This window comes from Brevibacillus sp. BD137 (genome assembly GCF_041644655.1).
Classification (GTDB): Bacteria; Bacillota; Bacilli; order Brevibacillales; family Brevibacillaceae; genus Brevibacillus; species Brevibacillus brevis_D.
The window spans coordinates 1-81,299 of sequence record NZ_JAOTNO010000018.1; the positions used below are offsets into that span (position 1 = coordinate 1).

At 46.8% G+C, this 81,299-nt stretch carries 101 protein-coding genes, 1 pseudogene and 2 other annotated features; of the genes and pseudogenes, 7 read left to right on the forward strand and 95 right to left on the reverse strand.

Annotated elements, in window-relative coordinates; all coding sequences use genetic code 11:
• The 19 genes and pseudogenes from ODZ53_RS26345 to ODZ53_RS26435 form a co-directional block, all read right to left on the reverse strand.
• A partial coding sequence (locus tag ODZ53_RS26345) for an XkdQ/YqbQ family protein (RefSeq protein ID WP_372681180.1) occupies positions 1-831 on the reverse strand: 831 nt, incomplete at its 3' end.
• 4 nt (positions 832-835) lie between these two features.
• Entirely contained in the window at positions 836-1,249 is a 414-nt protein-coding gene (locus ODZ53_RS26350; protein WP_372681264.1) for a hypothetical protein, read from the reverse strand.
• Between the two features lie 20 nt (positions 1,250-1,269).
• Positions 1,270-3,087, reverse strand: a complete 1,818-nt coding sequence (locus ODZ53_RS26355; protein WP_372681182.1) for a tape measure protein — start codon at positions 3,085-3,087, stop codon at positions 1,270-1,272.
• Between the two features lie 193 nt (positions 3,088-3,280).
• The gene (locus tag ODZ53_RS26360; RefSeq protein ID WP_372681184.1) at positions 3,281-3,664 is read right to left on the reverse strand and encodes a phage tail assembly chaperone; all 384 of its coding nucleotides are present in this window, start codon (positions 3,662-3,664) and stop codon (positions 3,281-3,283) included.
• Positions 3,665-3,688: 24 nt separating this feature from the next.
• Complete coding sequence (locus ODZ53_RS26365; RefSeq protein WP_372681186.1) at positions 3,689-4,123, reverse strand: phage tail tube protein; 435 nt, start codon at positions 4,121-4,123, stop codon at positions 3,689-3,691.
• A 19-nt stretch (positions 4,124-4,142) separates the two neighbouring features.
• Positions 4,143-5,201, reverse strand: coding sequence for a phage tail sheath subtilisin-like domain-containing protein (locus ODZ53_RS26370; protein WP_372681188.1), 1,059 nt, complete (start codon positions 5,199-5,201; stop codon positions 4,143-4,145).
• Positions 5,202-5,213: 12 nt separating this feature from the next.
• Complete coding sequence (locus ODZ53_RS26375; protein ID WP_372681190.1) at positions 5,214-5,642, reverse strand: HK97 gp10 family phage protein; 429 nt, start codon at positions 5,640-5,642, stop codon at positions 5,214-5,216.
• Positions 5,635-6,078 carry a phage tail terminator family protein gene (locus ODZ53_RS26380; RefSeq protein ID WP_372681192.1) on the reverse strand — a complete coding sequence of 148 codons (444 nt, stop codon included), beginning with the start codon at positions 6,076-6,078 and terminating at the stop codon, positions 5,635-5,637. Before ODZ53_RS26380 ends, ODZ53_RS26375 begins: the two co-directional genes overlap by 8 nt.
• Positions 6,075-6,692 carry a phage head closure protein gene (locus tag ODZ53_RS26385; protein ID WP_372681194.1) on the reverse strand — a complete coding sequence of 206 codons (618 nt, stop codon included), beginning with the start codon at positions 6,690-6,692 and terminating at the stop codon, positions 6,075-6,077. The genes ODZ53_RS26380 and ODZ53_RS26385 overlap by 4 nt, the downstream gene beginning before the upstream one ends.
• Complete coding sequence (locus ODZ53_RS26390) at positions 6,689-6,964, reverse strand: hypothetical protein (RefSeq protein WP_372681196.1); 276 nt, start codon at positions 6,962-6,964, stop codon at positions 6,689-6,691. The genes ODZ53_RS26385 and ODZ53_RS26390 overlap by 4 nt, the downstream gene beginning before the upstream one ends.
• A 148-nt stretch (positions 6,965-7,112) precedes the next feature.
• A complete protein-coding gene (locus ODZ53_RS26395; protein WP_372681198.1) occupies positions 7,113-8,393 on the reverse strand; it encodes a phage major capsid protein in 1,281 nt (426 codons plus the stop codon).
• Positions 8,375-8,974, reverse strand: a complete 600-nt coding sequence (locus tag ODZ53_RS26400) for an HK97 family phage prohead protease (RefSeq protein WP_372681200.1) — start codon at positions 8,972-8,974, stop codon at positions 8,375-8,377. The genes ODZ53_RS26395 and ODZ53_RS26400 overlap by 19 nt, the downstream gene beginning before the upstream one ends.
• Positions 8,961-10,181 (reverse strand): phage portal protein, encoded by a 1,221-nt coding sequence (locus ODZ53_RS26405; protein WP_372681202.1) that lies wholly within the window; start codon positions 10,179-10,181, stop codon positions 8,961-8,963. The genes ODZ53_RS26400 and ODZ53_RS26405 overlap by 14 nt, the downstream gene beginning before the upstream one ends.
• Positions 10,182-10,186: 5 nt before the next feature.
• Positions 10,187-11,881 (reverse strand): terminase large subunit, encoded by a 1,695-nt coding sequence (locus ODZ53_RS26410; RefSeq protein ID WP_372681266.1) that lies wholly within the window; start codon positions 11,879-11,881, stop codon positions 10,187-10,189.
• Positions 11,882-11,903: 22 nt separating this feature from the next.
• Positions 11,904-12,257, reverse strand: coding sequence for a P27 family phage terminase small subunit (locus ODZ53_RS26415; protein ID WP_142497615.1), 354 nt, complete (start codon positions 12,255-12,257; stop codon positions 11,904-11,906).
• A gap of 756 nt (positions 12,258-13,013) precedes the next feature.
• A complete protein-coding gene (locus tag ODZ53_RS26420) occupies positions 13,014-13,298 on the reverse strand; it encodes a hypothetical protein (RefSeq protein WP_372681204.1) in 285 nt (94 codons plus the stop codon).
• A gap of 933 nt (positions 13,299-14,231) precedes the next feature.
• A pseudogene (locus ODZ53_RS26425) lies at positions 14,232-14,648 on the reverse strand (DUF4280 domain-containing protein); the annotation flags it as partial.
• A 382-nt stretch (positions 14,649-15,030) separates the two neighbouring features.
• Entirely contained in the window at positions 15,031-16,290 is a 1,260-nt protein-coding gene (locus tag ODZ53_RS26430) for a PIN-like domain-containing protein (RefSeq protein ID WP_372681206.1), read from the reverse strand.
• Positions 16,291-16,436: 146 nt separating this feature from the next.
• Complete coding sequence (locus tag ODZ53_RS26435) at positions 16,437-17,081, reverse strand: hypothetical protein (RefSeq protein ID WP_372681208.1); 645 nt, start codon at positions 17,079-17,081, stop codon at positions 16,437-16,439.
• A gap of 127 nt (positions 17,082-17,208) precedes the next feature.
• Between ODZ53_RS26435 and ODZ53_RS26440 the strand changes: the two genes are divergently transcribed.
• Together ODZ53_RS26440 and ODZ53_RS26445 are read left to right on the forward strand one after the other, a co-directional pair.
• Complete coding sequence (locus ODZ53_RS26440; RefSeq protein ID WP_372681210.1) at positions 17,209-17,721, forward strand: hypothetical protein; 513 nt, start codon at positions 17,209-17,211, stop codon at positions 17,719-17,721.
• Between the two features lie 279 nt (positions 17,722-18,000).
• Positions 18,001-18,234, forward strand: coding sequence for a hypothetical protein (locus ODZ53_RS26445; RefSeq protein ID WP_372681212.1), 234 nt, complete (start codon positions 18,001-18,003; stop codon positions 18,232-18,234).
• A gap of 196 nt (positions 18,235-18,430) precedes the next feature.
• On the opposite strand, the gene ODZ53_RS26450 is transcribed toward ODZ53_RS26445, so the two are convergent.
• From ODZ53_RS26450 to ODZ53_RS26470, 5 genes are all read right to left on the reverse strand, one after another.
• Positions 18,431-19,525 carry a replication protein gene (locus tag ODZ53_RS26450; RefSeq protein ID WP_372681214.1) on the reverse strand — a complete coding sequence of 365 codons (1,095 nt, stop codon included), beginning with the start codon at positions 19,523-19,525 and terminating at the stop codon, positions 18,431-18,433.
• Between the two features lie 17 nt (positions 19,526-19,542).
• Positions 19,543-19,905: an HNH endonuclease gene (locus ODZ53_RS26455; protein WP_372681216.1), complete on the reverse strand. Its 363-nt coding sequence runs from the start codon at positions 19,903-19,905 to the stop codon at positions 19,543-19,545.
• 325 nt (positions 19,906-20,230) lie between these two features.
• Positions 20,231-20,467, reverse strand: a complete 237-nt coding sequence (locus ODZ53_RS26460; RefSeq protein WP_372681218.1) for a hypothetical protein — start codon at positions 20,465-20,467, stop codon at positions 20,231-20,233.
• 44 nt (positions 20,468-20,511) lie between these two features.
• Positions 20,512-20,853 (reverse strand): DUF771 domain-containing protein, encoded by a 342-nt coding sequence (locus ODZ53_RS26465; protein WP_372681220.1) that lies wholly within the window; start codon positions 20,851-20,853, stop codon positions 20,512-20,514.
• A gap of 14 nt (positions 20,854-20,867) precedes the next feature.
• Entirely contained in the window at positions 20,868-21,056 is a 189-nt protein-coding gene (locus ODZ53_RS26470) for an XRE family transcriptional regulator (protein ID WP_260506970.1), read from the reverse strand.
• 231 nt (positions 21,057-21,287) lie between these two features.
• On the opposite strand from ODZ53_RS26470, the gene ODZ53_RS26475 reads away from it, so the two are divergent.
• From ODZ53_RS26475 to ODZ53_RS26485, 3 genes are all read left to right on the forward strand, one after another.
• The gene (locus tag ODZ53_RS26475; protein ID WP_372681222.1) at positions 21,288-21,614 is read left to right on the forward strand and encodes a helix-turn-helix domain-containing protein; all 327 of its coding nucleotides are present in this window, start codon (positions 21,288-21,290) and stop codon (positions 21,612-21,614) included.
• Positions 21,615-21,618: 4 nt separating this feature from the next.
• Entirely contained in the window at positions 21,619-22,077 is a 459-nt protein-coding gene (locus ODZ53_RS26480; protein ID WP_372681224.1) for an ImmA/IrrE family metallo-endopeptidase, read from the forward strand.
• Between the two features lie 90 nt (positions 22,078-22,167).
• Entirely contained in the window at positions 22,168-23,319 is a 1,152-nt protein-coding gene (locus ODZ53_RS26485; RefSeq protein WP_372681226.1) for a site-specific integrase, read from the forward strand.
• A 104-nt stretch (positions 23,320-23,423) separates the two neighbouring features.
• Here ODZ53_RS26485 and rpsI read toward each other — a convergent pair whose 3' ends face one another.
• The 36 genes from rpsI to rpsJ form a co-directional block, all read right to left on the reverse strand.
• Positions 23,424-23,816: a 30S ribosomal protein S9 gene (rpsI, locus tag ODZ53_RS26490; protein WP_005828788.1), complete on the reverse strand. Its 393-nt coding sequence runs from the start codon at positions 23,814-23,816 to the stop codon at positions 23,424-23,426.
• Between the two features lie 20 nt (positions 23,817-23,836).
• Positions 23,837-24,274, reverse strand: a complete 438-nt coding sequence (gene rplM / locus ODZ53_RS26495) for a 50S ribosomal protein L13 (RefSeq protein WP_012684005.1) — start codon at positions 24,272-24,274, stop codon at positions 23,837-23,839.
• A gap of 254 nt (positions 24,275-24,528) precedes the next feature.
• On the reverse strand, positions 24,529-25,263 hold the full coding sequence (gene truA / locus ODZ53_RS26500; protein WP_172143219.1) for a tRNA pseudouridine(38-40) synthase TruA: 735 nt from the start codon (positions 25,261-25,263) through the stop codon (positions 24,529-24,531).
• Positions 25,260-26,057: an energy-coupling factor transporter transmembrane component T family protein gene (locus tag ODZ53_RS26505; RefSeq protein ID WP_012684003.1), complete on the reverse strand. Its 798-nt coding sequence runs from the start codon at positions 26,055-26,057 to the stop codon at positions 25,260-25,262. Before ODZ53_RS26505 ends, truA begins: the two co-directional genes overlap by 4 nt.
• A gap of 2 nt (positions 26,058-26,059) precedes the next feature.
• Positions 26,060-26,932: an energy-coupling factor transporter ATPase gene (locus tag ODZ53_RS26510; protein ID WP_372681230.1), complete on the reverse strand. Its 873-nt coding sequence runs from the start codon at positions 26,930-26,932 to the stop codon at positions 26,060-26,062.
• Positions 26,908-27,759, reverse strand: a complete 852-nt coding sequence (locus ODZ53_RS26515; RefSeq protein ID WP_372681232.1) for an energy-coupling factor transporter ATPase — start codon at positions 27,757-27,759, stop codon at positions 26,908-26,910. The genes ODZ53_RS26510 and ODZ53_RS26515 overlap by 25 nt, the downstream gene beginning before the upstream one ends.
• A gap of 168 nt (positions 27,760-27,927) precedes the next feature.
• The gene (gene rplQ, locus ODZ53_RS26520; RefSeq protein ID WP_012684000.1) at positions 27,928-28,287 is read right to left on the reverse strand and encodes a 50S ribosomal protein L17; all 360 of its coding nucleotides are present in this window, start codon (positions 28,285-28,287) and stop codon (positions 27,928-27,930) included.
• Positions 28,288-28,343: 56 nt separating this feature from the next.
• Positions 28,344-29,288 carry a DNA-directed RNA polymerase subunit alpha gene (locus ODZ53_RS26525; protein ID WP_005828801.1) on the reverse strand — a complete coding sequence of 315 codons (945 nt, stop codon included), beginning with the start codon at positions 29,286-29,288 and terminating at the stop codon, positions 28,344-28,346.
• Positions 29,289-29,444: 156 nt separating this feature from the next.
• Entirely contained in the window at positions 29,445-29,846 is a 402-nt protein-coding gene (gene rpsK, locus ODZ53_RS26530) for a 30S ribosomal protein S11 (protein ID WP_005828803.1), read from the reverse strand.
• A gap of 16 nt (positions 29,847-29,862) precedes the next feature.
• The gene (rpsM, locus tag ODZ53_RS26535; RefSeq protein WP_012683999.1) at positions 29,863-30,231 is read right to left on the reverse strand and encodes a 30S ribosomal protein S13; all 369 of its coding nucleotides are present in this window, start codon (positions 30,229-30,231) and stop codon (positions 29,863-29,865) included.
• 21 nt (positions 30,232-30,252) lie between these two features.
• On the reverse strand, positions 30,253-30,366 hold the full coding sequence (rpmJ, locus tag ODZ53_RS26540) for a 50S ribosomal protein L36 (RefSeq protein ID WP_003333770.1): 114 nt from the start codon (positions 30,364-30,366) through the stop codon (positions 30,253-30,255).
• Positions 30,367-30,400: 34 nt separating this feature from the next.
• On the reverse strand, positions 30,401-30,619 hold the full coding sequence (gene infA, locus ODZ53_RS26545; protein ID WP_003333772.1) for a translation initiation factor IF-1: 219 nt from the start codon (positions 30,617-30,619) through the stop codon (positions 30,401-30,403).
• A gap of 118 nt (positions 30,620-30,737) precedes the next feature.
• Positions 30,738-31,484 carry a type I methionyl aminopeptidase gene (map, locus tag ODZ53_RS26550; RefSeq protein ID WP_012683998.1) on the reverse strand — a complete coding sequence of 249 codons (747 nt, stop codon included), beginning with the start codon at positions 31,482-31,484 and terminating at the stop codon, positions 30,738-30,740.
• Positions 31,485-31,490: 6 nt separating this feature from the next.
• Entirely contained in the window at positions 31,491-32,135 is a 645-nt protein-coding gene (locus ODZ53_RS26555) for an adenylate kinase (protein WP_012683997.1), read from the reverse strand.
• Positions 32,136-32,195: 60 nt separating this feature from the next.
• The gene (gene secY / locus ODZ53_RS26560; protein WP_012683996.1) at positions 32,196-33,491 is read right to left on the reverse strand and encodes a preprotein translocase subunit SecY; all 1,296 of its coding nucleotides are present in this window, start codon (positions 33,489-33,491) and stop codon (positions 32,196-32,198) included.
• The gene (gene rplO / locus ODZ53_RS26565; protein ID WP_007716272.1) at positions 33,491-33,931 is read right to left on the reverse strand and encodes a 50S ribosomal protein L15; all 441 of its coding nucleotides are present in this window, start codon (positions 33,929-33,931) and stop codon (positions 33,491-33,493) included. Before rplO ends, secY begins: the two co-directional genes overlap by 1 nt.
• A 33-nt stretch (positions 33,932-33,964) precedes the next feature.
• Positions 33,965-34,150: a 50S ribosomal protein L30 gene (gene rpmD, locus ODZ53_RS26570; protein ID WP_012683995.1), complete on the reverse strand. Its 186-nt coding sequence runs from the start codon at positions 34,148-34,150 to the stop codon at positions 33,965-33,967.
• Positions 34,151-34,166: 16 nt separating this feature from the next.
• Complete coding sequence (gene rpsE / locus ODZ53_RS26575) at positions 34,167-34,664, reverse strand: 30S ribosomal protein S5 (protein ID WP_007716268.1); 498 nt, start codon at positions 34,662-34,664, stop codon at positions 34,167-34,169.
• 18 nt (positions 34,665-34,682) lie between these two features.
• Complete coding sequence (gene rplR, locus ODZ53_RS26580) at positions 34,683-35,045, reverse strand: 50S ribosomal protein L18 (RefSeq protein WP_012683994.1); 363 nt, start codon at positions 35,043-35,045, stop codon at positions 34,683-34,685.
• 32 nt (positions 35,046-35,077) lie between these two features.
• Complete coding sequence (rplF, locus tag ODZ53_RS26585; RefSeq protein WP_012683993.1) at positions 35,078-35,614, reverse strand: 50S ribosomal protein L6; 537 nt, start codon at positions 35,612-35,614, stop codon at positions 35,078-35,080.
• Positions 35,615-35,649: 35 nt separating this feature from the next.
• Positions 35,650-36,048, reverse strand: a complete 399-nt coding sequence (rpsH, locus tag ODZ53_RS26590) for a 30S ribosomal protein S8 (protein WP_012683992.1) — start codon at positions 36,046-36,048, stop codon at positions 35,650-35,652.
• A 27-nt stretch (positions 36,049-36,075) separates the two neighbouring features.
• The gene (locus tag ODZ53_RS26595) at positions 36,076-36,261 is read right to left on the reverse strand and encodes a type Z 30S ribosomal protein S14 (protein ID WP_007716256.1); all 186 of its coding nucleotides are present in this window, start codon (positions 36,259-36,261) and stop codon (positions 36,076-36,078) included.
• 24 nt (positions 36,262-36,285) lie between these two features.
• Positions 36,286-36,828, reverse strand: a complete 543-nt coding sequence (rplE, locus tag ODZ53_RS26600; protein WP_012683991.1) for a 50S ribosomal protein L5 — start codon at positions 36,826-36,828, stop codon at positions 36,286-36,288.
• Between the two features lie 26 nt (positions 36,829-36,854).
• Positions 36,855-37,169 carry a 50S ribosomal protein L24 gene (gene rplX / locus ODZ53_RS26605; protein ID WP_007716253.1) on the reverse strand — a complete coding sequence of 105 codons (315 nt, stop codon included), beginning with the start codon at positions 37,167-37,169 and terminating at the stop codon, positions 36,855-36,857.
• A gap of 49 nt (positions 37,170-37,218) precedes the next feature.
• Positions 37,219-37,587, reverse strand: a complete 369-nt coding sequence (gene rplN, locus ODZ53_RS26610; protein ID WP_012683990.1) for a 50S ribosomal protein L14 — start codon at positions 37,585-37,587, stop codon at positions 37,219-37,221.
• 41 nt (positions 37,588-37,628) lie between these two features.
• A complete protein-coding gene (gene rpsQ / locus ODZ53_RS26615; protein ID WP_012683989.1) occupies positions 37,629-37,895 on the reverse strand; it encodes a 30S ribosomal protein S17 in 267 nt (88 codons plus the stop codon).
• 22 nt (positions 37,896-37,917) lie between these two features.
• Positions 37,918-38,115, reverse strand: coding sequence for a 50S ribosomal protein L29 (rpmC, locus tag ODZ53_RS26620; RefSeq protein ID WP_012683988.1), 198 nt, complete (start codon positions 38,113-38,115; stop codon positions 37,918-37,920).
• On the reverse strand, positions 38,105-38,539 hold the full coding sequence (gene rplP, locus ODZ53_RS26625) for a 50S ribosomal protein L16 (RefSeq protein ID WP_007716249.1): 435 nt from the start codon (positions 38,537-38,539) through the stop codon (positions 38,105-38,107). Before rplP ends, rpmC begins: the two co-directional genes overlap by 11 nt.
• A 2-nt stretch (positions 38,540-38,541) precedes the next feature.
• A complete protein-coding gene (gene rpsC / locus ODZ53_RS26630; protein WP_012683987.1) occupies positions 38,542-39,204 on the reverse strand; it encodes a 30S ribosomal protein S3 in 663 nt (220 codons plus the stop codon).
• 13 nt (positions 39,205-39,217) lie between these two features.
• Entirely contained in the window at positions 39,218-39,550 is a 333-nt protein-coding gene (gene rplV, locus ODZ53_RS26635; protein ID WP_012683986.1) for a 50S ribosomal protein L22, read from the reverse strand.
• Positions 39,551-39,579: 29 nt separating this feature from the next.
• Complete coding sequence (gene rpsS / locus ODZ53_RS26640) at positions 39,580-39,861, reverse strand: 30S ribosomal protein S19 (protein ID WP_007716246.1); 282 nt, start codon at positions 39,859-39,861, stop codon at positions 39,580-39,582.
• Between the two features lie 49 nt (positions 39,862-39,910).
• Positions 39,911-40,741 carry a 50S ribosomal protein L2 gene (rplB, locus tag ODZ53_RS26645; protein WP_012683985.1) on the reverse strand — a complete coding sequence of 277 codons (831 nt, stop codon included), beginning with the start codon at positions 40,739-40,741 and terminating at the stop codon, positions 39,911-39,913.
• Between the two features lie 32 nt (positions 40,742-40,773).
• Positions 40,774-41,064: a 50S ribosomal protein L23 gene (rplW, locus tag ODZ53_RS26650; protein WP_007716243.1), complete on the reverse strand. Its 291-nt coding sequence runs from the start codon at positions 41,062-41,064 to the stop codon at positions 40,774-40,776.
• Entirely contained in the window at positions 41,064-41,687 is a 624-nt protein-coding gene (gene rplD / locus ODZ53_RS26655) for a 50S ribosomal protein L4 (protein ID WP_173606572.1), read from the reverse strand. The genes rplW and rplD overlap by 1 nt, the downstream gene beginning before the upstream one ends.
• 20 nt (positions 41,688-41,707) lie before the next feature.
• The gene (gene rplC / locus ODZ53_RS26660) at positions 41,708-42,337 is read right to left on the reverse strand and encodes a 50S ribosomal protein L3 (protein ID WP_012683983.1); all 630 of its coding nucleotides are present in this window, start codon (positions 42,335-42,337) and stop codon (positions 41,708-41,710) included.
• A 150-nt stretch (positions 42,338-42,487) separates the two neighbouring features.
• Positions 42,488-42,796, reverse strand: a complete 309-nt coding sequence (rpsJ, locus tag ODZ53_RS26665; RefSeq protein WP_005828858.1) for a 30S ribosomal protein S10 — start codon at positions 42,794-42,796, stop codon at positions 42,488-42,490.
• Positions 42,797-43,152: 356 nt separating this feature from the next.
• On the opposite strand from rpsJ, the gene ODZ53_RS26670 reads away from it, so the two are divergent.
• Positions 43,153-43,539, forward strand: a complete 387-nt coding sequence (locus ODZ53_RS26670) for a globin domain-containing protein (protein WP_372681244.1) — start codon at positions 43,153-43,155, stop codon at positions 43,537-43,539.
• Between the two features lie 26 nt (positions 43,540-43,565).
• Here ODZ53_RS26670 and ODZ53_RS26675 read toward each other — a convergent pair whose 3' ends face one another.
• The 26 genes from ODZ53_RS26675 to ODZ53_RS26800 form a co-directional block, all read right to left on the reverse strand.
• The gene (locus ODZ53_RS26675; RefSeq protein ID WP_372681246.1) at positions 43,566-44,501 is read right to left on the reverse strand and encodes a DMT family transporter; all 936 of its coding nucleotides are present in this window, start codon (positions 44,499-44,501) and stop codon (positions 43,566-43,568) included.
• 153 nt (positions 44,502-44,654) lie between these two features.
• Positions 44,655-45,845, reverse strand: coding sequence for an elongation factor Tu (gene tuf / locus ODZ53_RS26680; protein WP_012683980.1), 1,191 nt, complete (start codon positions 45,843-45,845; stop codon positions 44,655-44,657).
• Between the two features lie 120 nt (positions 45,846-45,965).
• Complete coding sequence (fusA, locus tag ODZ53_RS26685; RefSeq protein ID WP_012683979.1) at positions 45,966-48,044, reverse strand: elongation factor G; 2,079 nt, start codon at positions 48,042-48,044, stop codon at positions 45,966-45,968.
• A 69-nt stretch (positions 48,045-48,113) separates the two neighbouring features.
• A complete protein-coding gene (rpsG, locus tag ODZ53_RS26690; RefSeq protein WP_007716226.1) occupies positions 48,114-48,584 on the reverse strand; it encodes a 30S ribosomal protein S7 in 471 nt (156 codons plus the stop codon).
• Between the two features lie 56 nt (positions 48,585-48,640).
• Positions 48,641-49,075, reverse strand: a complete 435-nt coding sequence (gene rpsL, locus ODZ53_RS26695) for a 30S ribosomal protein S12 (protein ID WP_012683978.1) — start codon at positions 49,073-49,075, stop codon at positions 48,641-48,643.
• Positions 49,076-49,198: 123 nt separating this feature from the next.
• The gene (locus tag ODZ53_RS26700) at positions 49,199-49,453 is read right to left on the reverse strand and encodes a 50S ribosomal protein L7ae-like protein (protein ID WP_012683977.1); all 255 of its coding nucleotides are present in this window, start codon (positions 49,451-49,453) and stop codon (positions 49,199-49,201) included.
• A gap of 138 nt (positions 49,454-49,591) precedes the next feature.
• Positions 49,592-53,218, reverse strand: a complete 3,627-nt coding sequence (rpoC, locus tag ODZ53_RS26705; protein ID WP_173606575.1) for a DNA-directed RNA polymerase subunit beta' — start codon at positions 53,216-53,218, stop codon at positions 49,592-49,594.
• A 29-nt stretch (positions 53,219-53,247) separates the two neighbouring features.
• Entirely contained in the window at positions 53,248-56,787 is a 3,540-nt protein-coding gene (gene rpoB, locus ODZ53_RS26710) for a DNA-directed RNA polymerase subunit beta (protein ID WP_172143225.1), read from the reverse strand.
• A 309-nt stretch (positions 56,788-57,096) separates the two neighbouring features.
• Positions 57,097-57,693, reverse strand: coding sequence for a class I SAM-dependent methyltransferase (locus tag ODZ53_RS26715; protein ID WP_372681250.1), 597 nt, complete (start codon positions 57,691-57,693; stop codon positions 57,097-57,099).
• 102 nt (positions 57,694-57,795) lie between these two features.
• A complete protein-coding gene (rplL, locus tag ODZ53_RS26720) occupies positions 57,796-58,158 on the reverse strand; it encodes a 50S ribosomal protein L7/L12 (RefSeq protein WP_007716218.1) in 363 nt (120 codons plus the stop codon).
• 55 nt (positions 58,159-58,213) lie between these two features.
• Positions 58,214-58,729 (reverse strand): 50S ribosomal protein L10, encoded by a 516-nt coding sequence (gene rplJ / locus ODZ53_RS26725; protein WP_012683973.1) that lies wholly within the window; start codon positions 58,727-58,729, stop codon positions 58,214-58,216.
• Positions 58,730-58,753: 24 nt separating this feature from the next.
• Positions 58,754-58,917, reverse strand: a sequence feature (ribosomal protein L10 leader region).
• Between the two features lie 42 nt (positions 58,918-58,959).
• A complete protein-coding gene (rplA, locus tag ODZ53_RS26730) occupies positions 58,960-59,643 on the reverse strand; it encodes a 50S ribosomal protein L1 (protein ID WP_064202934.1) in 684 nt (227 codons plus the stop codon).
• A gap of 89 nt (positions 59,644-59,732) precedes the next feature.
• Entirely contained in the window at positions 59,733-60,158 is a 426-nt protein-coding gene (rplK, locus tag ODZ53_RS26735; RefSeq protein ID WP_005828886.1) for a 50S ribosomal protein L11, read from the reverse strand.
• A 187-nt stretch (positions 60,159-60,345) separates the two neighbouring features.
• Positions 60,346-60,882: a transcription termination/antitermination protein NusG gene (gene nusG / locus ODZ53_RS26740; RefSeq protein WP_012683971.1), complete on the reverse strand. Its 537-nt coding sequence runs from the start codon at positions 60,880-60,882 to the stop codon at positions 60,346-60,348.
• A gap of 45 nt (positions 60,883-60,927) precedes the next feature.
• A complete protein-coding gene (gene secE, locus ODZ53_RS26745; RefSeq protein ID WP_012683970.1) occupies positions 60,928-61,176 on the reverse strand; it encodes a preprotein translocase subunit SecE in 249 nt (82 codons plus the stop codon).
• Positions 61,176-61,325 (reverse strand): 50S ribosomal protein L33, encoded by a 150-nt coding sequence (gene rpmG, locus ODZ53_RS26750; RefSeq protein WP_003392018.1) that lies wholly within the window; start codon positions 61,323-61,325, stop codon positions 61,176-61,178. The genes secE and rpmG overlap by 1 nt, the downstream gene beginning before the upstream one ends.
• Before the next feature lie 237 nt (positions 61,326-61,562).
• Positions 61,563-62,213, reverse strand: coding sequence for an RNA polymerase sporulation sigma factor SigH (gene sigH, locus ODZ53_RS26755; RefSeq protein ID WP_005828894.1), 651 nt, complete (start codon positions 62,211-62,213; stop codon positions 61,563-61,565).
• An 83-nt stretch (positions 62,214-62,296) separates the two neighbouring features.
• Positions 62,297-62,821, reverse strand: coding sequence for an NYN domain-containing protein (locus tag ODZ53_RS26760; protein WP_012683968.1), 525 nt, complete (start codon positions 62,819-62,821; stop codon positions 62,297-62,299).
• A 1-nt stretch (position 62,822) separates the two neighbouring features.
• Positions 62,823-63,578, reverse strand: coding sequence for a 23S rRNA (guanosine(2251)-2'-O)-methyltransferase RlmB (gene rlmB / locus ODZ53_RS26765; RefSeq protein WP_012683967.1), 756 nt, complete (start codon positions 63,576-63,578; stop codon positions 62,823-62,825).
• A gap of 1 nt (position 63,579) precedes the next feature.
• Positions 63,580-63,984, reverse strand: a complete 405-nt coding sequence (locus tag ODZ53_RS26770) for a Mini-ribonuclease 3 (RefSeq protein WP_007716204.1) — start codon at positions 63,982-63,984, stop codon at positions 63,580-63,582.
• A 17-nt stretch (positions 63,985-64,001) separates the two neighbouring features.
• Complete coding sequence (cysS, locus tag ODZ53_RS26775) at positions 64,002-65,408, reverse strand: cysteine--tRNA ligase (protein WP_372681256.1); 1,407 nt, start codon at positions 65,406-65,408, stop codon at positions 64,002-64,004.
• Positions 65,389-66,054, reverse strand: coding sequence for a serine O-acetyltransferase (gene cysE / locus ODZ53_RS26780; RefSeq protein ID WP_064202937.1), 666 nt, complete (start codon positions 66,052-66,054; stop codon positions 65,389-65,391). Before cysE ends, cysS begins: the two co-directional genes overlap by 20 nt.
• Positions 66,055-66,144: 90 nt before the next feature.
• Positions 66,145-66,405, reverse strand: a binding site (T-box leader).
• 27 nt (positions 66,406-66,432) lie between these two features.
• A complete protein-coding gene (gene gltX, locus ODZ53_RS26785; RefSeq protein ID WP_012683964.1) occupies positions 66,433-67,899 on the reverse strand; it encodes a glutamate--tRNA ligase in 1,467 nt (488 codons plus the stop codon).
• A gap of 87 nt (positions 67,900-67,986) precedes the next feature.
• Positions 67,987-68,460 carry a 2-C-methyl-D-erythritol 2,4-cyclodiphosphate synthase gene (ispF, locus tag ODZ53_RS26790; protein ID WP_048035642.1) on the reverse strand — a complete coding sequence of 158 codons (474 nt, stop codon included), beginning with the start codon at positions 68,458-68,460 and terminating at the stop codon, positions 67,987-67,989.
• A 3-nt stretch (positions 68,461-68,463) separates the two neighbouring features.
• Positions 68,464-69,150 (reverse strand): 2-C-methyl-D-erythritol 4-phosphate cytidylyltransferase, encoded by a 687-nt coding sequence (ispD, locus tag ODZ53_RS26795; RefSeq protein ID WP_199926591.1) that lies wholly within the window; start codon positions 69,148-69,150, stop codon positions 68,464-68,466.
• 27 nt (positions 69,151-69,177) lie between these two features.
• A complete protein-coding gene (locus tag ODZ53_RS26800; RefSeq protein WP_016742860.1) occupies positions 69,178-70,266 on the reverse strand; it encodes a PIN/TRAM domain-containing protein in 1,089 nt (362 codons plus the stop codon).
• 286 nt (positions 70,267-70,552) lie between these two features.
• On the opposite strand from ODZ53_RS26800, the gene ODZ53_RS26805 reads away from it, so the two are divergent.
• The gene (locus ODZ53_RS26805) at positions 70,553-70,948 is read left to right on the forward strand and encodes a nucleoside triphosphate pyrophosphohydrolase family protein (RefSeq protein WP_173627753.1); all 396 of its coding nucleotides are present in this window, start codon (positions 70,553-70,555) and stop codon (positions 70,946-70,948) included.
• 95 nt (positions 70,949-71,043) lie between these two features.
• Here ODZ53_RS26805 and pssA read toward each other — a convergent pair whose 3' ends face one another.
• The 9 genes from pssA to ODZ53_RS26850 all read right to left on the reverse strand — a co-directional run bounded on the left by pssA (position 71,044) and on the right by ODZ53_RS26850 (position 81,081).
• On the reverse strand, positions 71,044-71,772 hold the full coding sequence (gene pssA, locus ODZ53_RS26810; protein ID WP_016742861.1) for a CDP-diacylglycerol--serine O-phosphatidyltransferase: 729 nt from the start codon (positions 71,770-71,772) through the stop codon (positions 71,044-71,046).
• Positions 71,773-71,886: 114 nt separating this feature from the next.
• Positions 71,887-72,963: a DNA integrity scanning diadenylate cyclase DisA gene (disA, locus tag ODZ53_RS26815; RefSeq protein ID WP_012683959.1), complete on the reverse strand. Its 1,077-nt coding sequence runs from the start codon at positions 72,961-72,963 to the stop codon at positions 71,887-71,889.
• A gap of 8 nt (positions 72,964-72,971) precedes the next feature.
• Positions 72,972-74,339 carry a DNA repair protein RadA gene (gene radA, locus ODZ53_RS26820; protein ID WP_016742863.1) on the reverse strand — a complete coding sequence of 456 codons (1,368 nt, stop codon included), beginning with the start codon at positions 74,337-74,339 and terminating at the stop codon, positions 72,972-72,974.
• Positions 74,340-74,445: 106 nt separating this feature from the next.
• A complete protein-coding gene (locus tag ODZ53_RS26825; protein WP_041749199.1) occupies positions 74,446-76,896 on the reverse strand; it encodes an ATP-dependent Clp protease ATP-binding subunit in 2,451 nt (816 codons plus the stop codon).
• A gap of 66 nt (positions 76,897-76,962) precedes the next feature.
• Positions 76,963-78,036 (reverse strand): protein-arginine kinase McsB, encoded by a 1,074-nt coding sequence (gene mcsB, locus ODZ53_RS26830; protein WP_012683956.1) that lies wholly within the window; start codon positions 78,034-78,036, stop codon positions 76,963-76,965.
• A 19-nt stretch (positions 78,037-78,055) separates the two neighbouring features.
• Positions 78,056-78,574 (reverse strand): protein-arginine kinase activator protein McsA, encoded by a 519-nt coding sequence (mcsA, locus tag ODZ53_RS26835; protein ID WP_007716182.1) that lies wholly within the window; start codon positions 78,572-78,574, stop codon positions 78,056-78,058.
• Positions 78,575-78,590: 16 nt separating this feature from the next.
• A complete protein-coding gene (locus tag ODZ53_RS26840) occupies positions 78,591-79,055 on the reverse strand; it encodes a CtsR family transcriptional regulator (RefSeq protein WP_064202944.1) in 465 nt (154 codons plus the stop codon).
• Positions 79,056-79,243: 188 nt separating this feature from the next.
• Positions 79,244-79,930 carry an HAD hydrolase-like protein gene (locus ODZ53_RS26845; RefSeq protein ID WP_372681262.1) on the reverse strand — a complete coding sequence of 229 codons (687 nt, stop codon included), beginning with the start codon at positions 79,928-79,930 and terminating at the stop codon, positions 79,244-79,246.
• 29 nt (positions 79,931-79,959) lie between these two features.
• Positions 79,960-81,081, reverse strand: a complete 1,122-nt coding sequence (locus ODZ53_RS26850) for an MGDG synthase family glycosyltransferase (protein WP_172143234.1) — start codon at positions 81,079-81,081, stop codon at positions 79,960-79,962.
• Positions 81,082-81,299: the final 218 nt, after the last annotated feature.

The window sequence follows — 81,299 nt, forward strand, 5'->3', positions numbered from 1 at the left end:
TCGTGCCAGGCGCTTCAACAGAATTCGTGAGACTTCCCGAGCCTTTGCCGCGTCCTCTGCATCGATCTTATACACATCTTCTAGCAAACCGTATTTTCGTATCAGTTCCTCGTCCTGGGACATCGCCACGATCTCATACTTGGGCTTTGACTTTTCTTTCTCGTTTCGCTCGATAAGGATTTTCACGCGGTTTCGCATTTCCTCAATGGATCTCGTGCGGTCCGCACCTAATGGGTTTGCCATGACGTCCACAGGTGCGATGTTCTCAGCCAGCTTGAAGGTGCCTTTTATGAGCAAATCTTTCATTTCCTCGAAATAGATTTTTCCTTGCCGCATCTCGACATTGTATCGTTTCCCGCTTCGACGCTCATGCAGCTTGTAGATCGTCTCAATAATTTCGGCCGGGCTTTTCTCCAAGAAAATGTCGTCGATTGGAGTGGCCATGTCTGGAACATTGCCGATTAGCATACCGAAATCACTGAGAATCTTCGTAATGGCTTGTGATGCTGGGATTTTGTTAAACTGATACACGCTCTTTGACTTACCAAGATACCAGGCATAATCATATACGGTGTACGTAATCGCGCTACGTCCCTGTTTCCCTTCTTTCACGACCACACCACGGTTTATCTCCTCACCATCTTTGAGCAGCAACACAACGTCTCCAAGATCGCATGGATTGACGGGGAAGTATTTCGCATCCGACCAGTTCACATCAAAACTCATCGCGGACATAAGAGACAGATTCGAGTCCCATGAGATACTGCCCACCAAGGGCGTGAGGTCGTGGCTTTTCTGACCATCGTTTTTGATAAGTAGAACTTGAAACATCGCATCAGCTCCTTGCCGTGCTCACAAATGGGAATTCGATCATCTGCAAGGTATAGTCAATATCGCCGCTACGACCTACACCATGCTCAAAATTCGTAATAGCAACCGCCATGTTCAACGATTGAACCCCCTGCGAATCAACGATGACCAGTCGTATCGGAATCCGCATCTTGCGCCAACGCTTAATTGTATTTACATAAGCCATCCCCCACATGCTGCGGTTTTGCAAGAATGGATAGTCTCGGATCGGGAAAAAGCTTTTGATATCTACGGATTGAAGCCCTTCCAGCCCGATCAATAGTAATGACTGTTGCAGCCCGTCCACCTGCTCCGTACCCCAAGGAGACGGTACGTTGTACTCAGATGGAGGCACGGGCAGTTGTAAGACCTCTGCATTGGTGTTAATCGACAAGAACACATTGATCAAGTCACCACCCCCTATGTGCTCCACATATGACGCTCAATTCGTCCTAGCAAGCTGTCTGCCAAATCTATCGGACTTAAATTATCACGTAACGTCGCCTTTGTATTCTTATCTGTTGCCTTGGTGTTATTAGCAAGCGCATTCGTGTTGGCAATCAATGCGCGTTCCATTTTTTCGCTACTCGCCTTGCGCTTGTCCAGTTGTTCCTTCCGGGCGCTGGCTATGTCGTCTTGCATACCTGTAAAGTTTTTGTCTCGCTTTGTCCTCTCTACTGCGAACTTAACGGGCGAGAAATACTCTGTATCACCCATAGTTGGAGCTACGGCAGATGATTTTACCGCACCGAAGTTGACAGCTATGGCTTCCATGCCTGCCATTTCTCGCATTGCATTCAAGGGGATAAGCATATCTCTTACGCCATTTTCTGTCAGTGTCACTAGACCATTCCACATAACAGCAGCTCCATACTTGATCGCCTCAAACGCGAAGTTAAATCCGTTAATCAAGTAGTTCGCCGTGCGTATCACAACGTTTGTTCCTTCCTCAGTTCTGATCACAATGTGGTCCCAAGTTGATGATACAGTTTCCTTGATAACGTCCCAGTTATTCACTACTTCTTTGGATATGCCTATTAAGACCCCAAAAGGACCGCCAAGTACAGCCGCCAGCCATTTCCCTTTTTCTCCAAGTTCATCCCACTTGTTCCACAGCCAAATGGAATACCCGACCAGTACACCCACACCCAATATGATGAGCCCTATAGGGTTGGCGTACATGGCTGCATTTAAAGCTAGTTGTTTTATGGTCAGGACGCCCATCGCGATATGGAGCGCACCATAGGCGGATGCAACACCGAATACAATTGGTTCGATCTTTGACCAGTTATCAATCACATAAGACGAGAAATCGAACACGTTCTTGGCTATCTTTTTCGTACCCTCGTAGACCTTCAATAACCTTCCAGAGAACTCGTCCGCCCATTTGGCCTCGGTGCCTTTTTCCATGAGTGCTTGGATACCATACAAATCTTCCCTAATTGCAAGGAACAAGGGCTTGGTCAGGTCTGCTAGCATCTGTGTGCCTGTTTCCTTGATGTTCTCCAGTGTATAGGTGAAGGTGCTTGACATTTCCTGCATAGAGCCCTTGAATCGTCCTTGTAAGCCCTTGAACAAGAGGGGAATTGCCTTTTCCGCAAACAATTCTCCATTCTCGCTCATCTTCATAACCTCAGCAGTCGATTTGCCCATCTCTTGTGCTAATATGCGCCAGGCTGGTACACCGCGTTCGGCCAATTGGTTTATCTCTTCCGCACTTACCTTGCCTTTTGATTGAATTTGACCAATAGCTAAGGCGATCCCCTTGAATTCGTCAACCGTACCTCCTGTTGCGGCTACTGCATCACCCAGCGTATACATAATGGGAATTAATCCCTCGCCTGCAAACCCCATGCCTAACATGATTTTGGCGGCGTCCTGGAGCCCGGCAAAGTTAAACGGTGATATTGCTGCGAGCTTCTTCAAATCAAGAACCATATTCTTAGCTGCTGCTGCTGATCCGAGAAGGATATCAAAAGATTTCTCAGCAGTTTCTGCACCTGCATTTGCCTTGAGCCCTAATCCGATAGCCGCTGTACCCATAGCCGCTGTTGCCACTCCAACTACGGTAGCCGCATTTTTTGCGCCTGATTTAATCGAATCCCACGTCTGCTTACCTTGTCGTTCCAAGTCTTGAAGTGTTCGCCTGTATCTGACGGTACCCGATCCAATCCGGTTCAGAATCGATGTTACTCCATCTCTGAGGCGCAAAATTAAGCTAACACTACCTGTTGACACTTCACCACCCGCTTTCAACGCAAAAAGGCGCACAAGCGTGCGCCTATTTACATACTCTGTTCTTTCAGTGCCACGACCATAGACTGTAACATCAACCTTTTGGTTACAAAATCGACGTTAAGCAGATATTCGGCCGTGAATCCTTTTTGCAAGTAGTGGTGGAGAAAATAGAAATCTTCGTCACCACTACTAATTAGTTTTTTATTTCATCGTCCACCATTCGCACGCTTCCTGCGAATCCAGACAGTTTTAGAGCCTGTCCGCTAATGGCTGCAATCTCGCCTGCGCGGAAAAGCATTTCAACAATATCTGTTGGCTCAACACAACCGTACTCCTTCTGTAAAACGGGGTCTTTTAGATCGGGTGTGATAACACAATGGTACACTGCAAACTGATCGGCTTTCATCGTGTCATCTTGAGCCATCGCAAGCGTTTCAACGGCAATCTCTCTAGGTGGTTCTTGAATAATAATTTCCCCATCGAGCGAATCGACATAAAGTTTGAGTGTTTTTAACTGGCGGTTTTTAATCTGGTCTTTGCGCGAAAGTAAGTCTTTTACAGTAAGTGTTTTTCCCATTTTATCCTCCATTTTTATCAGGTATTAACCTGGAATCATATCTAACATTTCATAATCGCTAAATTTAAACGGGATGTCTTCGGAGCCAACTGTTTTTTGTGCAAATTTCAGCAGCATGAACTCTGAAAAGGTTGTGTCATATAGCGCAACACGTTCAGCCCCGAGTGCTTCTGGATCAGCGACTTTACCTACTATGTTAGACCTCGGATAGATGCCTTTTCTCACATTTGCCGCCATTTTCCGTTGTACACGAGAATAGATTTTCTTAATCTTCATAGTGCCTTCCCCTGACCAGCCAAGACCTTTCTGAAAGGTGCCCGACTCATTCGCAAAATTGAGGTCTTCGTATGCGATGTTTATTTTTGCCTCAAACTCGTCTACTTCCATCCACAATTCGCCGTCCACCCATATACGTCCATATGTTCCGTTAATGACACGACTTGCATCTGGCCTCTTCATATGCTGTCACCCTCCTTCCTTAAACAGAGATTTTCATTTTCAGGTCTTCTACAGCATCCACAAATTTCACATTGTCGCCCATCAGAAACACCTTTGACTCAAAGGTTCTCTCCTTGACCTTTTGATCGTCCCAGGTGCTTGTGTCTTTCCCGATGCTTTCCCATGCTTGCCGCTGTGAATCAACATCGACACCAACAGCATTGTCTGCGGCAGGGTCGAGTATAGTCCCTCTCAGCCCGCGAAGATATGAGTTAGTCGCGATGATAAACAGCACTTGGTTATCGTAACTGTTATTGACTTTGCCGACGTATTCATCGTTAAAGGTGCGTGTAATGTCCTCTTTGACCAGATCGTGACCTTCAATGATCTTGATTTTTTTGAAATCCGCTTTTTTATCGGTTGAAAGGGTAGTCAAGGAATTTACTCCACGGGCGATTTTAATTTTGTCGCCATCATTGATCAGAATAAGCTTTCCTTTGTCAATATCATCGTCAGGAGTTTCACTTTCGGTGATTGCCTCGACTTCCGGCAATACGAAAAAGGTAGAACTCCTAGTCAGTGGCAACCCGGCTAAAATCCCAGCGATGCGGGCTGTGTATTGAGAAGCCGTGTAAGTATTTGAACCAACTTTGATACCCTCAGTTGTGAAATTAATGATGCCTTCGTGATCGGCAGCAACGTTTGGCAGCACTGCTTTAAACGTTTTTTTGTTAACGTCGCGCCACGTTTTTATCTGTGTGGCTATGGTTGTTGAATCCGCTGCTGCAATATCAGGAATAGCTAGATAGTTCCACCGTTTGTTTACAAGACGGTTAAGTGCATCGTTGTAGTCGGTCGCGGCAGCAGCAATCCGTTCCACGATTATTTTCGATGGCGCTCCTAAAAAGGCATCCTTGATGTATTGTAAGTTTTTTGCAGTCCAATCACTGGGCTTTACATCGGAAATATTCTTGTACTCTATCGTATCAAACGACCCTGTCCCATCTTTTAGTATGAGTGACACGATACCGCGCTGGCTTCGCTGAATTGCGGAAACGGCCAGTGACGAAAAAATGATCGATATTTCTGGCAACCCCACGGCGTCTACCTCCTATAATCGTTGTAGTATTTTCTGATATTCTTGTTGCAATATAGATGGATAAACTCGATTGATTTCTTGCCTCGCCTTGTCAAAAACATGAAAGCCGAGTACGAAACCAACCTCTTGTTTATTTGGTTCAGGACCTACCATCCTGTGGCCATGCTCGATCAGGTGGGCGTGTCTGCTCTTACTGTACGCTCTGATCTTATACTCGCCTGTAGTCCGGTCCACCCACGCTTTTCCCCGTTTTATGGACGCAAAGTATTCGCCAGTATCTTCAACTACAGATTGTTTGGCCCTTTTGAGCACCATCTTCCGCGCAACCCCACCAGCATTTCGCATCATGCGCTTGGCTTCGTTGGGAAAGTGACGCTCCAGGTCACGTATATTGCTGAGAAAGTCATCCAGTCCTGTCCAATCAACGTCAAAGCTACTCATGACTTATGCTCAACTCCCGCATTTTCACTGTATTATCGTCATCCATTGGATCTTCTGCCGCATCATCGTGAAAAGAGAAATCAAAGTCGAAATGCAATACGCTATCAATGATATTTGACCTTGCATTGCTTATCGTAATCGTCCTATCTTCAACTGCGAAATTGAGCCCAAACAACACATCCAACTTGTCTTGGACGTCATATGCCTCTTCCTTGTAAACGTAACGATCAGATGGGAAAAAGAGAATGCGACATGTCATCTCTCGATAGGTGGAAAACATAGTCGAGTCATTTACCCCTGTTTCCAGCATTGTGAAAAATGACGGTCTGGAAAACCCCTCTTTTACATCAGTGCTGTGGATTTTTACCTTCGGGAATGCGGCCTTGATCTTGTTCGCGATTGCACTGTTTATCTGAGCTCGCGTTAACCTACTCATGGAATCACCCTTTCAAGCTGTAAAACAAGCGTTTCATGTCGGTTGAACGGGTCCTCAATAAAACGGATGTCATATCGTTGTCCCTCGATCTTCACAAACATATCCGCTGTGATACCTGGGCGATATTGAATCGTGACGGTTGCATTGTTCGATGTCTCAATGGTGTTGCTGACATTTCGCTCCGCACCGCCTTTAAATTCGACCTGTGCAGGCAGGGTATATAGAAGCTCTGGCTTTGGAATTAGCTCGTTCATGCTATTCTCAACGAATGTGTTTTTCCAAATTTCAATCGTGTCTCGAAGTCGTGCCAAGTTCGTCTGTACATCGTCATAGGCTTGGCAAACCAATTCGATCAATTCGTCTCCTTTGCTGTATGTCCGCAAGATCAGATAGTCCTTTCCGTTGTGTCTGAGCTTTTGCTCATTTTCGTATTCAAAGGAATGGACTTCAAATACCACTGTTGGCTTGAGGTTATTGGCAATGGCCTGATAGAACTCAGTTCGTGACACAGACTTTTGATTGGCATACACGCTACGGGTTGTTTCGGAAACACTGGCTGTCGCGCCATTCGATTGATAGACGGTAATCAGCTCTACAAGTTCATCCCACGTCATTTGCTCCCTCCAGCATGAATCATCAAGTTGTGGAGCCTGAACTGGAGATGCCTTGGCATGGCCTCTTTGCTATCCCGGCTCTGATATCGCCATGTGGCATAGTCACAAACAAAAAGAAGATGATTGGAGTTGGTGCTGACCAGCACCACTCCTTTTTCATCTTCTAGCTCTGTAATGACACCTTTGACAATCGCTGTGAGGTAAGAATCGCGGACAGCAGTTCGAATGCCTAGACGCTCTTTCACAAGCCCTACGGCTGTTTCTACGTCCATCCCAACGCCCCCTTGATGGCCGTGATTATTTCAGCTTTCAGCATAGTAGACGACACGCCTTCAATGCCATGATCCGAAGCGAACTGTAGCAATTCGCTTTTGGTCATAGCATCTAAGTCAGGCTGCGTCACGGGGCTGCTGAAAGCTGTTACGGGTTTGTTGGTGCGGCAATATCCACAAGGACGAACGATTCCGGTTTAACAGGTTTCCCGTCATATCGACCAACGCCCCGAATCGCCGTTTGGTCCTCGCGGAATTTGTAGTGGGCTGACATATCGACACGTGTACCCTCACGTTCGATAAGGGTGTACTTGTCAAACACACCAAATAGAATTTTATCCTTTGGCAAATAGTTATTAAACACAACTCGCAAACCAAGGAAATTCGGTTGAGACAAGTTAGGCAGCATCACAACGTCTTTCCCTTCTGAATTTACATGCAAGGAGAGGACAGCCAATTTTGCGTAGTATGTTTGGCGATGAACGACTGCAACGATCTCTCCAGATGCATCCTCACCCGTGTCAATTAAACCAAGTAGAGGAACCAGTTCCTGATACTTAGCTGAAGCTGACTTCTTGTTTGCTGCCGGAATTGCTGGCAAAATTCCCTCTGGCTGTTTACCTGCATTACCAGTTCCAGTCAAGATAGCCTTGTCCAAGGCTTTTGCAATCGAACGTGCGATCCGCTTCGTCAAATAATCGTCAAGGTTGATAATGCTGTCTTCCAGCAGTGAATTGTCGATGTAAACAACTCGCCCAACCTTAAAACCATCGAATTGAACGGCAGTCAAAGCTGAATCATCATTTTCTGGCAATGCTCCCCGTTGTTCAAGCCATGTAGCCTCGGCAGTGTCCACATCAAGAATGAGTTTGACGCGTCCACCCGCTGTGATTTTATCCACCAAAGGATAAAGCGTTGTAAAATCACCGATGCGATCGCGAATCCGGTTAACGACAATATCCGGAATAACCAGCTCGGCTCCTGCTTCACCTGGAGGAAGAACGTTGCCGTTAGCTCGGGACTGCAAACGCGAACGGAGCTCACCGTAAAAGTCCTCTACTTCTCGTGTGAAATATTCCTGATTGATTGCTCTTTTGCCCATTTCCTTTCCACCTCTTTCATTGTCATTCTGCTTGCTGCGAGATTCGTTACTCAGTGCCTTGCTGTTCAACTGGTCCAGCTCGCCTTCTAGTTCAGCAATCTCGCCCTCCAGCTTTGATTTCTTTTCAGCTAGGTCTGCCTTCTCGGCATCCAGTTTGCCGACCTCTTCTTCCACTGCTGCGATCTCCTCGTCTGTGTTCGCCTCATCAATTGCAACCTCCATCTCAGCGGACCGCGTATTAAAGGCTTCTTCCTGTGAAAGCAATTCGGCCAGTGCCGCCTTCCGCTGTTCGATCTTTTTACCCAGCATCAGTTGTCTAAGAGCCATGTCCTTTTCAACCTCTCTTTCAATTGGTGTTTGCGCTGCTGCATCTGCCGTTCTCGATGTTGTGTGACCTCTGCCTTTCGTGCCTGCACGCCAGTATCCTCATAGGCCGGAAACGTACAAACGGAAACTTCATGAAGATCGATCTCTTTGATTGTCCACTTCACCGTTCCGTCATCCCGCCAGTCCGCTTCCTCTCGTACAATGTTGAAGCCAAAGCTACACTGGTCCACGTCGCCACGCTTAACCCGCTCGTATAGGTTCACGGCATCGCTGTCGTTCGGGTTGATCTTGACTCGGCCCCATAGACCGTGGCTGTCTACCCTGAGCTCGAGAGTCCCGGGCTTATTCCGACCAAGGACAAACATGGTGTCATGGTTGATCAGCGCCCGAATGTCATTGCCCAGCGTTTTGTCAAAAGCACCAGACTCGATTTCCTCGAAGGCTCCTGGCCACAACTCCGTTTGCCGATTGAACACGGCAAAGTAGCCTTCAACGATCATGTCCTGACCTTCTGACTCTTCTCTCGTTTTTAGCTCAGTCTGCAAGCTGCGTGTTTGCCTTGAATCTCTACTCACTTCCATCACCTCCCCCTTTGTTCAGCTTCTTCTGATCGCCAATCATGCCAGCAGGAATGTAGTTTTCTAGGATGACCCGCTCGTTCAGGCCCTCGAGAGGCGATTGGCCCAACCAATCCCGGACCTCGTTGCCTAACATCAAACCACGGACATAGAGATTGCTGCCCACCTCTGCAAGTTCCTTCGTGTCGTAGGCGTAAAGCGACCTCGGATTAAACTTGAAGTATAAATCTGGAGCGAAAAGCAATTTGCGCGTAAGCTCTTGCTCAATTCCTTTCGCTAATGGCAGGATTCGAGTTTGGATAAAGGCGTTGTATTCATCCTTCTTGAAGTCACCAACACCAACAAAAAAAGGCGGTACGCCCAGCATCGCGGCTACCGTCCTTTTATCGATTTGGACTGTTTCATGAATGGCAATATCTTGCAAGCTGAGTGGTCGGACCTGTTCAATCTTGATGATCGATTCTGGAATGATCCACGGCTTACCACTCTTCCCATCACCGATGTAACGCTCAATAATTTTGTCGCGCTCTTCCTGACTGGTGAACTGCGAAGTATCCGCATCAACACTGACGATGATGGAAGGTCGCCACTTATCCCCCATGAAAGCTTTCTTTGTTGCTGCTGCTTGTTTTAGATTGCCAATAACATCCCGCAAGATTAGACGATAGCCACGGCCAATCCAAGGTCTATCAGGGTCGGGGTTGATCTTGAAGTGCAGGACCTCATCATGTTCGTATATACGCCCCTGAATCGTTACCTGATAGCCCGTCACTAGTCCAAGGCTGTTCTGAGTCGATGACGGGAACCCAACTATACTTGATGGCAACGGAATCAACTCATCAATCAACCCGTCACCCGTTGTTGGGAACACGATACAATTCCCGTCTCCCTCCAGCAGCATCGTATGTACTATGAAATACATCCAATCCTTACGCGTCATGGGGCTGTAAGGGTCGATATCGATTTTACGCGCCAGGGCATTTCGTACACGGATATCCCCATCTTTGACATTCTGCATCAAATGAACAGTCATGCTGCTGATCAGGTCCGCAATGCGACCAATGGCCATTCGTACCTCGGGATTATCTGATAGCCGCACATAGCCGTCTGGTACAAGGATCGATGTATCCCCACCAGCCATGAAAATTCCCACTGGAGACTGAGATTCCGACCTTGATTGTGGACCTGTTCGCTTCCGTTTTTTGCCCATGATACCTACTCACCTCCTTTGAGCCATTCGTTGGTGGACTTGCCTTTGTCCGTATCCTCAATGAACCGCACGCACGCAAAAACAGACGCGTCAAAAAGGTCGATACGCTTCTTCTCATCGACTTTTTCATACTGGATCATGTCGTCTGTCTTCTCTACGCCCCTTACGTTTTGCACACAGTATTCGTACGCTTCACTATGCAGGTAATACAGCTTGCCAGACTTGGCTTTTTGTTCAATTCGGCGGAACCCTTGCGACTTGCGCCAAAAAAACTGCGGTTCATCTATCAGCCTAAAACCTGCATTTTTTGCGTCTCGAAAGAACTCAGCGGAAAACTTTCGGTCAAATCCGATTTGCTTGATTTTGAACCCGCTCCGTCGCATTTCCACGAACCAATTGACCACCTCTGCGTGGTTTGTAACGGGCGTGTTTGTCATCGTCAACCATCCATCATCTTGCCAACCAAACAGAGGGATGCCGTCCTCGTCCGCCTTCGCCGCCGCCGCGACAATAGGGAACCACGCGTGCGTGATGACAATTGCGATATCTTGGTATTCTCCATACAACGCTGCTGCGGTTAGGTCATGCATCTTCGCCATGTCCGCTCCGCCATACCAAATGATCGGCAGACTGGTCAACTCTTTAAGAGTCCACTTGTGTTCGCGGTCACTAGCACGGAACTCGTGGATATCGAAGTAGGCAAGCATCGCGGAAGTGTAAATATTGAGCGATTTCGCCAGAAAATCCTTACGTTGCTGCGGATCGTTCTGTGCTTGCAGGGCATCATTGAGGATATCTTCCGGCCGGATCGTCACACCGTAGTTCGGATTCGCTTTTTCATGCTGTACTGGGTCCGTGTAATCTACATTCCCACGCTCATCCTGGTCAGCTTTGGCGATGAACACAAAATAAGCCTCATCTGGGGCTGTGCCATCAAGGATTTTTTTGCAATACTGGAGCCGCTGGTAACAAAAGCTGCTCATATCATCGCCAGCAGTCGTAATCCCAATCATCAACTTGTTTGTAAATGCCTTCATAGCTTCTTTGATGATGTTGTATTGCTTTGGCTTTGTGTAGGCGTGCAGCTCGTCCGCAATGGCAATGTTACAGTTCAGCGAATCCTGACGATCCGGGTTTGCTGCCAAGGCTTCAATGTAGATTGAGCCGTCTCCCATTTCTCCGGTGATGCTGTGTTCCTGGTTATTGTTCAGGATGCGAAAGCTTTCTTCTTCGCCCATCCTCTTAATGTTGAATAGAATGAACTCGAATGCCTGTTTCGACTGCTTCAAAGCGTGGGCCGTGATGTAGATAGTCGCCCCTGATCGACGACTAAGTAAAGCGAGCGCCCAAGCCAGCGCGGCAACAAGCCGAGTCTTGCCATTTTTGCGAGGAATAAAAATAAACGCCTCTTTATAGCGGCGTTCCTCGGTGCCTGCTTTAAAAAATCCTAGCAGGTTGTATATGATGAACTTTTGCCAAGGTTCAAGAAGGAACGGCTTACCGCGTAACGGCGTCCCGTCTAGTGCCTCTCCCTTATCGTGAACAAAGGTTCGTTCGATGATGCCGATAACAAACTCTGCATCCTTCGTTCGAAAATCATACTCCGGGTTTTCTAAGTCTTTGAGGAATCGTCGGCACGCTTGAACCAACTCTCTGCCAGCGATCTTCCTACCCTCGACAATGCTCTTGGCGTACTCCATCACAACGTCAAGGTTCTTTGCTTCACTCAAGACCACTTAGCGCTGCAGCCAGCGCGGACGTTTTTTTCTTCTCAATCTTGATTCCGTCGATGGTTTTCGGATTCAAGCACAAGCGATCCGTGTACGCCAAGATATCTTTTCGGAGGGATTCGAGTGTAGCGACGATAGGCGCTTTTTTCGTACTGCCATCCGCTGTTGAAACTTCGTATTGGTACCCCTCCGAAGCAAAGCGCTCATTCAAAATAGCGTATTGCTCCACCAGTTCTGCATAGATTTCGATGATCCGATCGTACTCTTTTTTGTACGTTCCCAAGCTTTTCATATCACGAATGGTCGTGCGTTTCACCGCCGCTTTCGTCACTTTAGCCACCGCCATCACCTCCCGAAAAAATTTTTCCCAGAACTCGCGCTATTGGAAACGGCTGGCCGAGTCGGTCCACCGAAAAAAAATTTAAAATTTTAAAAAGTGGGGGGATATTTTTTTTCAAACTTTGAACGAACTCTTTCCTGCCAAGCTAGTCCTAATGCTGTTAGCTCGTGAGTCACCCTGTCATGCATAGCGTTGTGCTGCTTGTCACTAAGAGAAATAAGGTTCCAGTCCACGAACGCTAGTTCAGGGTAAAACTCCAACGGGTAAATATGATGCACAGTAGTAGCTGGTTCAGTCTTACCGTACCGCTTACTCTCCTGACACATGTATTTATCTCTTCGTAAGATAGCTTCCCGCTTCCGCTTCCAACGCCGTGACTTGTACACCGACTGGCTCAATGCTCTTCCCCCTTTCTAATTTGTCAGACCAAAACAAAACCGCCCAGGTATATCCCCCTGAGCGGCTTATTCATCGTGCGTACACTTAGTATAGAGCGATTTTTGATTTACTTGCAAAAAACGTCAAAAGCGTCAGATGTGTCAGAAATGTCAACCCTGCAAGAGCATAGTGAACATGATCTTTTCTATCTGGTATCGTAATCTGACAAAGTTCCTTCTGTGCGTTTCATCTTAATTCGTGAAAATTTCCTACATGTAGAACAATGGTTATATTGGTAATGGCTAGGTAAAGAAGTTTATTGGCACTGGGCAGCCCTCAAACAAATATTGTTCTATAGGATCACATTTTCTCTTTCTGTCCAATTTATCTCGTGTATACCACGGAACTAATTGGTATATCAGAGGGATTAACTGCTTTACCAATACAAATACCAATCGTTTTTTTATCAATGAGTGAATTAGAGATTTGTACTGAAATAACTTTCATTTCTAACTCTTTGTAATCAGGTGTTCGAACTACGATATAGTCACCGATCCTATTTTTAATTTCAGAATGACTTAGAGTATCAAGTTCAGGATTTATTCCAACTATAATAGTTCCATATTCTTTTGATTCAAACACATCTCCTATGTCCAGTAACTTGTGCATTCATAATCTCCCTTTCTATCTATGTTGGATATAGAGTTCGTCCTTAACGTCTCGGACACGGAGTCCACCATTCCTCAATCTTGTAATTGCATCCCTTATTAAGGTCATTCTTTCGGTAGGTGTTAAATCAGGAGCAAATCTAGCTGCTCTGATACTTGCTTGAGCCTCGTCCAATGCAAAGTTTCTGGCGTAAGTTGCAGGATCAACATCATAAAGCTCAAATGCTTTTCCACTCGCATAGGATTCATAGTGTCCAATAATTTCATGAGCTATAGTTGCCTTACCTGAAACGCGACTATTCGCACTTAAAGTTCCAGTTCCAGGAGATTGAGCAGGTAAAACGTCAGTATTAATATATAATCTGTCATACATCATACCAGTATTCCAACCATCCCTAAAAACTATATTTTCTTCAGGGAAACCTATCTTTTTTGCATATTCAATCAAATCGCTTTTTTGAGCATCGGTTAATTCCTGTTCGTTTCTTAACCCTCCAGAAGAAATCTGACGAATATCACTCGTCCCCTTCTTTCCCTTCCTTGCCGCATCCAATAAATTCTTAATTCTTTTACTTCCCCCCAGCGTTAGTACACCCAAGGCAAGCCCACTGATTGCAATTCCATCCGCGAGATCGATTTTATCATCCCGCAATGTATCTATGTCTTCTTGTATTGGCTCGATATAGCCTTCTCTTACAAACACTCCAACACCCTTCGGCAAATCATTTGCTGCTTTCTCCAAAGCGCCTGGCAACTCACTCGCCGCTTTTTTCATCGCAGCAGGAACGTCTCCCAGCATCGAGATTCCTTTGATGAAGTCATCCAACATGCTTGGTTTTTCCTGCGGCTTTTCGCAAGCTGGTCCTTGTCCAAAACCAGCAGCAGACGGCCCGCTATTTGCTGACGACTGATTTCCTATCGTCACACCACCCAAATCCTGCCCGTCATCTTCAATCTTGATCTGCCCACAATAGAAACACATATTTGTTGATTTATTAAGCAATGCCGGATGACCACCGACCATTTTGTCCGCTTTCCCATCTATCCATGGCATTGTTGTTAGAGGTGTGCACGGCATTGGTTTAAGTACACCATTGTTGGCTGCTGTGGCAGAAGCGACTGTGGGATTTTGTAAGCTGCTGCACTTTCCGAATGGCATGATATTTACGTTGGGAACAAAATCCATGATGTTCATTTGCGGCTTTCCTTTTACAAAAACACCATGGCTGAACGGCATTTTCAGCCGACTTTGTTTACTTCCGCTGCTGCATGATAAAATAGCGCCGACAACTACGTAGCTCTTGCGTTCGGCACTTGACTGCTGGATATTGATACCTTCAATATTGGGCAAACAGTCTCCTCCTCTCTGTAAAGGTTTCCATACAGATGGGAGATGCTCATGTTGATCGATATGTTTGATATCCAATCCATATATAAAAAGGAAATAATGCCCACATAATGAAGTATCGGATGTGGAACAGCCATCAAGAATAGATATAAATACACAAATATCTAAATACGTTTATAGGTATTTAGAACTATCAAAAAAAGCCACCCGGTTATTTACCCGAGCGGCTTATTCATCGTGCGCAGCCTTAGTATGGAGCGTTTTTCGATTCTTTTTCAAAATACGTCAGATGTGTCAATCTCCATTCGTTTAACGAATAGATGAATTAAATCTGATTCATATGCTGAATGTATTTTCCCTAGTTTAAAGATTTGATCCATAACATTTATTGGTTTTCATTCATTTTCATTCTGATGTCTGCTAATTCTATTTCAAGATCGAGTATTCTATTCTTTAAAATACGAAGGTCTAATTTACGGTCAGAAATTTGCGATTTAATCTTATCAATAGTATTTAAGTATTCTGAATCACACGCTAAGTTTGAGTCGTTATTCATTGTTTCATTCATATCTTTGAATGTTCGTTCGAAAATGTTTATCTGTTTTTGCATATCGTGCATTGCTTCTAAGAGATGTACTATTTGCATTTCCTTTAAATGCGCTTCTTCCTTCAATGAATTGAAATTGTTGTGTCCTATATTCATCTGATGTTTTGTTTCGAAAACAATTGTATCCAATTCCACTTCATTTGTCTCGTCAAATTCTCGCATTGCTCGAACTTCTTCTATAGCTTGGCTACTTCCCTCATCTAATTGTTTTTCAGCTACCTCAATAAACTTATCCGTCTGATACATGTAAAATTTATTACCAGTGGTAACCATCATTTCATCAACCAACTCTGGTCTAGGGCCAAGAGTTATACCACCTAACCTCTGCCACCAATCCTCTTTTATATCATCTGTTACCAATATTATTGGTTTCTTCACTTCTAGTGCTTTTTGTATTATTTGCTTCCAAACGATCAAATCCCCAAATTTACTTTCAATCACTAAGTCCCTGAAATATTTCACTTCTTGTTTTTTGTTATCCTTGTATCCAGGCGGTATCTCTCTTTCATATCGAAGAGCACCCTCTTTGTATATATCATTCAGTTGTTCTTGATTAAAGGGTTCTCCCACCTTTTCTTGGAGAATATTAGTTAATGCTTCACCTAAAAGATCGTTATTCAATAAATTTGGATGATCTCCTTTTTGGCTGATTACTTGGCCTGAAATTTTTTCAGTAATTTCAGATATACTTGAGATGATTTCCTTGGTATCGATGATTGGATGTTTTGAAAACTTACCTAATTCTCCAGCAATTGAATTTGGTATTGCTGCAACAATTCCCCTTACCTTGTCATATGCTTTAAATTGTTGGTCAATCACAGTAATTCTATTAAAATGAAATTCAAACGCAACTTGATGCGGAATCCAAATTTTATCTGCGTGAAGCTCAATAACTTTTAACAAGGTCTCCCTAGTAGAGTCAGTATATCTGTAGAGATTTAACATAACATTTGCATCTAGAACAATTAGACAGTCCTTCCATGCATCTTGAAGCTCCGCTTCACTTGGTTTGTAATATCCCGGAAAAGATGTCCTCATTTTGCCAACCCCCAAAATTTTCTATTTTGTTCTTTCGACATTAAAGTGTAAAACCCTATGAGCTTTCCTTTTCAAAATAAAATAGCTACCCGGTTCCGACCCGAGTAGCTAAGTGTCCATGATCTCTTCGTATTTGACTAAATCTTTTAAGAACCAAACAATTCCTCACTGTACAGCTCCCTTGCCAATCGATTCACGATGTCCCGCTTGATCTCGTTCAATCGTTGCCGGGAAACTCCTACATGCCTTGCAATGCTATTCATACGCATTCCATCCATCATGCATTCCAAGACCGTCCGATGCTTGCTGTCACCTAACTCGATTGCGAAATCATTAATCTGGCGCACCTTGTTTTCAAGGCTTTTCATTCGCTCGATACGCTTTTCGTACCGCTCTTCCGGAATAGTTAAGGTGGAGAGGCGTAAGCCTTTCCCGCTCGGCATACCTGCTGCATCGCCATAGGTAGCGACCAGTTTTTCTTGTATCAACGGATTCGAAGATATCGCCTTGTCTATTTCCTTCCTAAGACGCTCAACCTCTTTAACCATCCAATGGTAATCCTTGATTTCTTCCTCTACCTTTTGCACGACTTCAAGAGCTGGTTCAAGATTGATATAGGCGAGCTGCCCGCTCCGATCAAGCAACCCTTGATTCTCTATGATGTAATTGTCCCACTCCGGGCAGGTTTCGATCTTACCAACGTGGAGGTTGTGTACACTACAGATCGATTTCTTGCCCCATTGAGTAGCGGGACATTTTTCGCAAACACGTTCGATCAGTTTATCGTTCACCTACACCGCCTACCCTTTTCTTGTGAAGTATTTTGTAAAACTCTTTGACAATACTCCCTCACTCAATATTGATTCTGTTAATTTAAGGCATAATAAGTTGGATCATTTTTAAATGGAGGAGATAAAGATGTTTAAGTGGATTTTCAGCTTAGTATTGGTATTCTGTTTACTGGTAGTACCAACCAATCTATCCGATGCCTTGGAGCCCGAAAGCAAACCTGTTAATCATTTGTTCAAGGTGCCGACTTCAAAAAGTGGAAATCAATGGTCTGTAACAATCGGACAAGCTAATTTGGACGGTCGTGCAATAAAACCTGTTTTACAGAAGTATGATGTGTACAGTTTATCGATTAAAAATATAGGTGAAACAGTATACAACGTAAGAGTAGAGGCATATAAGGCTTTGCCTGATGAACAAACTAAATTACGATTGTTTTCAGTGCCAGTTAAGAGCGAATTCCTCAATGGTGAAGGAATGACTGTACATCAAAACTTCCCTATAGGCTTGGATGCTAAAGAACTCGAAATCAATGTATATTGGGAAATAAAACAGGATTACGGAAGCAAAGTTAATGGCATTAATGTTACACGAACTTGGAAAAATTCGTTTTCTTTTAAACCTGATTCTCAACAGCCCTAGTGGGCTGTTTTTTCTGCAATATTACATTCTGAGCAATTTGCTGTGAAGATGCATTGAAACCAATTTCTGTAACATTCGTATTTAAATACAAGATGAGTAATTGGAGTATGAAGCCAGTGGAACTAATAATCTTTGTGTTCGAATTTATCGGTAATCTCGTAGGATTGATTCTTGGCAAAGAAGATCCGCATTAAGTGACGTTCATAATTGAGCTTGTGTTCCCTACTTTTTTTGTCCTATCCTCCCACGTTACGCTCCTAGAAAAAGGAGTGTTGTCGTGTGGAAAGGTCGTTTTACTATGCCGTTACTTGGTCCGAAGCGAATGCACTTGTTAGGGTCTTATCCGAACGTTTTATTCCGTTCGCGTTGGTGCAGTCGAAGCAATTAAATATTCCCCTGAATCACATTGCTATTGTTTTTCCAGACCTCAACGTTCGCGTTTACGCCGTTGTTCGTGAGCTTTTCGGCAGGGACGGGATACGCTACCCTGATCCTTTTGCATACAAAGATTAGCTCCAATAACCCGCTGCTTTGAGTTGGTTTTCGGAAGCGAGTCCATCCAAGCTCGTTCCTCTGGCCTCATTGGCCTTGTGATGCACTCGCTTACAACAGACTGTGCTGCCTCAGCTCTTTTCCGCGCCCGCATTTCTGTACCGTATCTATTTGGGGTGCGTGCCAATCTATTCATCTTCCAAACTCTCCTTCTCGTTCATGCTCTTGATCTCAATCGCTGGAGTCGTTCAAGCATGTCCGGGTAATCAGTGATGTTTTTAGCTTCCTGAGTTTGTTTGGCCCCTGCTCTCTCTTGCTGCATTTGCCATTGAACACTTTCAGGCAGCTTGTCCACCATGGGAACGACATTATTTCGTCTTTTCCATGACCGAGTCTGATTTCGTTCAGGCATAGGCTGTGCAGCCTTACCGCTCTCGATGGCCCTGTTTCGTTCGAGTTTCTTCCAAGCAAACGTTAAGCAGTAGTTAACCGATGTAATCTTATCCTTTGGATGACGCGGCTGGTACTGCTCGAATGCTTCGTCTATTGCAGCAAGGAGCATGTCCGTTGTTCCTCCACTGACGATAAAGGTCTGAATATTTTTAGGTTCGTCGCCTTTGAGGTAGTACATCTGACCTGTTTTCGTGATCATCTTTTCTTCTACTCTCTGGAAAGCCAGCTCCGTTTCACTTAGGTCTTCTTCCAGAACAGTTTCATTTATGCCGATCCCGGTAGGTATCTCATTCGTAGAAGAAGATATTTTAAAAGATTTATTTAAAAGACTTTCTTTAGACCCCTCTCCATCCTTAGAGCCGCAAGGGATTGGAGAGTTATCCCCATCATATTTTTCATTGTCGTCCGTCATATTTTTTATTGATTCCGACAATGATTCATTGTTTGTCTCAATATTTTGGAGTAGTGTCGACAATAAAACATTGGTTACTTCAATATTTTGTAAGCTGTTGTTTACCAGCTTTTTCAGGTGTTCCGAAGACGCTTTTTTCTTACGAGCGATCATCCATTCTTCAAAGCGCTTATTGAACATAATGATTCGATACTCAGGAAACCACTTGATGATTCCGTTCGCTTCCAAATGCTGTAGCTCTTCGCTTACAACGTTCCGATATACACCCACGGCTTCAAAGTCAGCGTAACTATCATACATCCAAGCCTTTTTACCGCATCCCCAACTCAACCGTAGAACTAAATCAATCATGCTTCTCTGGCGCTTAGAGAAATCCCGCATCGCGATTTCTTCAAAAAGTGTATGGGCTATTCTAAGGTGTGCATCCGTAGGTTGTGGGTTAACCATTAACCGCTACCTCCTTTTTATGAAATGCCTGTGTTGTACAGCGGGAGGAGCACTTTTTGCTGATAAGTCTCAAAAGCTAGACGGCCCTCTCTCGTGTTATGAGCTTTCCAATGGCAGGTTCCCGACTGTGTAACTGGCCCGCACGCCAACGCTACATTCCATGGATCACCAGTTCCACCTTGGCTACGAAAGACGATATGATGGCCCTCCAGCGTCCAAACCTGGAACGAATATTTTCCACACATAACACATTGCCCGTTGTCCCGCTCCCATACTTCCGCTAATACTGCCGGAGTAACCTTTCCACGATCTTTCTGCTTCTTAACCCGTCGCTTGTGTTTTGGCTTTGGCACCTTGCGTACCTCATCAAACATTCCCATCGTTGTCACCCTGCCTTTGCGCTAACACGCGATACTGGCTCAATTTGATGGGCTTCCACTTTGGATATCTAATCCGCATATAGGCAGTAGCATATCGTTTCAATGTCTTCGAATCACCTAGCGTGCGATATAAATCAGGTAGTAGAAACCATTTCTCTTTATGATCTATCGCTCATCCCTCTCCTTTTGCTGGAGGACAGACTTTTATGTATACATTTTTGCAACATTCGCTATAATATTTAGAGCGAGGCTTGTCCTCCGTTGATTCGGCTGTCATTTTCCCTATCCGCCAAGATGAATGGAAATGACTGTATTACCCCATCTGTTAGCAGCAGGTGGGTTTTTCTTTTTTCATAAATCGCCTGAGGATACTTGCTGCTTGTTTGGACTCTCGAGCTTTTTTAATTTCCATAACTTTTTCAGCAGTAATTCGCATTTTGAGTGCTACCATGATCATTCCTTGCTGCTCATAGACTCTAGCTGTTTCCTCGAGAGCAGAAACGATCATCGAAAGCTGCTCCTCATCTACCCCATTCAACGTTTCCTTGACGCCTTCATGCATTATCCTTTATTCACCTCCTCTCGGGCCTGTCAGCCTAAACCACACTAAGCAATAGTTTTTTGAGAGGCACGCCTGTTCAGGTAATGAAAATGTCGATCTAAGAACGCCTGCATTTCTTTTGCCCGAAACATCCACCTGCCGCTTTCACGTCCATTCGATATTTCTGCCATTTCTTCCTTAAACTCTGGATTCAGCAGAATGTTTTCGATAAGCCAGTCACGTTTTCTGCAAGTTTCTGCTTCAAGACGCTTCAAATCCCACCAGCTTCCAGTTCCACTCTCATCTAAAGCACTCTTAACCTTCTCTTCAACAAGTTGACGAATGAATTGATCGTCAATCGATACAGTGATTGCAGAAGGATGACCCAAACTCTCCACTCCTTTCATTCCTCCGTCACCTTTCAGGCGGTGTATTGTTCGTCCTTATCAAACAAATACTCAAATGAGCAATCCGGAAAGAAATTTCGTTTGATGTGAAAAGCCTCATCACAAAAAAAGCGTGATTTTCCATTTAGCTTATCGCTAATAGTTGCAAATCGAACTCCAAGTGATTCAGCTAATTGACGTATTGTGATTCCCCGTCTCGCCATCTCAGCCCGCAGGTTGTTGTATCGCACCTCTGTTCACCCCCTGCCCCTGTACACTGAACGCAATTGCGTTCGTCTTGTTCCAGATAATAAACGTTATTGCGTTCATTGTCAATATTAAACCGCTATTTTTGAACGCAAAAACGTACACACCAACTTTACAATGCGTATTTTTTGTTGTAATATACGGAAAAGCGTTCATCGAATAGACTAATTCTGTGAGGTGTAAGTAAAGTGGATAGAAAGGCTGAAATATTATCGGAATTGATAGATAAGCGTGGAAGCAGGAGAGCTTTTGCTGAGGAGATTGGATTGCCGCCAACAACACTCCAATCAATGTTGAGCCGTGGGGTTGGTCGAGCATCTATTGATAACGTGATAAAGGTATGCCGTGCCTTAGGAATTACAGTCGATGAATTAGATAATATGGCATCAAATAAAGTCGTTGATGTTCATACCATTGCTGCCCACCATGATGGGGAAGATTGGACTGATGAAGAACTTGAAGAAATTGAGCGGTTTAAAGAATTCGTGAAACTAAAGAGAAAGCAACAGGAGTGACAGAATGACCTACGAGGAGCTCTACCAGGAGGCAATCCAACTAGGAATAGACATCTATGAAATGCCTTTAACACCAAGAATTAAAGGATTGTATAGCGACAATATTATTGGCATAAATAAATTTATCCCAACAAGCATTGAAAAGCTTTGTGTACTCGCTGAGGAGTTAGGCCATTACTTTACTTCATCTGGAGATATCTTAGATCAATCAAAAATTGTGAATCGGAAACAAGAGAAAAGAGCAAGAACCTGGGGATATGAAAAACTTATTCCTCTCAGTGCATTTGTCCAAGCCCATAAACATGGAGTTAGAAACCGATACGAACTTGCGGATTATCTTGGAGTAACAGAAGACTTTCTTGAATCCGCTTTAAACAGATACATTGAAAAATACGGAACTCATGTAATAGTCGGTAATTCTATAGTTACTTTTGAGCCATTGGGTGTAGCAGAACTTTTTTAACTTTGCGCTTTCCAGCCGCAAGGCTGTTTATCATACAAACCAAACCGAACTAACGTTCTCATTCTGGATGTATGGAAGGAGTAGCAGGCGATGGCAAGTTTTCAAAAGTACACAACAAAAGATGGCGTTAGATGGATGTACAAGTATTACTCTACAATCGATCCGGAAACAGGTAAGAAGAAGCCGTCTACAAAAAGAGGTTTCAAAACGAAGAAAGAGGCGCAATTAGATGCAGCTCGCACAGAACAGCAGCTCGCAGAAGGAACGTTCATTACAGAGGACAAGAGCAGCGTTACCTTTGAACAAGTCTTTAAACAGTGGTTTGAGACGATTTCAAGCACCTATAAACCCAGCACTAGAAAAGCCGTACTATCCAAATTCAACAAGCGCATTCTCCCCCACTTTAGAAAATTAAAAATGAAGGACATCAGTAGAGCTTATTGCCAAGATGTGATTAATAAGGTTGCTGAAGAAATTAAATCGGTCGACAACATGAAAATGTATGCGAATCAAATATTTGAGTATGCGATCACTAAAGAAATCCTTGTAAACAATCCGTTAAAAGGAGTGATCATTCCGAAGAAAGACGAGGAGTTTATTGTAAACGAAGATGAACCAGAACGTAATTACTGGGAGAAACACGAGATTAAAGAATTTTTAGAGTTTGCTAAGAGAGAGTGTACAATGCGGGATTACTTAATGTTCCATCTCCTAATTTACACTGGCGGACGTAAAGGGGAAGTTCTGGCCTTGCGCTGGAGCGACATCGATTTTAAAGCAAAAACCATTCATTTCAACAAAACTTTGTTCTATGAAAAAGGGAAGTATGTATCTCTGACGTCCAAAACAGCCGCTTCTAGACGTTTTATCAGCATGGATGACACAACGGCAGGGTTACTCAAAAAATACCGTACAGGGCAATCTGGAGCTTCGGTTGTACATCTCCATTCAAAAGATAATGAAATGGTTTTTACTCGTGAAGATGGGTCCCCGCTACGACTCGCATATCCAAATGACAAATTAGATGAGATTACTAAATCAAACAATCTTCATCCAATTACAGTCCACGGCTTACGACACACTCACGCCTCCCTTTTATTTGAAGCTGGTGCCAGCATCAAGGAAGTTCAGGAGCGCCTCGGTCATTCCGATATCAAAATGACTATGAACATCTACACCCACGTTACCCGAACGGTCAAAGAGCAAACTGCATCCCGATTTGAGAAGTTCATGGAGCTATGACCAAACAAATATAGTCAAAATATGGTCACGGCTCATTCGGGGGAAAAATTAAAGCCCCTGACCAATGAAGGCCAAGGGCGATAAACCTTGATATAGCAAGCTTCTTAGCGCTTGGAGAACTGAGGTGCGCGACGAGCTGCTTTCAAGCCGTATTTCTTACGCTCTTTCATACGAGGGTCGCGAGTCAGGAAGCCAGCGCGTTTCAGAGCGCCGCGCAGTTCCGGATCTGCTTTCAGCAGAGCGCGAGCAACGCCGTGACGGATTGCACCAGCTTGACCAGTGGTTCCGCCGCCGTTTACGTTAACCAATACATCGTAACGACCGAGAGTTTCAGTCAGAACGAGTGGTTGTTTTACGATCAATTTCAGTGTTTCCAAACCAAAGTAAGTATCCATTTCACGCTTGTTGATCACGATGCGACCTTCACCTGGAACCAGGCGAACGCGTGCTACGGAGTGCTTACGACGACCTGTACCGTAGTATTGTACTTGTGCCACGTATATTTCCTCCCTTTACCTTAACCGCGAATTTGCCAAACTTCTGGTTTTTGTGCTGCGTGTGGATGCTCAGTTCCAGCGTATACTTTCAGCTTGGTGAACATTTGACGTCCCAGGCTGTTTTTAGGCAGCATGCCTTTTACCGCCAGTTCGAACATACGATCTGGTCGCTTGTTCAGCATTGCGCCAGCAGTGGTTTTTTTCAAACCACCTGGATACAGGGAGTGAGTGTAGTAAATTTTGTCATTCAGTTTGTTACCAGTCAATTTCACTTTGTCAGCGTTGATTACGATTACGAAATCGCCAGCGTCAACGTGAGGAGTGAATTCTGGTTTCAATTTTCCGCGCAGGATAGAAGCTACTTCGCTCGCCAGACGACCCAGCGTTTGGCCTTCAGCGTCAACGATGTACCATTTACGCTCAACTTCGAGCGGTTTCGCCATATATGTGGTACGCATTTTTGTCCCTCCTAAATATCTTACCTAACACATTTCCATCTACTTATAACCAAAACAACCGAAACTTGCAATGGAAGATAATTGCTGTTACGGGTGAGCAACTCTTCCAGGTGTTCCATGTAATCACGATCTTGTCTTTCAATCCCGGGGCTAGAGTGGGGCTAGGCGGGGTTAAAATACCAAGGAATATCGTACTACATAGACGCTCCATAGTCAAGTGCTGCTCGTGCGTCTAATAGTTGGAAATCTGAAAACTAGTAGACAACTTCCCACATGGTCAGACCCTTGGCTGGTGCTGTCTTACCTGCCTTTTCCCGATCACATGCGGCGAGGATTTCCCTCAGTTCAGCAGGGTTTCTTTTTCCTTGCCCTACTTCAACCAAAGTCCCCACAATAATTCGAACCATGTTGTACAAAAAACCGTTGCCTCGGCATGTCACCCATACCTCGTCTCCGATTTTTTCCACGGAGAGCCCGTACACAGTCCGAACCTTGTCCTCGACGTATGTCTTTGCCGAGCAAAAGGAAGTAAAATCATGTTCACCCACCAAATAATGAGCAGCCTGCTGCATTGCGTCTACATCTAACGGAAACCGGACATGGTCAGCGTAACGATGCCGGAATACATCTGCCACTGGATTGTTGTCGATACAATATCGATATTCTTTTACTTGCACATCAAAACGCGCATGAAAAGAGGCATCGACCTCTTCGACTGTCCGAATGACAATAGAATCAGGCAATTGATTGTTCAACACAAACCGCCATTTATCCATCGGAATGTTGCTGGACGTGTCAAAGTGAATCACTTGACCGCGTGCATGAACACCCGCATCTGTCCGGCCTGAACCGAAGACTTGGATATCCTCTCCGGTAACCCGATTCAATGCGGCTTCAATTTCCCCCTGGACCGTTACTTGATCTGGCTGTACCTGAAAACCGCTGAAGTCAGTTCCGTCATATGCCAATACACATCGCAGTCGCTTCATGTACGCCACCATCCAATCACGATTACCAAGATCACACTCACAACAGCTACGATTCCATCACGCCAAGTGAACGTCAGCTTATTCAGCCTCGTTCTCCCCACTCCCCCGCGATAGCCACGCGCTTCCATCGCCAAAGCCAGTTCTTCAGCACGCCGAAACGCACTAACGAACAATGGGATAGCGATCGGAATCAGGTTCTTGGCTCTGCGCACGAGACTTCCACTGGTGAAATTGGCTCCTCTGGCGGTCTGCGCCTTGATGATTTTATCCGTTTCTTCCATCAGGGTCGGAATGAACCGGAGTGCAATAGACATCATCAGGGCTATATCATGAACCGGTATGCCGATCTTCCCTAGTGGTCCTAGTAAACGCTCCAAACCCTCCGTCAAATCGATTGGAGAGGTTGTCAGTGTTAGTAGGGAGCTAATGAGAATCAAAAGTCCCAACCGCAAAGAAATGAAGATCGCCTGGCGAACTCCCTGTTCTTCTACTGTAAACCATCCCCACTGAAAGTAAACCGTTCCGCCTTTTGTGATAAAAATATGCAAGACTACGGTAAACAAAATCAGGATCCAGACAGGTTTTAAGCTTTTTAATATATAGGACAAGGAAAGCCTAGAAAGAAGTGCAGCATACAAGGTAAAACCAATGAGTATGGCGTACGTAACCGTATTGTTAGCCAGAAAAATCAAGGTAGCAAAAAGGATGATGAAGAGAAGCTTGCTTCGCGGATCTGCACGATGTAAAAAAGATTGCCCTGGTACGTATTGACCAATTGCGATATTCTGCAGCATGCCTAGCCCTCCTTTGGTACGGACAGTCGTTCCAGCAGATGGGCAATCAGCTCTTCCTCCCGATAAAGGGAGCTCGGCAGACTAGCCTTGTCCGGCAGCTTTTGATTCATTTGCGATACGAGAGCCACCGTTTCCGGTACATCCAAAGACAGCTCTCGGAGACGATCCACATGCATGAATACTTCCTCCGGCTTCCCCTGCAAAGCTACTTGACCTTGTGCCATCACAAGCAAATAGTCTGCATAGCGGGCTGCCTCTTCCATGCTGTGCGTAACCAATAGTGTCGTGAGGTTTTGTTCCCGATGAATCCGGTAGATCCCTTCAAGAATCGTGACTCGTCCCGCAGGATCAAGACCCGCAGTTGGTTCATCCAATACCAGAACCTTCGGCTGCATGGCAAGAACACCAGCCAAAGCAACACGTCGCATTTGTCCGCCACTCAAATGAAATGGCGAACGATCCTTGATCGTGGCATAATCCAGGCCAACAATTTCAAGGGACTCCTTTACGCGCGCTTCCACCATTTCCGTTGGCAAGTCAAAATTGAGCGGTCCAAAAGCAACATCCTTCGCAACCGTTTCTTCAAACAACTGATGTTCAGGATATTGAAAGACGAGCCCAATATCGCGCCTCTGAGCATGGGGTAATCGCCGCTTTGGAGTAATGACCGCATCACCCAGGGTAATCTGCCCTGAACTAGGCATCAGCAACCCGTTCAAGTGCTGAATCAGCGTTGACTTACCTGAGCCCGTGTGGCCAATAATTCCGACAAACGAACCGGATGGAATCGTCAGCGAAATATTGTGTAAGGCAACTCGCTCGAACGGTGTTCCCTTTGCGTAGATATGGCTTACTTGGTCAAAAGTAATTTGCATACGTGCTCCACCAGCTCCTCTTGATGCAGGACAAACGGTAAATCAATCCCTTTGGACTGAAGTGCATGTCGCAGTCGTACGGCAAATGGCACATCCAGTCCCACCTGTTTCAAACGATCTACCTCATTAAACACTTCACTCGGCTTACCTTCCATCAGGACTTCACCCGCATTCATGACGATGACCTTATCCGAATAGATGGCTTCTTCCGGAAAGTGGGTGATGTTTATGATCGTGAGTCCCTCATCACGGTTCAGTTGACGAGCCAGATTCAGCACTTCCATTCTCCCTTGTGGATCAAGCATCGCTGTCGCTTCATCCAAAATGATGACAGAAGGACGCATTGCCATAATCCCTGCAATCGCCACTCGTTGCTTTTGACCACCAGACAGACGATGTGGTTGTGCTTGTAAATAAGACTCCATCCCTACAGAAACGAGCGCCTCATCGATACGATCTCGCATCTCTTTGGGGTCCACACCCATGTTCTCTAGGCCAAAGGCGACATCATCTTCCACAGTGGCCCCAACAATCTGATTGTCCGGATTCTGAAAGACCATGCCAACATGTCGTCGAATTTCCCAAAGCTGCTCCCCATCTTTCGTATCCATTCCACTGATAAGTACTGTGCCGCCTTCTGGAAGTAACAGAGCATTCATCAGCTTTGCCATCGTTGATTTGCCGGAACCGTTGTGACCCAATACGGATACAAAGGAACCTTTTTGAATGGTAAGGTCAACACCTTGTAATACCAGAACCCGTTGGCCATCCTCACCATCGTAGGTATAAGAAACATCTCGCAATGCCAGCAGGTTATCTTCATTCATGAGGCATTCACAACCTCCCCAGCCTTCACAGGGAACTGACTAGCAGGATTTCGAAGAGAAAGGAAAAAAGGGTTGAATCAGAGTCCAGCCTATGACCAGATCTGCCCCCACCCTTTTCGCGGTAATCTACCAGGCTTACAACCTGAGTAAATGACCAGTTTACATGTATTAAACGAATTCGATGTACGCCATTGGAGCAGCGTCGCCACGGCGAGGGCCGGCTTTCAGGATACGAGTGTATCCACCGTTGCGCTCTTTGAAGCGAGGAGCGATTTCATCGAACAGTTTTTGAACAGCATCGCGGCCTTCAGCATTCGCAACTTCTTTACGAACGAAAGCAGCAACTTGACGGCGAGCATGCAGATCGCCACGTTTCGCGAGCGTGATCATTTTTTCAGCGATTGGGCGCAATTCTTTCGCCTTCATCTCTGTAGTTTCGATGCGCTCGTTGATGATCAGGTCTGTTACCAAGTCGCGGAACAGCGCTTTACGAGCTGAGCTACGACGACCCAATTTACGTTGTGCCATGTGGTTTACCTCCCTCTTAATCGAGAGAACAAAAGTTTGCTTCTTGGTTTGCTACTCTAGTCGTCGCTGCGCAGGGACAGGCCCAGTTCAGCTAACTTTTCTTGAACTTCTTCAAGAGATTTGCGCCCCAGATTGCGTACTTTCATCATGTCCTCTTCGGTCTTCTGCGTCAGCTCTTGCACGGTATTAATACCGGCACGCTTCAAGCAGTTGTAGGAACGAACAGAAAGATCGAGCTCTTCGATAGTCATCTCCAAGACTTTCTCTTTCTTGTCCTCTTCCTTCTCTACCATGATTTCTGCATCCTTCGCCTCGTCAGTCAGACCGACGAACAAGTTCAGGTGCTCCGTCATGATTTTTGCGCCGAGACTCACGGCTTCTTCCGGACTGATGCTACCGTTAGTCCAAACCTCAAGTGTTAACTTGTCATAGTTGGTCATTTGCCCTACACGGGTATTTTCCACTTGATAGTTAACGCGCTTGATCGGCGTGTAGATCGAATCAATCGGAATCACACCAATAGGCAGATCCTCAGATTTGTTTCCATCAGATTGAACATAACCACGACCACGTCCAGCTGTCATGCGGATATGCAGACGACCGCCATTGGCCAACGTTGCAATATGAAGATCAGGGTTTAAGACCTCCACATCACTGTCAGCACGGATATCTCCCGCTTTGACAACGCCTTCGCCTTCTGCATCGATCTCGATTACTTTTTCTTCATCGGAATGGATCTTCAGCGCCAAGCCTTTGATGTTCAGGATGATCTCGGTTACATCTTCAACGACGCCTTCAACCGTAGAGAATTCGTGAAGAACCCCATCGATTTGAACAGTACGAACTGCCGCGCCTGGCAAGGACGAAAGAAGAATTCGTCTCAGCGAGTTGCCAAGGGTAGTTCCGTATCCGCGCTCTAGAGGTTCTACAACAAACTTTCCATACGAGTTGTCGTCGCTAACTTCCACAACCTCGATTTTTGGTTTTTCTATTTCTATCATTAAACAAACCCTCCTTCAAAACGTCGAAATCCTTGGGTGGGCCGCATACGTGCCCACTCAGGAATTTCCCCGGCGGTTTACCGTTTGCGTGCATGACAAGCTATAAATCAGAATTTACCATTCTAGTATGGACATGTTCTGAACGATATAAACCAGTTACACGCGGCGACGTTTTGGTGGACGGCAACCGTTGTGCGGAATTGGCGTCACGTCTTTAATCATGTTCACTTCAAGACCAGTTGCTTGCAGGGAACGGATCGCAGCTTCACGACCTGCACCTGGGCCTTTTACCGATACTTCAAGGGAACGCATGCCGTGTTCCATAGCAACGCGTGCAGCCGCTTCAGCAGCCATTTGCGCAGCAAATGGAGTGCTTTTACGGGAGCCTTTGAAGCCGAGGGAACCAGCACTGGACCAAGAGATCGCGTTACCGTGTGGATCCGTGATTGTGACAATCGTATTGTTGAAAGTAGAACGGATGTGTGCTACGCCGACTTCAACATTCTTACGGTCACGACGACGGGTACGTGTTGCTGTAGCTTGTTTTCTTTTCGCCATGTCAGATTACCCTCCTTTACTTCTTCTTGTTTGCTACTGTACGGCGTGGACCTTTACGCGTACGAGCATTTGTTTTAGAACGTTGACCGCGAACTGGAAGTCCACGACGATGGCGGATGCCACGGAAGCAACCGATTTCCATCAGACGCTTGATGTTGAGGGAGATCTCACGACGGAGGTCACCTTCTACCTTCACAGTTTTGTCGATGTACTCACGAAGTTTGTTCACTTCATCTTCTGTCAGATCGCGAACACGAGTGTTCATATCTACGCCAGTAGCGGACAGAATTTTTTGAGACGTGGGGCGGCCAATACCAAAAATGTAGGTAAGAGCAACTTCAACGCGTTTTTCGCGCGGCAAGTCTACGCCTGCAATACGTGCCATGTGTCAAAAGCACCTCCTTGTTTACCCTTGTTTTTGCTTATGCTTCGGATTTTCACAAATAACCATTACGTTACCTTTGCGACGGATAACCTTGCATTTCTCGCAGATCGGTTTAACCGAAGGTCTCACTTTCATGGTTCTTGCCTCCCTTTTCTAGGGGTTTTGCTTACTATTTATAGCGGTACGTAATACGTCCGCGGGTTAAGTCGTACGGCGACAGTTCAACAGTTACTTTATCCCCCGGCAGGATACGGATAAAGTGCATGCGGATTTTTCCAGAGACGTGAGCAAGGACTTTATGTCCATTCTCTAATTCTACTCGAAACATAGCGTTTGGCAAAGGTTCGATTACCGTACCTTCCACCTCAATTACATCATCTTTTGCCATGGTAAACTCTCCTTTCTTCTGCTCTTCAGTCGGACCATGAGTTTTGCGAAATGATCACACAACGAACTTATCGTCGACACGTTGGACGACAATCCCGAATCGTTCGGAACTACCGTTTTTATGTCCGTGTAAAAATCTCATAGCCATCTTCCGTAATCGCGATGGTGTGTTCAAAATGAGCACAAGTTTTCCGATCCACTGTTACTACCGTCCAATTGTCCTCCAATGTGCGGACATAACGTTCGCCGGCATTTACCATTGGCTCAATTGCCAACACCATGCCTGGTTTTAACCGTGGTCCTCGATCAGGAGGGCCGTAGTTAGGAACCTGCGGATCTTCGTGCAAGTTTTGTCCGATCCCATGCCCCACATACTCGCGAACGAGTGTGAAGTCGGCAGCTTCTGCATGAACCTGAATCGCATGAGAGATATCGGATAAGCGTCCACCTGGAACAGCTTTTTCAAGCCCCTTGTACAACGACTCTTCCGTTACTCTGAGTAGCTTCTGGTTTTCTGTTGAAATCTTACCGACCGGATACGTCCAAGCGGAGTCGCCATGATAACCCTGAAACTGGGCACCAATGTCGATACTGATAATGTCTCCTTCTTGCAACGCCCGTTTACCTGGGATCCCGTGTACGAGTTCTTCATTGACTGAAGCACAGATACTTCCTGGAAAGCCACCATAGCCTTTAAACGATGGAATTGCTCCCATGCTTCGAATAAAGGTCTCGGCAATTTCGTCTAGCTGCTTCGTCGTGACACCAGGCTTGATCGCCTTGGCCAGTTCTTGATGGGTGAGTGCGACGATACGACCAGCTTCGCGCATAACCTCAAGTTCTGCTTTCGACTTTAGGATAATCATTCGCAATTACCCTCGCAACAAAGACTTAATTTCCGCAAACACTACCTGGATATCTTGTTCTCCATCGATATCTCGCAGAAGTTCCTGTGCGGAGTAGTAGTCGATAAGTGGCTGTGTTTGAGCGATATTCACGTCAAGGCGTTGTGTTACCACTTCGATCTTGTCGTCTTCACGCTGATACAGCTTACCACCATCTTTATCACATACGCCAGCCTCTTTTGGAGGATTGAACATCGTGTGATAGCTAGCACCGCAAACAGGGCAGATCCAGCGACCGGTCAGACGTTCAATCAATTGCTCGCGTTGAACGTTGATGTTAATTACATGGTCAATTTCGCGTCCCAGCTCTTTTACTGTAGCTGTCAACGCTTCCGCCTGAGGAACTGTGCGCGGAAAACCATCTAAGAGGAATCCCTTTGCGCAGTCATCCATCGAAAGGCGCTCCCGCACAATACCAATGACAACCTCGTCTGGGACGAGATGACCTTTATCCATGTAGGATTTTGCCTCTAGTCCGAGCGGCGTTTCGTTTTTGACCGCAGCTCGGAACATGTCGCCAGTCGAAATGTGCGGGATGTCAAACTCTTTTACGATACGTTCTGCCTGTGTCCCTTTACCGGCTCCAGGCAGTCCCATCAGAATTATATTCACGTCCATTCCCTCCGTCCCATCAAAAAAGCTACAAAAGCTTTTCTGTAAACATCTAAGTCATTACTTGATAAACCCTTGGTAGTGGCGTTTGATCATTTGACTTTCAATCTGCTTCATTGTATCCAAGCTTACCCCAACCACGATCAACAGCGATGTACCACCGATGTAAATGGATTGTGGCAAGTTTGCAAGACTACCGAAGAAGAATGGCAATATCGCAATAATCATCAAGAACAAAGCGCCCGCCAATGTTAACCGGTTTAATGTACGAGTAATGAATACCTCAGTGTTTTTACCAGGTCGGATACCAGGAATGTAACCGCCATTTTTTCTCATGTTTTCTGCCATTTGTACAGGGTTGATCTGTACGAATGTGTAGAAGTAGGTGAATCCGAGAATCAAGATAGCGTAAAGCGTCATTCCTAATGGTTTGTTGACTTGGAAGTTCTGATAAATCCAGTTAGCAAATCCTTGTCCGGATGCATCCACCCAGAACTGAGCAATCGTTGACGGGAACATTACCAGCGATACCGCAAAGATAACAGGAATAACACCAGCAGAGTTGATTTTCAGCGGAATGTGGGTAGATTGACCACCGTACATTTTTCGTCCAACCACTCGTTTCGCATATTGCACTGGAATCTTACGAAGGCCTTGCTGCATAAAGATAACCCCGACAATGATGGCGAGGATCACCAATAGGATAAGCAGAACTTTGACGACGCTGAAGAATACGTTTTGAGATGGGTCAGCGAACTGTGTTGTGTAAATCGTCGTAATCCCTTGCGGAATGTTAGCGACGATCCCACCAACGATCAGGATCGAAATCCCGTTACCGATACCCTTCTCCGTAATCTGTTCCCCCATCCACATCATGAATGCGGTCCCAGCTGTCAAAGTCAACGCAATGAGTGCATAGCTGCTAACCGACGTGTCGTTTAGCAAACCAGGCGCCATATTGTTGAATCCAATCGTCATCCCTACAGACTGAATCAAACCAAGGATAATTGTAGCGTAACGGGTAACGGTGGCAATCTTGCGACGACCAACTTCCCCTTCACGAGCCCATTGCGTAAGCTTAGGCACAACATCCATGGACATCAGCTGCATGATAATCGATGCCGTAATGTACGGCATGATACCCATGGCAAAAATCGAGAAGTTATGCAGTGCACCACCTGAGAAGGTGTTCAACAAGCCCAGTAACTGGTTTGTATTCTGCTGAAACAACGCGACATTTACGTTAGGAACTGGCACATAGCTTCCGATCCGGAAAACGACCAGCATCATGAGCGTAAAAAGGATTTTGCGACGAAGGTCGCTAATTTTGAAAATGTTAGTTAAGGACGCTAACATTAGATCACCTCGGTTGTTCCACCGACTTGTGCGATCTTCTCAGCAGCAGCTCCGGAGAACTTGTGAGCTTTTACAGTCAGCTTCACAGTCAGTTCACCGTTAGCAAGAACCTTAACACCGTCGCGCAGCGCGCTGATAACACCAGTTTCTTTCAACAGCTCAGGTGTTACTACAGTGCCCTCTTCGAAACGGTTCAGCGCGTCCAAGCTAACAATCGCAAATTCTTTGCGGCTGATGTTAGTGAAACCACGCTTAGGCAGACGACGGTACAATGGGTTTTGACCACCCTCGAAACCAGGGCGTACGCCGCCACCGGAACGAGCGTTTTGACCTTTGTGACCTTTACCAGCAGTTTTGCCAGTACCGCTACCAATACCGCGACCGATGCGCTTACGAGTGTGACGGGATCCTTCTGCAGGTTGCAGTTCATGCAATTTCATACGTTGCACCTCCTAACTAATTGAGATGTTCAATTAAGCTTCTACTTCTTTCACTTCTACCAAGTGCTTCACTTTGAAAACCATTCCACGAATTGCAGGATTATCTTCCTTCACTACAGTGGAGTTGATTTTGCGAAGACCCAGAGCTTTTACAGTGTCTTGCTGATCTACAGTACGACCGATCAGGCTGCGTTTGAGGGTGATTTGCAATTTTGCCATGTTCATTCCCTCCTTATTAACCCAACAACTCGTCAACAGTCTTACCGCGCAATTTCGCGACATCTTCCGCTGTTTTCAGACGACCGAGGCCTTCCAGCGTAGCGTTGACCATGTTGATAGGATTGTTGGAACCAAGAGACTTACTCAAGATATCGCCTACACCAGCCAGTTCGAGTACGGCACGAACAGGTCCACCAGCGATAACACCTGTACCAGGGGCAGCAGGCTTGATGAGAACCTTACCAGCGCCGAATTGGCACAGTACTTGGTGCGGAACAGTTGTTCCTCTCATCGGTACACGGATCAATTTTTTCTTAGCATCGTCAATCGCTTTGCGAATGGCGTCTGGAACTTCTTGAGCTTTACCCATACCAGCACCTACGTGGCCGTTACGGTCTCCCACAACAACCAAGGCGCTGAAGCTCATACGACGTCCACCTTTAACCGTTTTTGCTACACGGTTAACTGCGACTACTTTTTCTTCGAGCTCTAATTTGCTAGGGTCGATACGCATTCCTTACCCTCCTTGTTGTTAGAATTGCAGACCAGCTTCACGAGCTGCTTCTGCCAGTGCTTTAATACGTCCATGATAGATGTAACCACCGCGGTCAAAAATCACTTCAGTCGCACCTTTTTCTTGTGCACGCTTAGCGATCAGTGTGCCAACAGCTGTAGCAGCTTCCACGTTAGCGCCATTATTCAGGCCCAGCTCTTTATCCAAAGAAGATGCAGATACCAGTGTTACTCCAGTTGCATCGTCAATCAATTGAGCGTAGATGTGCTTAGAAGAACGGAATACGTTCAGACGTGGGCGAATGGTAGTACCAATCACACGTTTGCGGATTCGCAGGTGACGTTTTTTCCGAGCTTTGTTTTTATCAGCTTTCGTAAACATTAAGCGGCCTCCTTTCTCATGAAGCTAGAAGCTTATTTACCTTTTTTACCTTCTTTACGACGAACAACTTCATTGCTGTACTTGATACCTTTACCTTTGTATGGCTCAGGTTTACGCAGAGAACGGATTTCAGCAGCAATTTGGCCAACGCGCTCTTTGTTGATACCTTTTACCACCAAAGTGGTTTGGTTTGGTACATCAATTTCGATACCCTCTTCTGGAGTAACTTCCACTGGGTGGGAGAAACCAAGAGAGAGAGTAACACCGTTGCCGGACTTAGCAGCACGGTAACCTACACCGACCAGTTCCAGGGTACGAGTGAAGCCTTCAGATACGCCAGTTACCATGTTGGATACCAGCGCACGAGTCGTACCATGCAGGGAACGGTGAAGTTTGTTATCGCTTGGACGCTCAACGATTACTTCGTTTTCAGCGATGTTGATTTTGATATCTTCATGGAAGCTACGAACGAGTTGACCCTTAGGGCCTTTTACCGTCAGCTCAGTACCGTTCAGAGTGAGGGTAACGCCTGCAGGGACCACGATCGGTTTTCTACCGACACGAGACATGTGGTGCACCTCCTGTGCTATTTACAATCTGTTAATTACCAAATGTATGCGAGAACCTCTCCACCTACGTGAGCTTGACGAGCTTGCTTGTCAGTCATTACACCAGTGGATGTAGAGATGATCGCGCAACCGAGACCACCCAAAACCTTAGGTACTTCATTGTTCTTTGCATAAACACGAAGTCCTGGCTTGGAGATACGTTTCAGACCTGTGATAACACGCTCGTTGCCTGCACCATATTTCAGGAATACGCGGATGATTCCTTGTTTGTTGTCTTCAACAAACTCCGCATCGCGGATGAAGCCTTCTTCTTTAAGAATGCGCGCGATTTCCTTCTTGATGGTGGACGCCGGGATTTCCACTTTCTCGTGGCGAACCATGTTGGCGTTACGAATTCGTGTCAACATATCTGCGATTGGATCAGTCATAACCATGAGAGAAAACCTCCTTCCCGTTTCAAATTACCAGCTTGCTTTTTTCACGCCTGGAATTTGACCTTTATAAGCAAGTTCACGGAAGCAAATACGGCAGAGTTTAAATTTGCGCAATACGGAGTGAGGACGTCCGCAACGCTCGCAACGTGTGTACGCGCGTACTGCAAACTTCGGCTCCCGCTGTTGCTTGATGATCATTGATTTCTTTGCCACATTCTTCCCTCCTTACGAGTGGGTTTATTTACGGAATGGCATACCCATTTGAGTCAGCAACTCACGAGCTTCCTCATCCGTTTTCGCGGAAGTAACAACAACGATGTCCATACCGCGAACTTTATCAATTTTATCGTACTCGATCTCAGGGAAGATCAGTTGTTCCTTCAGACCAAGTGTGTAGTTACCGCGTCCGTCAAAAGCCTTGGAAGAAATTCCACGGAAGTCACGAACACGTGGGAGAGATACGTTCATCAATTTGTCGAGGAAGTGGTACATACGCTCGCCGCGCAGAGTAACCTTCGCACCGATCGGCATACCTTCACGCAATTTGAAACCCGCGATGGATTTCTTAGCCTTTGTTACTACAGGCTTTTGACCAGCGATGATTTGCAGGTCTTCAATTGCAGTATCCAAGGACTTAGCGTTCGCTACCGCTTCGCCAACACCCATATTGATGATGATCTTTTCTACTTTCGGCACTTGCATGATGGAAGTGTAGTTGAACTTGCTCATCAAGCTAGGCACGATTTCGCTCGTATACTTTTCTTTCAATCTTGTTGCCATCTAGGATATCCTCCTTTCCAACCTGACTACTTGTCGAGTACTTCGCCAGACTTTTTCGCGTACCGAACTTTCTTGCCGTTATCCAAAACTTTGTAACCGATGCGAGTAGCTTTTCCGGACTTCGGATCGATCAAAGATACGTTGGATACGTGAATAGCTGCTTCTTGAGTCACAATGCCACCTTGCGGGTTAGCTTGGGACGGACGGCTATGTTTCTTCACGAGGTTGATACCTTCAACCAGAACGCGTTCTTTCTTTGGATAAGCAGCGAGAACGCGACCTTTTTTGCCTTTATCTTTGCCCGCATTTACGATAACAGTGTCGCCTTTTTTAACGTGCATCGCTTGGTGCACCTCCTATCGAACAAACTGCCTGAGTTTTGCCGTTCAATTAGATAACCTCTGGAGCCAGAGAGATGATCTTCATGAAATCCTTATCGCGGAGCTCACGAGCCACAGGTCCAAAGATACGAGTACCACGTGGGGATTGATCGTCTTTGATAACTACAGCTGCATTTTCATCGAAACGGATGTAAGAACCATCGTTACGACGAACGCCACTTACTGTGCGTACTACTACCGCTTTAACTACTTGACCTTTCTTGACAACGCCGCCGGGTGTAGCGGATTTTACGGAGCACACGATAACATCACCGATGTTCGCCGTTTTACGACCGGAACCACCCAGAACCTTGATGCACATGAGTTCCTTTGCACCGGAGTTGTCAGCAACAGCCAATCTCGTCTGAGTTTGGATCATTTACTGTTCCTCCTTTCGGAATTAATATCCGAAAATCTGACTTATACGATTACTGCCTCTTCGACGATACGTACCAAACGGAAACGCTTGTCTTTAGACAATGGACGAGTTTCCATGATTTCTACGATGTCGCCCACTTTTGCCGTGTTGTTCTCGTCGTGAGCCTTGAACTTTTTCGAGAATTTCATGCGTTTGCCGTACAAAGGATGTGTCTTGTAAGTTTCAACAAGAACAACAATGGTTTTATCCATCTTGTCGGAAACAACGCGACCTACAACTGTTCGACGCATATTGCGATCTGCGGTCATCGTTCAAACCTCCTTCCTATAATTAACCGATTCCCAATTCTCTCTGGCGCAGGACGGTTTTCGCACGAGCAATATCCTTACGCACCTGTTTAATACGAGATGTGGTTTCGAGTTGACCCGTAGCCAGCTGGAAACGAAGGTTGAACAACTCTTCTTTCAAAGAAGTAACGTTTTGTTCGATCTCGGCAGTGGTCAAATTACGGTACTCATTAGCCTTCATGTGCGTCACCACCCACTTCTTCACGCTTCACGAACTTGCACTTGATTGGCAGTTTGTGCATAGCCAGACGCATAGCTTCGCGAGCGACTTCTTCAGGAACACCAGCAAGTTCGAACATGATCTTGCCTGGCTTCACTACCGCTACCCATTTCTCAGGAGAACCTTTACCGGAACCCATGCGGACTTCGAGCGGTTTTTGTGTTACTGGTTTATCTGGGAAAATTTTGATCCAAACTTTACCACCACGTTTGATGTAACGAGTCATCGCGATACGAGCTGCCTCGATCTGACGGTTAGTTACCCAAGATGGTTCCATTGCTTGCAATCCGTATTCACCGAACGCAACAGTAGTACCGCCTTTTGCGTTACCAGCCATTTTCCCGCGGTGTTGTTTACGGTGTTTCACGCGTTTTGGCGTCAACATGATTACTTGCCTCCTTCCTCAGTAGCGACGTTCTTTCTCGCTGGAAGGACTTCTCCACGATAGATCCACACTTTAACACCGATGCGACCATAAGTGGTATGTGCTTCAGCAGTACCGTAGTCGATGTCAGCGCGCAATGTGTGAAGTGGAACAGTACCTTCGCTGTAACCTTCAGAACGTGCGATGTCCGCGCCGCCAAGACGACCGCTTACCAAGGTTTTGATACCTTTAGCACCAGAGCGCAGCGTACGAGTGATCGATTGCTTTTGCGCACGGCGGAAAGAAATGCGGTTTTCCAATTGGCGTGCAATATTTTCAGCTACCAGAGTAGCATCCAGATCCGGACGTTTGATTTCGTTGATATTGATATGAACGCGTTTGCCAGTCAGATCAGTCAGGGTTTTGCGCAGAGTTTCAACCTCTGAACCACCTTTACCAATTACCATACCAGGCTTAGCGGTGTGAATCGTAACGTTCACGCGATTAGCTGCGCGCTCGATTTCGATCGTGGATACAGCAGCATCTTTCAGACGCCCTTTTACATACTTGCGGATTTTCAAGTCTTCGTGCAACAGAGTTGCGAAGTCCTTGTCAGCGTACCATTTGGACTCCCAGTCACGAATGACACCGATCCGAAGACCTACCGGGCTTACCTTTTGACCCACACGTAATCCCTCCTTATTTCTCGTTTAGTACCACTGTGATGTGGCTCGTGCGTTTATGGATGCGGCTAGCGCGACCCATAGCGCGCGGACGGAAACGCTTCAACGTAGGACCTTGGTCTACGAAGACTTTACCCACTACGAGGCTGTTTGGATCCATCTCATAGTTGTGCTCAGCGTTTGCAATAGCCGACTTCAGGAGTTTTTCAACAACTGGAGAAGCTGCCTTTGGCGTGTGTTTCAAGATCGCCAAAGCTTCACCTACTTGCTTGCCTCTGATCAAGTCTACCACCAGGCGAACTTTACGAGACGCGATGCGAATGTTGCGTGCAACTGCTTTTGCTTCCATCTTTGTACCTCCTCTCTGTCAAGAGAAAATTAGCGCTTCTTGGACTTCTTGTCGTTGTCGACGTGACCCTTGAAGGTACGAGTTGGTGCGAATTCACCCAATTTATGACCAACCATGTCTTCCGATACGTATACTGGTACATGTTTGCGGCCATCGTAAACTGCAAACGTGTGTCCTACGAAATCAGGGAAGATGGTGGAACGGCGAGACCAAGTTTTGATCACGCGTTTCTCGTTCTTTTCATTTTGCTCGTCAACTTTTTTCATCAAGTGGTCATCCACGAAAGGACCCTTTTTTAAACTACGTCCCATTAGTGAACCTCCCTTCGCCAAAGGCGTTCGGTTATAGTATCAGCCTACCTTACTTCTTGCGGCGGCGGATGATGTATTGGTCGGACTTGTTCTTCTTCTTACGAGTCTTGAGACCCAGGGTTGGTTTACCCCAAGGAGTAACAGGAGCCTTACGACCGATTGGAGCGCGACCTTCACCACCACCGTGTGGGTGATCGTTAGGGTTCATTACGCTACCGCGAACAGTTGGACGGATACCCAACCAGCGGGAACGTCCTGCTTTACCGATGTTCAGCAGTTCGTGATCCAGGTTACCTACTTGACCGATAGTAGCGCGGCATACGTTGTGGATGCGGCGAGTTTCACCGGAAGACAGGCGAACGATTACGAACTCACCATCACGACCAAGCAATTGAGCAGATGTACCAGCAGCGCGCACCAATTGGCCGCCTTTACCAGGTTTCAGCTCGATGTTGTGGATGGTAGTACCTACCGGGATTTTCTCCATTGGCAGTGCGTTACCGATTTTGATGTCGGCATCTGCTCCGGATACGATCTGGTCGCCCACTTTCAGGTTGTGTGGAGCGATAATGTAACGCTTTTCACCGTCTGCATAGTTGATCAGCGCGATGTTAGCGGAACGGTTTGGATCGTATTCAATGGTTGCTACGCGACCAATGATACCATCTTTGTTACGTTTGAAGTCGATAATACGGTATTTACGTTTATGACCGCCACCTTGATGACGAACGGTAATTCTACCTTGGTTGTTGCGACCAGCTTTTTTGCTGAGAGGCGCCAACAAGGATTTTTCGGGAGTCGACGTGGTGATCTCCTCGAAAGTAGAAACCGTCATTTGGCGACGACCAGGAGAAGTCGGTTTAAACTTTTTGATACCCATGTTAATACCCTCCTTTTCGGTAGTCGTCGAGGTTATACTCCCTCGTAGAAGGCCAATTCTTTGCTGTCATCAGTCAGCTTAACGATTGCTTTCTTCCACTCGGACGTGTAACCGGAGTATTTTCCGTAGCGTTTTGGTTTCGCAGGTACACGAACTGTGTTAACTGCTTCTACTTTTACGCCAAATACTTTTTCAACAGCTTGTTTGATTTCTGTTTTGTTAGCTTTGAGAGGTACTTCGAAAACGTACTTCTTCTCAGCCATCATATCAGTGGTGCGCTCGGTAATGACAGGGCGTTTAAGGACATCATGAAGGCTCTTCATTATGCGAGCACCTCCTCTACTTTCGCAACCGCTTCTTTCGTCACGATTACTTTGTCATGCGCTACCAGATCAAGAACGTTAATGCCTGCAGCATCTACGATTTTTGTACCTGGGATATTGCGGGAAGCGAGCGCTACGTTTTGGTCGTACTCGGAAGTAACGATCAGAACTTTGCGATCTACTTTCAAGCTACTCAGAACAGCTGTCATTTCCTTAGTTTTTGGAGCTGCGAAGTTCAAAGCTTCCAATACCAGGAGTTCGTTGTTTTGTACTTTCGTGGAGAGTGCAGATTTCAGAGCCAAACGGCGAACTTTACGGTTCAGTTTGTAACCGTATTTGCGCGGAGTTGGACCGAATACAACACCGCCACCTTTCCATTGCGGAGAGCGAATGGAACCTTGGCGTGCACGACCTGTACCTTTTTGGCGCCATGGCTTGCGGCCACCACCACGTACTTCAGAACGGTTCTTTACATCATGTGTACCTTGGCGTTGGGATGCTTGTTGCATCACGATCGCATCGTACAGAACTGCGCTGTTAGGCTCAATACCAAATACGCTGTCTGCCAGATCGATTTCGCCAACTTGAGAACCGGTTTGGTTATAAAGAGCTACTTTCGGCATGTCAGTTCCTCCTTTCCTTACTAGTTCTTCTTGACTGCCGTGGATACCAGTACGCAGCTGTTTTTCGGACCAGGCACGGAGCCTTTTACGAGAACCAGGTTACGTTCTGTATCTACTTTAATTACTTCCAGGTTTTGAATAGTAACGTTGTCGCCACCCATTTGACCTGGCAGTGTTTGACCTTTAAATACGCGGTTCGGAGCTACAGCACCCATGGAACCTGGACCGCGATGGTAACGCGAACCGTGAGCCATAGGACCGCGGGATTGATTGTGACGTTTGATCGCACCTTGGAAACCTTTACCCTTGGATACGCCAGCTACGTCCACCATTTCTCCCTCGGCAAAAATGTCAGCCTTCAACTCTTGACCAACCTCGTAATCAGCGAGGTTAACTCCGCGAATTTCGCGAATGAAGCGCTTAGGAGCAGTGTTAGCTTTCGCTGCATGTCCTTTTTCCGGCTTGTTAGCGCGCTGTTCTTTTTTGTCTTCGAAGCCGATTTGAATCGCTTCATAACCGTCAGTCTCAACGTCTTTCTTCTGAAGAACTACGTTGGAACCAACCTCGATGACCGTTACAGCAGTCGCTGTTCCGTTTGGACCAAAAACTTGAGTCATACCAAGTTTTTTCCCTAAGATTCCTTTGGTCATTTGTGCCACCTCCTGTGCTTATTTCAGTAAAACGCTTTTTATGTTGTATCAAGTCCCCATCGATGCGCAGGGGTGCCATTTTAAGGGTTTGTTGCTTGGTGTAACACGCTTATCAAGACAACGTCTGCGCGTGTATCGCTTTTTGGGACCTTACAGTTTAATCTCGATATCCACACCAGATGGCAGATCCAGACGCATCAAAGCATCTACTGTTTGTGGTGTTGGGTTCAAGATGTCGATCAAACGTTTGTGTGTACGCATCTCGAATTGCTCGCGAGAATCTTTGTACTTATGAACCGCACGCAGGATCGTGTAAACTGCTTTCTCCGTTGGGAGTGGAATTGGACCGGATACGTTAGCACCGGAACGCTTCGCAGTGTCCACAATTTTTTCTGCGGACTGATCCAGGATTTTGTGATCATAAGCCTTCAAACGAATACGAATCTTTTGCTTTGCCATTGAAGTCCCTCCTTTTTCGCCCATTTTTTAAACAGACATTTCTCCGTGGAAATATCCTGCACCCCGGTCATGGCAAAGGGGCCGGGTGTGTCAGCAACCTCCCACATCATCGCAAGTCCATGACCAACATTCAATATTGTACTAAAAAGATTTGGGCAACGCAAGTTTTTTCTTGGGTTTCCGTATATTTTTTTGTACATGGTGTGCCTACTGAATGGCTCACCTTGATCATCATACAGATTTCAAGGAAGAAAGGCAAGCGGGATTACCTGCCAACCTGCCAAGTCATCTATCTATAATAGAAGGAAGACGTTATACTTAGGATTGTAATCGTTATGAAATGGAGGTTCTCCTCAATGTCTGATGTGAATCAAACCCCTTATGAAATCATTGGCGGTGCAGATACTTTGGCCCGTCTTGTCGATACCTTTTACGATCTGGTAAAACAGCATCCCGATATTAACGACCTCTTCCCTGAAGATTTAACCCACGTGAAGGAGCGTCAATATCAGTTTTTGACGCAGTTTCTCGGTGGTCCAAGCCTTTATTCGGACGCCCATGGTCATCCGATGCTGCGAGCACGACACATGCCTTTCCCCATTGGACCTGTACAGGCAGAGGCTTGGCTATCTTGTATGGATAAAGCCATGAACCTGACTGGACTAGAGGGCGAAATTCGGAAGCAAATCTTTGATCGCTTGCGTTTAACTGCTCACCATATGGTCAATAAGTGGGAACAATAAGAAAAAGCGTAGGACAATTTACTGCCCTACGCTTTTGTTGTTATATCAGAGGGTGCTGCTGCACGTGTAGCTTTCGGTCTCACCAAGCTACGCGATCCCAAGTATACACCGCCTACAATCATGCACAGTGCTAGTAGGTGTACGAGTTGAAGACTTTCTCCCAGGAATATCGCCGCAAATACCAAACTGGCCATTGGCATTCCATTTAGGAATACAGCTGTTCGACTCGCCCCAAGCTGACGTATCCCATAATTCCAGCCGATTGAGCCGAGCGCAGTTGACAGCGCACCTGAAGCAAAAATCACAAGCCACTGGAAGGAGGAAACGTCCAAAGAAAAATAATAGGAAGCTGGTTGAACAGACAATGCGACTCCCCACAAGAAGATGACCCCAAACGTTTGCGATAAAGCCGTAATTAAGAGTACTGGTACACCTCTTACGACCAACTTTCGAATGAGTAAACCACCCGTTACATACATGAGCATGGAGAAAAACATAATGGCATCTCCCCAGCCATTCATATGAAGGCCACCGTGCTGAGAGATGACGACAATCAACACTCCTGCAAAACCCATTCCAATGCCAAGCCCTTTTTTCAAAGACATGCCTTCCCCTAAGAATAGCATCGCCAAGAGAGCAGTTGCCAACGGATTTAATCCAAGAATAAGAGATGCATTTCCTGCCGTCGTGTATTGAACACCTGCTGCAAGCGTTATTTGATGAAGGGCGATAGAACTAGCACCGACTCCAGCTAACAAGAACCAATCCGTTTTGCTAAATCGCAAACTCTTTCTGTATAAGAAGATGAGTGGTGATAAACAGATTCCACCAACAGTCATGCGTATAGCCGCGACATATAATGGAGGAAACGTGGTTAAATACTTGACCATGACGACATTCAAGCCCCACAGTGTGACAACACCCGCAAGCATAAGAAACAATAATCGCTCATTATTTTTCATCTCTACTATCCCCCATCCAATCCTGATGGTATTGTAGCATATTGCTACGAGAGGCAAATTGAATGATTTTGATGGGAGTTATTTAAAAGTTCGATAAATGCACATAAAAAAACCCGACAACCAAAGTTGTCGGGTTTTTTGTATCCGTATATCTTACGCGTCGATAGAAGCTACAACGCCAGCGCCTACTGTACGGCCACCTTCGCGGATCGCGAAGCGAGTACCTTGTTCCATCGCTACTGGAGCGATCAGTTCTACAGTGAACTCAGTGTTGTCGCCAGGCATGATCATTTCAACGCCTTCTGGCAGTTGGATGATACCTGTTACGTCAGTTGTACGGAAGTAGAATTGTGGACGGTAGTTAGCAAAGAAAGGAGTGTGACGTCCGCCTTCTTCTTTGGACAGAACGTAAACTTCTGCTTTGAACTTAGTGTAAGGCTTAACGGAACCTGGTTTCGCCAAGCATTGTCCACGCTCGATGTCGTTACGGTCTACACCGCGCAGCAGAGCACCGATGTTGTCACCAGCTTGAGCTTGATCCAGCAATTTGCGGAACATCTCAACACCAGTTACAGTTGTGTTTTTAGTTTCTTCAGCCAGACCAATGATTTCTACTTGGTCACCAACTTTAACGATACCGCGCTCTACACGACCAGTAGCAACAGTACCACGACCAGTGATCGTGAACACGTCCTCTACAGGCATCAGGAACGGCTTGTCAGTTGCACGCTCAGGAGTTGGGATGTAGCTGTCAACAGCTTCCATCAGTTCGCCAATTTTCTTAGCCCACTCACCAGTTGGGTTATCCAAAGCTTCTTTAGCAGAACCTTTGATTACTGGAGTGTCGTCACCTGGGAACTCATATTGAGACAACAGGTCACGGATTTCCATTTCAACCAGTTCCAACAACTCTTCATCGTCTACCATGTCGCATTTGTTCATGAATACTACGATGTAAGGTACGCCTACTTGTTTGGAGAGCAGGATGTGCTCGCGAGTTTGTGGCATAGGGCCATCAGCTGCGGATACAACCAGGATTGCGCCGTCCATTTGAGCAGCACCAGTAATCATGTTTTTCACATAGTCCGCGTGACCAGGGCAGTCAACGTGAGCATAGTGACGGTTTTCAGTTTCATACTCAACGTGAGCAGTGTTGATAGTGATACCGCGCTCTTTTTCTTCTGGAGCAGCGTCGATAGATGCATAGTTCATTGCTTGTGCTTGACCTGTTTGTGCCAAAACAGTTGTGATAGCAGCAGTCAGGGTAGTTTTACCATGGTCAACGTGACCGATAGTACCAATGTTAACGTGTGGTTTATTACGCTCAAATTTCGCTTTTGCCATGAGAGAAAAGCCTCCTTATAGATAAGGGTTTTATGGTTTGAAGAAAGGTTTACCTTACGAATGGTTGTCCCTTCCATATTGTAAACCTTTCTGATTGCAAGATAAAGCTGTAACCTGTAATTATTCGCCTTTAGATTTCTTGATGATCTCTTCAGCGATAAATTTAGGTACTTCTTCGTAGTGGTCGATCACCATGGAGTAAACGCCACGGCCTTGGGTACGGGAACGAAGAATTGTGGAGTAACCAAACATCTCGGACAGTGGTACCATTGCACGGATTACTTGTGCATTTGCACGAGCTTCCATACCTTCGATACGACCGCGGCGAGAGTTCAGGTCGCCCATAACGTCGCCCATGTACTCTTCTGGCATTGTAACTTCTACTTTCATGATTGGCTCGAGCAGTACAGCGCCACATTTTTTCGCAGCTTCCTTCAATGCGAGGGAACCTGCTACTTTAAATGCCATCTCGTTGGAGTCAACATCATGGTAGCTACCGTCTACGATAGTAGCTTTGATATCAACCAGCGGGAAGCCGGCGATAACACCATTTTTCATGGACTCTTCGATACCCGCTTGAACAGCAGGGATGTATTCGCGTGGTACTACACCACCAACGATTTTGTTTTCGAATTGGAAGCCTTGACCAGCTTCGAGTGGAGCGAATTCCACCCAAACGTGACCGTATTGACCACGACCACCGGACTGACGAACGAATTTACCTTCCACTTTTGCTGCGTTACGGAATGTTTCACGGTAAGCAACCTGTGGAGCACCTACGTTCGACTCGACTTTAAATTCGCGTTTCAGACGGTCTACGATAATCTCCAGGTGAAGCTCACCCATACCGGAGATGATTGTTTGACCAGTCTCTTCATCTGTACGAGTTCTGAACGTTGGATCCTCTTCAGCAAGCTTGGACAGGCCGATACCCATCTTGTCTTGGTCTGCTTTGGATTTTGGTTCGATCGCAACAGAAATAACTGGCTCTGGGAAGTCCATAGACTCAAGGATTACTGGAGCCTTTTCATCACACAGAGTATCACCAGTTGTTGTATCTTTCAAACCTACAGCTGCAGCAATGTCACCGGAGTAAACCGTTGTGATCTCTTCACGGTGGTTTGCGTGCATTTGCAGGATACGGCCTACGCGCTCACGTTTACCCTTGGTAGAGTTGAGAACGTAAGAACCGGAGTTCAGTACACCGGAGTATACGCGGAAGAAAGTCAAACGACCAACATACGGGTCAGTCATGATCTTGAACGCAAGAGCAGAGAACGGACCGTTGTCGTCAGCTGGACGATCAACTTCATCTTCAGTATCTGGCAATGTACCTTTAATTGCAGGGATATCTACTGGAGACGGCAGGTAAGCAACTACGTTGTCCAGCATAGGCTGAACACCTTTGTTCTTATAAGAAGAACCGCACATTACCGGCGTCAGTTTGCAGTCGATAGTACCCTTACGCAGAGCAGCACGGATTTCGTCGTTGGTCAGCTCTTCGCCTTCCAAGTACTTCATCATGAGCTCTTCGTCTTGTTCTGCAGCTGCCTCAACCATCGCCATACGAAGTTCTTCGCAACGAGCCAGCAGGTCAGCAGGGATTTCAGCGGAGTCAGAAGTTTTACCCAAGTCATCAGTATATACGATTGCCTTCATTTCAATCAGGTCAACCATACCTTTGAATTGATCTTCTGCACCGATTGGATATTGGATCGCTACTGGATTTGCACCCAGGCGAGATTTGATCTGACCCAAGCACATATCAAAGTTAGCACCCATGATATCCATTTTGTTGATGTAGCACATGCGTGGTACGCCATAGCGGTCAGCTTGGCGCCATACGGTTTCGGTTTGCGGCTCAACGCCACCTTTTGCGTCAAAAACGGTTACAGCACCGTCAAGAACGCGGAGGGAGCGCTCAACTTCTACAGTGAAGTCTACGTGGCCTGGCGTATCGATAATGTTGATTCGATGGCCATTCCATTGAGCAGTAGTAGCAGCCGAAGTGATCGTGATACCACGCTCTTGCTCTTGTTCCATCCAGTCCATGGTTGCTGCACCTTCGTGCACCTCACCAATTTTATGAACGCGACCAGTGTAGAACAGAATACGCTCAGTAGTCGTCGTCTTACCAGCATCGATGTGAGCCATGATACCGATATTACGCGTATTCGGCAAAGAGAACTCGCGAGCCATTAGGTATGCTCCTTCCATACTCGAGTTTGAGAATAAACGGGTATCCAATACGGACACCCGATTCAATTCCTACCAGCGATAGTGAGCAAACGCTTTGTTCGCTTCAGCCATCTTGTGCGTGTCTTCACGCTTTTTAACTGCTGCACCGGTGTTGTTAGCAGCGTCCATGATCTCGTTAGCAAGACGTTGTTCCATGGTTTTCTCTCCACGGTTACGGGAGTAGTTAACCATCCAACGCAGGCCAAGAGTGGTACGGCGCTCCGGTTTTACTTCGATTGGTACTTGGTAGTTAGCACCACCTACACGGCGAGCTTTAACTTCCAGTACTGGCATTACGTTTTTCAGTGCTTCTTCAAACACTTCCATCGGGTTGCGACCTGTGCGCTCCTGGATGATGTCAAATGCGTTGTAGAGAATGTTCTGAGCTACACCACGCTTACCATCCAACATCAGGCGGTTAATCAAGCGAGTAACCAACTTGCTGTTGTGAATAGGATCAGGCAGCACGTCACGACGGGTTACAGGACCTTTACGAGGCATCGTATTCCCTCCTTCTTTTCGTTATAAATTCACGCCACTTCACAGGCGTTTTTTTATTACTTCTTCGCTGCTGCTTGACCTGGCTTCGGACGCTTAGTACCGTATTTGGAACGACCTTGTTTACGGTTGTTCACACCAGCAGTGTCAAGAGCACCACGAACGATATGGTAGCGTACCCCTGGCAAGTCTTTTACACGACCGCCGCGCACCAGCACGACGCTATGCTCTTGCAGGTTGTGGCCAATACCACCGATGTAAGCTGTTACCTCGATTCCGTTAGTCAAACGCACACGAGCGTATTTACGCAACGCGGAGTTCGGTTTTTTCGGAGTCATGGTACCTACACGAGTGCAAACACCACGTTTTTGAGGAGAGCTTTGGTTAGTTTGGCTTTTCTTGAAGCTGTTGTACCCCTTTTGAAGAGCTGGGGACTTCGACTTCACTACCTTATCCTCGCGACCTTTACGCACCAATTGGTTAATTGTAGGCATGATGTTACCTCCCTTCTTAATACCCAATCTTCAAGACCACAGATCCAGGTGAGTCATTTTTAGGTCAAATAGAAAGTCCTTGTCCATCATTACGCAACGTGTAAGCCACGGACAAAAACATCGTTAACCACTTTTTTTAATCGCAGCAGTAGCCGCTCCCACTTCAATTCCGCACGCTTTGCCTAAGCGATACATGGAATCTACATGGATGACTGGAACACCCTTCTCTTTGCAAAGGAGCTCGACTTTTTGGGTCAAACGCTTATCTGCATCAACAGCGATATACACTGCTTCTACCTGTTGGCTTTCAACAGCTTTGATCGTCTGCTTAATGCCGATTGTCAAGTCCTTGGCCCGCTCGACTTTTTCATAAGACATGGTTCTCATATCCTCCAAAGTACAGATGTCAGGCACACTTGAATATAATATCAGGTGGGCTAGTTATTGTCAACGCCCTTTTGATATTTTTTATTTAGGAAAGCGCCCACCAATCGGTGATGGGCGCTTTTCCCGCCATTACTCTACAGAAACTGCTTCTTGCTCAGCTTTCGCTGCTTCCAGCTCTGCTTCGTAATCTACTTGACTAGCAACTTTTACATTGCGGTAACGTGACATACCGGTACCTGCTGGAACCAGCTTCCCGATAATAACGTTCTCTTTCAAACCTAGCAGGCGATCGACTTTTCCTTTGATTGCTGCATCGGTAAGAACGCGAGTCGTTTCCTGGAAGGATGCTGCCGACAGGAAGGAGTCGGTTTCGAGGGATGCTTTGGTGATCCCCAAAAGAACCGGACGACCCACTGCTGGATTTCTGCCTTCCATGAGAACTTTTGCGTTCGCTTGCTCAAATTCAGGAACCTCAACATAGGAACCTGGCAAGAGGTCTGTATCTCCGCTGTCGATAACGCGCAGTTTGCGCAGCATCTGACGAATCATAACCTCTACGTGCTTGTCGTTAATTTCTACCCCTTGCATACGGTAAACTTTTTGTACCTCTTGCAAGATGTAGTTCGAAACGCCGCGCATACCGCGAACTTTGAGCATTTCTTTCGGGTCTACGGAACCCTCTGTGAGCTCGTCACCAGCATTCAGCTTGACACCAACAGAAACCTTGATGCGCGAGCCATACGGTGCTGCATACACTTTGTTCTCCGCTTCTCCACGTACTTCGATCTCGCGACGATCTTTCCCTTCGCGAATATCAATAACTTCACCATCGATTTCGGAGATGACTGCTTGCCCTTTCGGATTGCGCGCCTCAAACAACTCTTGAATACGCGGCAAACCTTGGGTAATATCGTCTCCCGCAACCCCACCGGTATGGAAGGTACGCATGGTCAACTGGGTACCCGGCTCACCAATGGATTGTGCAGCGATAATACCGACTGCTTCTCCCACTTCCACCTCGGCTCCTGTAGCCAGGTTGCGTCCGTAGCACAGTTTGCAGACACCGTGGCTGGTGCGGCAAGCAAGTACGTTACGGATGTAAACGTCAGTGATTCCAACTTTTTCGATATACTCGGCAACCTCTTCAGAGATCTCCTCATTGCGGTGCACGATGATTTCTTTTGTCTCAGGGTGGCGTAAAGTCTCGAAGCAAGTACGTCCTGTCAGACGGTCAGATAGCTTCTCGATCTCTTCTTTACCATCCTTGATCGCTGTTACACGGATACCTTTATCTGTTCCACAATCGGTTTCGCGTACAATCACGTCTTGAGCAACGTCCACCAGACGACGAGTCAGATAACCCGAGTCCGCTGTACGCAAGGCCGTATCGGCGAGACCTTTACGCGCACCGTGCGTAGAGATAAAGTACTCCAATACCGTCAGACCTTCACGGAAGTTGGATTTAATCGGCAACTCGATGATTCGACCGGATGGGTTCGCCATCAGACCGCGCATACCAGCCAGCTGAGTGATCTGGGATACGTTACCACGGGCACCGGAGTTCGCCATCATGAAGATCGCGTTAAACTTATCCATGGACTTCATCAAAACTTCTGTTACCTCATCCTTCGCTTTGGACCAGATGGAAATAACGCGGTCATAGCGCTCGTCCTCTGTGATCAAACCGCGACGGAATTGCGTCATAACAGTTGCTACCTTCTCATCTGCAGCGTCAAGAATGTCTTTTTTCTTTCCTGGTACCGCGATGTCCGCTACGGCAATCGTGATACCTGCTTTCGTCGAGTACGTGAAGCCCAGTTCCTTGATTCTGTCGAGAATCATGGACGTTTTCATCGTACCGAAGCGGCGGAAGCACTCGGAAATAATGGTACCTAGGAAGCCTTTTTTTACAGCCCCTGGATCAGGAAGGTTCTTAATGAACTCAGAAACATTTGTACCTTTATCAAAAATAAAGCACTCATCTGGAACCATCGTTTGCAGGTTAGCTCGAGTTGGCGCATTAATGAACGGCAAATCAGCAGGGAAAATCTCGTTGAAAATCACTTTCCCAACTGTCGTTACGATCAGTGCGTTCTCTTGACGCTCAGTAAAGCTGATTTTGTTCAGGCGTTTCGCTGGCAGAACGATACGCGTATGCAAGCTGATAAAGCCTTGCTGATAAGCGGCAATCGCATCGTGAGGATCGCGATAAATCGTCCCCTCGCCTTTGTCGCCTTCGCGCTCTAGCGTCAGGTAGTAAGAACCAAGCACCATATCCTGGGATGGTGTTACTACCGGTTTACCGTCTTTCGGGTTCAAGATGTTCTGCGCTGCCAGCATGAGGATACGGGCTTCCGCCTGCGCTTCAGCAGACAACGGAACGTGAACCGCCATTTGGTCACCGTCAAAGTCCGCGTTGTACGCTGTACAAACGAGTGGATGCAGACGGATCGCACGGCCTTCAACCAGAACTGGTTCGAATGCCTGGATACCCAGACGGTGCAAGGTGGGGGCACGGTTCAACAGTACCGGGTGCTCACGAATAACGTCCTCGAGAACATCCCATACCTCTGGCTGAACGCGCTCAACCTTGCGCTTTGCGCTCTTGATGTTGTGAGCGAGGCCTTTGGAAACCAGCTCTTTCATCACGAACGGCTTGAAGAGCTCCAGTGCCATTTCTTTAGGCAAACCGCACTGATACATCTTCAGGTTAGGTCCTACAACGATAACGGAACGACCGGAGTAGTCAACACGCTTACCGAGCAGGTTTTGACGGAAACGACCTTGTTTACCTTTCAGCATGTGGCTGAGAGATTTCAAAGGACGGTTACCTGGTCCTGTTACCGGACGTCCACGACGACCGTTGTCGATGAGCGCGTCTACTGCTTCCTGCAGCATGCGTTTCTCGTTTTGTACGATAATGTCAGGCGCACCCAGTTCGAGCAGGCGCTTCAGACGGTTATTACGGTTGATTACACGGCGGTACAGGTCATTCAGGTCGGAAGTGGCAAAACGTCCACCATCCAACTGAACCATTGGACGAAGCTCTGGCGGGATAACCGGTAATACGTCGAGAACCATCCAATCCGGGTGGTTACCGGAGTTACGGAATGCCTCGAGCACTTCCAGACGCTTGATCGCACGGTTGCGACGCTGGCCTTGTGCCGTTTTCAAATCTTCTTTTAACGTTTCCACGTCTTTATCCAAATCGATTTCTGCAAGCAGGCGTTTGATCGCTTCTGCTCCCATCATCGCTTGGAAGGAGTGGCCGTATTTCTCACGATAGTTGCGATACTCTTTTTCGGAGAGCAATTGCTTTTTATCGAGAGGAGTGTCACCTGGATCGGTAACTACGTAAGAAGCAAAGTAGATTACTTCCTCCAGGGAACGTGGGGACATGTCGAGCACCAAGCCCATGCGGCTTGGAATCCCTTTGAAGTACCAGATGTGAGAAACTGGGGCAGCCAGTTCAATGTGCCCCATGCGCTCACGCCGTACTTTGGCGCGGGTTACTTCCACGCCACAACGGTCGCACACTACACCTTTATAACGAACACGCTTGTATTTACCGCAATGGCATTCCCAGTCCTTGGTTGGTCCAAAGATGCGTTCACAGAACAAGCCGTCTTTTTCCGGTTTCAGTGTGCGGTAGTTGATCGTCTCTGGCTTCTTCACTTCCCCGAAAGACCACGAACGGATCTTATCGGGGGAAGCCAAGCCGATCTTCATATATTCGAAGTTGTTCACGTCAATCACAGGGCGTTACCTCCCTTGGTACCGGAATCTTACTCTTCGTTCAAGCTTCCGCCTTCGAGAACGAGGTTCAGTTTTTCACCGTTACCTTCATCCTCATCTTCCATTTCACGCATTTCAATCTCCTGCTCGTCACCGGACAGAATCTTCACGTCCATACCCAAGCTCTGCAGTTCCTTGATCAATACCTTGAAGGACTCAGGAACACCTGGTTCTGGAACGTTTTCGCCCTTAACGATCGCTTCGTACGTTTTCACGCGGCCCACGACGTCATCCGACTTGACAGTAAGAATTTCTTGCAAGGTGTAGGCAGCACCGTATGCTTCCAATGCCCAAACCTCCATCTCCCCGAAACGCTGTCCACCGAATTGAGCTTTACCACCCAATGGCTGTTGCGTAACAAGAGAGTAAGGACCAGTAGAACGAGCATGGATTTTATCGTCAACCAAGTGAGCCAGTTTCAGCATGTATACACAACCAACTGTTACACGGCGATCAAACGGTTCACCAGTACGACCATCAAACAAGATCGTTTTTCCGTCACGATCCAGACCTGCTTCTTCCAACGTTTCGAATACTTCTGCCTGACGTGCACCGTCGAATACCGGCGTTGCTACGTGGATACCCAGAAGTTTCGCTGCCATACCCAAGTGAGTCTCCAATACCTGACCGATGTTCATACGCGAAGGTACGCCCAACGGGTTAAGTACGATCTCTACTGGAGAACCATCTGGCAGGAACGGCATATCTTCTTCCGCCATGATGCGGGCGATAACCCCTTTGTTACCATGTCGACCGGCCATTTTGTCACCCACGGAGATTTTCCGTTTTTGGGCGATGTAAACGCGAACGAGTTGGTTTACACCTGGTGGCAATTCGTCGCCATTCTCACGCGTAAATACTTTTACGTCTACGATGATACCGGAACCACCATGCGGTACGCGCAGGGATGTATCACGAACTTCACGAGCTTTTTCACCGAAGATGGCATGCAGGAGGCGTTCTTCTGCTGTCAGCTCAGTAACCCCTTTAGGTGTAACCTTACCAACGAGAATGTCGCCGTCCTGAATCTCCGCACCAACACGGATGATACCGCGTTCGTCCAGGTTTTTCAGAGCATCTTCCCCGACGTTTGGAATATCGCGAGTGATTTCCTCTGGACCCAGCTTGGTGTCGCGAGCTTCGGACTCGTATTCTTCAATATGAATAGACGTATACACGTCATCTTTTACAAGTTTTTCACTTAGAAGAATCGCGTCTTCGTAGTTGTATCCTTCCCACGTCATAAACGCAACGATTACGTTACGACCGAGAGCCAATTCACCTTTTTCAGTGGATGGGCCGTCCCCAACGATATCGCCTTTTTCAATCCAGTCTCCAGTGCTTACAATTGGACGCTGGTTGATGCAGGTACCTTGGTTGGAACGGATAAACTTGTGCATTTTGTATTTATCGAGATCGCCAGCAACTTTTCTGCCATCGATTTCTTGGTAACGACGAATCCAGATTTCGCGAGCCGTTACGCGCTCTACTTGACCCGGATGTTTGGCAACGATCGCCACACCGGAGTCTTGCGCTGCTTTATGTTCCATACCCGTACCGACAAACGGTGCTTGTGGAATCAAAAGCGGAACGGCCTGCCGCTGCATGTTTGAACCCATCAGTGCGCGGTTGGCGTCATCGTTCTCGAGGAACGGAATCAGCGCTGTCGCAACGGATACAACCTGCTTCGGCGATACGTCCATGAAGTCTACCTTGTCGCGCGGTACGCTCAAGATCTCACCTTTACGACGGCAGATTACCATGTCGTTTACGAAACGGCCATCTTCATCAAGTGGCTGATTCGCCTGTGCCACGTTGAACACGTCTTCCTCATCAGCAGTCAAGTAGCTGATATCAGTCAACACGAAGCCTGTTTCTGGATCTACTTTACGACGCGGCGTTTCGATGAATCCGTAATCGTTAATGCGTGCAAAGGACGACAGGGAGTTGATCAAACCAATGTTTGGTCCCTCTGGCGTCTCAATTGGACACATACGACCGTAGTGGGAATGGTGAACGTCGCGCACTTCGAAGCCCGCGCGCTCACGCGTCAAACCACCAGGTCCGAGTGCGGACAAACGGCGTTTGTGCGTCAGCTCAGCCAATGGATTTGTTTGATCCATGAACTGGGACAACTGCGAGCTACCAAAGAACTCCTTCAGCGAGGCAATCACTGGACGGATGTTAATGAGAGCTTGCGGTGTAATTTGGTTTTGATCCTGGATGGACATGCGCTCACGAACCACACGCTCCATACGGGACAGACCAATACGGAACTGGTTCTGCAACAGTTCACCTACGGAACGCAGACGACGGTTACCCAAGTGGTCGATATCATCTGTGGAGCCTACACTGTGCAGTAGGTTCATGAAATAGTTGATCGCCGATACGATGTCCGCCGGCGTAATATGTTTGAAGGACTTATCTACATTTCCGTTTCCGATTACTTTGATGATCTTGCCATCTTCAATCGGAGAAAAAATATTGATAGATTGTAGATGGATTGCTTCATCTTCCAGAACGCCGCCATGCGTGCGAACGTCGATAAATCCGATGCTGCCTTCCAGAGCTGGCACAATACGTTCCAACACACGACGGTCAATCATTTGACCTGCTTCGGCAAAAATCTCACCTGTTGTCGTATCGATCAACGTTTCAGCCAGACGTTGGTTGTACAGACGGTTTTTCAAATGAAGCTTTTTGTTCATTTTATAGCGACCAACAGAAGCCAAATCATAGCGCTTAGGGTCGAAGAAACGAGAGATCAAGAGGCTCTTCGCATTTTCGACTGTTGGTGGCTCACCCGGACGAAGACGCTCGTAGATTTCGATGAGTGCTTTTTCCGTAGAATCCGTATTGTCTTTTTCCAGCGTGTTCTTGATGTATTCATCTTCACCCAGCAAGTTGAGAATCTCAATGTCGGAACCAAAGCCCAACGCACGCAAAAGAACCGTTACCGGGATTTTTCGCGTACGGTCGATGCGGACATAAATAACGTCCTTCGCATCGGTCTCCAGCTCCAGCCAAGCACCCCGGTTCGGGATTACTGTAGCTGTAAACGTCTGCTTGCCGTTTTTGTCCACTTTGGTGTTGTAATATACACTGGGGGAACGAACAAGCTGGCTGACAATTACGCGCTCAGCACCATTAATAATGAAGGTTCCCGTTTCGGTCATGAGCGGGAAATCCCCCATGAATACTTCTTGTTCCTTCACTTCACCCGTCTCTTTGTTCAACAAACGTACCTTCACACGCAGAGGCGCCGCATAGGTGACGTCACGTTCTTTCGACTCGTCAACATCGTACTTCGGCTCTCCCAAGCTGTAGTCGATAAACTCCAGCACGAGATTACCTGTGAAGTCCTGGATTGGCGAAATGTCTTGGAACATCTCACGGAGCCCCTCATCAAGGAACCATTGGTAGGACTTTTGTTGAATCTCGATGAGATTTGGAAGGCCCAGCACTTCGTTAATACGTGAATACGTACGACGCTGGCGGTGTCGGCCACTTTGAATCACTTTACCTGCCAACTTATTCACCCCTCAGGTTGTGTTTTCACACATAGAAACTCGGCATTCGGCAACTTCTTTCAGTCGCATTCGAATGCCTAAAAATAAAAATGGGTTAAAGCAGCTTCAACCATTTTTAACCCAGAGAAACTCTATTTTAAAAGAATTCCCATGTTTTCACCCAAACATTCCTATCTTAGGAAAAAAGTAGAAACGCTTGATGGACAGGGAATTGCTGAAAAATAGACATTTATCCCATATTGACATTTTATAATACTATCACATTCAATTATTCACGTCAAGAAAACTTTTCTAATGATTTCTTCTTGCTTATTTGATAGCCCTGAATATGTGATAGCCTTTTTCCCGATCTACCTCTAGTACTTCGCGGTACACTTCCTGCAGCTTCTTTAATGCAGATGGGGCGCCTTGCTTCTTCTGAATGACAACCCACATTTCTCCGCCTTCTACCAACAGGTCGTATCCCTCAACAAAAATGCGATGAACGATTTCCTTACCCGCACGAATCGGCGGATTGGTCAGAATGACATCAAACTGCTCGCCTTGCACGCCGCTGTAGACATCACTCACTCGAACCTCAACATTTTTTATTCCATTTGCTTCTGCATTACGACGAGCCAGGTTAACCGCACGCTCGTTCACGTCGATCATCGTCACCCGACCATGATCAGCAAGCTTGGCAGCCGTCAATCCCATCGGACCATACCCGCATCCCACATCAAGCACACGTGCATGACTGTCGATTTCCATGTTCTCGATGAGCAATACACTTCCAAAATCAATCCGGTCTCGGGAAAAAACGCCAGCATCCGTTATGAAACGAAATTCATTACCACGGAGGTTGAACGTAAATTGCTGTTCATCATGTGCAGCGCCCGGTTGATTGGTATAGTAATGGTCTGCCACGTGTGATTCACCCTTCCTCATCGTTTACGAAAACCTCTAACATCAAAAGCTTACAGAAAATCCCCCTGCCGCAGGCAAGGGGATATCCTAAAGGAAGCTAACTTACTTTACTTCTACTTGTGCGCCAGCTTCTTCGAGTTTTGCTTTGAGGGCTTCTGCTTCGTCTTTGGAAACGCCCTCTTTGAGTGTTTTTGGAGCGTTGTCTACCAGGTCTTTTGCTTCTTTCAGACCCAAGCCAGTCAGCTCGCGAACAACTTTGATTACGTTGATTTTGGAAGCGCCGCCGCTTACCAGGTTAACAGTGAACTCAGTTTGCTCAGCAGCAGCTTCTGCTCCGCCACCAGCAACTACAGCTACAGGAGCAGCAGCAGTTACACCGAATTCTTCTTCAATTGCTTTTACCAGATCGTTCAGTTCGAGAACGGACATGCCTTTAATGGCTTCCAAGATTTGGTCTTTAGACATTTGTAAATCCTCCATTCAAGGAATAGTATTTGTAAAACATTAACCGATCAGACGATTACGCGCCTTGACCTTCTTTTTGTTCTGCCACTGCTTTGACTGCCAGTGCAACGTTGCGCATTGGAGCTTGCAGGACGGAAAGAAGCATGGACAAGAGACCTTCGCGGTTCGGCAGGGAAGCCAGAGCTTTAATTTGCTCAGCATCAACTACTTTACCCTCGATAACGCCACCCTTGATTTCCAGCTTGTCGTTTTTCTTAGCGAATTCAGCGATAACTTTCGCTGGAGCGATGATATCGTCTTTGGAGAACGCCAGAGCGTTTGGTCCAGTCAGATATTGATCCAGTTCAGTCAGGCTTTCCTTCTCAGTAGCCAAACGAGTCAGGGAGTTTTTCAACACCTGGAACTCAACACCAGCTTCACGCAATTGCTTACGGAGCTCAGTTACTTGTGCTACTGTCAGACCGCGGTAGTCAGCTACCACTGTAGTTTGGCTTTCGCGAAGCTTAGCTGCGATTTCGTTGATCGCTTGTACCTTTTCTTCACGAATAACGGTTGGACGAATTTCTGCCATTGATTACACCTCCCGTGCTCTAATCCTAGAAAATGAAGAATGCCCTCGCAGACTCACGAGGGCATAATGCTATATCGTCAAAGGAAAACAGCGTTTCCTCATTCGTACATTACACGCCTCGGAGGGGTATTAAGCGTTACTCTCACAAGCACCGCACCTTCTGTCTACGGCATATTCTTTTCATCAACAGGGACTATCTTAACAACTCCCGTAAAGGAAGTCAAGTGTCATTATTTTACAGCTACACGTACGCCAGGGCCCATAGTGGAGCTCAGGGTTACGTTTCTCATGTAAACACCTTTAGCAGCAGCTGGTTTCGCACGGTTCAGTGCTTCAGTCAGAGCAGCCAGGTTTTCTACCAGTTTATCAGCATCGAAGGATGCTTTTCCGATAGGAGCGTGGATGTTACCCGCTTTGTCTACACGGTACTCAATTTTACCTGCTTTGATTTCGTTAACCGCTTTGGTTACATCGAAAGTAACTGTACCGGTTTTAGGGTTTGGCATCAGGCCTTTTGGACCGAGTACACGACCCAATTTACCTACTTCACCCATCATATCAGGAGTAGCTACTACAACGTCAAAGTCGAACCAGCCACCTTGAATTTTTGCGATCATGTCTGCATCGCCTACGAAGTCTGCGCCAGCTGCTTCCGCATCTTTTGCTTTTTCGCCTTTTGCGAATACGAGAACACGTTGTACTTTACCAGTACCATGTGGCAATACAACTGCGCCACGAATTTGTTGGTCAGCACGCTTAGGATCTACGCCCAAACGGAAAGCTGCTTCAACAGTTTCGTCGAATTTAGCTGTAGCTGCTTTTTTAACCAGCTCAACGCCTTCAACTACTTCGTATACTTTGTTTTTATCAACGAGCTTTACAGCATCTTGATATTTCTTACCTTTTTTCGCCATGATTAAATCTCCCTTCAATGTGGTCGTAGCGGTTGATCCTCCCACAGACAGGGGGGCACAACGTCTGTGCCCCCTTGCACTCAAGACAATTAGTCTTCGATTACGATACCCATAGAACGAGCTGTACCTTCTACCATGCGCATAGCCGCTTCAACGGATGCAGCATTCAGGTCAGGACGCTTCAGTTCTGCGATTTCACGAACTTTATCACGCTTCAGCGTAGCAACCTTTGTTTTGTTTGGTACGCCAGAACCGGACTCAATACCAGCAGCTTTCTTCAACAGAACTGCAGCTGGAGGAGTTTTTGTGATAAAAGTGAAAGAACGGTCTTCAAACACGGTGATTTCCACCGGAATGATCATACCTACTTCGCTTTCAGTGCGAGCATTGAATTCTTTACAGAATCCCATGATGTTTACACCAGCTTGACCGAGAGCCGGACCTACTGGAGGTGCAGGATTCGCTTTACCTGCTGGGATTTGTAATTTAATTACGCGGATAACCTTCTTAGCCACGTAACACACCTCCTTACTTCACATGTGGTTATTACGGGGGAATGCCCCCTCCCACCGTTTTTTGAAAGTCTGTATGTAACAGACTTTCGATCTATAGTGAGAGTGCAAGAAACCCCAAATTAATTTTGTGGGATTGTTAAAACAAAATGAAATGTACCACATAGCGCGATACTTTTCAAGTTGAATCCTAATCCAATTGTTGAACTTGTGTAAAGTCTAGCTCTACCGGTGTTTCGCGACCGAAGATGTCCACCAACACGCGAACCTTCTGCCTGTCCGGGTAAATCTCGATAATCTCCCCGGTGCGATTGGAAAACGGACCATCTGTGACGCGCACCATATCGCGGAGAGCAAAATCGACTCTGATCTTGGGAATTTCGATTCCCATTTGCTTGAGAATCGTATCGGCCTCTTCAGGACGCAGCGCTGTCGGTTTAGAGCCAGCACCCGTGGATCCGACAAAGCCGGTAACCCCAGGGGTGTTGCGCACGACATACCAAGAGTCGTCCGTCATCACCATTTCAACAAGGACGTATCCAGGAAACACTTTTTTCGTGACGGTGCGCTTTTTACCATCCTTGGTTTCCACCTCTTCTTCAGTGGGAACAAGAACGCGAAAGATCTTGTCTTCCATGCCCATCGACTCGAGTCGCTTCTCCAGATTTGTTTTTACCTTGTTTTCGTAACCTGAGTACGTATGAAGTACATACCATGCTTTTTCCATATCCAACAGGACGATAACCGTCCGTCCCTCCTAAGACTTGCATAATTACGTTCCTAGAATCAAATCGATCAAGCGCGAGATACCCAAATCAACGACGAAGAAGAATATTGCCAGGAGCACAACCGTGACGAGAACAACGAGCGTATAGGTCGTCAATTCTTTACGGTTGGGCCAACGGACTTTCTTTAGCTCGGACATTACGTCACTAAAAAAACCACCGGTACGGCGAAAACTGGCTCCAATTCGTGATAAAAAACCCACTTTGCCACCCCCTGACTTCGTCGCATCAACCATTACTTCGTCTCGCGATGAAGGGTTTGCTTCTTGTCACGGGAGCAATACTTTTTCAGTTCAACACGTTCAGTAGTGGTGCGCTTGTTCTTTGTGGAGATATAGTTACGCTCGCCACACTCGGTGCACGCCAACGTGATGTTTACTCGCATTTATTGCCACCTCCATCTCATTTCAAACCTGCTATTAGTTAAAAGTACCCCGATGATAAATAGTACGGGAAAACCGCTACTTTTTCCAGACCATTTCATTCACCTAAGTAACCATAGAACAGAGAGATAAGAGTCTATGGCTACCTAAATAAATTTATCATACCGAAATACCCATGTCAAACAAAATGACTTGACAAGAGATAGTCCTTTTGCTTCCAAAATAAAAAGAGAGATTCTCTACAGATGAATCTCTCTTCCTTCCAAATAGCGCTCTAGCTTGCGCTTTACTCGCTGCAATGCATTATCAATAGACTTGACGTGACGCTTCAGCTCGACGGCAATCTGCTGATAGGATCGCCCATCCAAATAGAGCATGAGAACCTGACGCTCCAAGTCACTCAAAATTTCACTCATTTTGCCCTCGATATCATCGAACTCTTCCCGATTGATAAACAATTCCTCTGGATCGGTCACTTTTGTTCCCGAGATCACATCGAGGAGTGTGCGGTCAGAATCTTCATCGTAGATAGGCTTGTCCAGTGAGACGTAAGAATTGAGCGGGATGTGCTTCTGGCGTGTCGCTGTCTTGATCGCGGTAATGATCTGACGGGTAATACACAGCTCAGCAAATGCCTTGAACGACGTGAGCTTGTCTCCTCGGAAGTCGCGAATAGACTTGTACAGTCCGATCATCCCTTCCTGCACGATGTCTTCGCGGTCAGCCCCAATAAGAAAATAGGATCTCGCTTTGGCACGAACGAAGTTCTTGTATTTGTTGATCAAATACTCCAAAGCTTCGGCGTCATTATCGCGAACCAGGTCGACTACTTCTTCGTCGGTCATTAGTTCATATTGGGCATGTTTTAACTCCTTGAGGTCAACACTCACAAATGATCCCTCCGCCAACCGGTTTCTCCAATAGATAGCGCTATTATACATGATGCCGTAAAAAAGCGTCAACCGAATCCAAGTTATTCCCTTCTCCATTTTTCGAATATTTTCGCTATTTCATCATTCAGCGTAATCCGCGTGGAGAAACGTTCTTCTTGCGTTTTTTCGACCTGTTTCTTGATTTCCTTGCCCGCATTTTCCATATCGAGCAACAACTCCCGCGCTGATTTGCGCAAAGCCCCCTGCCCAAATATGACACGTTGAGAGGTATAGTCAGAAGTTGCTACATAAATTTGTCGATTTTTATTGTGAAATTGGGAGACTAATTGCTCAATTTTCTCGTCTGCCGTCTCCTTTTTTTTCGTGAAATAAACTTCAACCTGGAAGTCTTCCATTTGACGGCCACTACCAGGAACGTTGTACGCATCAAAGACAATGATGACCATCACACCAGTGTAGCTCTGGTACTCAGCCATTTTTGCGATTAATTGATCACGCGCCTCGTCCATCCGCTCTTGATCCTTCAACAGGCGCAGATCGGGCCAGGCGCCGATGATATTGTATCCATCTACGATCAACAGCTGCTTGGCTTTTCGTTTCGCCATGTCATTTCACCCGCGTCGGAATTGGACTCCTGGAGCGATAGACTTCATACATCAACAAGGCAGCTGCTACAGAAGCATTGAGAGAGGTAACATTGCCCGCCATCGGAAGGCTGTACAGAAAATCACAGTTTTCCCGAACGAGACGACTCATGCCTTTTCCTTCGCTGCCAATGACAATTGCAAGCGGCATCGTATAATCACCCTGGCGGAAATCTTGCTTGGCACTCGCATCTGTTCCCGCGATCCAAACACCGCGTTCTTTGAGCTCTTCCATGGTACGAACCAAGTTCGTCACTCGTGCTACCGGTACGTAATTGATCGCCCCTGCCGAAGCTTTTGCCACTGTTGCTGTAAGACTGACTGAACGTCGTTTTGGAATGATGACACCATGAGCCCCGACTGCATCGGCTGTCCGCATGATGGAACCGAGGTTATGCGGATCCTCCAGCTCGTCCAGCAGCAAAATAAACGGCGCCTCGTTTTTCTCCTCTGCCCGCTTCAAAATATCGTCTACTTCTACGTAATCGTAAGCAGCAACAGAAGCCACTACACCCTGGTGGTTGTCCGTCGACACAAGCTGATCCAGCTTTTTGCGGTTCGCTGTCGTCACAATGACACCCTGTTCTTTTGCCAAGGCAAAGACAGGTCCCATCAGATTTTTATTCGTTCCCTCTGCAACCCAAATCTTATTGATCGTACGGCCTGATCGCAGAGCCTCGATGACGGGGTTTTTCCCCAGAATCCATTCTTCACTCATTTCATGATTCTCCTTCCACTATGGCAAAAGCCTGCTGCACAATTTCAGCGATCCGCTCTTCTTTTCCACTCAAGTACAGGTACCCGATCAATGCTTCAAAAGCCGTTGCATGACGGTAGTCGATAATATCTGCGTTTTTGGCACTGGAGCCGGATTTGGCATTCCGCCCCCGCTTCACTACATTCAATTCTTCCTCCGGCAATGTGGGCATTAACGTCAACAACACATTGGCCTGTGCTTTCGCTGAAACATAGCGGTTGGCCGCCTTGTGGAGCTGGTTTGGTTTAACCAGCCCCTTGGCGATCAAATGATACCTGACACAATGCGAATAGGTAGCATCCCCGAGGAAGGCAAGCACGAGTGGATTTGTCAGATTAGGATCTCGGGTCAGTTCTTCTTTTTGCATTTATTTTCTTTGGCCCCTTATTTTCGACGCCAGCGAACACCTTGTGGCGTGTCCTCTAGCACGATTCCTTTTGCAGCGAGCAGATCGCGGATTTCGTCAGAACGCGCAAAGTTTCTTGCTTTGCGAGCTTCTGTGCGCTCTTCGATCAACGCATCAATCTCACTATCCAACAGCTCCTGCTCTTCTGCAATGTCAAGACCAAGAACCTCCGTCAACTCCACCAACAAATCCATGTATGCACGAACTTCGGTTTCGCCTACATTTTGATGACGCAAATAAAGGTTGGCTTCCTTCACCACATCAAAAATAACGGTAATAGCATTCGCTGTATTGATATCATCATCCATCTCGGCAATGAAGCGCTCGCGAAGCTCTCCAATGATTCGTGCCTGCTCCTGTGCCTGATCATTCAGCTCTTCTGCTCGGGCGGTATCCAGACGATGGGAAAGATTCGTATACGCCGTCGTGATTCGATCCAAACCATTGGCCGCTTGTTCGATCAACTCTTCGCTAAAATTGATCGGGTTGCGATAGTGTCCCTGAAGCATAAAGAAGCGAATTAATTGACCGCCGAATTTCTCCGAAAGATCGCGTGCAAGCAAGAAATTCCCGAGGGATTTAGACATTTTTTCGTTATCGATATTGAGCATGCCGTTGTGCAGCCAATAGCGAGCAAAAACTTTACCCGTAAAGCATTCCGACTGGGCAATTTCGTTCTCGTGGTGAGGGAACACAAGGTCTGTTCCGCCCGCATGAATATCGATTTCCTCCCCTAAAAACTTCAGGGCCATTGCCGAGCACTCAATATGCCATCCCGGTCTTCCTTCGCCCCACGGACTATCCCAAGTAACTTCTCCAGTCTTGGCCGCTTTCCAAAGCACAAAGTCCAGGGGATGTTCCTTTTTCTCGTTGATTTCTACACGAGCACCTGCCTGCAAATCATCCAGCGGTTGATGCGAAAGCTTTCCGTATTCCTGAAAACGCCCCGTGCGGAAATAGACGTCACCTTCACTCTCGTAGGCAAAGCCTTTTTCAATCAGCCCTTGCACGAATTCAATGATCTCCGGAATGGTCTGCATCACTCGCGGTTGAATATCTGGAGGCGATACGTTCAGTGATTTCAGATCAGCATTGTACGCATCTGTGTATCGATCCGCCACTTCTTTGACAGTGACACCTTCCTGATTCGCCACACGAATCAATTTGTCATCTACGTCCGTAATATTTTGCACGAATGTCACTTCGTAGCCACGATATTTCAAGTAACGACGCAGTGTATCAAATACAATGGCAGGGCGCGCATTTCCAATGTGAATGTAATTGTACACGGTCGGGCCGCACACGTACATTTTTACCTTTCCTGGCTCCAATGTGTGAAACGGTTCCTTTCGCCGCGTCATCGTGTTAGTTAGCTGAATGCCCATCGTTCTTTTTATCCTCCCTCAAAAGCTCCAATTCTTTGCGTAATTGATCAATTTCCTTTTGCATCATACGAATCGTATCCGCTACCGGGTCTGGCATGTTTACATGGTCCAGGTCATTTTTGACCCGCTTGCCATCCTGGATGACGATACGCCCCTTGATTCCTACTACGGTCGAGTTCGGCGGTACCTCCTGCAAAACAACGGCACCAGCCCCTATCTTTGAATTATCGCCAATTTTGAAGGAGCCCAACACCTTTGCTCCCGTCGCAATAATGACATCATTGCCGATCGTAGGGTGACGCTTTCCTTTTTCCTTACCTGTTCCCCCGAGTGTAACCCCTTGATAAATCGTTACATTGTCTCCGATTTCGCACGTCTCTCCGATCACAACACCCATGCCATGGTCAATGAACAGGCCGCGGCCAATTGTCGCGCCCGGGTGAATCTCAATTCCCGTGAAAAAGCGGGATAGTTGAGAGACAATTCGGGCGAGTGTACACAGCTCAGCTTTCCAGAGCCTGTGGGCAATCCGGTGCCCCCATATCGCGTGCAATCCGGAATAGGTCATGACGACTTCCAGCGTACTGCGCGCAGCCGGGTCTCGTTCAAAAACAGCATGAATGTCATCTCTCATCTGTGCTAACATTTTTGGGTGGCACCTCCTGCCTGATTTACCTGCCGAGTGTTCAACTTCCTCTAAAATAAAAAAACGTCCCTATCCCCTCAATTACGAAGGGACAGAGACGGGTTTACCGTGGTTCCACTCTGCTTAGATCGTCTTGGCTGCAAAGACATAACAAACAACCTCGAACGATCTCGCTCATATCCCGATAACGGCGGGAAGCCGATGGCGCCTACTGATATCCTTTTCAAAAAGATAGGTTCAGCTCATTGCTCACAGGGGCATTTCCATACAGGACACATCAGATGGCTCTCACCTATCCATCCTCTCTGTAGATGTGAAGACTGTTGTACTTCTCCTGATCGTCGCATTCCTTATTTATAAAAGATAGCCAGCCAATACTTACTGACCGTTTGCAATTACTTGTTGTGCACGTGCAATCACCTTGTCGCGTCCAAGCAGATACAACGTCTCTGCCAAATCACGACCATGCGCCTGGCCAGTTGCTCCTACGCGAACCGGCATAAACAACGCCTTGCCTTTGTGACCCGTTTCCTTTTGCACGTCCTTGAGTACCGCTTTAATAACATCCACATTATATGCATCCTGGGCAGAAAGGTGTTTCACAAAGGAAGCAAGTACTTCCGGCAATTGCGGTTCTTTCAGCACCAGAGTTGCTTCTTCATCGTACACCACTTCGTCGAGGAAGAAAAGGGCTGCCAACGGAACGATTTGCGCACAGTAGGACATTTGCTCTTGGTACAGGCCTACGATACTGCGAACCCATTCGCGCTTCTCAGCAGACAAAGTCTCTTCGATGAAGCCAGCTTTTTGCAGATGCGGGATACACATGTCTGTAATCATATCCAGCGGTTGGCGCTTCAAATAGAAGTTGTTCATCCAGTTCATCTTCGTTGCATCAAACACAGCTGGAGACTTGTTCACGCGATCCATTGAGAACAGCTTGATCAGGTCTTCCATTAAGAAAATCTCTTCTTCGCCACCTGGAGACCATCCCAAGAGAACAAGGAAGTTCACGATTGCTTCTGGCAAGAAGCCCAGGTCACGGTACTGTTCAATGAACTGAAGAATGCTCTCGTCGCGCTTGGACATCTTTTTGCCATCTTGGTTGAGGATCAGTGCCAAGTGAGCAAAGTCAGGCGCTTCCCATCCAAACGCTTCGTAAATCATCAATTGACGAGGCGTGTTGGACAGATGCTCTTCTCCACGAATAACATGGCTAATTTTCATCAAATAGTCGTCCACTACAACAGCGAAGTTGTATGTAGGAATCCCATCCGGTCGGCAAATAACAAAATCGCCCATCTCGTTGGAGTTGAATGTTACCTGGCCGCGAATCAGGTCGTTCACGACATATTCGCGATCATCCTGAACGAGGAAGTGAATGGATGGCACTCGACCTTCTGCTTCATACTGAGCACGCTGCTCGTCCGTCACATGGCGATGCTTTTCCAGAATGCGTGGTGTTTCTCCACGCGCGAGCTGTTCTTCACGTTCTGCATCCAGCTCTTCTTTTGTCGCGTAGCAGTAGTATGCTTTGCCTTCTGCTAGCAGTTGATCGATATATTTCCGATAAATGTCCAGGCGCTCTGTTTGACGGTACGGTCCATATGGTCCCCCAACGTCTGTACCTTCTTCCCATGTTACGCCGAGCCATTTCAGGTTTTTCATTTGCTCTTCGTCCGCATTTTCCTTATTGCGCGTTTGGTCCGTATCTTCAATCCGAACGATGAACGAACCACCGTGATGTTTCGCAAAAAGATAATTAAAGAGCGCTGTTCGCGCACCGCCGATGTGTAAATGCCCCGTAGGACTCGGCGCATAACGAGTGCGAATTTCTTTCGCCATTGGTAGCACCATCCTTATGAATGTAAAAGGCTATAACCTTGACCTAAGTAAAAACGTATCTAAGGCTTTATGTTACACCTTGCCCCTCTACTTGACAAGCAAGCATACCGCCTGTGCAGCGATTCCTTCCCCTCTGCCTGTAAAACCGAGTTTCTCGGATGTCGTCGCCTTCACATTCACTTGCGAGAGATCGTCTGCCTCCAGCACGCGTGCAATGACCTCACACATTTGCGGAATGTACGGTGCCATTTTCGGCGCTTGAGCAATGATCGTTGCATCTACGTTACCTAATCGGTAGCCACGCTCCCGAACCAACTTCCATACATGCTCTAGCAGCTTTACGCTATCGGCATCCTTAAAAGCCGGGTCTGTATCCGGAAAATGACGGCCAATATCCCCCTCACCAATCGCTCCAAGAATCGCGTCACTAATCGCATGGAGGAGAACATCCGCGTCAGAATGCCCTAGCAAGCCTTTTTCATACGGGATGGTGACGCCTCCAATAATGCATGGGCGCCCCTCTACTAATTGATGCACGTCAAAACCTTGTCCAATACGCATGAACTACTCTCCCTTTCGTTTCCGCAATATCTCTTCACCAAACCACAGATCGTCTGGCGTCGTAATCTTAATGTTCTCATAGCTTCCCTGCATAATCGATACAGGATGACCCAGCCACTCAACCAGCATCGCATCATCTGTGCCCAGCTTCCCTGCTTCCCCTGCTGCCTGATGTGCCTCTCGCAATAAAGACATACGAAAAGCTTGTGGGGTTTGAACCGCCCACAAGCTTTCCCGTGCCGGGGTTGACTCTACAAGTCCATTTACCCCCACCACTTTAATCGTATCTTTGACAGGTACTGCCATGATCGTTGCCTGATCTTGTTGTACCTGTTTGATCATGTCACTGATCTGTTTGCGAGTAACGAAAGGACGGGCAGCATCGTGAACCAGTACGTAATCGCAATTTGCGGATAGGGAAGCCAAGCCATTTCTCACACTGTCCTGTCGCTCTGCTCCACCCATAGTAACCACAACCTTCAGCTTTTCAGCCGAGATCAAGGTCATTACTTCTGCGTGGTCTGCTTCACTCACCACCAGCACGACTTCATCAATATCGGGATGAGTAGCAAATAGACGTACCGTATGAGCCAGGATCGGCTCGCCCGCAAGCGGTAACCACAACTTGTTCCGTTGCCCACCCATTCGTTTACCCGAACCGGCTGCAACGATCACGACACCCGTACTCACTGATTCATCCCTCTCCTGTTGTCTTTTCTATAACGCTCGTTCCAGCAACTTTGGTTTGGCAAAGATCATTCGTCCTGCTGAAGTTTGTAGCACACTCGTTACGAGAACATCGACGTCGTTTCCGATGTATTCTCGTCCGCCCTCTACAACAATCATCGTGCCATCGTCCAGGTAAGCGACACCCTGACCGTGCTCTTTCCCATCCTTGATGACTTGGACGTTCATCTCTTCTCCAGGTAAAACTACGGGCTTGACTGCATTCGCTAAATCATTGATGTTCAATACCGCAACACCTTGCAGCTCACATACCTTGTTCAGGTTGAAATCGTTTGTTACGACCTTTCCGTTAATGAGCTTCGCGAGCTTGATCAGCTTGCTGTCCACCTCGGATACTTCTTCAAAATCGCCTTCCCAAATCTGAACCTTTACCTTCATTTCTTTTTGAATCTTGTTCAAGATATCCAGACCCCGACGACCGCGGTTTCTCTTCAATACATCGGAGGAATCGGCGATATGCTGCAACTCCTCTAACACAAATCCCGGAATGACCAGAACCCCTTCCAGAAAGCCAGTACGGCAAATATCTGCGATGCGTCCGTCAATAATGACACTGGTATCGAGGATTTTATTTTCCAGGTTAACGGTAGTTGTTGCGCTATCCTTTTTCTTATCCTTACGTCCAATTGAAAATACCGACATAATCTCGTCCCGCTTGCGAAACCCTACCTGGAAGCCCAAATAACCGAGCAACCCGGAAACAATTAACGGCAAAAGATCTCCTACAAATGGAATCGGAATTTTACTGATGGGCAGGAATAATAAGAATGCAACAATAAGACCACTAATCAACCCCATCGCTCCGAACATCACATCGACAACCGGCATTTTGACGAGTGTCTCTTCACCCCATCGAACGATGCGCAGAACATAATCCACAACCCAATTCGCTAAAAAGAAAAACAAGATGGCACCTAGTACAGCCCCAATATATTGCGATCCGGCTACTACACCAAAGTTTAACAGTGGGTCGAGCAACGAGAACAATTCGTCACCAAATCGATACCCCAATCCGCCACCAATCAAAACAAAAATGAATTTTCCTACTCGGCGTAACATGCCTTCACCTCCTTTTACTAATATAGACAGAAGCCTAAAAGTAAAAACCTATTTTTTTCCAAATCATTATAATGCTTCATCTTACTTTCCCTCACTATAGCAAAAAAGATTTTGCCATGTCAAATAGCCAAAAATTTTAACATAGTTGTCATTTTCTCGTCAACCCGGGAACACTAGTTTCCTTCGATGTTAAATTGACAGGGAGCTGACTCCCTTCTTATAATGTCAGTATCGTAATGAGAGAAAATTATGACGATACCAACAGCCTAAAGCAGAGGTGAACCAGATGGACAATCGAAGCATAGACGACTTTCAAACGCAAGTATCCGAGCTTTTGATCAGACATCGTAGCGTACTGGACGTCATGTCCAAAGTTCAGGAAACGGCATCCCGCATTAACCGTTCACTGACAAAAGCCATCACCGAATGCGGCTGTGTCGAAGTGGTTGCCAAAAAACAGACATACGATTCAAACAAGAACCTGGAGGACAACAAGTCCCATTTGGACACCCACTTTAACGGACCGCTGTGCGAGCATTGTCGCGATGTAGTTACTGCTGAGCTTGGCAAGAACCTCTTTTACCTCACTGCCTTGTGCAATATTACTGACATTAAGCTAGAAGATGTCCTTCAGAAGGAATCCAACCGATTAAATACTTTGGGTGTCTTCAATCTGTCTTAAAAGTCCGCTACTCGTATTACGAATGAACCCTAAAAAAAGTTGCATACAAAAAAGAAAAACCCGCACATTGAAGTGTGGGTTTTTTTATGCCAAAACTATTCAAACGGAACGGATTCTTCCTCTTTGTTTTTACGCTTACGTAATTTTTTGACGAGAAAGTCAACGTTTTTTTTTATTCCGTACAGTGCATAAAAAGCAAGTGGCAAGAAGACGATTTTTGGAAACTGCTGCGGATACTTAATCGCTACAATAACCACAATCGCGATGATAATGGGTGTGATCCAGTAAGCAGACTTTGGAATCCCCACTTTTTTAAAGTTAGGATACTTGACCTTTGATACCATCAAAAAGGCAAGCAGCAACATACTTACGGCAAGCAATACCGGAGTGAATACTTGGTGATAGAGTGCGAGCGTAGCCAGTACGCCCCCCGCTGCCGTAATCGGCAAACCGATGAAATACCCCGGAACCCCGGCCTGTACGTTAAAACGCGCCAAACGAAGCGCACCACAGATCGGAAAAATGGCTGTAATGAGAATCCCAAGCAAATCAAAGTGTTGCAAGACGACAACATACATAATGAACGCCGGCGCAATCCCAAAAGTAATAACGTCAGAAAGGGAATCCAATTCCTTCCCGAACTCACTTTGGGCGTTCAACATACGAGCTACACGTCCATCCAGCCCGTCTGCCAGCATACCAATGATCACTGTGATCGCTGCATATTCGACGTATTGATCGCCTCGAAACGCAAGAATAATTGCTAAAACTCCCAGAAACAAGTTGCTTACGGTTAGTATGTTCGGTAACGATTTCACGAACATAGACTACCTCCTGATTTCTTTTGCGTAAGGAGCAGGTTATCCTGTTGACCTTGTTATTATCCAAGTCCCTTAGGCAAATGCTGAATACAAATAATGCCTTTATCCTATTCTACTTTAAATGTGCCTGTCAATGAACACTTGTTCTTGAATCCGTTTCAGTCCCTCTTTAATCGCTCTCGCTCGAACCTCACCAATGCCTTCCACTTCGTCTAATTCCTGAATCGTTGCCATCATGATTCGTGGCAGATGATGAAAATGCTCTACCAGATTCGAGATGATTGTAACGGGCAGACGCCTGATCTTGTACAGGATCCGATAACCTCTAGGGGAAACGGATTCATCGAGCATACTGGCATTGGAGGAATACCCCAGCGTTCGCAAAAAAGAAGTGAGCTCCAGCATTTCCTCCGAGTTCAATTTTTTCATGTCCCGCAGTACAAGATCAGGTGAATAGGATGGATCTCGGGAATAATCCCGAATAAGCATATGGGCCTCTTCCTCAATGTTTGAAACCAGTTCCTCCAACTGCATACTGACGAGCCTTCCTTCTACCCCTAGCTCACATATGTACTTGGAGACCTCTGTCTTAATACGTAACACCATCTCAATCCGTTGCAAAACCGAGGCAACCTCATGCAAAGTAACGAGCTCCTCAAATTCTAACGCACCGAGATTCGTCAAAGTTTGATCAAGGACGGCCTTGTATTTCTCAAGGGTAGATACAGCTTGATTCGCCTTGGCCAGAATGACGCTGATTTCGCTTAAGACATACCGGAAACTCCCCTGATACAGCGTGATCACATTGCGACGCTGAGAGATAGCAATGACCAGATGATTCGTTTGAATGGCCGTACGTTGTGCTGTACGATGCCGTGTGCCCGTCTCGCTCGTGGGGATTGAGGAGGGTGGGAAGATTTGTGTATTCGCGTACAGGATGCGTTTTGCGTCTTCACTTACTATAATCGCCCCATCCATCTTCGCTAATTCATACAAATGGGCAGGAGAAAAATCACAATTGATGGAAAAACCGCCATCGACAATCGACTTCATCTCCGGACCGCACCCAATAACGATCAAGCCCCCTGTTTTGGCCCGTAAAACATTTTCCAACCCTTCACGAAGCTGTGTGCCGGGTGCCACGAGACGAAGCACATCACCGATTTGCGGAGTTCTTTTGATGTTCCCCTGCATGCCCACTCCTACCTCCTTATCACCTCGTTCAACGCATCGGCAATATTGCTCACACCAATTACTTGAATATCTGCTGGCGCATCTAGACCGCGGATGTTTTTCTCCGGTATGATGACACGCTTAAAGCCTAATTTATGGGCTTCTCGTACTCGTTGCTCAATACGGGAGACACCGCGCACCTCACCAGTCAAGCCAATTTCTCCGATAACGACATCATGCGGATTGGTAGCATGGTCACGGAAACTGCTTGCAATGCTTACGGCAATCGCCAAATCAACCGCTGGCTCATCCAATCTGACCCCACCTGCTACGTTTACATAAGCATCCTGATTTTGCAGCATCATGCCCATGCGCTTTTCCAACACCGCCATGATCATCGCCACACGCTGATGATCGACCCCTGTTGCCGTTCTCCGTGGGGTTACAAAGCTGGTCGGGGCAACGAGAGCTTGCAGCTCAACCAAAACGGGACGTGTGCCCTCCATACTGGCTACGACTGTGGAACCCGCAACACCAAATGGACGCTCTGCCAAAAATATCTCGGATGGATTCGCCACTTCCTCCAGACCGCGATCCTTCATCTCGAAAATACCGATTTCGTTTGTCGAACCAAAACGGTTTTTGACGGCACGCAAAATTCGAAACGTATTGTGACGCTCCCCTTCAAAATAGAGAACAGCATCCACCATGTGCTCAAGCATACGCGGCCCGGCGATGGAGCCTTCCTTGGTTACGTGACCGACGATGAAGGTACCAATCCCTTTTCCTTTTGCAATCCGCATCAATTGGGCTGTTGCCTCCCGGACTTGTGCGACGCTCCCCGCAGCCGATTGGATCGTCGGGTGAAACACGGTCTGGATTGAGTCAATAATCAGAACATCCGGGTCTACTTGATTAATATGCTGTTCGATCAAATCCAAATCATTTTCTGCCAATACAAACATCGGCGGCGTTTGCAAATGGAGTCGATCCGCGCGAATTTTGATTTGTTTTGCCGACTCCTCTCCAGATACATAGAGAACCTTCGCCCCTTGATGAGCCAAGGCAAAAGAAGTTTGCAAAAGCAATGTCGATTTCCCGATTCCAGGGTCTCCCCCAACCAAAATGAGTGAACCCGGAACAAGTCCTCCACCAAGAACACGATTCAATTCTCCGATCGTGGTATCCATGCGTGGCTCTTCTTCACTGGCTACCTGGGTCAATGGAATCGCAGATTGACGCTGACCGCCGCTCATCCCTTCGTGACGATGTGGATTTTTTACCGTCACTTCCTCTACCAGGGTGTTCCAACTGCTGCATCCCGGGCATTTCCCCATCCATTTTGGCGATTCATAGCCACATTCTTGACACGCGTATTTCGTTTTATACTTTGACATAATCGCACCCTCACTTGGATTTCTTTCTCTACTTTTATCATAATTACGCACCCAAAAAAAGAATACCTCCCGAATCAGGAGGCATTCTATTACGTTTCAACCCAGCTTATGATTTCGTTTTTTCAAGGCGCTTGACTACCAGCTTGCCTTCTTCCGCTTCGATATTGACGGTATCGCCTTTACTGATCGTACCCTTGAGCAATTCCTCGGACAAATTATCCTCGATGTGGCGCTGGATAGCTCGACGCAGAGGACGTGCACCATAGGCCGGATCAAAGCCTTCTTTTGCCAATACTTTCTTGGCTTCTTCGGTCAATTGGAAATCAATGTCCTGCTCTTTCAAACGTTTACGCAGCTCATCTGTCATGAGAGTTACGATTTGCTCGATATGCTCTTGCTCCAAGGAGTGGAACACGATGACTTCGTCGATACGGTTCAAGAACTCAGGACGGAAGCTCTTCTTCAGCTCATCCATGACTTTGTCCTTCATATCCTGATACTTTCTTTCCGAATCGTTGGTCGTGAAGCCGAGCGTTGTATTTTTCTTGATCATGCTGGCTCCGACGTTGGAAGTCATGATGACAACCGTATTGCGGAAGTCGACGGTACGTCCCTTGGAGTCTGTCAGACGACCATCATCCAATACTTGCAAGAGGATGTTGAATACGTCTGGGTGAGCCTTCTCGATTTCGTCCAGCAAAATGACGGAGTAAGGCTTGCGACGCACTTTTTCAGTCAGCTGACCGCCTTCGTCAAAGCCTACGTAGCCAGGAGGGGCACCTACCAGACGAGCGGTGGAATGCTTCTCCATGTACTCGGACATATCCACGCGGATCATGGCATCCTCGTCACCGAAAAGCGTCTCCGCCACGGCACGAGCCAATTCAGTTTTACCCACACCGGTAGGTCCCAGGAAGATAAACGAGCCGATTGGGCGTTTTGGGTCTTTCAAACCAGCACGGGCACGGCGGATCGCACGCGAAATGGATTTGACTGCTTCATCTTGACCAATAACGCGATCGTGCAAAATCTCTTCCATCTTCAGCAAGCGCTCTGTTTCTTCTTCCTTCAGCTTTAACACAGGAATACCCGTCCAGCTCGCCACTACTTGTGCGATGTCTTCTGGGGTAACCTCCATGTTCAGCTGGCCCTGACGTTCTTTCCAGTCTTTTTTCGTTTTATCCAGTTCTTCACGCAGTTTTTGCTCCTGATCGCGAAGGGCTGCTGCTTCCTCGAACTCTTGTGATTGTACGGCAGCGTCTTTTTCCTTGCGCACCTCTTCCAGACGTCCCTCCAGCTCTTTGAGGTTTGGCGGAACGGTAAAGGATTGCAAGCGGACCTTGGATGCCGCCTCGTCGACCAAGTCGATGGCCTTGTCAGGCAGGAAGCGTTCCGTAATATAGCGGTCAGACAGCTTTACTGCCTGCTCGATTGCTTCATCGGTAATTTTGACACGGTGGTGGGCTTCATAACGATCACGAAGGCCATGCAGGATACGAATGGCATCCTCCGCTGTCGGTTCATCAACCTGAATCGGTTGGAAACGACGCTCCAGTGCCGCGTCTTTTTCGATGTACTTGCGATATTCATCCAGCGTCGTAGCACCTACGCACTGTAGCTCACCACGTGCCAGCGCAGGCTTCAAAATGTTAGAGGCGTCAATTGCCCCTTCTGCTCCACCAGCACCAATCAGGGTGTGCAGCTCATCAATAAACAGGATGATGTTTCCTGCTTGGCGAATTTCGTCCATGATTTTTTTCAGACGATCTTCGAACTCACCGCGATATTTGGTTCCCGCAACAACGGTTCCCATATCGAGGGTCATGACGCGCTTATCACGAAGGGTCTCCGGAATTTCGTTGTTCACGATTTTTTGGGCAAGACCTTCTGCGATAGCTGTTTTCCCGACACCAGGCTCCCCAATTAAAACAGGGTTGTTCTTGGTGCGTCTGCTAAGTACTTGGATCACACGCTCGATTTCTTTTTGGCGACCGATAACCGGATCCAGACCGCCGTCACGAGCGATTGCAGTCAGATCCCTTGCCAAGCCGTCCAATGTCGGCGTATTCGCAGCTGGATTCCCTCCAGACGGTTGATGAGATGCCATCATTTCCGAGCTGCCAAGTAGCTGAAGCACCTGTTGACGTGCCTTGTTAAGGCTAACGCCCAAATTGTTCATGATTCTCGCAGCAATACCTTCTCCTTCACGGATCAAGCCAAGCAGAATATGTTCAGTCCCCACATAGGTATGACCCAGCTTGCGGGCTTCGTCCATCGACAGTTCAATGACCTTTTTGGCGCGAGGTGTATAGTTTGGTGTGTAATTACTACCGGACTGCTCTGTTCCTCGCCCGATTAACGACTCCACTTCGCTCTGGATTTTATCGAGGCCAAGCCCAAGTGATTGCAGTGCCTTCGCCGCAATCCCTTCGCCTTCTCGAATGAGTCCCAGCAGCACATGCTCTGTCCCAATATCTTTGTGTCCGAGACGAACCGCCTCTTCCAGGGCAAGCGCCAGTACTTTTTGTGCGCGTTCTGTAAAACGTCCAAACATCATATCGTACACCTCCGTATAACCGTGTTTTTTCTCTGTATGGTTAACAATTGCGTGATACCATTACGATTACTCTTGTGATTCTACTACGCGTAGACGTTCGCGGATTAGCCTTGCCCTTCTTTCGTCGCGTTGGTCCGGAGTGAGCTTTTGACCAGCGTGGTGTTGTAAAAAACCTGGCTGTGTCGTGACCAACAGTTCGTTTAAGACGAGCGGAGATACATTAGGAATGATGCCTAGATCAATCCCCAGACGTACATCTGACAGGCGCTGAGCCGCTTCCTTGGACTCTACCGTACGGGCATACATCAAGATACCATACGACCGAAAAATCCGATCCTCCAAAGAAACCCTGGTATGCTCCAGCAAGTAAGTGCGTGCCACACGCTCTTGCTCAATAATCTGTCTGGCCACACCATAAAGATTGGAAAGGATATCCGACTCAGACATCCCCAGTGTGACCTGATTGGATAACTGAAAAAGATTCCCTAGAGCTTCGCTGCCCTCTCCGTAAATTCCTCTAACGACCAGACCAACTTGATTAATCGCCTGTAAAATTCTGCTGATCTGCTGCGTCATCACCAGAGCGGGCAGGTGCAGCATCACGGATGCACGAATTCCCGTACCCACATTGGTTGGGCAGCTTGTAAGATACCCTCGAGTTTCGTCGAACGCGTAGTTCAAGCTTTTCTCAAAAATGTCGTCTATCTTCGTACCTATTTCCCATGCCTCGTTCAAACGAAACCCGGGTAATAGTACCTGTATTCGAATGTGGTCTTCTTCATTAACCATAATGCTGACAGACTCATCTTCCCGAAGCAATACGGCACCTTTACGGGATTCCTCTGCCAGATGAGGGCTAATCAGATGCTTTTCTACGAGCACCCGTTTTTCTAACGGGTTAATTTGATCCATATGGATGACCTGAAGCTGATGCCGTTTGCGCATTGCCTCCGAATCGCTTACTTCCGTTACCTTTCTGACGACTTCCTCGGCCTGCGAGTCCGTTGCCAATAACGGAAAAGGGTGCTGGCGCAGGTTACGGGCGATACGCAGCCGTGTACTTATGACAATGTCGGAATCAGGACCTTCTCCTTTCATCCAATTGCTCCACGGGTTTTGCATAAACTGCTTTTGGGACATAACCAGCTAACCTCCCTTGCTACGATTGGGCCATTTTTTGTTCCAATGCTCGAATTCGATCACGCATTTCTGCAGCCTTCTCGAACTCCTCACTGGCGACATGACTTTGCAGCGCTTGCTTTAGTTGCTCCAGCTCTTTACGGATCTTCAGTTTGCCACCGGTACGCTCTGGTACTTTTCCACTATGCTGTGTGTTTCCATGAATCCGGCGGAAAAGTGGGTCCAGTCGATCCCCCAAAAAGGTGTAGCAATCACTACAGCCAAATCGGCCGCTTTTACTAAATTGAGAATATGTGAGTCCACATGTTTCGCATTGAAGCGGCTTATTCGTTGCCGTTTCGCGTCCATTCTTTTGCATGGGATCAAATTTTAAAAGTCCTGACAGGAGATTGTTGATGCTGAAGTTGTGAAAGCCGGTAAAGACGTCCCCTTTTTCATGAGCGCATTGCTCGCAAATATGGTATTCGGTTTTTTCGCCATTGACGATTTTCGTCAAATGAAGTGTCGCCGGTCGTTTTCCGCATTCCTCACAGTTCATAACATCATACCTCCTTTTACTTCAACAAGATTGCCGCGATCATCTGCTTTAAAATATTTGCCCGCAAACGATCCCGCAATTCGGCTTCCAGAGTCAAAACGTTTCGCGAGGTAGCGATTTTCATCAAGGTGGCTTCTCTAATGTTGACTAACCCTTCCTCTAATAGTCTTTCTACGATCGCATTTCCCACACTCTGACTGATGCTCTCTCCAATCAGTTCTTCTGTTAGCAATTCCTGCAAGCGTGCTTTGCTGACAATCTGCACCTTGCGTATGCGAATATACCCGCCGCCCCCGCGCTTACTCTCTACGAGGTATCCTTTTTGAACGGTAAAGCGCGTATTGATGACGTAATTGATCTGAGACGGCACACATTGAAAATGGTCGGCAAGCTCACTACGCTGAATCTCGATCGATCCATTGGGACTGTTAGTAAGGATGCTTTTCAAGTGATGTTCAATGATGTCCGAGATGTTTCGCAAGTCATCGCCTCCTATTCCTCTGTGTATGTTCTTATGAGGTTACCTATTGACTTTGACTATCTTTGACGTTAATTATAATGGGTTTAGTGCGTGCCCGCAAGTGTCCCTTACACATTCTAGTGTGGGCAAAAGAGGGTCGCTTGAAACTTGGACATGATCAACAAAAAAACCACTCCCTGAGGAATGGTTTATGCTTGTTCTTGCTTATTGGTGTCGATTGCTGGCAAATGATTCAGTAGCTGAGAGAAGCTGGTGATGATAACATCTGCCCCATCAAGCTCGCCTGGTTTCGCAAAACCAAAGTCACATCCAATGGTAAATAAACCGTTTGTCTTGCCTGCTTCCACGTCGGAGTGACGATCTCCTACCATGATGGCCTGCCCAATTTTGTAATCAGACAACAGTTTTGCAACCAGGTCATTTTTGGAATGCGTGCGGAAACGACCAGCCGAGTACAGGTCTGTCATCAGCGGCTTTAACTCGTATGCCTGACAAATGGCATCGATGTACTCTTCCTGCCCATTGCTTGCTACAAATAAAGCAAATCCTTTTTCATGCAGCTTTTCTAAGGTTGATTTTACATCCGGATATAGCTCGGTCACTTTTTCTTTGAGTAACTGGATTTCATTGTCTAGCAAGAAGGCATCTGCTGACCGAATGGCTTCTCCACTCGCACCCGGCAGTAATTTGTCCCAGATCTGCTCGATCGTCATTCCCAGTACATTGATCAGTTCACGTTCGTCAGGGGTTTCTCCTTGCCATAGCCCTTTTTGACGAAGCTGGTCAAACGTTCGAATAAAAGCGGGGGTCGACAGCTTTTCTGTTTGTAGTAACGTGCCATCCATATCAAATAATATCGCGAATGGTGCAGTCATGGGTTCCTCCATTTTGTCTGGCTAGGCAGCTATTCTACTTTTCTTGGCAACATATTCATATCATCCATGATAAACTCAGTAATTCGTTGTGCAGCATCTGGCTTCGAGATTTTTTGTCCCATTCTACGCATATATTCCACCTTGGACGGGCTATGCAATAGTTCATCGATAAAGTAAATCAACTGCTCGGATAGATTCGCGTGTACCGCACACCCATTATTGAGCAAAAAGTGGCTATTCCTCTCTTCCTGTCCAGGCAGAGGGTTGTAAACAATCATGGGTACCCGTTTACTCATTACTTCAGCTGATGTAAGTCCGCCTGATTTGGTGACAATTAAATCAGCCGTTTCCAAGTATTCGTGGAAGTTATTGATGAATTTTAGCGGAACGACTTCATGCCGATACGTACGATTTGTCACCTTATTGTATAGCTTGTCGTTTGTCCCTGTTAACACAAAGGTTTTCAAGGGAATGTTAATCTCTTCTAGCCCATCTAATACCTTTTCCATCGAGCCGAGACCCAATCCGCCCCCCGAAAGAATAATGCTCTTTTGTTCAGGAGCGAGACCGAGCTTTTGCCGAATCAATTCGGGTTCCAATGGCAAACTGAATTTCTTCATGATAGGAATGCCCATCGGAATGAATTTTTGATGATCCTGTCGATAAACGTCTAACAGGTAATACAGCTGCTCATGACCGATGAAGTAATAATTGATATGGTGATTAATCCATGAAGGATGGATGGTATAGTCAGTAATAATCGTATAGATTGGTTCCTTCCAATCATTTCTTCCCTTCAGTACGGAGAGCATACAGCTTGCAAACGGATGCGTAGCAATAAAGGCATCAGGCTGTACACTGTTGATCAACTTTTTCAGTTTGTTTGCCAATAACTTATTCATTAGCACATTCATATCAAAGAAACGGGTTTTTTCTGTATTATGATAAATTCTGCCCCACATCTTGGGTGACAGCCTCAACAGATTCATATAGCTTTCCAGCAAAATCTTGTGAAAGGTGGGGCTAATATACTCCAACGTATCGATAATCATTGATGTGCAACCACTCTCAGCCAAGCTTTCTTGCATGGCCCGCGCTGCCTGGTTGTGTCCGTTACCGATGGAAGCGGAAAAGATTAGAATTTTTTTCATGAACGATTCTCCTTCATAACCTCGCCTACTCCAACGCCTGGATCAGGTACCTTCTCATGTTAGTCTACCCCAAGACCCGTCTGCAAGAGGGAACTTGTCGGTCATTCGGCCTAACTTATCGACAAAATAATCGCGAGTTTGACTTCTTGCTGCAAGATACGTTAAAACAAAAAACCTCCTTACCCATTCTGGGGTAAAGAGGTTGGTTTCATTCCCTG

What these genes read in the sequence shown, in the direction of transcription:
- ODZ53_RS26360 (WP_372681184.1), bottom strand. Translation starts at nt 3,664, where the DNA reads ATGGGAAAAACACTTACTGTAAAAGACTTACTTTCGCGCAAAGACCAG.
- ODZ53_RS26365 (WP_372681186.1), bottom strand. Translation starts at nt 4,123, where the DNA reads ATGAAGAGGCCAGATGCAAGTCGTGTCATTAACGGAACATATGGACGT.
- ODZ53_RS26375 (WP_372681190.1), bottom strand. Translation starts at nt 5,642, where the DNA reads ATGAGTAGCTTTGACGTTGATTGGACAGGACTGGATGACTTTCTCAGC.
- ODZ53_RS26380 (WP_372681192.1), bottom strand. Translation starts at nt 6,078, where the DNA reads ATGAGTAGGTTAACGCGAGCTCAGATAAACAGTGCAATCGCGAACAAG.
- ODZ53_RS26385 (WP_372681194.1), bottom strand. Translation starts at nt 6,692, where the DNA reads ATGACGTGGGATGAACTTGTAGAGCTGATTACCGTCTATCAATCGAAT.
- ODZ53_RS26390 (WP_372681196.1), bottom strand. Translation starts at nt 6,964, where the DNA reads ATGGACGTAGAAACAGCCGTAGGGCTTGTGAAAGAGCGTCTAGGCATT.
- ODZ53_RS26395 (WP_372681198.1), bottom strand. Translation starts at nt 8,393, where the DNA reads ATGGCTCTTAGACAACTGATGCTGGGTAAAAAGATCGAACAGCGGAAG.
- ODZ53_RS26400 (WP_372681200.1), bottom strand. Translation starts at nt 8,974, where the DNA reads ATGGAAGTGAGTAGAGATTCAAGGCAAACACGCAGCTTGCAGACTGAG.
- ODZ53_RS26405 (WP_372681202.1), bottom strand. Translation starts at nt 10,181, where the DNA reads ATGGGCAAAAAACGGAAGCGAACAGGTCCACAATCAAGGTCGGAATCT.
- ODZ53_RS26410 (WP_372681266.1), bottom strand. Translation starts at nt 11,881, where the DNA reads ATGGAGTACGCCAAGAGCATTGTCGAGGGTAGGAAGATCGCTGGCAGA.
- ODZ53_RS26415 (WP_142497615.1), bottom strand. Translation starts at nt 12,257, where the DNA reads ATGGCGGTGGCTAAAGTGACGAAAGCGGCGGTGAAACGCACGACCATT.
- ODZ53_RS26420 (WP_372681204.1), bottom strand. Translation starts at nt 13,298, where the DNA reads ATGCACAAGTTACTGGACATAGGAGATGTGTTTGAATCAAAAGAATAT.
- ODZ53_RS26430 (WP_372681206.1), bottom strand. Translation starts at nt 16,290, where the DNA reads ATGAGGACATCTTTTCCGGGATATTACAAACCAAGTGAAGCGGAGCTT.
- ODZ53_RS26440 (WP_372681210.1), top strand. Translation starts at nt 17,209, where the DNA reads ATGTTTAAGTGGATTTTCAGCTTAGTATTGGTATTCTGTTTACTGGTA.
- ODZ53_RS26450 (WP_372681214.1), bottom strand. Translation starts at nt 19,525, where the DNA reads ATGGTTAACCCACAACCTACGGATGCACACCTTAGAATAGCCCATACA.
- ODZ53_RS26455 (WP_372681216.1), bottom strand. Translation starts at nt 19,905, where the DNA reads ATGGGAATGTTTGATGAGGTACGCAAGGTGCCAAAGCCAAAACACAAG.
- ODZ53_RS26460 (WP_372681218.1), bottom strand. Translation starts at nt 20,467, where the DNA reads ATGCATGAAGGCGTCAAGGAAACGTTGAATGGGGTAGATGAGGAGCAG.
- ODZ53_RS26465 (WP_372681220.1), bottom strand. Translation starts at nt 20,853, where the DNA reads ATGAAAGGAGTGGAGAGTTTGGGTCATCCTTCTGCAATCACTGTATCG.
- ODZ53_RS26470 (WP_260506970.1), bottom strand. Translation starts at nt 21,056, where the DNA reads ATGGCGAGACGGGGAATCACAATACGTCAATTAGCTGAATCACTTGGA.
- ODZ53_RS26480 (WP_372681224.1), top strand. Translation starts at nt 21,619, where the DNA reads ATGACCTACGAGGAGCTCTACCAGGAGGCAATCCAACTAGGAATAGAC.
- ODZ53_RS26485 (WP_372681226.1), top strand. Translation starts at nt 22,168, where the DNA reads ATGGCAAGTTTTCAAAAGTACACAACAAAAGATGGCGTTAGATGGATG.
- rplM (WP_012684005.1), bottom strand. Translation starts at nt 24,274, where the DNA reads ATGCGTACCACATATATGGCGAAACCGCTCGAAGTTGAGCGTAAATGG.
- truA (WP_172143219.1), bottom strand. Translation starts at nt 25,263, where the DNA reads ATGAAGCGACTGCGATGTGTATTGGCATATGACGGAACTGACTTCAGC.
- ODZ53_RS26505 (WP_012684003.1), bottom strand. Translation starts at nt 26,057, where the DNA reads ATGCTGCAGAATATCGCAATTGGTCAATACGTACCAGGGCAATCTTTT.
- ODZ53_RS26510 (WP_372681230.1), bottom strand. Translation starts at nt 26,932, where the DNA reads ATGCAAATTACTTTTGACCAAGTAAGCCATATCTACGCAAAGGGAACA.
- ODZ53_RS26515 (WP_372681232.1), bottom strand. Translation starts at nt 27,759, where the DNA reads ATGAATGAAGATAACCTGCTGGCATTGCGAGATGTTTCTTATACCTAC.
- rplQ (WP_012684000.1), bottom strand. Translation starts at nt 28,287, where the DNA reads ATGGCACAACGTAAATTGGGTCGTCGTAGCTCAGCTCGTAAAGCGCTG.
- ODZ53_RS26525 (WP_005828801.1), bottom strand. Translation starts at nt 29,288, where the DNA reads ATGATAGAAATAGAAAAACCAAAAATCGAGGTTGTGGAAGTTAGCGAC.
- rpsK (WP_005828803.1), bottom strand. Translation starts at nt 29,846, where the DNA reads ATGGCGAAAAGAAAACAAGCTACAGCAACACGTACCCGTCGTCGTGAC.
- rpsM (WP_012683999.1), bottom strand. Translation starts at nt 30,231, where the DNA reads ATGGCACGTATTGCAGGCGTAGACTTGCCGCGCGAAAAACGCGTTGAA.
- rpmJ (WP_003333770.1), bottom strand. Translation starts at nt 30,366, where the DNA reads ATGAAAGTGAGACCTTCGGTTAAACCGATCTGCGAGAAATGCAAGGTT.
- infA (WP_003333772.1), bottom strand. Translation starts at nt 30,619, where the DNA reads ATGGCAAAAGATGATGTAATTGAGGTGGAAGGTACGGTAATCGAACCT.
- map (WP_012683998.1), bottom strand. Translation starts at nt 31,484, where the DNA reads ATGATTATCCTAAAGTCGAAAGCAGAACTTGAGGTTATGCGCGAAGCT.
- secY (WP_012683996.1), bottom strand. Translation starts at nt 33,491, where the DNA reads ATGTTAGCGTCCTTAACTAACATTTTCAAAATTAGCGACCTTCGTCGC.
- rplO (WP_007716272.1), bottom strand. Translation starts at nt 33,931, where the DNA reads ATGAAATTGCATGAACTGCAACCTGCAGAAGGATCCCGTCACACTCGT.
- rpmD (WP_012683995.1), bottom strand. Translation starts at nt 34,150, where the DNA reads ATGGCAAAATTGCAAATCACCCTCAAACGCAGCCTGATCGGTCGTACT.
- rpsE (WP_007716268.1), bottom strand. Translation starts at nt 34,664, where the DNA reads ATGCGTATCGACCCTAGCAAATTAGAGCTCGAAGAAAAAGTAGTCGCA.
- rplR (WP_012683994.1), bottom strand. Translation starts at nt 35,045, where the DNA reads ATGTTTACGAAAGCTGATAAAAACAAAGCTCGGAAAAAACGTCACCTG.
- rplF (WP_012683993.1), bottom strand. Translation starts at nt 35,614, where the DNA reads ATGTCTCGTGTCGGTAGAAAACCGATCGTGGTCCCTGCAGGCGTTACC.
- rpsH (WP_012683992.1), bottom strand. Translation starts at nt 36,048, where the DNA reads ATGGTTATGACTGATCCAATCGCAGATATGTTGACACGAATTCGTAAC.
- rplE (WP_012683991.1), bottom strand. Translation starts at nt 36,828, where the DNA reads ATGGCAACAAGATTGAAAGAAAAGTATACGAGCGAAATCGTGCCTAGC.
- rplX (WP_007716253.1), bottom strand. Translation starts at nt 37,169, where the DNA reads ATGCACGTTAAAAAAGGCGACACTGTTATCGTAAATGCGGGCAAAGAT.
- rplN (WP_012683990.1), bottom strand. Translation starts at nt 37,587, where the DNA reads ATGATCCAAACTCAGACGAGATTGGCTGTTGCTGACAACTCCGGTGCA.
- rpsQ (WP_012683989.1), bottom strand. Translation starts at nt 37,895, where the DNA reads ATGACCGCAGATCGCAATATGCGTCGAACAGTTGTAGGTCGCGTTGTT.
- rpmC (WP_012683988.1), bottom strand. Translation starts at nt 38,115, where the DNA reads ATGAAGGCTAATGAGTACCGTAATTTGACCACTGCCGAGATCGAACAA.
- rplP (WP_007716249.1), bottom strand. Translation starts at nt 38,539, where the DNA reads ATGTTGACGCCAAAACGCGTGAAACACCGTAAACAACACCGCGGGAAA.
- rplV (WP_012683986.1), bottom strand. Translation starts at nt 39,550, where the DNA reads ATGGAAGCAAAAGCAGTTGCACGCAACATTCGCATCGCGTCTCGTAAA.
- rpsS (WP_007716246.1), bottom strand. Translation starts at nt 39,861, where the DNA reads ATGGGACGTAGTTTAAAAAAGGGTCCTTTCGTGGATGACCACTTGATG.
- rplB (WP_012683985.1), bottom strand. Translation starts at nt 40,741, where the DNA reads ATGGGTATCAAAAAGTTTAAACCGACTTCTCCTGGTCGTCGCCAAATG.
- rplW (WP_007716243.1), bottom strand. Translation starts at nt 41,064, where the DNA reads ATGAAGAGCCTTCATGATGTCCTTAAACGCCCTGTCATTACCGAGCGC.
- rplD (WP_173606572.1), bottom strand. Translation starts at nt 41,687, where the DNA reads ATGCCGAAAGTAGCTCTTTATAACCAAACCGGTTCTCAAGTTGGCGAA.
- rplC (WP_012683983.1), bottom strand. Translation starts at nt 42,337, where the DNA reads ATGACCAAAGGAATCTTAGGGAAAAAACTTGGTATGACTCAAGTTTTT.
- rpsJ (WP_005828858.1), bottom strand. Translation starts at nt 42,796, where the DNA reads ATGGCAAAGCAAAAGATTCGTATTCGTTTGAAGGCTTATGATCACAAA.
- ODZ53_RS26670 (WP_372681244.1), top strand. Translation starts at nt 43,153, where the DNA reads ATGTCTGATGTGAATCAAACCCCTTATGAAATCATTGGCGGTGCAGAT.
- ODZ53_RS26675 (WP_372681246.1), bottom strand. Translation starts at nt 44,501, where the DNA reads ATGAAAAATAATGAGCGATTATTGTTTCTTATGCTTGCGGGTGTTGTC.
- tuf (WP_012683980.1), bottom strand. Translation starts at nt 45,845, where the DNA reads ATGGCAAAAGCGAAATTTGAGCGTAATAAACCACACGTTAACATTGGT.
- fusA (WP_012683979.1), bottom strand. Translation starts at nt 48,044, where the DNA reads ATGGCTCGCGAGTTCTCTTTGCCGAATACGCGTAATATCGGTATCATG.
- rpsG (WP_007716226.1), bottom strand. Translation starts at nt 48,584, where the DNA reads ATGCCTCGTAAAGGTCCTGTAACCCGTCGTGACGTGCTGCCTGATCCT.
- rpsL (WP_012683978.1), bottom strand. Translation starts at nt 49,075, where the DNA reads ATGCCTACAATTAACCAATTGGTGCGTAAAGGTCGCGAGGATAAGGTA.
- ODZ53_RS26700 (WP_012683977.1), bottom strand. Translation starts at nt 49,453, where the DNA reads ATGTCTTATGAAAAAGTCGAGCGGGCCAAGGACTTGACAATCGGCATT.
- rplL (WP_007716218.1), bottom strand. Translation starts at nt 58,158, where the DNA reads ATGTCTAAAGACCAAATCTTGGAAGCCATTAAAGGCATGTCCGTTCTC.
- rplJ (WP_012683973.1), bottom strand. Translation starts at nt 58,729, where the DNA reads ATGGCAGAAATTCGTCCAACCGTTATTCGTGAAGAAAAGGTACAAGCG.
- rplA (WP_064202934.1), bottom strand. Translation starts at nt 59,643, where the DNA reads ATGGCGAAAAAAGGTAAGAAATATCAAGATGCTGTAAAGCTCGTTGAT.
- nusG (WP_012683971.1), bottom strand. Translation starts at nt 60,882, where the DNA reads ATGGAAAAAGCATGGTATGTACTTCATACGTACTCAGGTTACGAAAAC.
- secE (WP_012683970.1), bottom strand. Translation starts at nt 61,176, where the DNA reads ATGGTTGATGCGACGAAGTCAGGGGGTGGCAAAGTGGGTTTTTTATCA.
- rpmG (WP_003392018.1), bottom strand. Translation starts at nt 61,325, where the DNA reads ATGCGAGTAAACATCACGTTGGCGTGCACCGAGTGTGGCGAGCGTAAC.
- ODZ53_RS26760 (WP_012683968.1), bottom strand. Translation starts at nt 62,821, where the DNA reads ATGGCGAAACGAAAAGCCAAGCAGCTGTTGATCGTAGATGGATACAAT.
- rlmB (WP_012683967.1), bottom strand. Translation starts at nt 63,578, where the DNA reads ATGAGTGAAGAATGGATTCTGGGGAAAAACCCCGTCATCGAGGCTCTG.
- ODZ53_RS26770 (WP_007716204.1), bottom strand. Translation starts at nt 63,984, where the DNA reads ATGCAAAAAGAAGAACTGACCCGAGATCCTAATCTGACAAATCCACTC.
- cysS (WP_372681256.1), bottom strand. Translation starts at nt 65,408, where the DNA reads ATGGGCATTCAGCTAACTAACACGATGACGCGGCGAAAGGAACCGTTT.
- cysE (WP_064202937.1), bottom strand. Translation starts at nt 66,054, where the DNA reads ATGTTAGCACAGATGAGAGATGACATTCATGCTGTTTTTGAACGAGAC.
- gltX (WP_012683964.1), bottom strand. Translation starts at nt 67,899, where the DNA reads ATGGCGAAAGAAATTCGCACTCGTTATGCGCCGAGTCCTACGGGGCAT.
- ispF (WP_048035642.1), bottom strand. Translation starts at nt 68,460, where the DNA reads ATGCGTATTGGACAAGGTTTTGACGTGCATCAATTAGTAGAGGGGCGC.
- ODZ53_RS26800 (WP_016742860.1), bottom strand. Translation starts at nt 70,266, where the DNA reads ATGTTACGCCGAGTAGGAAAATTCATTTTTGTTTTGATTGGTGGCGGA.
- ODZ53_RS26805 (WP_173627753.1), top strand. Translation starts at nt 70,553, where the DNA reads ATGGACAATCGAAGCATAGACGACTTTCAAACGCAAGTATCCGAGCTT.
- pssA (WP_016742861.1), bottom strand. Translation starts at nt 71,772, where the DNA reads ATGTTCGTGAAATCGTTACCGAACATACTAACCGTAAGCAACTTGTTT.
- disA (WP_012683959.1), bottom strand. Translation starts at nt 72,963, where the DNA reads ATGCAGGGGAACATCAAAAGAACTCCGCAAATCGGTGATGTGCTTCGT.
- radA (WP_016742863.1), bottom strand. Translation starts at nt 74,339, where the DNA reads ATGTCAAAGTATAAAACGAAATACGCGTGTCAAGAATGTGGCTATGAA.
- ODZ53_RS26825 (WP_041749199.1), bottom strand. Translation starts at nt 76,896, where the DNA reads ATGATGTTTGGACGTTTTACAGAACGCGCACAAAAAGTACTGGCGCTT.
- mcsB (WP_012683956.1), bottom strand. Translation starts at nt 78,036, where the DNA reads ATGTCCCAAAAGCAGTTTATGCAAAACCCGTGGAGCAATTGGATGAAA.
- mcsA (WP_007716182.1), bottom strand. Translation starts at nt 78,574, where the DNA reads ATGAACTGTGAGGAATGCGGAAAACGACCGGCGACACTTCATTTGACG.
- ODZ53_RS26845 (WP_372681262.1), bottom strand. Translation starts at nt 79,930, where the DNA reads ATGACTGCACCATTCGCGATATTATTTGATATGGATGGCACGTTACTA.
- ODZ53_RS26850 (WP_172143234.1), bottom strand. Translation starts at nt 81,081, where the DNA reads ATGAAAAAAATTCTAATCTTTTCCGCTTCCATCGGTAACGGACACAAC.